A 115343-nucleotide genomic window follows, 5' to 3' on the forward strand; every position below is an offset into this window, starting at 1 on the left:
GGCTTCGAGCTTTCATTCCCGCGAGGGGGTAGTACACTGGGTCTATCCAGTATTACGCTTAGGTATTTACGAAGATTTAAAAAATCGACTGCGTTCTAAAACTGAACATTACATTTGTCTGGTTGCTGAGCTAGTCTCGCGGGAAGAAAATGCTCTCGACAACAGGTCAGAGTTAATGGCTGGAACGGTAGAACTAGCTCTGCGTTCTCGCTTTGCTTGGCAATTCCCAAGTTCTGACTATCCTTATTTATCCAATCTCGCCGTTCACCCAGAGTATCGGCGACAAGGTGTGGCTCAAAAGCTACTGAATAATTGTGAAAAAACTGCCCGTGAGTGGGGATTTTCGGAAGTTTACCTCCATGTTTTGGAAAATAATCATGCGGCTAGACAGTTATATTATCAGGCAGGGTATCGCTTAGAACAGGTGGATTGGGATTGGAGTTGTTGGCTGTTCGGACAGCCACGAAGACTGTTTTTGCGAAAGCATCTAGCAAGCTGAAAGCCTAAACCCCGGACGCTCATCGGTTTCCAGCCTTGATGCCAGGATAGAGATTTGCCTGGGGTTGGGGCTAGTCGAGCTTGGGTGAGGCTGTTTATAGTTGAGTCCGATGTCCTGCCCCTTTGCTTAATTATGCGTAATTTATAAACTAAAGTATTAATTTATACATTCATTAAAGACTGCTAAGTCTATAATAGACGGGTTTAATTTTTTTGAGTATATGTAAAGCTATCCGCTAATCACTGGACAAAAGTGGACAAGGTAGCCAGTCTAAGCCTTTAACTAGGCTACGTTAGCAGGGTCACGACACCTACGGGTGCTTTGGAGCCTGTAGCTCTGTCGCCGGAGATTAAACATCTTTATTTAGCTAAGGAAGTGTCTCCGGCACGACAAGCCTCGCTAACATTGACGAGGAAAACATAACCGATCAAAAATTACCAGAATACTAAGGTTTCAACCCTGGGAAGGGTAAAAATCATCCTAGTATGAAAGTTAATATAAAAAAAAACCGCAACTTTACAAAAAATTAGGTGAAATCCCTTGCAAAAATTAGCGAGTATGGAAAAGCCGATCGAACGTGGGGCAAAATCCATAGAACTGAATCCCCAAGACCCTCAAACCTGGTACGATCGAGGTAACGCCCTAGAAGAAATGGGACGCTTGCAAGCGGCGATCGCATCTTGGGAAAAAGCGATCGAACTAGAACCCAAATTTCAGGAAGCTTGGTACAACAAAGGTGTCGCCCTCAGAAAGTTGGGACAGCTAGAAACAGCGATTTGCGCCTACAACGAAGCCATCAAAATTAAACCCGATCACCCAGAAGCTTTGTACAATCTGGGCAATGTGCTGCGCAAGTGTAACAGGCTTTCAGAGGCGATCGCCTCTTACGAAAAAGCGATCCAATTTAAACCAAATTACCATGAAGCTTGGTCGAACCGGGGCAACGCTTTAGTTAACTTGGAACGCTACTGTGAAGCCCTCACTTCCTACGACAAAGCCTTAGCCCTGAAATCCGACTACTGGGAAGCTTGGTACAACAAGGCATTTGCTCTGAAAAAATCAGGACAAAACGAAATGGCGATCGCCGCCTACGACAGAGCTCTGGAACTTAAACCAGATCTACACCAAGCATGGTATCACCGCGGGACAGCCTTAGCCGATACCAAACGCTACCTAGAAGCCGTTGTCTCCTACGACAAAACTCTCCAACTGCGCCCCAACTCCCCCGAAGTTTGGAACAAACGCGGCACGGCGATCGCCCACATGGGAAAATTTGCAGAAGCCATAGACTCCTGGGACAAAGGCCTAGCCCTGAAACCAGACGATAGCGAAGCCTGGTATAACCGCGGCCTGGCCTTGGCAAATTTACAACGCTACTCTGAAGCCATCGCCTCCTGGGACAAAACACTAGAAACAGAACCGCAAAACATCGAGGCCTGGTACAACCGCGCCGTAGCCCTCAAAAAAATCCAGCGATACCCGGAAGCCATCGCCTCTTACGATCGAATCATCGCACTCAAACCAGACGATCCAAACCTCTACTATCAAAAAGCCTGCATCTGGGCCCTAGAAAAACAAGCGCAAGAGTCAAAAAATCAGCCCGCAGTAGTAGCAAGCATCATCGACAAAGCAATAGAAAATCTCTCCAAGGCGATCGAACTTAATCCGAAAAAATACCTAAAACTTTCCCAAAATGACTCAAAATTGCATACAATACGTGAACAAGTGCGGTCTTTAGCTTTAACTCAGGGTAGGCAATGATTGACTAATATAGATGCCGCACTGCAACCTTTGTAGGCAAAAAGTACCGCTAACCCCAATCATGCAAACCCTAGACAAAACTGAAACAAAATTCGGTCAACTCACAGCCCGTCTTAACGAAATTATCGATATCGAATCAGCCTCTTCCCTGCTGCACTGGGATCAAGCCACCTATATGCCTGTTAGAGGTGCAAGCGCCCGGAGTCGCCAATTAGCTACCCTCAAACAAATATCCCACGAAAAATTTACAGATCCTAAAATTGGGGAACTGCTAGAAGACTTACGAGGCTACGAACAAAACCTCCCCTACGATTCCAATACCGCCAGCCTGATTCGCGTCGCCCGCAGAGATTACGATCGCGCCGCCAGAGTTCCGGCAACCTTTATGGCCAAACTATGTCGCCACCAAGCCGACTGCTACGAAGCCTGGGCTACGGCGAAAGCGGCTAATAATTTTGCAGCCGTCGAGCCATATCTGGAAAAAACCCTAGAATTAAGCAGGCAATACGCGGACTTTTTCCCAGGATATGAACATATTGCCGATCCCTTGATCGATCGTAGCGACTACGGCATGAAAGTATCCATTTTGCGACCCTTGTTCGCTCAACTGCGTCAAGAATTAGTGCCCATAGTCGAAGCCATCACCTCCCAGCCCCCGGCTGACGACTCTTGCTTGCATCAAGACTTCCCAGAAGCCCAGCAATTAGAATTTACTCGCACCGTCGTAGAACGTATGGGGTACGACTTCCAACGGGGACGACAAGATACCACCTTGCACCCGTTTATGACCAACTTCTCCATAGACGACGTGCGGATCACCACCCGCGTTTACAAAGACCACCTGGATCAAGCTCTTTTTAGCAGTATCCACGAAGCGGGACACGCTCTTTACGAATTGGGAAATTCCCCCGAATTTGAAGGTACACTCCTAGCTGGTGGCATTTCCTCTGGTGTTCATGAAAGCCAGTCCCGGCTTTGGGAAAATTTAGTCGGCCGCAGTAGGGGCTTTTGGGAATGTTTTTACCCGCAACTGCAAGGGGTGTTTTTGCGGCAGTTGGGACAGGTGCCGATTGACGTATTTTATAAGGCCATTAACAAAGTCGGGCGATCGCTGATCCGCACCGACGCCGACGAAGTAACCTACAACCTCCACGTAGCCATCCGCTTTGACCTAGAATTGGCAATGGTAGAGGGAAAACTATCGGTTCATGACCTCCCCGAAGCCTGGAACAGTCGCTATAAAACTGACCTCGGTATTGTTCCCCCCAGCGACAGCGAGGGTGCAATGCAGGATGTTCATTGGTATGTTGGGACGATCGGCGGTATGTTCCAAGGTTACACCCTTGGTAATTTAATGAGCGCCCAATTCTATGAAACCGCAGTCAAAATCAATCCAGAAATTCCGGTAGAAATAGAACAGGGGAATTTTACCGTACTCCATGATTGGCTCAAACAAAATATATATAGTCATGGTCGTAAATATACCGCAGTCGAATTGCTAGATAGAGTTACAGGTTCTCCTTTAAGTATCGACCCATTTCTGCGGTACATACGCAACAAATATGGCGAATTTTATGTGATTTGAAGATAGCTATCAATATAGTTTGCCCGAAAAGGAAATAACGTAAGTAATGCTATCTGCCCACCCACCATCTCTCAACTGGCTGTTGCAGCCGTTTCAGCTCAAGCCTGGTAAACCGGACATCCTCTACGGCTTGCGCGCCCTTTTGGCAGTCAGCGGGCCGATTGCAGTGGGATTCATGACCGGTCATCCGGCTGCAAGTGCCATCGCGGCCATGGCCGCCATGTTTGTCGGGATGGTCGATGGGGGTGGAGCCTACCGCCAAAAAGCTACTGTAATGCTCGCAGCGACCATTGGCACAACTCTGGCGTTGCTCATCGCCAATCTAGTTAGCAGTACCCTCTGGCTAGCGATTCCCACCACCTTTTTGGTGATGTTTATCGCGGGCTTAGCTGGTCTGTTTGGCACGACAGCGGCCACGGTGAGTCTGGTGACATCAATTATGTTTATCGTCTCCCTAGCCAAATTCGCTTCGTTCCCGGATTGGTAGCAGTCTCAAAGCCCTAGCAGAACAGATTCATAGCGATGTGGAGATTGTCACAGATTTACAGCAAGCAAAAGGGCGCAGCATCCCGCAGTCAGACATTTACCCCCCCATGCAGCCAGAGCGTTCTTCCATCCTGGATACCCTACGGAATAATCTCACGTTTGATTCAGTTCTATTTCGTCATGCTTTGCGACTGGCGCTGATAGTAACTACTGCTCAATTACTGGCTTCCCTATTGCAAGTACCTACAGGTTATTGGGTGACACTCACCGCTGTAGTTGCCTTGAAGCCCAGCTTTGGCGATACCTCCGAAAGAACGGTGCAACGGGTTGTGGGAACTACTTTAGGGGGCATAGTTGGTATTGCCCTAGTCGCATTCATCCACAATTCAGTGGCAATATTAATCTGTATCTTAGTCCTGTTAGTTACTGCGATGTCAGTGCGATCGCTCAGCTATGGTATCTTCATTATACTCCTGACTCCCGTCGTCATATTGCTGCTCAATCTCACCAGTAAAGGTGGCTGGGAAATCGGGGCTTTACGCATTGTCGATAGCTTAATTGGAGGCACCTTAGCATTACTCGGCAGCTATTTGTTATTTCCCAGTTGGGAAAGACAGCAACTCTCGGCACAATTAGCAACAACTATGCGAGCCAATCTCGCTTACTTTCAACAAGTTGCCGCCAGCTATCTCCACCCAGAATCAGAACCATCGACTGAGACTATTAAAAACCTGCGTCATCAAGCAGCATTGAAAAATGCGAACGCTGCGGCAGCGGCTCAACGCTTATTTAGCGAACCCCTTCACGTTCGAGGAGAAGTGGAACCGATTATGATGCTAATGCTATACATTCGTGCTTTTTTTAGCTCAGTTACGACTCTAGCGGAACATCAGCGGAAATTTAGCGGCGAGTATCAATTTGCAGAACTCAAGGGATTTAACGATGCCATTGTCGAAATTTTGGAGAACCTAGCAAATGCCTTGGAACAGGGAGAGCCGCCCCAATCTTTACCCGCCCTAGATACTTATCTCCAACCAATTCACAATCGGATCGAACAGTTACATACCGCTCGCATCTCAGAGTTAGCTGCAAATCCAACTTCTGTAACTTCCACGAGGCAAGCTGTTCGGGACCAAACTCCTGTTTCTACACAACTAGATCGCATTGTCTATGAAATTAAATGTTTGCATTGTGCGATCGAGCGTCTGCAAAAATCAATTTTAAAATAGTGAATAGACATATTCTTTGACATCCTCCCCATTGCACGAGACAACCTGCGATTTTTCATCATACCTGAAACATTCATATTGTTTCCGGCTACATAGTCATATAAAATCCTCTCTTCATCGTCCTGTATTAAACTCTCTCTTCTCTTCCTTTGCGTCCTACCCTACGGGAACGGCTTCGCCGAACGCGCCTTCGCGGTTTATTAAAATACAAATTCTTTGGGTGGGAAGGGAGTAACCACAGAGAACGCAGAGGACACAGAGTGAGAGAATAGAGAGATGAATAATTCAGATGCTACCGAATTTGATATCAAAAGTTCTGTAAGTCTTTTATGACGGTCTCAACCATAGCCCTTCCCGCCCCAACCACCTGATATTAAATTCTCAATTTATCCCCAAATTAGGTAAAATCATTGGGGTGTCTGAGGATAAACTATATGCGTTTGGTTAAATATATTGCGATCGCCATTATCAATACTTTCGGTGTCATCATCGGTATCATCTGGGTAGCAGTCCCCCAAACCCTCGCCCAACCTTCCCTCAACAACCAACTCCAAATCTCTGGGCGACAGCCAGACACCGAAACTCCCCAATCCCTTGCCGAACTCTACAAATTGCGCGATCGCCTTAAACTAGAATTAGACCAAATTGCCAAAAATCCCGATCGCACCTCATTTTTCTCAGAACCTTGGAAACCCCAAATCCAGCGCCAAAAATCAGAAGCTTTAGTTCTGCAACTGGCCAAAGTCAACAGTAGCATTCAAATCGAAGAAACCGCCAAAAACACTTGGAATGAATCGGCTAAAATAGCCAGTGAAGCCGTCATCATCGGACGCACCGCCAAAAGTTCTCCAGCTAGTTGGGAACAGTCACAACGTCTGTGGCAGTCCGCTATCAAAACGCTGCGCCAAATTCCCCACGATTCTTTTTTGGCTAGTGGGGCGATAGACAAAACCATTGAATATCAAGGCAATCTAACAGTCGCTACCTACGAATTACAAATTGCACGGAACGTACAAAAAGCCTTAGCAGAAGAACAAGAAAAACAAGAGTTAGCCAGAAGAGAAATTGAGAAAAAAGAACAAGCCCGGAAAGAACTAGAAAGACAAGAATTTGAAAAGCAAGAAATTGTGCGGAAAGAACGAGAAAGACAAGAATTTGAACAACAAGAAATTGTGCGGAAAGAACGAGAAAAACAAGAACAAGCCCGCCAAGAATTAGCAAAAAAAGAGCTGGAAAAACAAGAACAAGCCCGCCAAGAATTAGAAAGACAAGCACGAGAAAAGCAAGAACAAGCCCGCCAAGAAGAATTAGCAAAAACTTCACCAACTCCTCAAGCAACTCTCACCCCAAATCCCAGCCCACTTTTACCCACTTCAGCGCCATCCAACTTCTTCTTTGCGGGAGATACCAACAGAGATGGCGAAATTAATGACCAAGATGAACCAGGTAAAGAACAATGGTCTTTGTCTAAGGGAACCCTAGTTCTATTTAACGACAAATTGGGCGATCGACGCAAGATACCAGTTTGGCAACAAACCAAAGTTAGCGCCCCACGCCGCCCAGCAATGCTGTCTCAAGTTCACTTAAAAATGTCGGAAAACTTCAAAGGTTCTCAAGTATTTATCACGGCTGATAACCTGGCTAGCCCTCACATAAATGTTTTTCAAAAGACCGGCGATGGCTGGCAAAATGTAGACATATCAGGTACTAAACCGCTAGTTTTTAGCAAAAATATTGTCTTAGGAGTAGAAACCAAACAATTTGCCGATCGCAATTGGAGCGGTCGGATTAATCTCAAAGCAAATGCCATCAATAATGGTCAAGAAATAGCCTCAGCCACAATCCAAATGGGCGTTACCCCTTGGATAATGCCCTCCAATATCACACCAGTTACAGAGGTTCAAGTCAGCGACAGAGGCTCAGGAAACAGCGAATTCATCTCCCAACTCAAACAAGCAGTAGAACCTACAGGAGCTAAAGTCAAAATCATCCAAGGAGACAAAGCTTGGATGCAGGATATTCAGAAAAATGGCTACGTTCAATTTCCCGAAAAATCCCAAACCCGCAATTTGAATGTAGCCCTACAAAACAATAGTAATGCCCTAGGTAATTATCCCCAAAAAACCAATCCCGATGAGTATTTGAGCGTAGTCAAAATCGGTCAACCTCGCAATCTAGAATCAGCAAATCAGTGGGCTGATGGCTACGGAAATTTACAAGTAACACCGCCGATTCCTGGATACCCCATGGGTCGAATTTATTACGGTAAATCCGGGAATGCTAGTTTTAATCCAGAGGTACTGGATTTTATTCAAGCTCAACAAATTCAAGGGCCTGCGGTGGATATTGATACTTCTTGGCTGTTGACTCGCCAAGTCGATGAAATCATCAATTTTATTCCCAGTACAACTCCCGGAAAGTATATAATGGCGATCGCCAGTCCAGAAGCCGGAGTTAAGCTCCTAGAAGAATTGGCAGGAAAAGGTTACGGTGATGTTAAGATAAATCGTGGATTGAGCAATGAAATTACAGTCAGCGCTGCTTTGAAAAATCAAGCTTTAATTAAGCATAATCTCAATTTGCAAACACAAAAACTTAATCCAATTATCGATAAGTTAAAAAGAGAATTTTCACTGACAGATGACCAAATCATCCAAATTCCGGCGATGTTTGGCTACAGCGGTTATGCTTGGTGGCCGAATCTGGTCAATTCCGTACCTGTTAATGGCAATTTGTTAGTCTCAAATCCCCGTGGGGCGCTGATTGACGGTAAGGATTATACTCAGGAAAAATTGCGTCAATTACTACTACCTTTTGGTGTCAATGTTAGTTTTCTTGACGATAGGTATTATCAAGAACTTAGGGGGAATGTGCAGTCGGCTACCAATACTATTAGGAAAGGAGAAGAGCGACCTTTTTGGCAGTCTTTACCTAATAATTAATAAGTGCGAATGGGTAATATCGTTTACTTTTGTGTTAAGATTATTAAACCGCAGAGACCACAGAGTTCACCGATGAAGATGAGAGAGATAAATCATTCCGATACCAACGGATTTGATATAATGCAGATGTTCCATATTCATCTGCCTTTATCTGTTAGTCCATTTGCGATACAACCGGAAACGATATAATACCAATATAATGGGTAGTTGCACATATCTCGATCCCCCTCGCATCCCCCACCCCCCCTACCCCCCAAGGGGGGAAAAAGGGGGACTTCAAAAAGCTTCCGGTCCCCCCCTTCTTAAGGGGGGCTAGGGGGGATCGAATTCTATGCAGCCTCATAAAAAATTGGTATAACATAACTATTTTCTTGTTTTCTCAAGAGCATCGGCGTATCATCTCAGTGCCCCCGATCGCACAAATAACGTAAAATACTCAACAGCCATCTTTATACTATAATTTTATCCCTATGAGTGACCAACCAGAAAACAATCAAATTTTGACTCAGCATCCAGAAACAATTGCCACTTTAGAGTCAAACTCCCAACCATCTGAAACTCCACCAGAAACTTCCCTAGACGAATATTCTTTAATTACCGAGTCCCAACCATCTGAAACTCCACCAGAAACTTCCCTAGACGAATATTCTTTAATTACCGATTCCCAACCAGCAACAACTCCGCCAGAAAATTCCCTAGACGAAGAACATTCTTTAACTACCGATTTTGAACCTCTGGATTTTTCTAGGGAAAATCTGATAACTGCCAATATTTCACATCTTAATCCTGACACAAAAACTACCACTGAACCTGCTATTAAAGAAGATATTTTAAGTACCCAAATTCAATCAGAAAACAGCGCTGAAACTGCCATAAGAGAAGATATTTTAATGGCTAATTTGGAAACAGAAACAGAAACTATTCCCATGGCTGCGGACATCGCACCGCCAACCATTGACTATGACAATTACCCAACTCAACTAAATCCCACTCCGAATCCCGAACCCAAAAAAACAGGAGTTTGGCAAGTTCTAGCAGTTTTTTTGAGCGGAATGTTAGTCGGTTCTGTGCTAAGTCTGGGCAGTTTGTTAGCCTGGAGAATGTATCAGGAAAGAGTCAACCTACAAATCAAGTTGCCCGCCGATGTACCACTTCGTCCCAGCCCTTCCCCTATCCCTGCCACTCCGGCTAATCGACTACCTGCGATTCCCCCAGCACCTGCAACTCCACAATCACCTGTCTCTACCATCCCGTCGCCCACTCCCACTCTGACGCCAACCCTGTCTGGAGTGCCGCAATTGGCCTCTCCATCGCCCTCAGCATCCGCCTTTCCCTCGCCCTCAGTATCCCCCTCTCCTGCGGCCCAAACGGATGTCACTGAGCGAGTTAGCTTTGAACCAGGTGCGATCGGAGTTACTCTCAGAAATACTTTGCCAGACAACAAATCAAAGCGCTACTTACTTGAGTGCAATAGTGGCCAAAGCATGACATTAAAAGTTGAAGAAGGCAAAGTTAGCGCCGCAATTATTGCTCCTAACGGTGAAAAAGTAGGTACTGCAAATAGCACAAGTCCGTGGCAAGGTCAACTACCCAGCAGTGGGGACTATACTATTGAACTTTCTGGCGACAATAAAGCAAACTATGGAGTTAAAATTGAAGTAAAGTAGTAAATCCGTCTCTGGTTCTTATTAATTATCAATCACCAATGATCGCACAAGTATCTCCAAGTATCTACGAAGCAAAAACCCAGGAAATTGCTAAAGAAATTCTTAAGGCAACTCAAGAGAAAAAACGCTCTTTTTTGGGTCAACTACAAGACCAAATGCGCTGGGACGACAAACTGATGGATTGGGCAATGGCTAGCCCCGGACTCCGGGTGCAGTTGTTTCGATTTATTGACTGTTTGCCGGCCCTCCGCAGCAAGCCGGAAATTGCCCGTCACCTGCAAGAATACCTGACTGCTGAAGAGGTAGAATTGCCCGAAGCTTTGAAAAAATTGCTCAGTTTTACTAACGCTGATTCGATTCCTGGACAATTGGCGGCGACAACCGTTGCGCCGGCGGTGGAAACTTTGGCGCACAAGTATATTTCTGGGGAAAATATCAGGCAAGTAGTTAAAACTTTAGAACGACTTCGCAAGGATAAAATGGGTTTTACCGTTGACCTTTTGGGGGAAGCTGTAATTACTGAAACTGAGGCTCAAAATTATCTCGATCGCTATTTGGAACTAATGCAGGAATTGAGCATCGCTGCGAAAAATTGGTCTCAGGTAGATGCGATCGATAAAGCTGATGGTGAAACTTTACCACGAGTACAAGTATCTGTCAAATTAACCGCATTTTATTCTCAGTTTGACCCGCTGGATGCCAAAGGTAGCGAGGCCAAAGTTAGCGATAGAATTCGCTTTTTACTCCGTCGCGCCAAGGAGTTGGGCGCTGCTGTCCATTTCGATATGGAACAGTATGTTTATAAAGGTTTAACTCTCAGCATTCTCAAAGAGTTGTTGTTAGAAGAAGAGTTTCGCGGACGCACAGATATCGGTATCACATTGCAAGCCTATTTGCGCGACAGCAAACAAGATTTGCAAGGGATTATTGCTTGGGCGAAAAAACGCGGCAATCCAGTGACAGTAAGGTTGGTAAAAGGCGCTTACTGGGATCAGGAAACGATTAAAGCGATGCAGAAAGATTGGCCTCAGCCTGTCTACAATGACAAAGTTGCGACAGATGCCAACTTTGAAGAAATGACCCAGTTGCTGCTGGAAAATCACGAATATTTGTATGCAGCGATCGCAAGTCATAATGTGCGATCGCAAGCCAGGGCGATCGCGATCGCCCAAACGCTGAATATACCACGTCGCCGCTTTGAAATGCAAGTATTGTACGGCATGGGCGACAAATTGGCTAAGCTATTAGTCGATCGCGGTTATCGCGTCCGAGTCTATTGTCCCTACGGCGATTTACTCCCAGGAATGGCCTATTTAATCCGTCGTTTGCTGGAAAATACCGCCAACAGTTCCTTCATCCGGCAAAGTTCCGAAGAAATGCCGATCGACCAATTATTAGCCGCCCCAGTAGCCAAGGGCAATGACCAGCTAGTTTACAGCAAAGTATTTCCCAACGTAGCCGATACAGACTACGCCAATACCGAACTCCGCAAACAAGCAGAAACAGCCATTAAATCAGTGCGGGGAATCCTCGGACAAACCTATTTACCCCTAATTAACGGCGAATACCAAAACACCGAAACCACAGTCAACTCCCTCAATCCTTCCAACCCCACAGAAGTAGTTGGTAAAATCGGATTGCTTTCCGAATCACAAGCCAGACAAGCCCTGCAAGCCGCCAAAGATGCGTCTACCAGTTGGCGGAAAACCCCCGTCAGACAGCGCGCCGGCGTGCTGCGCAAAGCCGCAGAATTGATGGAAAAAAGACGGCACGAACTGTCAGCTTGGATGGTATTTGAAGTCGGTAAACCAGTCAGAGAATGCGATGCTGAAGTTTCCGAAGCCATTGATTTTTGTCGCTACTACGCCGACGAAATGGAACGGTTAGACCAAGGACAAAATTACGACATCGCCGGAGAAACTAACCGATACAGCTATCAGCCCCGCGGCATTTCTTTAATCATTTCTCCTTGGAATTTTCCCCTAGCAATTCCTGTGGGGATGACAGTTGCTTCCCTAGTTGCAGGGAATTGTACTTTACTCAAACCTGCGGAAGTATCCTCAGTAATTGCAGCTAAAATTACCGAAATTTTACTAGAAGCGGGCATCCCCAAAGGCGTATTTCAATACGTGCCCTGTAAAGGTTCAACCGTGGGCGCTTACATGGTGAAACATCCCGATGTCCACATGATTACTTTCACCGGTTCTCAAGAAGTTGGTTGCAAAATTTATGCCGATGCTGCGATTTTACAACCAGGACAAAAACACCTGAAACGAGTGATTGCCGAAATGGGTGGCAAGAATGCCATTATTGTCGATGAAAGTGCTGATTTAGACCAAGCTGTAGCTGGGGTTGTTTATTCTGCCTTTGGATATAGCGGCCAAAAATGTTCCGCTTGTTCGCGAGTAATTGTCGTCGAATCGGTCTATGACACTTTTGTGCAAAGATTAGTAGAAGCCACGCGATCGCTCAATGTTGGTCCTGCGGAAAATCCCGGCACTCAAGTCGGCCCAGTTATCGATGGGAATGCTCATGGCCGCATCCGCGAATACATCGCCAAAGGCCGCGCGGAAGCTAACATCGCTTTAGAAATGTCAGCACCCGAAACCGGCTATTTCATTGGCCCAGTAATTGTGACGGAAGTACCACCCACAGGAACTCTTGCCCAAGAAGAAATTTTTGGTCCGGTTTTGTCAGTGATTCGGGCCCAGAATTTTAATGAAGCAATTACGATTGCTAACGGCACGAATTTTGCTTTAACTGGCGGATTGTATTCTCGCACGCCTTCCCATATCGATCGCGCCGCCGCAGATTTTGAAGTCGGAAACCTGTACATCAATCGCGGAATTACAGGGGCAGTGGTATCGCGGCAACCCTTCGGAGGATTCAAACTTTCGGGAGTTGGTTCCAAAGCCGGTGGCCCGGATTATTTGCTACAATTCCTCGAACCTCGCACCATCACTGAAAATATTCAGCGACAAGGTTTTGCTCCCATTGCAGGAGTAGACGATTAATCTCAAATTTCCTTGATTGTAATGCCATACCTGACCTAAACAGTCAGGTATCCCGATTTTGCATAGGCGAAGCATTACCGCAGACAATTTATTAGCGATAACCATAGATTTACAGCCGTCATGCTTCGCCCCTACAAATATATTTGCCAAACACAGATGCACCAGCTATCTGGCTATTAAATTTGGCTTTTTGATGTTGCTAGGTTAACCATAAATTAACTAGGCAAATCTGCCAAACAGCTCACATTTACTAAGGTTAAATCTGGAGTTGTTCGTTTAATCAAACCTGTGAGCACTTTACCGGGCCCAATTTCCACAACTCGATCGATTCCCTGTTGTGGCAATTGTAGGGAAATTTCTCGCCACCGCACGCCTTTAGTCATCTGCTGAGTCAAGCGCTGCTTCAAAGTAGCTGCACTTGTGGTAGCTGTCGGTTCCGAATTGGAGAGCACCAGCATCTTAGCATCTGAGAATCTGGCCGATTTTAAAGCTTGTTGAAACTCCGCAGCCACTGGTGACATCAGGGGAGAGTGAAAGGCGCCGGAAACATTCAATTTTAGCGCCCGTTTGACTTTGATTTTGGCCAGCAATTCTTCTACGGCTGTGGGGGTTCCAGAAATGACTACTTGTGCTTCGCTGTTATCGTTGGCTAGCACGACGTCTCGACTGTATTGAATTTGCAATTCTAGTTCCTGTCTGTCGAATCCGATCAAAGCTACCATTTGCCCGCCGGAGACATTATCCATCAGTTCGGCGCGGCGTTTCACTAAGCGCAATCCTGATTCAAAGTCAAAGACACCCGCAGCATACAGGGCGGTGTATTCTCCTAAACTGTGACCGGCCACTAGGGAAGGTCGATCGAACTTTTCGCGCACTAAATCGGTCAAAATGCTTTCTATCACGTACAAGCAAGGCTGAGTGTAGAGAGTCCGAGAGAGTTTTGCTTCTTCTTGGCAAATCTCTGGGACTGACCAGCCTAAAATCTCTTTTGCTAGATCGAATTTGGCTTTGGCTTTTGGCAAGTTTAATAAGTCTGCACCCATCCCGATCGCTTGGGAACCTTGTCCGGGAAATACCCATGCTGTTTTAGTCATTTTTCCGGTAATTTACTAATTGGTACTTGCTAATTGGTGATTGCAAAAATTATTTGTTTCTCGCTCATTCACTATCTATGCGCGACTTACAATTATAACAGATGGGGGAATTTTTTCAAAAATTTCCTATAATTTATTTCTGCTACTTTAAGGGCATTAGTCTTTGTGGAATAATTTATTAGCTACCGAGTGGCGAAAGTCAATCGCAGCAAGAGAATTTTTAGTTTCACAAGCAAAAACTACAATCCACCGCCACCAGTATTGAGCAACACGCGATCGATCGCCCGCAAGGGTTGATGCTGTGGCAAAATTGTCAGATTTTACCTCTTAAATTTTCGCGCGATCGCCCCAGAGCCTGAACACAACTAAAATGGATTTATAGTCTGTCGCCCTTGCTTCAACTTCCCCATTGAAAAATCACCGCCCCCCAACTCAAACCTGCACCGAAACCAGCCGCAGCAATAGTATCTCCCGCTTTGACTTTACCCTGACGCACGGCTTCATCCAGAGCCAAAGGAATTGATGCTGCGGATGTATTTCCGTAATGTGCCAAATTACTAATGACTTTTTCCGGCGGAATATTTAGCCTTTGGGCCACTGCATCCAGAATTCGCTGATTCGCTTGGTGTAACAGCAGCCAGTCAATGTCTGTGGCGCTAATATTTGCCCGAAACATCGCTTTTTCGATTACTTCCGGGACTTTTTTCACCGCAAACCGATAGATTTCTTGACCATTCATGGTGATAGGTTGAAAAGCACCTTGTCCAATATTCACACCCTCAATTAATTCTTGGGACTGTGCTTTGTAAGCCAGGTTGAGAGAGGAATTTTGAGTGCCATCGCTGCGAATTTCAAATCCCAAAAAGCGATCGACTTCTGAAGCTTGCAATACTACCGCACCTGCACCGTCTCCAAACAGAATGCAAGTACCTCGATCGGACCAATTCACCCACCGAGATAAAATATCTGCCCCAATCAGCAACACATTTTGATAAACCCCTGTCCGAATGAACTGAGAGGCTGTCACCAAACCAAACACAAAGCCCGAACAAGCTGCTGTCAAATCAAAAGCCACAGCCTTTGTCGCACCCAAGCGATATTGAATTTGACCCGCAGTCCCAAACAAATCGTCAGGGCTTGATGTCGCCAAAATAATCAAATCTATATCTGTCGGCAAAATTTGTGCCATGGATATCGCCTGTTGAGAGGCTTCTGTGGCCAAATCGCACAAAGACATTCCATGATGCGCCAATCTGCGCGATCGAATTCCTGTGCGCGCCACTATCCACTCATCAGAGGTTTCCACTATCTGACTCAAACCGTGATTATCTAGCGAAACCGGCGGTGTACAAGAACCGCTACCCGTGACGGCAATACCAAACCCTGATTGCTGCAACATTCTTCTCCATTTATGAGCGATCGGTCTAGAAATTAAAAATTAAAAACTACAAATTAAAAAAATTAAGCAGCAACTGAAATCAGTTTATTTCAGCCAAAAAACTTGTTTAATTTGACATTTTTAACTTGACATTTTTAATTTTTAATTTTCCAGTAAGTAGCTAAACATATATGTTGCGTGTCCACACCTAGAAGCAAAGCAATCGCTCAGACTAGGGACAAGCTTTGTAACTCTCTGCGGATCTAGTGACGTTGATTTATGTCCATCTACCTACTAACTTTAATTCCTAGCTTCTTGTTCGATGGCACTGTGGCGATATTCCGATTGAATTCGCTCCAGAACTTGGTTATCAATAGCTCCCTTCGCCAAACGCACCGCATTGGCAATGGAAGCAGCTTGAGAGGAACCGTGGCTGATAATGCAAACTCCAGCAACGCCCAACAACAAACCGCCACCGTGTTCAACGTGGTCTACCCGCTGCTTGAATCCTTGCAGACTTTTTTGCAGCAGAGGATCGTTAATTTGATGTTGGAGTCCTTTGACCAATTCTTCCTTGAGCACCTGCACCACAACTTCGCCCACAGCTTCGGCAAACTTCAACAAAACGTTGCCGACAAAGCCGTCACACACAATCACGTCGAAGTTACCAGAGAGCACATCACGACCTTCAGCATTCCCCACAAAAGGAATATGAGGGTTGTCCACCAATAATTGATGAGTACGCACTGCTGCGTCATTACCTTTAGAAGGTTCTTCACCAATATTGAGCAGACCGATTTTGGGTTCAGCCACACCCAGTACGTACTGGCTGTAAATGGTTCCCATGGCCGCGAACTGCTCCAAAAATTTGGGGCGACAGTCCACGTTAGCACCGACATCCAGAATCAGTACAGCGCGACCAGCTACCATTGTCGGCAACACCGCACCGATGGCTGGGCGGTCAATCCCAGGAAGTCGTCCCAATCTCAACAGAGCCGCAGCCATGGCCGCGCCGGAGTGACCAGCGGACACCACAGCATCGGCTTGCTGCTGCTTCACCAAATTCATCGCTACGTTAATCGAAGCTTTAGGCTTGCGTTTGAGGGCACTCAAAGGTTCTTCGTGCATTTCCACCGTTCCTTCAGAAGCAACGATTTCAAGCTGACCTGCACAGACGCGGCCGTGCGCGTCTTGTTGTCGGAGCGAGTCTTCTATTTGCTGCGGGTCGCCCACCAGCAAAATCTCTACACCTAATTCTGTTTGTGCCTTAAGCGCTCCAGCCACAATTTCGGCGGGGGCGTGATCCCCACCCATAGCGTCTATTGCAATTCTTGCGCGTGTCGATCCCATTGCCCAATCTTTGAGAAACCTTCAAGATTCTACCAGGAAGTCTGGAGCCTGAGTCGAGAAGTATGAATATAGTTAAAATCTCAAATCGGTGGACGGGAAATTCCCAAACTCAATGCAATAGTTAATAAGACTTTAGGAGTGGAAAATGCTGGATTTATTTAGCTCTGGAATTATATCTGTGTGGCTGCATATGGCTGGGGTCAGCAGTGCGGGCGCAAATGCCGCCTCGGTGCTGGCTTGGGAGGGAGGGATACCAGGGTTAGGAGTCGCGATGGATTTGGCGAACGGGGGAGTCTCACGGACCAATCCCGATTTACCAGCCTCCACCGCAGTGCAGGAATTTCTCAAGGATTTGAAGAGGAAGGGGCTGACTGAGGGAAATCAGGGAGTTTGGGTCCAGGCAGGAATGTTGCCACTGGTAAGTCAGCAGGGAACCACACTGATGCCAGGGGCTTCCCTGACCAAAATTGCCACTTCTCTAGCTTCCCTAGAAACTTGGGGTGCGGATTATCAGTTTGAGACCCGGTTCCGGGGGACTGGGCCGATTCGCAATGGCGTGTTGCAGGGGGATTTGGTGGTGAGCGGGGGGGGCGACCCTCTGTTTGTGTGGGAGGAGGCGATCGCCGTTGGTAATGCTCTCAACGATCTGGGAATTCGTCGCGTGGCGGGCAATTTAATTGTGACTGGCAATTTCCGCATGAATCAACAGTCCGATCCTGTGACGGCGGGGGATTTGTTGCGGGAGGCCCTCAATGGTCGCAGTTGGTCGCGGGATGTCCAGTCAATCTATTCTAAAATGCCTCCGGGTACGAAGCGACCGCAGGTGGTTGTGGTTGGTAGCACAGTTGCTCAGCAGCAATTTGTGGGTTCTGGGCGTTTGCTGATGGCGCGGCGATCGCTCCCTTTGGTGGAAATTCTCAAGCAGATGAACGTCCACAGCGATAATCAAATGGCTCAGATGTTGGCTGACAATTTGGGCGGGGCAAAAATTGTGCAGCAGCAAGCTACTTGGGCCGCTGGTGTGCCGGCGGCGGAACTTCAATTAGTTAACGGTTCGGGATTGGGAGTGGAAAATCAGATGTCTCCCAGGGCTGCTTGTGCAATGATGCAGGCGATCGGGCGTTATCTTCAAACTACTCCGTTGACTGTTGCTGACTTGTTTCCGGTGTCTGGGCGCGATGCAGGGACTCTCGAACATCGGCACATTCCCCCCTACGCTGTGGTGAAAACAGGCACTTTGGACAGCGTGATTGCCTTGGCTGGAGCCATACCAACGCGCGATCGGGGTTTAGTTTGGTTTGCAATCATTAATCGCGGTACCGATTGGGACTCTTTGAGAGCGCAGCAAGATGTGTTTTTACAAAAATTGGTTGGCCGTTGGGGAACAGCATCGACTTTACCGAAGGTAATTACGCCCCATATTGACGGCCGCAGACCAGCCCTAGGGGCAGCAAATCGCAGCGATATTTTGCTGGGAGGTTGACCGTTGACAGTTGTCAGTTGTCAGTTGACCGTTGTCAGCGAACAGCGAACAGTCAACAGCGAACAGTCAACAATGCCCCATGCCCAATTCCCAATTCCCACAGCATTGTGATGTGTCCTTGTTGTATGTCACAATTACTAGAGGACTATTGTGCAAGAAGATGATCAAACTGCGATTAAAGAGATACGGGAAGAAACGCGAGGCAAGCTACCGGATTGTAGCGATGAACAGTTCTACCCGCCGCGACGGCCGCCCTCTAGAAGAGCTCGGCTTTTACAACCCCAGAAATAACGAAACGAGGCTGGATGTTCCAGCGATTGTCAAGCGCCTGCAACAAGGCGCTCAGCCAACTGACACTGTGCGTGACATCCTGAGAAAAGCGAATGTATTTGAACAAGTCGGAGCCGGAGCTAACATTGAATCCAGCAACACAGCCTCCGTTAGCTAGTCCTAACTACGCTGGACTGGTGAAATTTTTAATAGGCCCTTTTTTAGAGTCCCCAGGCTCTTTGCGGGTTGATTGTGAAATCCACCCCCGTCAGTCGCGGGTCTGGGTGAGACTAGCTTTTGACGATCCAGACAAAGGACGGGTATACGGTAGGGGTGGACGTAATATTCAGGCTATTAGAACTACCCTCGAAGCGGTGGCGCAGACGGCCGGCCAGTCCGTCTACTTAGACATATACGATGGTGAAGCTGGTGAAATGCGATCGCCTGCACCCAGGCCCGATCGCCCCGATCGCGGTTCTCGCGATCGAGGAGACTTCCGACCCCGAACCTCCGCACCGCCACCCACGACCTTACCTAGCAGAGCTCCCAGAGAGCAACCTCGCCGCACTAATACACCTACGTTTAGAACCAGCAGAAATACTCCAGGCTATTAACTGCTCTGTGGCGAACAAGTCTGCAACCAAATAGTTTTAGATTTTAGATTGTCTGTTGTAAACTTTTTTTTACAAATCCCGTCTGATTTTAGTTGGCCGATTGTGCGATCGGGCAAAAAATTCAAATCTAAAATATGAACGGGATTAGATAGATCTAAAATCTAAAATCTAACATCTAAAATCTAACATCTAAAATCTAACATCTAAAGTTGCCTGACTTGATAGAAAGGAGATTTGATTTGTACCTCAAGCACCAAACTCATTTGGGAGCTAAATCTAAAAGACGCCTTAGATACTAGGTAAAAGCTAGTATCGGGCGCTTTTTTGTTTGCAAAATGCGACCAATCTAACTGGTAATTGTTAACTTTTAATTGCTTATTTGGAGGGAGCTTATGTTGGCATGACTGAAACACTAATCATAGAGTTGCCGAGCCCTCAAAGCGCCATGTCGCTTGCCGGCCATCAAGAACAAAATCTGAAAACTATCTCTAAGCAAACCGGCGCAAACTTAGTCATGCGTGGCCAAGAACTGCTGATTTCCGGCACGAAAAATCAAGTAGAATTGTGTCATAAATTAGTGCGATCGCTCTCCGACTTCTGGAAAGCAGGTAAAACAATTACCGGAGTGGAAATCCAGACAGCGCGCCTCGCTCTCGATACCAACCGCCAAGACGATTTACAAGACTTGCAGCGAGACGTTCTCGCCAAAACCCGCCGTGGCGAAGAAATCAGAGCCAAAACCTTCAAGCAGCGACAGTACGTCCAAGCAGTACGCACCCACGACCTGACATTTTGCATCGGGCCTGCCGGTACTGGTAAAACATTTCTAGCAGCTATTTTCGCCATCCAAGCCCTGTTAAGCAAGCAGTACGAACGGCTAATTTTAACCAGACCCGCCGTAGAAGCTGGGGAAAAACTAGGATTTTTGCCAGGAGATTTGCAGCAAAAAGTCGATCCTTATTTGCGGCCGCTTTACGATGCCCTCCAAGAAATGATCGAGCCCGAAAAAATGGCTGATTTAATGGAAAGAGGGCTGATTGAAGTAGCTCCTTTAGCTTATATGCGGGGGCGCACTCTCAGCAATGCTTTCGTAATTTTAGATGAAGCTCAAAATACTACCCCCGCTCAGATGAAAATGGTGTTGACTCGTCTGGGTTTTCGATCGAGAATGGTAGTAACTGGCGATATCACTCAAACCGATTTACCTCCCAATCAACAGTCGGGATTAGCAGTTGCACAAAAAATTCTCGGTAATGTTGAGGGGATTGCTTTCTGCGAATTTTCTCAAGCAGATGTGGTCCGACACCCTCTAGTACAGCGGATTGTTGCTGCTTACGAATTACACGAAAAATAGTCAGTAGTCAGTAGTCATTAGTCATTGGTTGGTTGTTATTGGTTATTGGTTCTAATTCCCAATGCCCCATTCCCAATGCCCCATTCCCCAATTAAATAATGATTACTCTACCCCTAAATGTAAAGATTGACAACAACGTTGAACTGTTCTGTAAAATTGGTAGTAAAATCCTCAAAAATAGAAAGAAGTAAATGAAATCAATTGCTCAAACATTTCCAGTTGTTAACAGCCATAATGAATGGGACTTACTAAAAGAAGTAATAGTAGGTCGTATAGAAGGCGCTTCTGTACCTGAAAGCGAACCTTGTCTTGATGTTGATCTTCCTCCCCAATATCAAGACTTTTTCAACAAATATGCAGGTAAACCTTTTCCAGAAGATTTAGTTCAAGCAGCATCTAAAGAACTTGAAGAATTTTGCTATATCTTGGCAGCCGAAGGAGTCAAAGTAAAACGTCCCGATGCAATCGATTTCTCAAAACCCTATAAAACCCCAGACTTTGAAGCATCCGGTCTTTATGCAGCTATGCCCCGCGATATCTTGATTGTCATCGGCAATGAGATTGTTGAAGCACCGATGGCATGGCGATCGCGCTTCTTTGAATATCGTGCCTATCGATCGCTGATGAAAGAGTATCTCAAGCAAGGTGCCAAGTGGACAACAGCCCCCAAACCTCTGATGTCCAATGAACTTTATGATTTTGAGTTTGCTGCTAAATCCCCCGAAGAGAGAGAATCATTAGTCCAACAAGGACGTTACGTTACCACAGAATTTGAACCTTGCTTTGATGCAGCAGATATCGTGCGGTTTGGGCGGGATATATTTGTGCAGCGCAGTCATGTTACTAATGAAATGGGAATTACATGGCTAAGAAACCATTTAGGGGAAGAATACAGAGTACACACAGTGAAGTTCAAGGATTTTAACCCGATGCACATTGATGCTTCTCTGGTTCCCCTGAAACCTGGAGTCGCCTTAATTAATCCTATGCGGCCGCCCTACAACCCAGAATTTTTTAAGAAGGCAGGCTGGGATTTAGTTGAAACTGCTTTACCGACAACTCCTGACTATTGGAAGTTGCCCATTGCCAGTAAGTGGGTGAGTATGAATCTTCTGATGTTAGACACAGAGCGTGTTATCGTTGAACGGCAAGAAGAACCTACTCAAAAACTTTTGCAGGATTTAGGTTTTAAAGTCATTCCTGTTGATTTTCGCCACGTTTATACCTTCGGAGGGTCATTTCACTGTACGACTTGTGATGTTCAACGAGATAGTAAGCTGGAAGAATACGGTTTTTCCGAACTCGCTCATTTCATTGATGTTAAGTAATCAAATGCAAAATAAGTAAACCGTCTTCATTTTTCATTGTGTACTTGTGATTAATTTTTTCAATTATATTGATAAATATGGATTTGATAAAAGAAACTAGCGATCGCACGAAAGGTATTTTGGCAGTTATTGCTGTTGCTATGATTCTGGGTTCAACTTCTTCGGCGATCAAAGAGGCTCTCGTGAACCTGAATCCTGAAACTCAATTAGCTGTGCGCTTTACAATTGCTGCAATAATTTTCCTGCCATTTATTGGCAAACTTAATCTTTGTCTAGTTAGAGAAGGAGCAATACTTGGGCTTTTATTATTCGGAGTTTTTGCCTTTTCTACCATTGGGCTTGAAACTATTTCAGCTCATCAGGCATCATTTATTTTTGGATTTAATGTCGTTTTTGTCACCCTATTTGAACTCGTGTTTCGTCAGAGCTTTAAGATAGATGTGCTGTTGGCAGCAATATTGGCTTTTACTGGAATTGTCATGATGTCTTGGGAAGGTGACGATCCCCTAAGCGGTAGTTTATGGTTATTCGGCTCTACGATCGCTGACTCAGCCTATATCCTCCTACGTGAAAAGATTGCTGCTCGCCACCCGTCTTTGACACTGACGGCTGTCCAAATCTGGGTTATAGCTGCATTGAGCTTACTATGGGCAGCTCCTGGGCTTTTGGGACAAATAGAAGCAATTGAAATGAATCTAGGCTGGCTTAGTTATCTGGGCATCGTAGGCAGCGCTCTTATGACTTTACTGATGACTACAGCACAGCGTTGGATTTCAGCTCAAGAAGTAGCGGTGCTTTTGTCATTAGAGCCTGTTTTCGGAGCAATTTTTGCATTTTGGTTGTTAGGAGAAACTTTTGGTATATTTAGTTTTGCTGGTGCGGCGATGGTGCTAGTGGGAATAATTTTGATTATTCTCGATCCATTCTCAGAGCAACCTGAGTTTTCTAAGTCAGAGCAACCTGAGTTGTCCAAGCTGGATTAACCAAGAGAAGTGCTCTGCGGAGGATACTACAGGCTAATTATCTTGATCTAGGATTCTATGCAGCAATTACTCATTCCTTTACTGACACTATTCATATCAGGTGTAATACTCTGCATCTGCGAAATCAAAAAACCTCTGCGTGAAATTCAATATTTATCGACATTCCTCACAGATATTAGAGATCTGCCGATAGTTCTTTTGTTCGTAGTTATTTCCACACAAATCTATTCTTATGTAAGCAGTCTATTCGTTTTTCCCGCCATTGAAGCAATCACCCATTCAACAGGTACGGTATTAGTTCTGAATCTGCCTTTATGGCTGAGAATGATTATTGCAATTGTACTTAAGGATTTTATAGCTTATTTTAATCACAGGCTTATGCACTATAATTATTTTCTTTGGCGAGCTCATAAGTGGCACCATTTACAAAAGCCTATGTATTGGCTTAAGGGAAATAAAGATTCCTTAGTTTATAAGATTATTTTCTCATGGGACTTGCTGTTTTTTTCACTATTAGAAGTTCCTTTGAATGCCACATTGATTTTTACCATTGCTTATTCATTTTCCAATTTCATGGTTCACGCAAACATTCAGTGGTCGTCACATTGGATGAAAAAAATAGAATGGGTTTTGGTTACACCTCGATATCATTTGAGTCATCATTCTAGTAATATTCAATTACACGGGAAAAATCTTGGTGATATATTTACGTTTCACGATCGGCTTTTCGGAACTTATATAGATCCAGATAACTTTGATTTTAGTCACGATGAATTTGGTTTAGATGAGGAGGAATTACCAACAATAAGAATGATTATAGGCCTTTAAACCTTTTATTTTTACCTCAATTATTTTGGTGGTTGTTCGATCGCCTGTTTTGACCACGGTGTATAAGTAGTTGGACAGAATTAATTAGGGCTTGCTGAATAATCGATCGCATATTACGTGGTCTGGGTTAAGAGAGCGTGCGATCGAGAGTCAGATCGCCGTGAAAAACAGGTAAAATAGATCAAAACCCGTGCATAGCCACATATGAAACAGGAAAAACTCATCTTTCACTCTGGTTGAATAATCAATCACTCCCGATCGCCAGAAAGCGATCGATTATTCAGCAAGCCCTACTTATGCAATTCGTTTTTTGGACGAGCAAAATGAGCCTGCGTTGAGTGCGTTTTTGCAGTGGGGAAAGCCCAGGGCTGTTTCATTCTCCAGTCCGATCGCCAAAGACACAAATCTTAATGAAGTAGCGATCGCTACTTGAAATGTTGTATCAGCTATGGTACTATCAAGACACTAAATATAGGTTTTGAAAGTGGTGATTAAATTGCGAACAATTTAAATAAAAATAGCCTTAATAGATGATGGCAATTACCAGTAATCTCAACCCAAAGGTTACTGGGATGACAAATTAGTTTATCGCGCCGAAAAACGGAAATCTAAAATGAGAGGCGATCGGGCAAAGCAGTTAGTTGTTGACCGCTCAATCAAACATCAAATTAGCCCTGTTTTTCCTTGAGGTTATAGAGAGTGGGTGAGTTAAAGAAATGTCAAATCAGGAAAAATATTTTCATGAAAAACAATAAAATGTTACCCAAGAGAGTCCGTGCAATTTTTTTGATCGGAGTTGTTAGTTGTTTCGCACTCTGGGGAATGCCGGCGCGATCGCAAGAAGCCGCAGCCACAGCATCAGAGGAAGCCACAGCATCACCTAAAGCTGAGAAAATTGAGCCTCCACCAAAAGCAGATCCCAAAGCAGCAGTTACGACTAAAGATCCTGAAATTCCAGTTGAGGAATTGCAACTGCTAGTCAAGCCGCTCACTTTGGATGAACTCCAAAACGAAGCCGCAGCGTGGCAATTGTTGCTCCAACAAAAAGTCAAAGAAATTAGCGATGCCGAAATCGCCATCAAGCGTCAAAATCGCTCCATCAACAAACAACAAGAAGTTGCAGGTTCCCTAGACGAAGCTAAGAAAGCACTAGAAGAAAGCGAAAAAGCTCTCAAGAGCGCTGCCCCAGACTCAGCAGAATACAAAGAAGCCACTAAAAAGGCAGAAGAAGCTAAAGACAAACTCAAAAAAGCCCAGGAAGGGCTCAAAGAAGCAACTAAAACCAAAAAGGAACTTAAACAGGACGATACCCTAAACAATGCCTTGAAAAAAGCCGAGAAAACAGGCGAAGTAGATCGGGCCAAACAAACCCTCGACGAAGCGAAACAAGAGCGAGAGAAAATAGCCCCAGACTCGCCGGCATACACTGCGGCTACTGAAAAAATTGACGCGCTAGACAAGGCGATCAAAGCCGATGAGGACGCAGAAAAAGCCCAAAAAGCTATTGCCGATCCCAAATCGCCGGAATACCAGGAAGCCACAAAAAAATTAGAAGAGGCTACCGCACAAGTCAAAAAAGCGCGGGAAGCGATTAGCGGGGCTTCTACCACTGGTGGTACAGGCGCTGCGGAAAAATCTGCTCAGAAGCTCGATGAAGCCACAAGCACCCTTGAAAACACGAAAATCAAGACTGGCGGTGAAACAGGAACTGCGGGTTCGTCTGCTGCTGCTAACAGTCAAGCAAACCAAGACAAAAAAGGGCAGCTTGCAAAAACGTCAGACAAGTTGCAAGCGAATGCTAAAGATGAATCAGCATTGAAGAACCAACTGGTGGTCAATGCTACCAATCTCCAGTCTGGGCGAACAGCCGTTGTAGACCGCTTCAACGTGATTTTAGAAGAATTAGACCGCAAAGGTGGGGACTCCAAATATTACCGCAAATACATTGAAGCTATCACTAAAGCCGAAATTGATGTGAAGGATACTGAAGGTCTAGGCGTCAGAGTCCTCAGTTGGTTCAAATCAGATGAAGGTGGTTTGCGTTGGGTCAGTAATATCGGTAAATTTGTCGGTATTGTCTTGGCTTCCGCGATCGTTTCTCAAATAGTGGGCTTCGTGATTAGCAAGCTGCTGAAACTTTCTAATACCTCCAAATTGATGCGCCAATTTATCGTTGTTGTCATCAATCGAGGGGGAATTGTAGTTGGCGTACTCTTAGCTTTGACAGCACTAGAGGTTAGTCTCGCGCCTGTTTTGACTGTACTTGGGGGCGCGAGTTTTATCTTTGCCTTTGCTTTGCAAAGCAACCTCGGTAACTTTGCTAGCGGGTTGATGATCATGGTTTACAAACCCTTTGATGTCGGTGATGAAGTGAAAATCGGCTCCCTATGGGGGTGGGTAGATTCCATCAGTTTAGCCAATACCAAAATCAAAGGATTTGGCGGTCAGCTTTTTACAATTCCCAACAACACTGTTTGGAGTGACACGATAGAAAACCTCACCACCAGTGACATTCGCAAAGTTAAATTTAGCTTTCGGATTAGCTTCGATCAAGATGTGACAAATATAGAGAAAGTGCTCGTAGACATTTTCAAATCCCACCCTCAAATTTTGGAAGAGCCAGCGCCTTCAACTTTTGTGTTTGACCTAGAAGACGAATACATTAATCTGATTGCTAGCGGCTGGGCAAAAACCGACGAATTCTGGAAAGTATCAGCCGATATTCTCCGCACAATCCAAACCAGGTTTGAGCAAGAAGGGATTAAACTCGGGGCGCCCGCACAAGATATTCGGATTCTCCCTGAAAGTGATGAGAATAATTCTCTAACTCTCGATCGAGAATTCACTGAAAAACAATTGCTTCACCCAGAAACTGCAAATCCAGCGCTCAAATAAGTGATATCAATTCCGGCTGCACCGGAATGATATAGAGGAGACGGCGCAAGAGCCCATAGGTGTCAACTTAAGCTGTCAGCGCGCCAAGTTCGTCTGTGGGCCCGCGACGAGTCCAACCGGGGTTGAAACCCCTGTCTAATAGCGAAAGTCCTCTAAAAGAGGACTAATGAGTTGAAAATTCTTCTCTTCAGTCCTCTTTGAGAGGACTTTAGCTTTGAGGCAGGGGTTTCAACCCCTGCCGGACTATCGGTTCTACCTTAAGTTGACACGAAGAAGGGCTCTTGGAGTGTCCCTACAGTATGATTTTGGGTAAGGACACTCCAAAAGCCGTCTCCTGATTTCGGCTAATAATTCCGATGCTACCGGATTTGATATGACTAATTAACTCAGAGCACTTTTTCTAGGAAAAATCATGCAGATTGCTGGGAAAGCAAGTTATAGCCGTCGCCAAGGCGAAGAAGGTCATCGATCCCTGAGCGGAGTCGAAGGGAGCAATGTTCTTAAATACCCTAACAACCTTGGCGGTTGCTATAACTATAAGGAGTCTACAATCTGTTTCATTTTCTGTTATGATTTAATAATACCAAATCCGAGTTTGCCACCCTTTTTATGATTCGCTAACAGTCTCTTGAAACCGCTCCTTGCCAAACGAAGTCTGCCGGAGCAGACTAAGGGATAAAGGAGGTGTTTAAGCCGGATTTGGCATTTTCATTGACGGACGGTAAGCTGTTCGGCATTTAAACTTAGGGGCGTAGGGTGCGTAGGGGATCTCTTGCCATTCGCCCGTACAAGGTTTTCCGTTTCAGCGTAAGGGTTCTAGCTGACGCACCCTACGCCACGAGTTACTGGTTTAAATGGAGAACAGCTTATGGGTGGCCAACTTTCTGCCTGCTGATTCAGCAAAACCCTAATTATATCGACGCAACCAGCAAACCACATTGAGTCGAAATAATCGTTAAATTGAGGGCAATTGACGGAAACCACTCCAGAAAATCAGCAAGTTCGTGCTTCCGATCTTCCACATTATCAGCAACCAGAAGTATCTGCTTACCACCACAGCTTTCAATAATAGCAGAAACATCGTCTTTATAAGGCCGTTTCGCGTGATCGATAAACACAAAATCTGGCACAGGAATCTCCTGGGGGATTTTGGAAATTGCCTCAGAAGAAGGACACACCCACTGTTTAATTCGATGGGAAATTCCCGCTAAATAAAAGTGTTTATTAGCTTGTTCGGCTACAGCACTATCAAACTCGACCGTATGAATGATAGTTTCGCTATTTCCCAATGCTAGATAACAAGTAGAAAGACCATAACCAGTGCCTAATTCAAGGATAGTCTTGGGTTGGGATGCCATCACCAGTGCTTGCAAAATTGGGCCGGTATCTTTGCGAATGGGATTTCGCCAAGCACTTTCCCCGTACTGTTCGCCACCAAGGACACTGATTTTCTCAATTACTGCTAAAACTTGTTGGTTCATCAGAAACTCTTGATAGGTTATTTAAGTTAAAAAGAGAAGGTTGTTCTCACTACTCCCACAACAACATCCGGGTTGCGATCGTCATGGTTGGGGGCGGTCAACCAGATTATACCAGGGGTAATAGTGATATTGTCGGTCAGTAGATGGGTGTAAAAGGCTTCGATGTGAAATCCCGTGTCGCGATCGCGGCGTTGTCCTGCGGGTAAACCAATCGCTTGAGCGATCGCCCCATTGCTCGTACCCGCCAGCCTGGGCTGCACCCCAAAAACAATACCAGCTAAGTTACCTTTTTTACCTATGTCATAAAAAGCCATAGAAAAACGATAGTCCAACACATTAGCATCTCCCTTAGTACCATTGCCCAAGGCACGAGCCTTAATCAAACCAACAGAACCGCTTAACCCCAAAGTCGGGGAGACTCGATAGGAGATTCCAGGAAGATATGCGTTGCCGACAACGGGCCCAGCCCCCACAACTTTGGCAGCGTTACTACCACTCGCCGTATCAGCCCCAAATTGAGGAGAATAGAAGTGGATATAATTTAAAGCAAGATTGAGCTTGTTGAAAGTGAAGATCGTTCGTACAGAACCACTGTAGCCACCACTGAAGAGACCTACAGTCGGGTCGTTTGTCCGGAATTCGCTGCCGGCGGCGAAATCGAAGTTCAACCACGGAGTTGCTTTCCACTGTACGCCAATCCCTGTCTGCTGAATGGCGGGGTACAGAATCGGGTTGATTGAACCAAAGTACGATAGAGCTCCTGTAGTCGGACTGGCAAATGGACTCAGGGGTGCTGAAAGTAACCGATTGCTAGAAAAGGCATTTAAAGAAACTAGCAGTTTGTCACCCACTGGGAAGCGGTATCCCAATCCGATCAAATTCAAAGTTCCATTTCCTGATATGTCGGATGACAGGAAACGAGTTTCATCAGTCGGGCCGCTGAGACGACCTTGCGGAAATTCGGTAGCTGTGTTAAGTGGCCTTAAATTTGTGGCTTCCAGACTGACAAACAAGCTGTCTTTACCCGTGAAGCTGCTATTCAAGTTGAGTTGGAGTCGATAGCCCAATGTAGTGTTATTCGCTTCGCTAGCATTTTTGCCAAAAGCATCTCCCAGATAAGTCAACACCTCACCCGTCAGCTTTGTGGTGGTGGAGAATTGGTTGGCTTCGAGTTCGCCCGTGCGAGCTTCCAGGGTATCTACACGCCCGCGCAGGGTTGCTAATTCGGCTGCAAATTCTTCTTGCAGCCGTTGGACGGCTGCCAAGTCTTCTTTGGTAGCTAAGTTTGTCGTTCCAGCGGTAATTACCTCCCTCACTTTATCCAAGCAGGCGTTTAAGCCAGCGGCAAATTCGTAGCGGGTGATTGCCCGGTTGCCGCGAAATGTGCCGTCGGGATATCCCGCGATACAACCGTACCGTTCGACTAGAGATTGTAATGCTTGAAATGCCCAATCCGTTGGCCGCACGTCGGATAGCTGGGAGACTGAGGTCACTTGGTCGATCGATGTGTTGTCCTCTGATGTTTTTTTGTCAAAGAGGGGGTTGACGGTTTTTCCCCTTGCTGGCAATATATTATCAAAGAGTGAGGTATCCTGTTGTGGAAGTTCTGCTGTTTGTCCAGAGATAGGAATTACCTGTTCCGTCAATGTGTTCTCTGGCGATGGATTGGAAACTAGGGAATTTTCCTTGGCCCTCGAAGATCCTCTGTCCTGATTTAGACTTAGATATTGATTGAAATCTTCGGCTTTCTGCGTTGGTATTTCTTGGTTAGTAGTGGTTGGGAGCAACACGCCGTTGAGGGAATTATCCCCAACATTTTCAGCGCTAACTACTGACTCTGGGAGTGCCTCTGCTTGTACATTTATTTGAGGATCGGTTTCCTCGCTGTTGGCTGGTGAAGCAGTTGGTCGATCGGTAATAGGGGAATCGACGGTCTGGGCGATCGCTGTCGGCGTCAGTCCACTAACTAAAACAGTTAGCGTAACTACTAAAGTTTTGTAAACAAGTGTATTCATAGTTGATACTCACCCTCACATCTTCGTTTCAAAAACAATATCACACGTTCCCCACTCACTACTCACTAACTTTTTATTTCGTTGTTTGTTGTGAGCTATAAATATCCAACCTTGATGTTTCATCATTCTGAGTAAAGCATAACCCCAGATTATGTGCAGCCCAAAAACAGGCATTGTTTTCCCCGAACGGCATAAAAACACACAAAAAACCCGGCGCCACCAGGTAGAAAGGTTCATGACTAAAAAAGTAATCGCAATGACTGTTTCAGAAGTATTATCAAGTTTTGCCATGATCCGATTCAGACCGAATCTTCGTTTACCTTGTCCGAACTTTCCCTCAATCGCATTGCGAATTCTCTCATCTTCCAACCCTTGCTTCTTTTTTTCTTTGCTGATATTGGTTGGAGGCCTTCCTAAAGGCGGTCCACTGATTCTAATGCCTTTGTCTTTGCACCAAGCTCGGTTCTCTCTTGTACGATTGCTGCGGGCAGGCAAGTTAGTATTATTTTAACTTAAATATTCATTGACATAAGACAAATGTTATGATAAAGATTGGCAAAATCTCAGGTTTTAACTGCCGAATTTGCGATCGCATTCAAATCCACACCCCCAAAAGGTTAAGATTCTAATCTAACCCTCCTGCAATCATTCACCTCCTATGGCAGAAACCTTATTGTTCAACGCCCTCCGCGAGGCCCTAGACGAAGAAATGGCCCGCGACTCCGCTGTATTCGTACTCGGCGAAGACGTAGGCCACTATGGCGGTTCCTACAAAGTCACCAAAGACCTCTGCAATAAATACGGCGACCTCCGCGTCCTCGATACCCCGATCGCCGAAAATAGCTTTACAGGCATGGCAGTAGGGGCAGCAATGACAGGATTGCGGCCGATCATCGAAGGCATGAACATGGGCTTTTTGCTCTTGGCGTTCAACCAAATTTCCAACAATGCTGGAATGCTGCGCTATACATCCGGCGGCAACTTCAAAATGCCCATGGTAATTCGCGGTCCCGGTGGCGTGGGCCGGCAACTAGGCGCCGAACACTCTCAGCGACTAGAAGCCTATTTCCAAGCAGTCCCAGGTCTAAAAATCGTTGCCTGTTCGACCCCTTACAATGCCAAAGGCCTTTTAAAATCAGCCATCCGCGATGATAATCCCGTCCTGTTTTTCGAGCACGTTCTCCTTTACAACTTGAAAGAAGATTTGCCAGAAACAGAATATTTAGTGCCACTGGACAAAGCAGAAATAGTGCGATCGGGCAAAGATGTCACAATTTTGACCTATTCCCGGATGAGACATCACGTCATGCAAGCCGTGCCCGCACTCGTAAAAGAGGGTTGCGATCCAGAAGTAATCGACCTAATTTCTCTCAAACCCCTTGACATGGAGACCATTGGTGCATCCATTCGCAAAACCCACAAAGTAATTATTGTGGAGGAGTGCATGAAAACAGGAGGCATCGGTGCTGAATTAATTGCCTCAATTAGCGATCGCTACTTTGACGAACTCGACGCACCTGTTTTGCGACTTTCATCACAAGATATCCCCACACCATACAACGGTAATTTGGAAAGACTGACAATCGTACAGCCAGCTCAAATTATCGAAGCCGTCCAAAAAATGGTATCCCTACGAGTATAAATAGTCATTGGTTGTTGGTTATTGGTTATGGGTTATGGGTTATTGGTTATGGGTTATTGGTTATGGGTTATTGGTTATGGGTTAGTGGTTATTGGTTAGTGGTCATTAACTAAATAACAATTAACAATTAACAATTAACCAAATAACAAACAACCAATAACCCATAACAACCAACAAACAACGAACAACAAATAACAAATAACCAATGACAAATAACCAATAACAAATAATTAAATATGCAAAAACAACGTTCAGTATTAGCCCTAATTTTTGTTTTAATCATCGCCGCCATTACTGTCATAGTAACACTTCCTACGCGGCTAGGATTAGACTTGCAAGGAGGCTCACAACTCACAATTCAAGTCAAAACTACCCCCACCATCCCCAAAATTGACCAGGGAATGTTAGAAGCAGTACGACGCATCGTAGAAAATCGCGTCAACGGTTTGGGAGTTTCCGAAGCCTTAGTACAAACAGTAGGAGAAGACCAAATTCTCGTACAATTGCCAGGAGTAAATGACCCCCAGCAAGCAGAACGAGTTTTGGGCGGCACCGCCAAGCTAGAATTCCGGGAACAACTGCCAGGAACCGAAGCTCAATTAGCCATCGAGAGGCAGTTGCAGCAGGAATTACTCGCAAAACAAGCAGCATTAAAAACTACCCCCAATGAGGCAGCATTTAAAGAAAATCAGGCTGCTTTGAAAAGGAGTAATGAGGCAATCTCGAAACTATACAAAAGTAGTGAACTCGGCGGAAGCAACCTGAAGGATGCTCAAGCTCAACCCAGTGGTAACGAATGGAATGTCGCTCTCCGCTTCGACACCAAAGGAGGCGAATTATTTGGCGAACTTACTAAAAATTTAGCCGGAACTGGACGGACTCTAGGCATTTTTCTAGATGAAAGAATGATTAGTTCTCCTGTAGTTGGCGTGGAATTTGCCCAAACAGGAATTACAGGAGGAAATGCCGTAATTCAAGGTCGTTTTACAGCGCAAGAAGCTAACGATTTAGGAGTGCAACTGCGCGGTGGTGCTTTACCAGTACCCGTAGAAATTATTGAAAACCGCACAGTCGGTGCTAGTTTGGGTAAAGACAGTATTCAAAGCAGTATCACCGCAGGGATTGGGGGTTTAGTTTTAGTCTTGATTTTCATGATCGGCTACTATCGACTCCCTGGCGTAATTGCAGATATTGCCCTGTTAATTTATGCTTTGCTAACTTGGGCTGCTTTCGTGCTGTTGGGAGTAACTTTAACACTACCGGGAATTGCTGGTTTTGTGCTCAGCATTGGTATGGCTGTGGATGCCAATGTGCTGATTTTTGAACGCACGCGAGAAGAGTTGCGGGCTGGAAAAACCCTATATCGTTCTGTAGAATCGGGTTTTTACCGGGCTTTTTCTAGCATTTTAGATGGTAATGTCACAACGCTAATTGCTTGTGCAGCGCTGTTCTACTTGGGTGCTGGTTTAGTGAAAGGGTTTGCTGTAACGCTAGCCTTGGGTGTCGCAGTCAGTATGTTTACTGCTATCACTTGTAGCCGCACTCTGATGTTGGTAGTTTTGGGCTTTCCAGAATTGCGGAAACCTGAATGGTTCTGTCCTAATTTGTCGAAAACGGCTAATAGTTAACAGTTAACAGTTAACTACTGATTGCTTTCTTCTTCCCTGTTCCCTCTTCCTGAATTTCCCCCCAAGGGGGGCGTTCTTCTCCCTCTTCCTTCCCCCCTTGGGGGGGGCAGGGGGGGGTTCTTCTTCCTTCTTCCTTCCCCCCTTGGGGGGGCAGGGGGGGTTCTTCTTCCTTCTTCCCCCCTTGGGGGGGGCAGGGGGGGTTCTTCTTCCTTCTTCCTTCTTCCTTCAACTTATGAAATTCAGTGTAATCAAACAGCGATCGATCTGGTGGAGTATTTCCGCCGCGATTATCCTTGCGGGTATAGTCTCGATGGCAATTTCTTGGACTCGTCCCGACATCCGCGCACCCCTACGCCCTAGTTTGGACTTTATCGGTGGCACTAGGCTACAATTTGAACTTGACTGCACGAAACCAGAAAATTGTAAACCCATCGATCTTGCTGCTGTCCGGGAAGTCCTCGATACCCAAGGTTTAGCCGGTAGTACCATTCAAGTGATCGGCAAAGAACAGCGAGGCTTATCGCTACGAACGAAAACTTTGGATGTGGAAAAGCGGACTAAGTTGCAAACAGCTTTGAGTGAAAAAATAGGTGATTTTGCCCCTAAATCTACTCAAATTGATACGGTAGGTCCTACCCTCGGTAAACAATTATTTACTTCGGGATTGTTGGCTTTATTACTATCTTTTGCTGGGATTACTATTTATCTGACATTCCGATTTCAGTTAGATTATGCCTTTTTTGCTTTTGTTGCCCTGTTCCACGATGTGTTAATTACTCTTGGCATTTTTTCATTTTTGGGTTTAGTTCTAGGCATAGAAGTAGACAGTTTATTTGTGGTTGCTCTATTGACAATTATCGGTTTTTCTGTTAACGATACAGTAGTGATTTACGATCGCGTGCGTGAAGTAATTAAGCTAAATCCCGGTTTGTCGATCGACCAAATTGTCGATGATGCTGTGATCCAGACCCTCGGAAGGTCGATTAACACGACGATGACTACGCTACTGACACTGTTTTCTATCTTTTTGTTTGGTGGCGAAACTCTCAAATACTTTGCTTTAGCTTTGATTGTGGGTTTTATTGCTGGTGCATATTCCAGTATTTTCATTGCTAGTACGCTGCTAGCTTGGTGGCGCAGTCGCACGGGCAACTCTATCCCAGTCCCTGTAGAAGCCATGAGTCCATCTGATGAAGTTTAGTTGACTGTTGACCCTTCGACCCTTCGACCCTTCCCACGCGCCTACCGCAGCCTAGTGGAAGAGTCGAAGGCCAGGAACCGCCAATAACAAATAACAAACAACCAATAACAAACAACAAATAACCAATAACAAATAACAAATAACCAATAACAAATAACCAATAACCAATAACCAATAACCAATAACAAATAACAAATAACAAATAACCAATAACCAATAACCAATAACCAATAACCAATAACCAATAACCAATAATATCGTTTCCGGTTGCATCGGAATGATTTAACCACAGAGAACGCAGAGAACACAGAGGGAGATAAGAGAGATGAATAATTCCGATGCTACGGGCTTTGATATAACAAATAACCAAGAACAAATAACCAATAACAAATAACCAATAACCAATAACCAATAACCAATAACAAATAACCAATAACCAATAACAAATAACAAATAACCAATAACCAATAACCAATAACCAATAACCAATAACCAATAACCAATAACCAATAACCAATAACAATGACTAATGAAAGCGATCCAAATTTTCAAATCGAAGTCCAAAGGCTCCATAAACTAACAGTATACGGTCGCTGGTTAACTGTAATATTGTTGTGGCTTAGCGTCGGTTCTTTGAGTATTTGGGCTTTACGCGATGAAATTGCTTTGTGGATCGAAAACTTTACTTGGGCTGCGGTGCGTTACGGTTTATACTTTCACCGCTGGCCAACTCTCGGTTTGGGTTTGTGCTTGGGGATGACTTTGGGAGTGCTAACTTGGCAAGGTCGCAATATTGCGCGAGGATTACCAATACGAGAAAAACAGCGTTTGGAACAACAAGTTAGCCGCATTCGCCAACAGGGGCCTAGTCATCCTTTGTGGAAGTGGGTTTGCCGATTTTGAATCAGAAGCAAGAAGCAAGAAGTAATAAAATGGGATTTAGATACGCTACTTATTGAAAAAATCAGGTATATTGATTTTCTGTTTGCGATCGCACAAATGTCGGTCTTTTTCAACATTCGGATTGTATTGTAGGTAGTCTCTGAGTCGATCGCATCCGATAGTCAGCAATTTGTCAAGTTCCCCAGCTTCCACTGTCGTAGCATCCAGATTCCAAAGCCTTACCGACGAATCTTTACCCGCAGATGCCAAAGTTTTGCCATCGGGACTAAAACTCAAACTCCACACATCCGCAGGATGTCCCTTCAAAGTTTGCAGCAAAGTACCATCCGTGCGCCAAATTCTCACCTTACCATCCATACTCCCCCCAGCCACAGTTTTGCTGTCAGTGCTCCAATTAACACTACCCACACCAGTTGTAGAATCGGCTAAAGATTTGAGTAACTTTCCTTCAGTATTCCAAAGTTTGACACTCCAGTCGTGACTCGCACTCGCAATCATCTCGCCATTTGGTGAAAAATTACAGCCCCACACTTCATCTTTGTGTCCTACAAGAGTTTTATGAAGTCTAAATTGCTTGTTCCCATCGCGTTTCCAAAGTTTTATAGTTTTATCTTGACTGGTGGAAGCTAACATCTCTCCATCGGGAGTAAACCTCACTGATGTTACCGGTCTAGTATGACCTGTGAGAGTTTGCTGCAAAACTCCATTTAAACTCCAAATTTTAATGGTTTTGTCAGAACTCGCACTAGCAATTTGTGCTAATTTGGGGCTAAAACTAGCGCTCCAAACTAAATCTTGGTGTCCTTTGAGAATTTGCTGCAAACTGCCATCTCTGCCCCAAATTCTGACAGTTTTATCAAAACTTGTGGAAGAAATTAACTTACTATCAGGACTGAATACCACCTCACTAACTGACTGTTTATGTCCAGGTAAAGTCAAAATCAGCTTGCCGTTTGGCTGAAAAACTTTCACACTGTAATTGTCGCCGACACTAACAATTAACTTACCATCCGGGCTAAAGCTAGCTGTGTGTCCGTTCGCCAAACGATTGCGTTCTCGCACTGCATCGATCGTGTGCTGTAATCTATTTACTGTCTGTGCTTTGAGTTCTGGAGAGACTTCTATTTCTCTAATTTTTTTTCCGGCGCTAACTGCGGCAATTAAAGCTCCTAGTTGGTCGTAGGCTAGGGAAATATCGGCTGTAGAGTTGAGGGCTTCTATTTGAGCAATTATGGCTTGTTTTTTTTGATTTTCTATTTGTTGGGTGACTCGTTGGGCGTGATTTATAATGCCGGTAGCAATCGTAGTAATGGTAGCGAGTCCTAGCAAGCTGAATTGGATTGTTGTCTTAGCTTTTTTTTGAGCTTTTGTCAAGACTAAATTGGCTTCGGTTAATATTTTTGACGCTGCTTTTTCTGTGGATAAAGCTTTTTGTACTTGCAGGTTTTCTAATTCTTGACTGGCTGACAGAAATTGATAATCTCGATCGCCCAAGCTTTTGTCTGCGGCCCAGCTTAACGCTTCTGCTAGCGCTCTACCTTGCAGCAAGCGGGAAGTGTCGGTATGATTGGAGACTTCCCAAGCGGCGATCGACTCCGAGTAGGGTCGCAGTTTGGCTAATTCTTTCTGTATCCACTCTTGGTTAAAAACTGAGGCGTAAATGGGATTATATACTCTTAGTCTTTGTCCATCTTTGACGATTAAACCTGAAAGTAATAATTCCATTTTTTCTGGACTATCTTGAACTAAGGCTAGTTCCGTGCCTACCCCACCATCAAATTCAGTGTTTATGGAACAGGTATCTTGCCTGTTATTGAGAATACTAACAGATGTGAGATTTGACAAAATTTCTTGGTAAAGTCCTAGCAAACGAGCCGTGCGCTGCGGATTTCTCAGGAGGCGATCGCGAATTGTTTTCAGATGTTCCGGTTCATCTTGAAATTCCCAGTTGTTGAGGGCACTGGAATGCACTAAATCTGCCATGAATAATTGAGTGTTAGCAACTCGATATTTAGGGTTATTTCCGCTGTCATTACTTGTTGATGTTCCTAATTTTTCCGAAGCTAATTTACAAAATTTTTGAGTAAGAAAAGGCTGTCCTCCCGTCCATTCCAAGATTTCTTTGAGCACTTCTAGGGAGTTTTCTATTTGTTCTGAAAATCCTTGAGCTAAAGGGATTGCTTCGTCGAGGGCAAATCCTTTGAGTTCAATGGGGCGACCTATATTAAACGGGGTTCTGGTTTTATCAGCAATTAAATCTTGAGGAGTCGTGACTCCAAACAAAGCAAAAGTAAGGCGGTTATATTCTGGATTTTCAGCGCGTTTATTGTAGCATCCTCGGACCATTGCAAAAAAATCATCGCTGGAAAAATTGAGGGAAAGAACGCTGTCAATTTCATCTATAAAAATAACTATATTGCGTTCTGTGGAAGGAAGTAATACTTGTTCGATAAATTCATTTAATCTTAATACTGGTGGTAAGTGTTCTCGATCGCGCCACCAAGTCCTAAAATTGATCGACTTAATTTTAAAGCTGTTGGCGAGAGTCCCAGTAAAACCCGCATACCACTGCATGGGAGTCATCTCGGTAGTGCCAATGCCAGTAATATCAACAGTACCGCAGACAGTACCTTCTGCTTGCAAGCGACGGGCTGCTTGTACGCGCAAACTCGACTTTCCCATTTGTCGGGAAGTTAGTACATAGCAAAACTCACCGGCTTTTAAAGATTTGTAAAGTTCGCGATCGGCAGCCCTGGTGACATAGGTAGGAGAATTTGGGGGCAAACTTCCCCCTACTTGATATTCAAATTCTGTCGCTGGCAAATCTGACACTGAAATTAAACGGGAAGAAAAAGGAAACTTGTCTATTTTACCTGGCTTTTGGTCAACAGAAACTTCGACTTGTTGCAGTTGGCTGGGTTTTGATAAAAGTTGGAGCATAATTTCTTCTTCTTCCTGTTTTTGTTTAGGCAATTCTCATTAAAAACTCTAGGATATTAACGGTGGGAACTTCAGGCGGCGCGACTTTTTCGGACGATTTCACAGAGTTTGATTCGAGCCGAATTTGAGGGTAGGAAGTGAGGATTTTCATGGGCGATTTACCGAACTAGATGTGCTAAGTGTATTAACTATGAGTCGATCGCCATTTCAGTACAATGTCACTTTTTGAAGTTGCACAGTCGCTGAGTCGCAAGCAGTCAGCCGTAAAAATATAGCTTTAATCCTTCCTCTGTCTGGATTAGAGGCTTTTTCTAGCTGGGGCAATGCCGGGGTGAGGGGTAGACAGTTAGCCTATTGGCACAAGGAACTGGGGGCAGGGGGACTTTGAGCAAGTTCTTGTTCCCCCCTTCTTAAGGGGGGCTAGGGGGGATCTAGATTTAATAGTTAAACAGCAGTCTCTGACTGGGTTAGAAGTTAAGTTGACACCTATGGTGCCCGCCCAGTCCCTAGACTACCCTCCATCACAGCCAATGAGGGCCGGCACGGGGGCACGGCCCCTACCAAGAGTGAAATAGCCCTGCCCAGGGGGGATGGGGTGAGAAGGCGATAGGGCTAGAGACAGGAGTGGAGACGAATCTTAATTGCTGCTGAGGGAATGATTCTCTGAATAACTTTTGCTCTGGTTAATATCAGCCAAAAGAAAGATGACTTAACAACAATTTAGGTGTTAATTAGAGTAATTATATAAAAAAAATACCTAAAGGAAGGGAGAAGAAAGAATGGACACATACACAGACCGCGAACAAGAACAAGTCGGCGAAAGAGAAATTGACTCGATACCTGTAGGCACTAAAGTTTCGCCCCAAAAAGTTAGTGGTGTGGAAGTACCACCTCTAGAAACCCCTGCTTATACTCAGCAAAAAGTGACCGTTGAGGAGTTAAAGATTAATGGTGATGATTTGGTTGCTAAAGTTAAAGAACTGATTCACGAAGGCAATATCCGCCGGATAATTATCAAAAATGAAGAGGGGCGGATATTGATAGAAGTGCCTCTGACGGTGGGAGTAGTCGGTGGAGTGATCGGTGCGGCGTTGTTTCCAGTGATTGCAGCAGTAGGGGCGATCGGTGCTTTAGTAGCTCACATGACTATCATTATCGAAAAGAATGAGACTACTTAACCCCTAGGGGTTGGATAATAATCAGTGCTTCTATCCCCCCTCTTCCCCCTAAAAAAAGGGGGAAGAAGGTCAAAAATTAAAAAAAAAGGGGGATGAGAAGATATCAAATTTGCTCGCCTAATGAATGATATTCTAAGAAATCACCTTAGGTGCTAATTGAACTTTCCCTAAAGCTATCTTTCTACTATCAAAAAGTTTCATAACTCCTGATGCTATGGTGTCAATAACCTCGGCATCGCAGTAGGAGAGAAGCTCTTCATAGAGAATGTGGCCGGCAAAAAAATCGTGAGCTTTCTTCAAAAAGTTTTCTGTTTCAGCAAAGCCGATAGATTTGATAATAAACGTAGCCACGGGGGAGTTTTTAATATCATAGCGAGATTCTTGATGGCGTCCTTTTGCTAACAAATCTAAAACCTCTTCTTCCAACTGACTTTCTAAGGGGTAGGCAATCTGTTTGTCGGGCAAGTAATCTTCCAAAACAGAGGTTTTAAATCCTGGGGCGCGCAATTCTCCCATCATAGTTGAGAGGGGAATATCGCGCCCTAAGCGGTAGGATAGAGCTTCCAAAATGGCGATCGTAATCAGCTTGATGCCCAAATACAGTTTAGCAACTGCTATATTCTTTCTGGTGCGGGCAATCATGTTAGTATAGGTTTCATCGTCCGGTTCTTCCATGAACTGCTGAAAAACCAGTTCGGGTTTGAGGAAATTCAAAAACCCTTCCATTTTTTGCAAGGAGCGGCGATATTCACCCACAGTATAGGAATGGACGTTGCTCAATTCGTGGTTGGTTTCGGGCATCAAATTCCAAGTATTGTCTAAGAAGTTAGAGGAATTGGCAGAGGCAAAATTCTCGACATCGCGATTTGCTAATCGGACCGATCGCTTGACAATTTCGCAGAGTTCTGCATCTGTTAATCCTAAATTAAAATCGCGATTTACATTGGCCAAACGCTGGTGCAAAAGTTCGATCGCACTTAAACCGTTGGGCGAAACTCCACGAAAAGGAATAGTAGCTTCAATGCAGGCTGCAATTTGAACGATCGTCCTAGGAAGCAAAAAAGGTTCCAAACATTTCCCTGCAATCACCGCACTTAAGAATTCATTTTGACCGGGAAAGGGAGAGAGAGTTTGACCTGGGACAAACCCAAATACGGCTGCCACGAGCTCATACATAGCATCCTTGGGGAGTTCGGCTTCATCCCTAATCACTAACTGCGATCGCACCTCCTTGACAAAAGGACAAAGGGCGCTACTGATATTAAAATTTACTCCCTGATCGACTTGCACGTACACCAGGTCGTGAAATAGCGCCGCCAACACTTCGATCGGATCGACAGACCCCCCGACCTCAAAAATATGTTCCGACGTGTGAAAATAGCGCCAAGGCCCCCTCATCGTTTGAATGATGAGCTCGGCTATCTGCTCAAGCTTGGGAACGTCTACTCGACCTCCTAATTGTTCGATCGACGTGACTAAGCAATCCAAGCACCGTTTTTGTTCTCCAAAGAGTTCCATTTACGCACCTCCCGTGCATTCCCTGATTCCTCCGTTTGATTGAATGGTATCAAAATGCGTTGCGATCGTGCCATGATTCATCAATCAAAACTGCTCGCATTTCAGGGAGACAGAGGCAGAAGGCGATAAGGGGGGAGACAGGGGGAGAGAGGAAATTTAAAACATTAAAACTTCGAGATTTGTGGCCAGGGGTCAAACAGAGGCGATCGGTATCTTGAATTACAGTAAAGCCGACAAAAGCTTTGGGATGGTGGAAAGTCAGCTTCCTGCGGTGCCAATCTCACAGTAATTTTTCTGGGTTGAGGGTTGACAAAAGTTGCTGGACTACTTTATGAATTTTCAGCTTTTCCTTCTGAGTTAAAGTAATATCTGCTTGATTGAAATACTCACCGGCTATCAGGCACGGTGATTCTTGACGCTTCACAGGATTCTGCTACCTTTCATAGTCTGACAATCCCTCTGCGCCCGTTTATAGTCGTGGCGATTCCCCATCCCGACTTGAGCTATATTTTTAGCAGCATTTTCGTCTCTATCTTGCTCAGTACCACAATTCAAACAAAGCACTGAGCGAATAGACAAATCGATTTTGCCCCACTTGAAGCCGCAGTCTGAACATATTTGACTGGTGGGTTCCCATCGGCTAATTACCTTGAATTCCCTGCCCAACTTTTCGGACTGACGCTCGCAAAGTGTTCGGAATTCATACCATCCTTGCTGACTAATTGCTCTTGAAAGCTTTCGGTTTTTGACCATGCCTGACACATTCAAGTCTTCCAAAACAATCACTTGGTTTTCGTTGACTATTTTGGTTGACAATTTGTGCAGAAAGTCTTTGCGAGTATCGGCAATTTTGTTGTGCAGTTTGGCGATAAAGATGCGAGTTACATTTCTTCTTTTGGAATCACGCGGCTGGCGAGCTAGTTTTCGCTGTAGTTTGCGAACCTTGCGGTCTAGTTTTTTATAGCTAGGACTTTCGGCTTTTTCGCCATTGCTCATCACTGCAAAAGTTTGGATTCCTAAGTCGATTCCAATGCTGGAATTTTTAGCCTCAGATGGAATGGGTTGAATTTCTACTACAAAACTCAGAAAATAACGATTTGCACAATCCTTGATTACCGTGACGGAGCTAGGTTCAGATGGTAGCTCCCTCGACCAAATTGGGCTGACAATTCCAATTTTAGCCAAGTAAACACCATCACCTTTCAAGGAAAATCCTCCAATTCTAAAACGTGCAGATTGACTGCTAGTTCTTTTCTTAAATTTAGGGTGTCCGACTTTACTTCCCTTTCTCTTCCCCTTGCAGGAGTTAAAGAAGTTCTTGAAAGCGACATCTAAGTCGGCAACCGATTGTTGTAATGGGACGCACGACACATCTCCAAGCCAAGCCCTTTCTTCAGTATTCTTAGCCCCAGTTATGACGATTTTTTGCAAATCTGCCGAACTTGGCTTTTTATCTAACTGCTTGCATAACGCAAGAGCATCGTTCCAGACCACTCGGACGCAACCAAACAACTGAGCTATGCTCTGCTTTTGTTGGCTGGTCGGGTAAAATCTGTAGCGATATCGTGCTTTCATGGCTTGTGCTAAGATTGGTCTGCCACTAAATCATATCTTGGTTTGCAAAAAATGACAACGGTTTATCGTCGAGAACGCCATTCTGTTACAGAAGGCGGCGCACCTCTAGAAGTATTGAAGGAATATATTAGAAATCAAGAAAAGCCGTCCTAAAAGGACGGGGCTTGTATCCCATTTTTTTGGTCAATTTTCTGCTTTTAGAGAGATGCAAAAACTCGATCGCTCGTCGCACTATTAACTAGGAACTCAAGTTATTGGGAGATGAAGTGGCGTGAAATTCGTGTCCGACCCGCCAATTTCGGTAAAAGTCCGCAAGATGAAAGAGCGGGTACGGTGGCAAGATAAATCGATCGCCGATCGGGCGATCGACCAAACTAAGATAATTTTGGACGATCGAGTTCCAGACGATCCAGAGTTTTCGTTTTTAGTCGCAGGGGACAGCGGCACCGGCAACCACCGGGGTCACAACCCCCAGCGCCAAGTTGCGGAACTGATGCTGCACGAGCGCCAAAATTGCCGTTTTCTGCTGCATACAGGCGATGTCGTTTATCTAGTCGGTTCCAGCGAATACTATTTGCAAAACTTCATTCGCCCTTATCGCGAGTTTCTAGTGGGTGGCGATACGCCATCTCGGATTGCCTACGATCGCATGATATTCAATTTTCCGTTCCTACCAGTACCGGGAAATCACGACTATTACGACTTACCCCTCGTCTACGGCATTCTCTCGGCTACGGCACAGCCACTGCGCCACCTGTTAGGCTCAAAGTTAGATCTGGATGTAGGCTGGCACGGTTCCGATCGCGGCAATGCCTATGCTAAAGCCTTTCTCGACTACCTGCAAGCTCACAAACTGCCGGGAGAACTCGATCGCCACCTAGACACCCACTACACGGCTCAAACCAACACCGGCCGCTGCTTGCGCTACAAACCAGGACGCTTTACCCGCTTACCCAACCGTTACTACAGTTTCCGCAGTGGGGGCATTGACTTCTTTGCTCTCGATTCCAACACCTTTAACGAACCTTTGCCACTCCCAAAAACCAAAGAGGGCGACCTTCTTCGCCGGAATTTGGCACAAGAAAGGGAGAAATTGGAGCAAGAAAAAACCGAAATGCTGGAAACCTCCGCTCGTCTGAAGCCGGAAATTCCGTCGGAAGCCGAACAGCTAGATGACTTGCGTGCCAAATTAACGCAAGTTGACGAAATGCTGATGGATATTGACAAACAACTCTCCCCGGACCAAACCGCGGCTACTGACTTTGAACAACTCGAATGGCTGAAACGAGGTTTGATTGCATCTTGGGCTGATTCCCAGGTGCGGGGGCGCGTAATTTACCTGCACCATCCCCCCTACGTGACTGAGGCGACCAAGTGGAATCAAGCTCAAACTTTGGCTGTTCGGTGGCATTTACGGGAGGTATTCGATGCGGTGGCGCGGGAAGTTGGGGATGGGTTGCGGGGGCGTCCGTTAGTAGATTTAGTGCTGACTGGCCACGCTCATTGTCTGGAATACCTGCGGACTGGGGATACCGGGCACGCTGATTCTCATATTAATTGGATTGTCTGTGGGGGAAGCGGGCACAGTCTGCGTCGTCAGCGTGTCGAAGGGCCAGTGTTGGAGGAAGCTTCCGGTTATCCAGTATATGAGTTGGGGCGAGCGGCGGAGGGAAAAAAAGTCGGCCGCCCGGTAGCGGAATCTTTGCTATATGTCGGCCGCAGCGGTCAAGGTTCCCAGAAACGCCGTCCTTATTCGTGTTTGCGGATTGATGTTTTGGATGGGTCCCCGCCCAAGTTCCGAGTCCGACCTTTGGTGGCGGAACGATTTGGCGGGAAGTGGCAGGATAGTGCGATCGAACCTTTTGTGATTTAGCATCCATCCATCACTCCGGGTGCTTTTTCATCTGGGCCTTGGGCATTACTAATACAGTTGCTGCTCAACAATCAAGCTGACATCTGGTAAATAGGCTGTCTAGGGGAGGCTGATGCCTATCCCGTCAGAATTGTGCCAGATGTCTCATCGAAGTGCGATCGATTATTTCAACAAAAAATCCAGCTTACCAAGGAGAAAATTGTCATGATTGCTAACTTAACCGCCACTGGTTGGGAAATTATTTATCACCGCGCCCATGCTTTGCTGGCGGCGCAACTTGGCGGACAGTGGAAGCGCTCTGAGTCTCCCCTTCGCTTGTACGAAACCATAGCAGCTATTTCCCATCACGACGATTTGGAAAAAGAGTGGGAAGAAGACATCTTAACTGAGGCGGGCGCGCCCTTGGACTTTACGCTACAAACGGAAATTTGTGTGCCGAAACTCAAAGCCATGACGCAGAATGCGCTATATCGTGGTAGGTGGGTAGCCCTGCTGATTTCTATGCACATGAGCTATCTCATTGAAGGAAAGCGGGGAGAGTTGAAGGAACTGGACGAGTTTTTGGATGAACAACTGGAAAATCAAGAAAAATGGCGCAAGGAATTGAAGATTAAAAAGGAGGATGCTGAGTCTGCTTATGCTTTTTTCCAGTGGTGCGATCGGCTATCTTTAATTCTGTGCTGCCGGGAGTTACCCGCTGGAGAACGAGCTTTAGAAATTAGCGTCGGTCCTGACGGCCAACGGTACGATATTGTGCAACATAGCAACGAACTTCTGACAGTAACTCCTTGGCCCTTTGGCGAAGAAAAGTTTACTGTGAATGTGGAAGCATCCTATTTGAATCAAGCCAAGTTTGACAGCAACGAGGAAATTAAAGAAGCCTTGCATAAAGCCCCCAAAAAATTGTTGGAGTGGACTTTTGTCAAGTCTTAGTTAAAATTTTAGAACTAGCTTCTGCTTCAGGAGAGTAGGCAGAGTGGGGCGACTTCTTCCTTCCTCTTTACTTCCTGAATTTCCCCGATTCCCTCTCCCCCCTTGGGGCAGGCACGGGGGGCAGGCACGGGGGGCTGGGCGGGGTAGGCAAAGAAAGGTACTACCCTTAACTCATCCCTGTTTTTGGGAGAATGAAACAGCCCTGGGCTGGAAGGGGGTGACTTCTTCCTTCTACTTATATCAAATCCGTTGACATCGGAATTATTATTTCTCTCTTCTCTTTCTCTGTGTCCTCTGTGTTCTCTGTGGTTTAATCATTCCGATACAACCGGAAACGATATTACCTGTTAGGAATTATTTATGAAACGTTCTGCTTGCCTAATTTTTAATCCCGCGGCCGGTCAAAGCAATCCCGACCAAGATTTAGCTTTAATTCAGCAACTTTTGGAATCTGAGATCGACTTGGATATTCGGCTGACCACACCTGAATTAGATGCGACTGAAATTGCCCTAGAAGCGGTTTCTAGAGGCGTTGAGTCCATTATTGCTTCCGGCGGTGATGGTACTTTGTCGGCGGTTGCCGGTGCGATTGTCGGCACAAATATTCCTTTGGGCATTATTTCGCGGGGAACTGCGAATGCTTTTGCCAATGCTTTAGATCTGCCGAATACAATTCAAACGGCCTGCGAAACGATTGTGGGAGGCTTAACGCGGGTGGTGGATGCGGGTATTTGTAACGGTGAACTGCCGATGGTTTTGTTGGCGGGAGTTGGTTTTGAGGCGGAAACTGTGGAATTAGCCGATCGCGAAATGAAAAATCGCTGGGGAATGTTGGCTTATGTTTTGTCGGGGATTAAACAGTTAAATAACTTAGAAAGGTTTGAAGCGGAAATCGAAACTGAAGATAAGATCGTCAGTGTTACTGCTGTGGCTGTTACGGTGGCGAATGCCGCGCCACCTACTTCTATTTTAGCTCAAGGGCCGGCGGGGATTATTTTTGATGATGGTTTGCTGGATGTGACTCTGGTGGCACCTGTGAATAAAGCGGGGGCGATCGCAGCTTCTTATCACCTATTGCAAACTGCTTTGACTGGGAATGCGAGCGATCGGGATGACATAGGTTATATGCGAGCCAAAAAAATCAAAATTACTACCGATCCACCTCAAAAAGTTGTTTTAGATGGGGAAATTATCGGCATGACACCGCTATCGATCGAGTGTATACCGGGGGGATTAACTGTCTATGTACCGCGAATTGAAGAGCCACCTGTGACGGAAAAACTTACGGGTTTGTCGGATATCAAAGTTGTTTTGAAGTAGACTTTGTTTCAGAGGTTGGTAATCAATTCCGGCGGTTAGAAACCGCGTCTACACAAACAAAGTCCGCCTGCGCGGACTGGGAGGGAGACCGCAGGGCGGTCTTTTGTTTTTACACTTCTAAAATTTGGCGAATGCGACGTTCTAAAAGTTCGAGGTCTAGTCCACCTTCATCGCGGCTAATCCGGCGCACAGTGACGTTAACATTGCTCAAATCAGCGAGCAAATCTTGGAGTATTTCCTGTTGTTGGCGAGCTTGAGTAATTTCCCGTGGTTCTTGGACCAAATCGCGGATAATTGTGTCTTCAGCGCGGGAAGCAACGATTGGGTCTGGTTCGCCGTCTACGTGCACGAAAGTGCGCCGTCCGGGGCCGCGTTCTTCTTCAATTGGGATGACTGCTGTTACTCGGTCCGATCGCACATATTTGCCAAATCCTAGGTGGACTAAGACGGAAGATTGTATTTTCATGGATAGTAATATTTATTTGTAAGTTATCTATATTTTAGCTTTTACCATAGGATCTAACCACTAATATTAGAGTTAATTTTACTACAAGATATGTCGGCTTTCTCTCGGTTTTATCGTTGTCAAATCTCGGTAAAAATGTTAATCTGACTGACGGATGAGGGCTCAAAAAACCGGTTTATACTCTCCCGCCAGTCAGTCCTGTTCATTAAACTTCAGCAGGTTGTTTTTGCGATTCTAGCCAACGATCGTAAGCAGCTCGATCGCCTCCGAATGAATCAAGGGTGACAGGCGATCGCTGGTATTGTTTGAGTGGAGCATTTTCTATTGGCTTATAGGCGCAATAGCAGATACAAATTGAGTCAAATTCTGCGCCATAGGGGGCCGGAATTTCAGGGGTGTATTCGTGAACTTTCACAACTTCCCAGCCACTGTCTCTGAAATGAGTTGATGCAGTGGGAAACGTTGGGGCGATCGCACTTGGCACAATTACGCTTTCTGTTAAACGATAGCCCGGTGCTGGGGATGGCCGATCGCTAGAGTCATAATGTTCAGCTAATGTCCAAATCAATGACTTAACCGAGCCTACATTAGCTACTCGGTAAAAGCTTTCTCCAACTTTAGTTTCAGTGAGTGAACGGTATTTTTCCAGTTCACCTTTTTGGGCTCTGAAAATAATGTATTTACGCATCTCCTTTTCTCTCCTTCAGGTAATCACCTTGACTCAAGTCCATTGGCGACGGTGGAAACTCGCAATTTCCATCAAAAATGCAATCAACGCTCAAAATAGAATTGCCAGTCTCTTCTACATTTTTAAGCTGCCAACCGTATTTTTCTTCCATATTAGTGCAAGCCTCTTCGCTTGTAGCTGCATGGCGCGTCTCGTTTGTTTCTTCATTATACCGAGGTTGTGACATAATTAATATGCTCCCTTGTTGGTTGTTTCAACATTTGGAGTAGTCGTCTTGTCCGAGTGTTACCGCAATCGGACAGGGCGCTTTTCCCTACTTTATAGTATACAGCAGCCTATGTTTATAATTATGTGTGTCTAACAGTTGGCTTATGCGTTAACATAAAAATAGAGCGATTTGCGATTTTGAGATTTGAGCGTTACTCCCACGGAAAAACAGGAAAGCCTAAATGATCCCAATTAGTCTCGACTTAGTTATCAGCCTCTTGACGGCAATTCCCTTCGGCACCATCAAGGACAAGTTTCAGCGCAACGAAACAGTCATCAAACTATTAAAAAGATTTAACCTCGACCCCGATGCTCCGCCGGCAGATTTTAGCGGAGTTTATGTTTATACTTTAGTAGAGTACGGCGCTGGAAAACCCAAACAGATTTTAGCACTGTTTCGCCAACCAGAGATTGAACAGGCATTTCGTAAAGCCTTCGAGTCGGACAGTCCAGCTATTTTAATTCAAGCAGGCGATGAATATCTGAATGAGAGTGCTTTAGGCAAAGAAATTCGAGATTTAGGCATTGACCCCCGACGGGAATACATGGCATTTGCGGCCGTGTTTATGGAAGTCGCAAAGCGGACGCGGACGCTGGGAGATGTGATGGTGGGAAATGCGATCGCCTCTTTGCAAAAACGCCTATCTATGGTAATGGATCGCATCGAACGCCTCCCCACTATCGAAGGAATTCGCACCGAATTTGCACGACTGGAAGCTGAAGATTATCCCGCACTTCCCGCAGCCGAATCAAGCAATATTCAAAAGTCTAAAGTTTTTATTTTATCACAACAAGTTCGCGGTTGGTTTGAAACATTAAATTATCAGTTTGAGAAATATGAAATTTGGGAAGATAACTATTTTGAATGGATTATCAATGTTCCCGTTAGACGCAATCGGTACGATCGCATTTTAGTGCGCGGAATAGCCGGAGAAGCCGGACTCAGAGACATCTTAGCCTTGCGCGAATCTGTAGCAAAACAGCGCACCGATGAAGGCTGGTTAGTCACCGCCCGTCGCATCAGTAGCGCCGCGCGGGATGAAGTAAAGAAAGATGAAAATCGCGATTTAGCTTGCTATACTTTCGATGAATTGCTCGACCAAGATGCCGATTTTACCGCTTATCTGGATTGGCTAGAAACTGAAATTACCAGCCGGAAAATTAATACCAAATACGTGCCGCTAGCTTGTACAAAAGAAGAAATCGACCCCGATACCCAACGCAAGATAGGCGTGAGTCATTATGACGGGCGAAATGGCTGGATTGAAGGTTATATTGACCTGTGGTTGGATGACCCAGTAAAAGAACATATTTCAGTTTTAGGAGAATTTGGGACGGGGAAAACTTGGTTTGCGATGCACTATGCTTGGATGGCGCTGCAACGCTACAAAAAAGCTCAAAAGCGCGGCTTGCAACGTCCGAGGTTGCCGTTAGTAATTCCGCTCAGAGATTATGCCAAAGCAGTTAGTGTTGAGTCACTATTTTCGGAATTTTTCTTTCGGAAACACGAGATACCTTTGGCGGGTTATTCGGCTTTTGAACAACTAAATCGCATGGGCAAGTTTCTGTTGATTTTCGATGGTTTTGATGAAATGGCCGCTAAGTGCGATCGGCAAGAAACCATCAACAACTTCTGGGAACTAGCAAAAACCGTCGTTCCCGGCGCCAAAGTCATCCTGACTTGCCGTACCGAACACTTTCCTGAAGGCAAGGAAGGACGGGCATTGTTCAATGCAGAACTGCAAGCATCAACAACCATTTTAACAGGCGAAACTCCCCAATTTGAAGTCTTAGAATTAGAGAAATTTAACGACGAGCAAATTCGGCAAGCGCTGTCAGTTCAAACAGAAGCGGCGACAGTCGAAAAAGTGATGGGAAACCCGCATTTATTGGATTTAGCGCGTCGCCCGGTGATGACTGAGTTAATTTTGGAAGCATTGCCCGATATTGAAGCAGGAAAACCAGTGGATATGTCGCGAATTTATTTGTATGCAGTGCGACGGAAGATAGAGAGAGATATCAAAGCTGAACGGACTTTTACTTCGTTAGCAGATAAGCTTTACTTTTTGTGCGAATTGTCTTGGGAAATGCTGTCAACCAACCAAATGAGTCTGAATTATCGCGGTTTTCCCGATCGCATTCGCAGCTTGTTTGGTTCAGTGGTGCAAGAGGAAAAAGACTTAGACCACTGGCATTATGACATGATGGGTCAAACCATGCTAATCCGCAATGCAGATGGCGATTATACTCCGGCGCATCGTTCGTTATTAGAGTTTTTTGTCGCTTATAAATTTGCAGCGGAATTGGGAGTTTTGGCGGCAGATTTTACCGAATTAGTTGCGCCGGAACAGTCTTGTTTAGATCCTAATGCAGCGCCTCAATCATACACTTGGTCTAATTATTGTCGGCTTCAGGCGCAGAAGAGAAATAAAGGTGAACTTATCGCAGCTTTAAAGGGATTTACTGCTGAAGATTTAGGGCAACTTCGTCAGAGTTTCGGACACGCGCCACTGACGAAAGCAGTGATGGATTTGTTGTTACCAATGTTGGATGTTATTTCTCCCCCCTTGTTAAGGGGGGCCGGGGGGGATCGTGACGATGCCAATCACGAGAGAACCCCCGAATTCCTATTAGAGAGAGACGATAGTGACGATGTTAGCCAGAAGAGATCCCCCCAACCCCCCTTAACAAGGGGGGCTTTAGAGAAGTCGCCCCTACTTGAAATTCTCGAAGCAACGCGGGGAAAAACTGAAAGTGAGGTAGGTTATGTGGGAGGGAATGCGGCGACGCTGTTAGTGAAAAAAGATAATGCTGCTTTAGAAGGTAAAGATTTTTCTCATGCCGTTATTTTAGGTGCCGATTTTACAAATGCGACGCTGCGAAACGTCAATTTTACAGAAGCAAATCTGACTAATTCTGCTTTTACAAAAATCTTCGCTAGTGTTAGGTCAGTAACATTTAGTCCTGATGGCAAACTGTTAGCTACAGGTGATAGTGATGGCGTAGTTCGCTTGTGGGAAGCTAGCAGCGGTAGAGAAATATTGACCTGTAAAGGACATACCAACGTAGTGGAGTCAGTCGCCTTCAGTCCTGACGGTGAGATACTGGCTAGCGGGAGTTATGAAAATACAATCAAGTTATGGAATGTCAAGACTGGTGAATGTTTAAAAGTTTTGCACGGACATACCGAATCAGTAATGTCAGTCACCTTCAATCCCGATGGAAATATACTCGCTAGCGGGAGTTTCGATCGCACGATCAGGTTATGGGATATCCGCACGGGTGAATGCTGCAAAATTTTGCAGGGTCATACTAAAGTCGTGTTTTCAGTGGCTTTCCATCCTGCGGGTGAGATGCTTGCCAGTGGAAGCGGCGACAAAACAGTGAGGCTGTGGAATATCGGTACTGGTGAATGTCTCAAAACTTTGCAAGGTCATACTAAAAGCGTGTTTTCAGTTGCTTTCGATTCTGCTGGTGAGATGCTTGCTAGTGGAAGCGGCGACGAAACAGTGAAGCTGTGGAATATCGGTACTGGTGAATCTCTCAAAACTTTGGAAGGACATTTCGATGCAGTACGATCGATCGCCTTCAGTCCAAATAGTGAAATACTAGCCAGTGGAAGTCTCGATCGCACAGCAAAACTGTGGGATATCCGCACTGGAGAATGCTTGAATACTTTGCAAGGGCATAACGATGGAGTAGGGTCAGTCGCCTTCAGTCCAAACGATGAAATACTTGTTAGTGGCAGTTACGATAAAACGCTGATGCTGTGGGATATCAACAGCGGTGAATGCTTGAATACGCTGCAAGGGCATAGCAGTCAAGTAAGGTCGATCGCCTTTAGTCCAAACAGTGAAATGCTTGCCAGCGGCGATGACGAACAAACAGTCAAGCTGTGGGATGTCAGCAGCGGTGAGTGCCTCCAAATTTTGCACGGACACCTCGATCGGGTAAACTTAGTTGCCTTCAATCCTTCGGGTGAAATGCTTGCCACCGCTAGTTACGACCAAACACTGAAACTGTGGGATATTCGCAGTGGTGAATGCCTTCATACTTTGCCAGAATTTGGCAATGAAACGCGATCGATCGCCTTCAGTCCAAATGGTGAAATACTTGCGAGTGCAGGTTATGACCAAACGGTGAGGCTGTGGGATATCCGTACAGGCGAATGCCTCAAAACGTTGGACGGGCATAACAATTCTGTACACTCGGCTGCTTTCAGTCCTTTGGGCGAGATATTTGCCAGTGCAGGTTTTGACGGAACGGTAAGGCTGTGGGATATCCATACTGGTGAATGCCTCCACGTCTTGCAGGGGCATACGGGTTGGGCACGCGCGATCGCCTTTAGCCAGAACGGTGAAATACTTGCTAGTGGCAGTGTCGATCGAACAGTAAGATTATGGGATGTTCGCAGTGGTGAATGCCTCCAAATCTTGCAGGGGCATACTGATTGGATACGTTCAGTTGCCTTTAGTTATTCTGGTGAAATAGTTGCTAGTGGAAGTGTCGATGGAACGGTGAGATTATGGGATATCCGTACAGGTGAATGTTTAAAAGTTTTGCAAGGTCATACCAGTAGAATTAACTCTATTGCCTTCAGTTCAAATGGAAAAATCATTGCTGCTTGCAGTCGGGATGGCACAATTAGACTTTGGGATTTCCAGACTGGTGAGTGCATCAAAATACTGAAAAGTGACAGACCTTATGAGGAGATGAATATCACGGGTGTTACGGGTTTAACGGAAGTTGAAAAAGCCACGCTCAAAGCTTTAGGGGCTGTGGAAAATTAATCATCGCAAAGGAGAAATTATGCAGCCGTCATGTATCCAGAAGTGTTGCAGAAATTGACCAGGAACTTCAGGAAGACAGAAACTCATGGGACTCCAAGCCAGTGCTAATTGTATCGCGATCGCTTTAAATAGCAAGAAGGGCAAGGATTGAGATTTGAAAAATTTATTCGTCTGAGTCTGCTTGGTATTGTGCGATCGCCGTTTGGATTTCCTCGGCAGAGACGTTTGCTTGTTCTGATTTCGAGTAAATCAGGTGTAAAACAACTTGATTCGGTGATTCAACTTGATAAATCAAGCGATAACCACCACTCTTGCCAGATTGGGCATCAGTGTTTTTAGCCCGGACTTTGTAAACGATGTATTGGGTGCCTGTAATCTGGTTTCCGATGAAGTTACCTTGGATAATCTCATCGAAGATCGGCTGAATATCGGTTTTAATTTGGCGATACTTTTTAGCGAGTGCTTTGAGGCGACGTTTGAATAATGGCGTGAATTTGAGTTGGACTGGTAGATCGGACATTAGATACCGTCCCAAAGTTCTGATATGGGAAAGGTTTGTCCCGATGAGGCTTGGTGCAGAGAGGCTTTCAGATCGGCGAGGATTTGGTCGTTGGAGTCGGTGTCTGAGTCAAAATCTGAGTCGAAGTCTGGGACGATCGCGGTTTGTGTCCGACTGGTCAAAAATTCTAGGAAGGCTAGGATTTGTTCTAAAAGCGGTTCAGGAGTCCGTTCGATCGCTTCGAGAAGGCGCTGTTTAATTTGTGACATCAGATGACCTCTAAATCTAGCTCCTTCCATCTTATATAAATTTGCACCTAATTTCCCCCTCAAGTTTTGGTGTCAGGGTTTCGACGCAGTTTACCCTGAGTGTAGTCGAAGGGCTCAACCACCGGGGTTTTTCCCTTGAATACTTCGTTGTGTCTAGTAGAAACGGGCAAAAACCCGGTTTCTTTGGTTAAATTTATCCGATCGCAAATTCACTAAATTTCCGCATAATCGGCGGGTCAAACCCAAGTACAATATCTTCTTTGGGAACTCCCAACTCAACCAGTTCGTTAGCAATACCCACCTCAGTGCCATCCTGCTGAATCCAGATTTTATTATCCATAATATCCAGGTGCAACACCGGGCCATAAACTCGTCGCTGATTACGCCAGCCTACATAGATTAATTGATAATGATCGCGATCGATATCAAAGATAGTTTGAGCCTGAATTCGCTCATCCCACACCAGACTAGCGTGTTGGGAGAGCAGATTTTGGATGTGTTGCCGATAAAGGTCTACATTTGCCATTGTGCAATCGCCTCCTGTTCCATATCACAAATGATTAAATGAATTTGATTTTGTTGAACTAAAGACTGAATAAACCCCATTGTCAAAAAGCTATCGTAGACATTTCCTGGTACTGCCAGGTATAAAATATGGTCATTTTCTTGTTTTTGTAAAGCTGCTCGATAACTAATGAATTGCCCCAAAGCTGTATAAAATTGGGATATTTTGGATGGCCCAGTAAAGCTTTTGATTTCAACTGCGATTTTCTGTCCATCTTTTTCGGCTGCAACCACCTTTTCGGCACCCAAGTCAATGTAAAGTTCTAAAGTTCCTGCTTGTAAATTATATGGATCGTGAGTAATCTGCCATCCATCTTTCTGGAGAGCGATTTTAACAACTTCATGGAAGGCATCTTTAGCAGACATAGCTTTACTGACTCGTTGCGTTTAGTATCTTGGATAGTTTTTGTGTTTTAAGTATAGCAACCACCAAGGCGCTTGCTATACAAAAGACACTATACCCCATGCCCAATTTAAGCTAATCTATTACTTTCACAAATAAAGATAAAATGCTATCTCAAATTTTTTACCTGCTGCGTTCCCGTGCTGATGGCAAATACCTCAGCGCTTGTCCCAACCCAGATAAAGTGGCAAGTTTTCTGCTGATTTTCCGCGAAGACTATGACGCTTTGAGCTACCTTAACACCCACGCGGCCGATTTTGCCGATCGCTTCGGGGTCGAGTCAATTTCCAGTCCACAAATCAAAAAACTGCTCGAACGTTGGGGATTTCAGGGTGTAGGCATTGTTCAAGACCCCCTACAGCCAAATATTGAGTTTTTACTCACAAATGATTGACAATTTAAAACATTTGTGTATAACCCGGTTTCTGGCAAAAATCGGGTTTTTTGGTGAAGTTTTGAGGCTATTCTGACACTCTGCCTGTATAGAGGTGTCCACCATATTTAGTGCAAAATGTGAAATTTGTCAACCTTTAACCCTAAATCTGAATCCTGTTGTATATTCATAGTCTGTTGATATATTCCGACACGTCAGTACACAACCTATGGTTCGAGAATTAGAGCGATCGAGTGCCCGCGAGAAACGTCACCTGTCCGATTTCCCCGAAACAGCACCCGCAGCCAATCCAGTATTTTTCAGGACGTACAGCCGTCGTACCGACACGGGAAGGGAGACTTGGGCCGATGTGTGCGATCGAACCGTCAAAGGTCTCCAAAAGCTCGGAAACCTCACCTCCGAAGAAACACAACTCCTACACCGGATGCAAAACCAGCTCAAAACCCTCGCTTCCGGGCGCTGGCTGTGGGTGGGCGGTAGCAAATGGATCGAGCAACCAGAGAATTTTTCCGGCGCCTATAATTGTTCCTCAACCAATATTCTCGACTGGCGCGCCTTTGGCTTATTGATGGATTTGGCGATGATGGGCTGTGGCACCGGTGCAGTTTTGGAACCCAAATATATCAACCAATTGCCACCGATTAGCAACCGCTTAACCGTGACAATGCAAGGCGAAATTGGCTCTACACCCGCTCAATTGCGCCGTCAAGAAACCGAAGTAAAAATAGCAGAAAAAACCGCAACTATTTATGTCGGAGATTCCCGCCAAGGTTGGGTAAATTCCTATCAAGCTTTGCTGGAATTATCCACAGATGAAAGATTTGCAGGAGAAGTTCAAGTTTACATCGATTTGAGCGATGTCCGCCCCGTGGGAGAACCTTTAAAAGGTTTTGGCGGAGTCGCAAATCCAGTCAAATTGCCTGACCTTTATCAACGTTGCTCGGCAATTTTGAATAAAGCTTTAGGGCGACAGTTAAATTCAGTTGAATGCTGCGTGTTGATTGATGAAGCTGCGGTTACAATTGTGGCTGGAAATATTAGGCGCAGCGCGGGAATTCGTCAGTTTGATTCTGGTGACGCACTAGGCGCAAATGCTAAAGATAATCTGTGGCAACAAGATGAAAATGGCAACTGGAAAATAGATCCAGAACGCGATGCTTTGAGAATGGCAAATCACTCTCGTGTTTTCCATTACAAACCTACATTAGAAGAATGTATTGAGGCTGTTAGAAAACAGTATTACTCTGGTGAAGGTGCAATTCAATGGGCTGGTGAAGCTGTAGCTAGAGCTAATGTTGATTTACTTTCAACACCTAGTCTTAAAATTGAGTTCTTGAAAGCCTACGACGAAGGAAAAGCTAAACAGTGGTTGCAGGAACGTTATCCTGACATGACTGCTGAGGAACTAGAGCATCGGTCAGTTCGTTTGGGTTTAAACCCGTGTGGCGAGATAATTGGCTCTAATTTTCACTGTGTAAGTGGCGACACTCTGCTAATTACTAAAGACGGACTGCATAAAATAAAGGACGTTGTTGGAACTGAAATCGAAATTTGGAATGGTCAAAGATGGAGCTCAGTCACACCATTTCAGACAGGGAGTGATACGAATGGCGGACGACGCAAACTTTATCGTGTAAAGTTTGCTGATGGTACTTATCTGGATGCCACAGAATATCATCGTTTCTTTGTCAAGGATCGCTTTGGTAAAGTTTACCAAGAAGTCCAAACCAAAGACTTGATGGATACAAGTCGATATAGCATTCATACTGAACCTTTTACAATTCAGTATGAAGATGGCATGAATATCGATTCGAGTTATGCTTACACTTTGGGTGTGGCTGTAGGAGATGGAACTACAGACCAAAATGATAATGCAAAAGTTCGACTTTACGAAGGCAAAATGGCATTGTCAGTAGCAGGAAATAAGTCGCATGAAAGAAACTATGACTATTTACCTGTTTTTACAGATGTAACTAACTTGAGCTTTTCTGGAGAATTTCTGAAAAGTTTGAAAGTTAACCCAGAAGCGTTAAATGTAATTGCGAGCTGGAACCGACAAGCAATTTTACATTTTATTGCTGGATTAGCCGATACGGATGGATCGAATACCCATAGTAATGGTATCCGAATTTATATCTCCGATCGCGATCGCGCTTTTAGAGTTCAGCTACTTTTGACCAAATGTGGTATTCGCTCATCGCTAAATCTTTGTGCTCATCAAGGAGCAGTTACTAATTACGGTGTCCGAAGTCGGGATTTGTACTACTTGCAAATTACTGACTGTGGTGAAATTCCTTGTCAGCGGTTAGATGTGAGCAAAGGGAGGAAGGCTAAAGGTAAAGGTAAATGGCAAGTTGTCAGAAGTGTCGAAGAATTACCAGGATTGCATGATACTTACTGTTTCAATGAACCAGAGTTTCATAAGGGAGTTTTCGGCAATACCCTAGCTGGAAACTGTAATCTTTCTGAGGTTCATCTCAATCAAATTGACCCTTACAACTTTAAAGAACAAGAGGAAGCTTTCACCGCAGCAGGTTTATCTGTCGCCGTACTTCTCAATCACAAATTTAGCGAACCGCGCTATCAATACAGCCGCGAATTAGACCCGATTGTCGGCGTCTCTTTCACCGGATTGTTCGATTTCTTCGTTCATGCTTTTGGCGTTGAGTGGTTGCGCTGGTGGGTGGAAGGCCGCCCAGAAACTGACCAGGGAATGGCGTTTAAACAGCGGGAAGAAGAGTATTTGACTGGTTGGCGGGAGATTGTGAATCGGGTTGTATGGGATTATTGCGATCGCCATTCATTGAAACGTCCAAATCGCTGCACAACCGTTCAACCATCGGGTACAAAATCTCTACTGACAGGTGCTTCCCCCGGCTGGCATCCCCCGAAATCCCAGCGTTTCATTCGCCGAATCACTTTCGGCAAAAACGACCCTGTAGCCCTCGCCTGCATCGACTACGGATACAACGTGATTCCGTCTCAATCTGACAAAGATGAAAACGGCAATTTGCTGAACAATCCCTTCGATGAACGCTGTACAGAATGGCTGGTAGAAATACCTGTTGCTGTCAGTTGGGCGGATTTGCCCGGTGCTGATGAAATTGAGATCAACAAATTCTCAGCGGCGGCACAAATGGACTTTTATATGCAGGTGCAAAAGTTCTACGTGCGACACAACACCAGCGCGACGATTGAGTTGCGGGAAAATGAAGTTGAAAGTTTGGGAACACGGATTTACGAAGCCATTCGCGATGACGAAGGCTACATTTCCGCCGCACTTTTGTCTCGCTTTGATGCCCTAGAGACTTTCCCACGTTTGCCCTTTGAACCGATTAAAAAGGAAACTTACGAAACGATGTTGAAAGACGTTTTAGTTCGTCGTCAAATAGATGTGTTTGAGGTGGCACTCAGTCGTTATGACTTGGGTGAAATGATGGATTCCGGGCCTGCGGGCTGCGATTCTGATAAATGTTTAATGCCGGAAACTAAGGCTATGTAGTAGTGTTGAATTAAAATCCCCCAAATGGGGGATTTTTTTATGTTTAAAATATTAGACATCTCCCCAAAAGTCAGTCTTGAACAGGCAAGATGCCTGTTCCACAATAAATATGGTCGAGGTCTATATTAATTCCGGTTGTATCGGAACGATCAAACCGCGAAGACGCGAAGGACACAAAGGAAGAACAGCATCTTCTTCTTTCCCCCTTGGGGGGGCAGGGGGGGGTTCTTCCTTCGCGTCCTTTGCGCCTTCGCGGTTCATTTAATCTTAGATCAAATCCGGCTATAAAAGAGTAATCTAACATCTATAATCTACAATTTAAAATGCCATGAATTCAGAGAAATTGCGTATCTTTAAACGCCAATCTCCAGTGAACGTACTCGGCCCTGGAAAACAGGCAGTTATTTGGGTGCAAGGCTGTCGGTTTGCTTGTCCAAGTTGTATTGTGCCGGATTCTTGGGATGAGAATTCAGGAGATTTGGTAACAGTCACAGAGTTAGTAGATTGGGTGCTAGCAGTACCGGGAATTGAAGGTGTTACTTTCTCTGGTGGTGAGCCGATGCTGCAAGCAGAAGCCTTATCCAATTTAGTAGATAAGCTGCGCGATCGCACCGACCTAGGCATCATGTGTTACACTGGTTATCGAATCGAACATCTACAGCAACAGGGCACAGCAGCCCAACAAGCATTGTTGCAAAAAATAGATTTACTGATCGATGGACTTTACATCGAAAAACTGCACGGAGATTTACTCTGGCGCGGTTCAGCAAATCAGCGACTATTGCCTTTGACAGAGCGTTATCGCAGCTTGATTACTGCTCTATTGTCTGATGCAGATACATCCGCAGGGCTGGAATTTTTTATGGGATTAGCAGGAGAAATCTCTTTTGTGGGAGTGCCAAATAAACCGGGATTTAGCCAAGAGTTTGAAGCTCGAATGTTAAAGCGCGGAGTAATTGTGGAGCCAATTAAGCAAGATTAATGGGCGGGCAGGCATCTTACCATTAGTGTCAATTTAAGCCTTAAAGCCCTGAAAAATATTGCTTTGACCTGAGTCTAGATCCCCCTAAATCCCCCTTAAGAAGGGGGACTTTGAGCAAGTTCTTGTCCCCCCCTTCTTAAGGGGGGCTAGGGGGGATCAAAGTTTAATAGTTAAACAGCAATCTCTGACTGGGTTAGAAGTTAAGTTGACACCAATGTCATCTTGCCTGTTCTGAAAAAATCTTGCAACAACTTTCAACCTTTTGATACACAAACCCCATTAAGGAGAAAAAATAGATGAGTAGCAGCCCCAAATATTCCCAAGCTCAGTTAGAAAGAGAAAGACGAGAAAGATTAGAACAAGAACGTGAGCGCAAAGCCGCAGAAGAAGCACGAATTCGAGCCGCCGCCGCCGAACGAGAACGCCTTCAACGTTTAGAAACTCTCAGAAATCAGTCGATCGCCCAAACTCAAGCCACCATCACCAAAATACAACAAAAATCACCAGAAATCTACCCACAGGATAGCTCAGAACTCGCAAAACGCGGTCAAAACCTCCTAAATAGCCTCCGGGGAGTTACAACCGAATATCAACTGCAAGAAACCATCCAAGAATTGCCCAAAATCGAACAAGAACTCGATCGCGCAATTAGTCGCAAACGCCGGGATGACGAAGAGAAAAAACGCAAAGCCGAACTAGAAAAACAGCAGTTTGAGCTCGAAGAACTAGAGCGGGAAATAGCCCAAATCCCCCAAACAGACGCGATTAAATTCGATCGCGCCGGCCGCACAGCAGCCCAAACAGCGCTCAGTGCTCTCAGAAGTGCGATCGCCTCCGGGAACCCCCAAACCGCGCGATCGCCCTTAAACACTGCCACAGCAGCAGTAGAACAGCATATCGCATCCGTAGCCCGCAACCGAGCCCAATGGCAACAACAGAAAGCCGCAGCCGAACAAGCCCTTGGCGAACTGGAAGACCTGATTATTGGCTTAAGAACCGACCCCGTAGCCCTGCGGTGGCAAATACATTTAATAGATGAATTAGCCACCCAATTGCAAACAGGAATTGCCGCCATAGAAGCAGAACAATTTGACAAACCAGCCCTGATTCTAGCAGCAGCAAAAACCCAAGAACAACAAATTATCGCAACAGCAAATGCAGCCCAAATCCAAGCCGACCAGCGAGATTACATAGCCAAAAGTATCGCTGAAACATTAGCAGAAATGGGCTTTTTTGTCAACGAACCTCAACTAGAATATCCCGATCATCCCGACGCATCACTAATACTGAAAGCTGCGACTAATTCAGGTAAAGGAATTAGTATCAGCGTACCAGTAGAAGGCGAAGTTTGGTACAACGTTGATGGTTATTCCAAAACTACCGAAGCAGCCGTGGGAGGAGGAACAGCAGCCGTTTGCGACGAAGCTGAAAAGGTATTGACAGAAATGCACGATCGCCTCGGAGCAGAATTCGGCATCAACATGAGCGAAGTCACCTGGGAAGGAAAAGACCCCGATCGGGAATTGGTAGGTGACGACGAACTACCCAACAACGACCAACAACAAAACCGCACCGGAAACTAACCAAAACCAACCAAAACAAGACTTATACCAATTTAATGGGCGTTGCACATATCCCGATCCCCCTAAATCCCCCTTAATAAGGGGGACTTTGAACAACTCTTGTCCCCCCTTTAAAAAGGGGAGTAGAGGTTGACTTTGATGATGCTCTTTCTCCCCCCTTCTTAAGGGGGGCCGGGGGGGATCTCCGGGTTTTCAACCGCCGGGTTTCAAAATCTAAAATCCAAAATCTAAAATCTAAAATCAAATGAACATCACATCATCACGCTGGATACAAGAATTTGAAAAACAACTATACCGCCGCCAACACATAGTTTTATACGGAAACATAGACGACCAATTCCTCTGGCGCGGCAGCTACCAAGGAATTCACGAATTCCTCACCAACTACTTCCAAGACCTCAACTTCCAGCTAATAGTCCGCTACGACTCCATAGACGGATTCACCTTTGCTCGACCCGAAATGAGCGATCGCTTTGAACAAATAGCCCGCACAGCCGCCACCCGCATCAACCCCCAATTACCAACCCAGCCCGCCCCCACAGCCCCAGCAGCACCCGCAAACCCAATGGCTCCACCCCCCCGTGGCAATCCCGGAGCAGTGGGCCCCAGAATGAACACCAGAGTATCCCTAGAAGACGCCTTCGGGAACCTGCGAGCCCTCGTCTCCCAAACTGCAAACCCAGCCGCCGCCGTGGTCGATTTAGCAGATATGATCACCTCAGACGCCAGTCGCTACAGTGGGGAAGAGCGAAACGCCCTAGTATTGCTGAAAAAAAGCACCCTAGAAGCATCCCTGATCCGAGAAGGCGATTTAGCCGGTTGTCGCAACACCCTAGTCATCCTCGCTAGAGACTTGCAGCGAGTCCCGGAATGGGTGTACCACAACAATCCCACCGTCACGCTGCTCCAAGTATCCCGGCCCAACAAGGATGAACGACGGCTGTTTGCTCAACGGTTCCTCACAGGTTTCTATGGGGGCGATCGCATCAACAACAAACCCAGCGCCCCAGGAATACCCTCAGAACTCGACAACCTCGCGGAAGAATTTGCTGAACTCACCGAAAACTTCCGCGCCCTAGAACTAGATGCGCTGCGGGCCACATCCTGGCGCGATCGCATCTCAGTCAAACCCAAAGAAATGTGGCGGCTCATCGACTTCTACAAATTCGGGGTGCGAGATGACCCCTGGGAGCGCATGGGAGCCGAAAAGGTTTTGCAAGCCAAAACAGAGCTTCCACGTACCGTCATCGGGCAACCAAGGGCCGTACAAGCTGTAACCACCATGCTAACTACCGCTAGAATCGGATTGACGATCGGCGGGAGTAGCGGGCGGAGTGGTAAACCAAAAGGTATTTTCTTTTTTGTTGGGCCCACCGGAGTCGGGAAAACCGAATTAGCCAAAGCCATGACCAAATTAGTATTTGGGGACGAAAAAGCCTTCGCCCGGTTTGATATGTCAGAATACAAAGAAGAACACGCGGCGGAAAAATTAGCCGGAGCACCTCCCGGTTTTGTCGGTTACGAAGAAGGGGGACAATTAACCAATCGAGTCATGGAAAACCCCCACAGTATATTGTTGTTTGACGAAATAGAAAAAGCTCACCCCAAAGTATTGGATAAATTCCTGCAAATCCTCGAAGACGGGCGACTGACTGACGGAAAAGGACAGACAGCATATTTCAACCAAACAGCAATTATTTTCACTAGCAACATCGGCGCATCGGATATCATCGATCCTCAAACCGGTGTGAAGATCCGGGAAGGTATCATGGAGAAAGTAAAAGCCGGAAACGCCAATGACTTCTCCTGGGAGCAAGTAGAAAACCACTTCCGCGCCGAAGTAGACTGGCATTTCACCACCCGCATCGGTCGCGCCGAATTGCTGAACCGTTTAGGAGATAATATAGTAGTATTCGACTTGCTGCGGCCAGATTTCGTCGAAGCAATCGGCGACAAATTTTTAAAACAGTTGTCCGAATGCGCCCTAGAAAAATATCGATTCACCCTGAAATTCTTGCCATCAACGCTCAATGTTTTGAGGCAAAAAATGGAACGGGGAGACAATTTACTCTTTGGCGGGAGGCGAATCAAATCACTTTTAGAATCCCTAGTCGAACGGCCATTAAATAGCTGGATATTCGAGAACATTCCAGACACAAACAAATTAGCCGGACAAACCCTAGAAATCGGCATCAACAACGATGAAACCATCGAGGTAAGAGAAATATAAAACCCCTAGACTCCGCAAAAACTCAAACAAAAACTCTTACTCTAACTCCCCCCCTTACCAAGGGGGGGCTGGGGGGGGTTAAAATACTCAGCAACCAACAAAAAACCCCAAAAAACTTCTAACTCCCCCCCTTAGCAAGGGGGGGCTGGGGGGGGGTTAAAATACTCAGCAACCAACAAAAAACCCTATACAACAATGACAAAACTCTACAACAAAAGCTCAGAAAAATTTAAGCGGCAGAAGCTTCGCAGAGAAATGACAGAAGCTGAAAAGGAACTATGGAAACGAATCAGAAACAGACAGCTTGAGAATTGTAAATTTCGCAGACAATACAGTGTAGCAGCATTTGCGATCGACTTTTATTCACCAGAAATCAAGTTAGCACGCTTAAGTTGATGGTGACAGCCATTTTGTGGATGGCGCTGTTGAATATGATGCAGAAAGGCAAGAGTTTATTGAGTCGGCAAGAATTAAATTTTTGAGGTTTACTAATGATGATGTTTATCATAATTTGGATGGGGTTTTAGAGGTGATTGTGGAGGGGATTAAATCGTTGAGAACATCGGGTGTTTTACCCCCCCAGCCCCCCCTTGCTAAGGGGGGGGAGCAAGAGTTAGAAATGTAGATGAGATTTAATCGTTTATTGCATCAACTCTTTTACCCCCCCCAGCCCCCCCTTGCTAAGGGGGGGAGCAAGAGTTAGAAATGTAGATGAGATTTAATCGTTTATTGCATCAACTCTTTTACCCCCCCCAGCCCCCCCTTGCTAAGGGGGGGAGCAAGAGTTCAACCGACAATCTCACAAAAACCCGGTTTCTGAGCCCAAGTACAACCACTAACACCAACTAAAAATCATGTACCCAGAAAGATTTTGGAGAAAACTACAAGGCGAAACAGTCAACAACGAATACTACCTCCAAGAATACCTAGGATGTGGAGCCTATGGAGCCGTATACAAAGCAGATCAAGTAATCATAGACCAATTCATCAGGGAAATAGCAATCAAACTAATCGCCTTAGAAGAAGATGAAACCAAAGCCAAAAAACAACTAAACGAACTAATAGCAGCAGCCAACCTGCAACACGAAAACATCATTCGTACCTACACAGTAGGCACCTGCGAAGTCAAAGAAGACAAATATTTATTCATCGTCATGGAAATCGCCACAATCACCCTAGAAAAAAAACTAAAAACCGGAAAACTCTCCACAACAGAAGCCAGAGAAATAGTCAAAGCCACAGCAGCAGCATTACACTACCTACACAATTTAAGTCCGCGAAAAGTCCACAGAGACATCAAACCAGCCAACCTGCTATACGCAGATAACAAATGGAAAGTATCAGACTTAGGACTGCTGCGAGAAATCGGCACCAACTCACTGAGAACCCAAGATAGGAGAGGAACACCATTTTATGCTCCCCCAGAATCCTACAAGGGAGTAGTAGGAACAGCATCGGATATTTGGTCACTGGGAATCATGACAGCAGAAATCCTGACAGGAAGTCTACCATTCACAGGAAAGACAGACGAAGAAGTAATGAAAAAAACCCTAGACGAACAGCCGGAAATAGACTGGTCAAAAATATCAGAACCATTCACGGCGATAGTCAGGGGATGCTTGGAAAAAGAGCGAGAAAATAGATGGACAGCGGAACAAGTATTGACAGCATTGGCACCAAAACAGGGCTTATACACTCCGACCAAAGAAACCGGGTTTTTTCCTAAATCTGTTGATAACAACGAAGAATCTGATAAAAACCCGGTTTCTGAGCCCATCCTAGCCTCGGCCTTTATTAATCGAATCAATCAATTGCTAGCATCAATACCCGAACCAGCCCCTCAACCAAAAAAACAAACACAAACCTTTGACTTTAAAGTAATCACAGTCAACAACAGCGGAGAAACCATCAAAACAGAACAACGACAAGCTGAATACCTTAGTGAAAACCTAGGGCGCGGAGTCAGCTTAGAAATGGTACAGATTCCCGGCGGCACATTTATGATGGGTGCCCCCGACAACGAACAAGGTGGATGTAGTGACGAAAGTCCGCAGCATCGAGTCACAGTACCGACATTTTTTGCAGGAAAATACGCCATCACCCAAGCACAGTGGGAAGCCGTCATGGGAAACAACCCATCGCGTTTCAAAGGTGAAAAACGTCCTGTGGAAAATGTATCGTGGGATGATGCTGTCAAATTCTGTAAGAAACTCTCGCAAACAACCGGGAAAACGTATCGCTTACTGAGTGAAGCCGAATGGGAATACGCCTGTCGAGCTCATACAACCACCCCATTTCATTTTGGGGAAACTATTACCCCAGAATTAGTTAACTATGACGGAAACAACCCCTACGCCAAGGCCTCCAAAGGACTGTACCGCAAAGAAACAACGGATGTGGGGAGTTTTCCACCTAATGCGTTTGGTTTATATGATATGCACGGCAATGTTTGGGAATGGTGCAGCGATAAATGGCACGATAATTATAACGGCGCACCGACTGATGGAAGTTCTTGGGAAACTGGTGGATCTGAATACCGAGTGCAGCGTGGCGGCTCCTGGTTCAACAATGCGGTCGATTGCCGCAGTGCCATTCGTAACAGGAATTCGGCGGGCATTCGTTGCTCGAACTTCGGTTTTCGCGTTGCTCTGGCTTCTGCGTAGTCTCCGGTTTTTGGTTCTGTGCTGTAGTCTCCCGCGAGGACTCTTCGTTTTCTCTACTCTTTTTCCCTCTTGCGCTTTGCGCTCTTAATTCTTTGCCCTTTCTGCCGCTTGCGGCTCGATTTTTTTTCGACTGTGCCCAAGAAACCGGGTTTTTGCCTAAATCTATCGGTGACAACCAAAAATCTGATAAAAACCCGGTTTCTGAATCCTCGACTGTGCCCAAGAAACCGGGTTTTTTCCGAAATCTCTCGGTGACAACGAAGTATTTGGCAAAAACCCGGTTTCTGAATCCTTCGACTGAGCCCAAGAAACCGGGTTTTTGCCTGAATCTATCGGTGACAACGAAGTATTTGGCAAAAACCCGGTTTCTGAATCCTTCGACTGAGCCCAAGAAACCGGGTTTTTTCCTGAATCTATCGGTGACCACCAAAAATCTGATAAAAACCCGGTTTCTGAATCCTCGACTGTGCCCAAGAAACCGGGTTTTTTCCTGAATCTATCGGTGACAACGAAGTATTTGGCAAAAACCCGGTTTCTGAGCCCATGTGTAAATCCAAGAAACCGGGTTTTTTCCTGAATCTATCGGTGACCACCAAAAATCTGATAAAAACCCGGTTTCTGAATCCTCGACTCTGATTGATTGTATAATTTTAAGTTAGCCTAGTTTTTATGGTTTGTAACAGCAATATGATCAGAGGTGCAATTCCCGATGATATCCCCAATAATTTACAAGAGCAAATACTGCTCCAAGATGCTAAAAATCAACCCGCCATCATGATTCAAGGTGGCTCCAGCAGACCCCTAGGAGATGCTCCCAGATTGGTTGCCAACTATGGCGGTCAGCCTGAAGATTGGTATAAAATGGCTAGTAACCAAAGCGCGATTATCGAGGGAGCTATCGTTGAAATCCATTGGTATAGAAATGCCCGCACTCTCCAAAATGTAGAGTACAAAATCAAACGTACATACCCCAAAATAGCACCGAAAAACCAGTGAGGTTAATATACTATGAAAATTCGCTGCATTGCCAACAAAGGAACCGAACTACCAGAAAACTACCTAAATCCACCGTTAGATATCACCACAGAAACTGAATTCAAACTGATAATAGGTAAAGAGTATATTGTCTATGCTATCTCCCAATGGCAAGGAAAATTATCCTACTATATTTGCGACGAGCGGTATACTTATTATCCCATACACAATCCAGCCCCATTATTTGAGATTGTGGATGGCCGATATTCTCGGTATTGGCAAGTGCAATTAGCCACTAATGGTTTGTTAGAGATTGCTTTTGAACACTGGTTTTCTATCCCTAATTTTTACGATCAACTAACTGATGGAGAATCAGAAACTCTGTTGATTTTTGAGAAAATGAAAGAACTCATGGATGCGGAAGCAGCAATTCCTCAATCGCCACCTTTCTCAGTTGAGGAATTGCTGGCGATGGTTCCATCTTTTGCATCATCCTAGATGCAATTTGTAGGGGCGGGTTCACCAACCATATAGATGGAAAACCGAAAATTCCCAAAACCCGCCCCCACCCCACCAACAATCTCAATGTACATTAATCTTTACCGTGGGGTGGGGGCGGGTTTATTTGAATTGTTGGTCATTGTTGTATATGGTTGGTGAACCCGCCCCTACGAATCTTTAAATTGCTGGTTCGGTTTTCTAACTGTTCAGAAATTTAATATTCATGTAAAATATACTGCAAAGCTCGCACAATCTTAATTCAAAATAACATCATGTTCAACCTAGAACTTGACTGGGATATACCAGCCAAAATCACAGCCAAAAACACAAAACACATCTTGCGAGTGCGAATTCGTCCCCAATCCGGTGGGCCCGGCTTACCTCTGCGAATTGCCATCGCCCTCGATACCAGCCAATCAATGGGAGGAGAAAATCTGCAACGGGCTCAGGAAGCTTGTCGGGCTGTTGTGGCTCAATTGCGCGATCGCGATCGGCTTTCCTTAGCCGGCTTCTCCACCAGTGTAACACCTTTGCTCCAATCTTTACCCGGTGGCGCCGCCGCCCTTCAACCCGCCAATACCGCCATTTCCCAACTGACAGCAGGAGGTGTTACCCTCACCGGTTTAGCCTTAGATTGGATACTAAACGCCCTACCTCCAGAAGCCGGAGTCGCGCGGGTGGGAATCTTGATTACTGACGGTCATGCTACCACATCCCAAGGAAGGATTTTAGATGATACGGGGGTTTTGATCGATCGCTCCAAACAACTAGCCAACCTAGGCATAATTCTCAACACCGTCGGATTAGGAAACGCCAACAATTTCAATACAGCATTCCTGACAGATTTAAGCGACAAAGGGCGAGGCTCATTTATCTTTGCAGATACTCCAGCCAGCCTGCAACCCCAACTCCAAAAAAGACTCACGGAATGTCAGGCGATGGCCACCGAAAACACCGTCATCCAGCTAATACCTAGCAACGGAGTTACAATCAAAGGCTTTTGTCGTTACCGCCCCGAATATTTGCCCCTAGAAGAAACAGCTAAAAATCAATTAACCATCGGCGCAATAGCCGCCAACTCCCCCACGGATTTATTAATCGAACTCGAAATTCCCCTAGGAGGATTTGACGAACCTACAGGTAACAAAGACGTAATTTCTCTGGAACTCACAGCCAAGGGAATGACCAATCCCGTGAGAGCAAAAGCTGCCATTAATTATACAACAAGTCCTAGTGAAGCACAAAAAGAAAACAAGGAAATCAAGAACGACCATTGCTGCTGGCTGATCAACCTCAAAAGTAACGAATTGAGCCGCACCGACGATGCCAATCTGCAAAAAGAACTACTGGAAGAATCCCGATATAATGCTGAAAAAGCCGGAAAAACTGATATAGTTAATCAAATCGACCAGCAGCTAGAGGACTTGGAAAAAAGTGGTAAATTAGACCCCAATAGAACCACCAAATTGCTGAGAGATTCACGAGACTTGGGAGGTAAAGAATGAGTAGTGGCTTTGGGTCTGATCCAATTTATCAAGGACGACTGACACCAGACAATGCTAAACTATTGGTACGCAATAGCAGCAGCGCCAACCAGAAATTTCCCCTGAGTCAAATCCGAGCCATCATCGGTCGCAGCGATGCTCCCATGAGTATAGCAGACATTGACTTAACTGAATGCAAAATTGATAATAAATCTGCCATCTCTCGCCGCCATGCAGTGATTGAATGGGTAGAAGGTAAGTTGCAAATTATTGATTTAGACAGTACAAACGGTACTTTTGTCAATGGGAAACAACTGCTTCCCGCCGCACCAAAACAACCCTCAAATCCTGAAATTCTCAAAACTGGCGATATCATCAAACTCGGCAATCTTGAACTAGAGGTAATAGTTGATGGATAATTTAAAAGCAAAACAAGAATTAGCCTTTCATGCCAAAACTGACTGTGGCAAAGTTCGCCCCCACAATGAAGACAATTATCTGCTAGAATTCTGGTGTCCAGAAACATCAACTATGCTGGCGGTAGTCGCCGACGGCATGGGGGGACACAGGGGAGGCGAAATAGCATCGAAAATCGCCATAGATACCTTTCGAGAGTTGCTGGAAACACCTTTACCAGAAACCCATAAAGAGCGATATGAACTTTTGCTTGGATGTTTCTACAAAGCTCACGAAGCCATCCAAGAAGCTGGTTGCGAAAACATCAAATTATTTGGGATGGGGACAACTATAGTAGCGGCGATTATATCTCCCACAGAATACCTCCATCTCTATGCTGGGGACTGTCGTTTGTATCATTTTACTCCAGGAAATAATCCCTACATTACAGCGGATCATTCAGTGGTGCAGGTATTGCTAGAATTGGGGAGAATTACGGAGGAAGAGATACCGACTCATCCGATGCGTTCGGTGGTGAATTCTTGTTTGGGAGGGAAGGAAAATAGTCAATTTTCGGTCGATCCAAAATGGGATAGTGAAGACTTACCTGTGGTGCGAAAATGGTCTGCGGGCGATGTGTTGTTGCTGTGTAGCGATGGGTTGAATGGAGAGGTTAGTAATCAAAAATTGACAAATTTGGTGGGGGAATTTGGAGAGTCGCCAAAAAAGTTAACTGAAGAATGCGTGAACAAGGCTTTGGAGCACGGCGGTAATGATAATATCACGGTTATTGCTATAGCAGTCCTTGCAGGAGTCGTAAAGTTTTTTACCCCACCCCAACCCTCCCCTTATGAAGGGGAGGGAGTAAGAAATTCACAAATGATTTAGGATTGGTATATTGCTCATTCTCTTGAAAATCAGGAAAATGGGGTTTTGGCATAGCCCTAGCGGTTGAATATCAATTTCGGTTTCACCGTCAGGTGATGTTGACTGTTAATCTTCCACCTGATTCTGCAACCACAAATAATATAGAATGGTGTATGGAATCCATCGCACGTTGATGAAAAAAATCCTCTGGTTATTTACTTTATATCTCACTCCCGTCCTTTTATTAATCGGATTTGTTGCGAATTTTAGCGTTAACGTTCCCATTGATGACGAGTGGAGGTTGGCTAGTTTTTTTGGAAAAATAGCTGGGGGAAATGTAACTTTTAACGATGTTTGGACTTTGCACAGCAATCACCGGATAGTGTTCCCCAAAATCATTATGGCTATGCTGGCTTTTTTGTCCAGATGGAATATTAATTATCCGCTGTGTCTCAGTATTGGTTTGGCTATCCTCACTTTTATGGCTATTTACAAGTTATCCGCCATGCAGCTTCAGAATGGCGGCGATGATTTGTGGCATTTAGCTAATATCTTAACTTGTATTTTGCTATGTTCCCTGGTTCAGCATGAAAACTGGTTGTGGGGATTTCAACTCGCTTGGTTTTTAGTCAATTTTTGTTTCGTCGCTGCGGTTTATTGTCTGATTTTACCCAAAAAAATATCGGCTAGTATTCAAATATCCCTTGCTGCTTTATTCTGCTTTGTTGCTAGTTTTTCTATGGCTCAAGGTTTGCTTTCTTGGTTGGCTGCAATTCCGGCGGTGATGGCTTTAGAAGGAAATGTGGCACAGAAAAGAAAAAGACTTATTGTCTGGATGTTGCTGTTTGTGGCAACTTGTGGTATTTACTCAATTGATTATCATCCTAGTCGGAAAACAAATATTTTTGCGTTACTGCATCAGCCCCTTGTGGTAATTGATTATTTTTTGAGTTTGTTGGGTTCGCCAATTGTTCGTTTGTCTGGTATTTCCGCATTTGTGGGATTGATAATACTGGCAAGCTTCTTATTTTTGGGATGCCATTTTGCCAAAAATATGAGGGAGCATCGTGACGCAGTACCTTGGTTGTCCCTAGGTTTGTTTTCGGTTATTTCGGCTCTGTTTATTACGGTGGGTAGGGCGCAATTTGGGGCAGTTCAGGCGCTGGAATCGTCGCGATATACGACGAATTCGATTTTGTTGCTAGTTGCTTTAGTTCAGCTTGGGCAATTATTTGTGCGAGGTAGTATTGCTAGTTTAAATCGCCGATATACACTTGTTTATCGGGTGTTAGCTTGGTTGTTAATTGGGATAATTATTGTTAATTCTGGACAGGCTGTAGCCCAATCTCAAGCTGCACTTGCTTACAAACAAGGTGGTAAAGATTGTTTGGATTTGATTAATTATTTGGAACCGTCGAAATTTTTCCAACATTCACCGGAAAGTTGTTTGAGGGTGCTGAGCAAAAAAACTTGGTTGGTCAGAGAAGGGGCGTTAGTTCTTGATAAAATAGGTTGGCGAAACTCTGCTAAAAATGTAGAATTTGTTGCTAATCCTGAGAAAGTTTACGGCTATTTTGACCAACAGCAAATTGGCGATAAATCCTTGACAATCAACAAAAATACTGCTATGAAAGCTACGGGATGGGCTGTGTTACCAGAAGATTTGCCACAGCCTAATATTATCCTGTTATCGGTCGGGGATAAACAATCTTTTTTTGCTAATGCTTATGTCAACTTAAACAGTCCCGACATTGCTCAGACTTTGAAGTCTCAGGTTTACAGGAATGCTAGATGGGCGGTTGAGTTGTCGGGTGATAATTTGCCGATCGCCCAAACGGAAATCAAAGCTTGGGTGTATAATCCTGTGGACAACCAATTTGTCAAGTTGCGCGGTGGCGCTAGGGTAACAGTGGAGGATGAGGAGTGAAAATTTCTGTGATTATACCAGCTCACAACGAGGAGGGCTGTTTGGAGGTTACTGTGCGGGCGATCGCCCATACGCTCGATTTAGAAGCCATTGAGCACGAAATTCTGATTGTGAATGACAATAGTGTCGATCGCACCCTGAATATTTGCCAAGAATTATCAGAGACTTTTCCCACAGTTAGATACATCAACAATCAACCACCCAACGGTTTCGGATTTGCTGTGCGCCGGGGATTGGCGGAATTTGAGGGCGATGCTGTCGCCATTGTAATGGCGGATGCTTCCGACGATCCGAGGGATTTAGTAGCAGGATATCGCCAATTACAAGCAGGATATGACTGCGTTTTTGGTTCCCGATTCATCAAAGGCGGCTTTGTGGTAGACTATCCCATTCACAAACTAGCCATTAACCGCTTAGCAAATTGGTTTGTCAAAACTATTTTCGGCTTACGCTACAACGATGTCACCAATGCTTTTAAGATTTACCGCAAAGAAGTGATTGAGGGAGTACAGCCGATTTTGAGCCATCACTTCAATTTAACTGTAGAACTTCCCCTCAAAGCAATTGTCAGGGGTTTTTCCTATGATGTAATTCCTCTAAGATGGTACAATCGGACTGCCGGTATTTCCAAGCTGAAGATTAAAGAAATGGGCAGTCGGTATTTATTTATTGTACTCTATGTCTGGCTAGAAAAACATCTTTCTCGTGGTGACTATCACCGTAGTGAATTAAGGACTAAAGTCCTGACTACCAACGAAATTTTGTAAAGCGCATGGTTGAAAGAATAAGGACTAAAGCATTAGTGTCAACTTAAGACTGAAACCCATAATAAATGTCGCTTTTATGCCAAGTCTAGATCCCCCTAAATCCCCCTTAATAAGGGGGACTTTGAGTAAATCCCCCTTAATAAGGGGGACTTTGAGTAGACTCTTGTCCCACCCCCTACTCACACCCTACTCCCTTACTAAAGGGGGATCGAGGCCTCATCGTCAGACAGCAGACTGCTATACTACGTTTGACGTTAAGTTGACACCAATGGGACTAAAGTCTTGACTACGAAGGAAATTTTGTAAAGCGAATGTTTGAAAGAGTTTTGATTGTTGGTGGTGCTGGTTTCATCGGCAGTTGCTTGGCGATTGGCCTCAAGAAACTTCACCCGGAATTGCAGATAATTTGTTTAGATAACCTGCGCCGCCGAGGCTCAGAATTGAATTTACCTCGGCTGAAAAGTTCCGGGATTGAGTTTGTGTATGGAGATATTCGTACAGCGGCAGATTTAGATCCGGTGGCGCTGAATGTAGACTGCATTATCGATTGTGCTGCGGAACCTTCGGTGCTGGCGGGTTTTAGTTCACCTCAGTATGTTTTGCAGACGAATTTACTGGGTACTGTGAATGTTTTGGAGTTGGCGAGACAAACGGGTGCGAGTTTATTGTTTTTGTCTACGAGTCGAGTTTACCCGATCGCCACTGTCAAGTCTATCAAATTATTGGAGTCGGAGTCAAGATTTGCGATCGCCCCAAATCAAACCATACCTGGAATATCCGAATTAGGCATTTCTGAAGACTTCCCTCTCAAAGGAAATCGCTCCCTTTACGGAGCAACTAAATTAGCCTCAGAATTGCTGATTGAAGAATACAGAGCAGCTTACAATGTACCAGCAATTATTAACCGCTGCGGGTTAATTACCGGTGCTTGGCAAATGGGCAAAGTAGATCAGGGAGTGTGCGGTTTGTGGGTAGCTGCCCACTATTTTCAAAAGTCACTTAATTATATCGGTTTCGGCGGCAGTGGCAAACAAGTTAGAGATTTACTACACGTTGAAGACTTGTTGCGGTTAGTTAATTATCAGTTAGAAAATTTTGCTGAATTTGACGGTGAAGTGTTTAATGTCGGCGGTGGTTGCAGCAACAGTCTGTCTTTAATTGAAACAACAGATTTGTGCCAAAAAATTACGGGAAAATCCATTCCCATTCATCCTGTTTTGGAGGAAAGAGCGGGGGATATTCCCATTTTTATTACTGATTCTTCTAGGGTGATGGAACGCACTGGATGGCAACCTAGGATTAGCCCCGAAGCTGCTTTGCAAGATATTTATGAATGGATTGTTGCTAATGAAATTGTGTTGAGTTCGATTTTGTAGGGGATTTTTTGACCGCAGATTATCTCGTTATATTGTTGACGGTTGTATTGGAATGATTTAACCACAGAGAACACAGAGGACACAGAGGGAGAGAATAGAGGTCTGAATAATTCAGATGCTACGGGATTTGATATGATTTAACCGCGAAGGCGCTAAGGACGCGAAGGAAGAGAAGAGAGAGTTTCATAATTCCCCGGAAGAGAGGATTTTATATTACCCGCGATACTGAATGCGATAAATCCGGTTATTTGCCTCCTCAGTAAACAGCAAACTCCCATCAGGCAATACTAGCAAACCAACGGGGCGTCCCCAGGTTTTCGGTACCGATGGCTCGGTGAGAAAACCAGTCAGAAAATCTTCATAATAACCTTCGGGGCGGAAATTCGCATTGAAAGGTACAAACACGATTTTGTAACCCGTTCCAGCGTTGCGGTTCCAACTGCCACGAAATGCGACAAATGCTCCATTCCGGTACTTTTTGGGAAAGGTTTTGCCGTCATAAAATTGCAGTCCTAAAGCTGCTGAATGTGCTTGAAACAGTACATCTGGTGTCAGTGTTTTCGCCACTAAATCTGGCCGCTCGCTGCTGCCATTTTTGACGTGGCGCGGGTCTAGCAGATTCGGCTTAAAATAAGCAAAGGGCCAGCCGTAGAACTGGTCTTGACGAATTCTGGTCAAGTAATCTGGCACCAAATCATCTCCCAAACCGTCACGTTCGTTGACTGTGGCGTAAAGTTGCCCGCTGGAAGGGTGAAAATCTAATCCTACGGGATTGCGTAAGCCAGAAGCAAAAGTTTGCTGATTTTTTCCATCCAAATTCATCACCTGTACAGATGCCCTTGGTAGTGGTTCAGTATCGGCATTAGACTGGGAACCAACTGATACATAAAGTTTCTTACCATCCGGCGAGATCACAACATTTCGCGTCCAATGTTGGTTATAGCCACCACCAGGTAAATCGGCTATTTTTTGACCTGTTCCAGTTAGTTTTTGTTGTCCGGTTGTGTAAGGAAATCTGCGAACTTCTGCCGTATTTCCTAGGAAGAAATAGCCTTGACCAAAGGCCATCCCAAAGGGAATGTTTAGCCCATTTTCTGCCTGAGCAAAAGTCTGCTTAACTTCCGCAACTCCGTCGCCGTTGGTATCCCGGAGCAGGGTAATCCGATTCTGTCGCGTTTCGGTGACTAAAACATCGCCTGTGGGTGTCAAGGCTAGCCATCGGGGAGCATCCAGATTTTCTGCAAAAACGTTGACGACAAAGCCCGCAGGGACTCGCAGCACTGGCGATGGGGGTGGGGGTATGACTTGAGGGGGTTTGGAGGCGCTGTCGGTAGCAAAAGGCTGAGGTAAGTTTCCAGGGCTGATGCGAATTGGTTGTGGTGATAACGCCTTGGTGGGTATGCTCTGACTCGTTGCAGAATTGGTGTTTGCTTGGGAGGGAATTTGGGACAGGGGGCTGGTGGCCAAAATCCTAGGAGCTTGAGCATCTGTAGCTGGTGAACACGCCACCACCGGGAGCAGTAAAATTAACAGTAAGAAACGCAGATTATACATAGCAGCAATTTCTCAATCAATGCTCGAAAATCCTATTATCACTGAAGAACGAGACGCAAACCCCTGCCTTTAGACATGGGCTTGAGCTGGTGATGGTTTTCAGATAAAATCCTCTCTTCATCGTGCTGTATTAAACTCTCTCTTCTCTTCCTTCGCGTCCTTCGCGCCTTCGCGGTTAAATCATTCCGATACAACCGGAATTGATATCACACTAATGCTCGAAAATCCTATTATCACTGAAGAACGAGACGCAAACCCCTGCCTTTAGACATGGGCTTGAGCTTCATCGTCCTGTATTAAACTCTCTCTTCTCTTCCTTCGCGTCCTACCCTACGGGAACGGCTTCGCGTCCTTCGCGCCTTCGCGGTTAAATCATTCCGATACAACCGGAATTGATATCACACTTCGGCTTCCCTAGAAGCCAGATGCCAATTCCTAGGAAAAAGCGAAGCCACCGTTTAGGGCGGTGGCTTAATTCTGTCTACAAAGGTAAGTCTACCAAAGTCCTCTCACGGGACGTGGGGCTGGACGGGGAGCTGGAGGGGGTAGTGGACGAGGAGGAGTTGGGGGTTGGACGCGGGGAGCGGGACGAGCTGGTTGAATGGGGGCTGGTTCTGGAGCCGGTGGCGCTTCTACGCGGGGAGTGGTGGTGGTAGCAACTGGTGAAGCTATCACTTTATACTTGGAGAGGACCATGATATTTTCTACCTGAGAGCCTCGGAACATGGCTTTGACTTTCATTCCTGGTACGAGGCCGGTAATTTTCAGGACGCATTTTTGAATCCTCAGAGTCCTGTATCGCTCATTTTCCGGGCGAATGGTGATGATGTCGCCGACAATACTTTTGACAATACCTGTGATGCTTTCTGTGTTGGCTGTTGTGGTGCTCTGGGTTTGGGCGATGAGAGTTGCAGGGTTAGCCATCGCTGGATGCACTGATAATGCTGAAACTAGCACCGACAGGGTGGCACTGGTCAATAATTTGATGTTCTGAAGACGCATTGAAACCTCACATTAATTGCTATTCAGGGTTGGGTTTGCTTTCGCTGTGCGAAAGTCCCCACCTTTAGACCTAATCCAGTTTAATCCCCGGAGTAGTAAATTTTTGAGAATTTCAAAAAAGATTATAATCGAGCTGGTTGGGCATAATTTGAGATCTAAAGTTCGTGGACACTGCTGATGAGGAGTTTAGCGAAAAACAACATGGTGAACAGCAAATCTTTGTTGAGTAAGTTAATTCTGTTGAGTTTGAGTGTGGTCGCGCTTTCTGTTGCAGAAGCTAGGGCTAATTTTAATCATAGTGCGATCGCCTCGGAGTCACCAACATCCCAGGTGAAATTGCCCAATATCGCAATACCAGAATTACCGGCATTGCCAGAAGCATCTCGCTATATTCCCCAGGAACCAAAACCTCCGGTAACTCCCATTGAGGAAGTGCGCTTGGTGCTAAGATTGCGAGAACGCCGCGTCTATGTTTACCGAGAAAATAAGGTGCAAGCTAGCTTCCCCGTGGCTGTGGGAAAAGGTGGCTGGGAAACTCCTACGGGCAATTTTAAAGTTTTGCAAATGATCAAAGATCCTGTTTGGGAACATCCTTGGACTGGGGAACTTGTTCCTGCGGGGGCGGACAATCCTTTGGGGAGTAGGTGGATTGGGTTTTGGACTGATGGTAAGAATGTGATTGGTTTTCATGGTACTCCCAATCCAGAGTCGATCGGGCGGGCGGCTTCTCATGGTTGTGTGAGAATGTTTGATAAAGACGCCCAGGCTTTATTTGAGAAGGTAGAAGTGGGAACGTCGGTGATTGTTGAGCATTAGGTATCTCTAAAAAAAGCCTGTCTTGAACCGGCAGGATTTTTTAGAGATATTTAATTTACGATCGCATCGCCTGTTTTTGCTCAGCCTTCAAATCCCGATTACTAGCAGCAGCCAACTCCGCATCCAACAGCGTCTTACCAGTCGCCGCCAAATACACATCATCCAAACTCGGCCGAGATTGAGCAATCCCAAAAATAGGCAATCCCAGATCTTTCAAAGCTTGCTGAATTGTCACCAGCGCCTCGCTTTGGGGTGTTACTACTAAATTCAGAGAATTTCCTTGAGCCTGGTTGACAATTACTTCCTGCACAAAAGGCAAAGATTCCATCACTGTTTTGGCTGTTTCGGCTTCTTCGATGGGCGAAAACTCCCGAATCCGCAAAGTCACCCGATCGCCCCCAACCCGATTTTTCAACTCCAGAGGTGTCCCCTCAGCAATCACCGTCCCTTTGTCAATAATCGCCACGCGATCGGCCAAAGCGTCAACTTCTTCGAGATAATGACTCGTAATCAAAACCGTAGTCCCTTCCTCCCGCAAGCGACGCAAGAAATCCCAGACTACCACCCGACTTTCAATATCGAGCCCGACAGTCGGTTCGTCCAACACCAAAACATCCGGCTGGTGTAGCAATCCCGCAGCCAAATCCAAACGCTTGCGAATCCCGCCGGAATAAGTACCCGTCTTTTTATTTTCCCACTCCTCCAAACCCAGGAGTTTGACCATTTTATCAATCCGCCCTTTAATGGTATGGCGGGGCAAATGATAAAGCGCTGCTTGCAATTGCAGGAGTTCCCTGCCCGTCAACACCTTATCCAGAGCCACTTCTTGAGCCACATAGCCCAGTCTCTGTCTAGCAATTCTCGGCTGACTGACAGCAGAAATACCAGACACCTCAATACGTCCGCTATCTGGCGCTGTCAAAGTACAAAGTACGCGCAGGGTGGTGGTTTTGCCAGCACCGTTGGGGCCTAGCAAACCAAATATTTCCCCCTGTTCTACCTTGAAGGAAACATCTTTAACGGCTTCTACATTGCCGTAGCGTTTCTGAAGATTTTCAATTAAAACGGCGGGAGCCATATATTTTGGGGATTAGATTAACTTCTTTTTAATATTTTGACACTTCCGCGCTCAAATTGCCCGAATGTTTGGCTCTGGAACCATTGAAAAATTTTAGTTTAATTTTTACCAAGGCTGTTTTCGCTCCTGGTTATATTAGCACAATAGCCTTCTCTTGACAACTTGGTAAAATTTTATTTTTTTAATTTAAGCTTATTTTTTTAATGAATCTTCGTCCTATTAATTTTTCAATTCTAGTAGAAGTAAATATGCACCCACTACCTGTTATTTCAAAAGAATCTCTATCTTAAGGCTGATGTCATCGATGGCGATTCTCCTCCATAACCACCTATCTCAAAAAGAGAAGTCAAAAAATTAACTTTTCCATAAAAAATAGATATCCCAAAAATTTCAGTCTACGCAGACTCTTAGGTCTAATTCTGCTAGAACAGTATGACGGTAGCGACTTAATCGATAATTTTCACCCAGCCGCGGCGCACATTGTAGAGAAGTCTGTTGATGATGGCATACTCATCATCGTTGAGCGTTCTTTCTAAAAGTACGGATCTCAGTTGTCTCCGCTCGTGGCGAGTAACGACGCTGGAGAACATCACTTGACCAAACAACTCTTCGAGTGTCATTTGAGATACTGTCATGGTATTAACCCTTTGAATTGATTTAAGCATGGAAAGATTCCCCATACTCAGTTTAATTCTATTATGCTCTGTTTGACTGGAGATTTAGGTGATCCTAAACATTGACAAAGTGTGATTTTTGCGCTAATAATCTGTGACCGATACATGGGCACCAAGTGACTTGAATCTTGCAATTAGGTGATGGTGGTCACTGTTTGCCCACAACAGGGAACAGGGAAGAGGAGAATGGGAGCGATCGCACCTCTCAACTTTCTTCCTTAGCAGTTTTTGCCCCTGACAAATTCGCCCTATCGTCAGTCTCTAAGGCTTGCTCAACCTCATGTTCCAGACATCGGATTTTCCGGCTAATGAAGACATCGCTCGATCGTCGCCACTACCGACTCAGCCAAATCCTTCAGGGCGTAACCTCCTTCCAAACCAAAGAGGATGCGTCTGGTCAGTTGCAGACAATATCCCGTGAAAGTCGCATAGTCTGAGGGTGTCAGGTTCATACTTGCCAAGGGATCGGCCGCAGTCGCGTCGTAGCCAGCGCTGACAATCAACAAATCCGGCTCAAATTTTGACAAAAACGGCATAACTTGAGATTCAAAAGCCGCAAGGTATTCCCCCATGCCGCCACCGGGATACAAGGGAATATTCAGTACGTTGTCGTAGCCCCCGCGCTCATCCGCTTCTCCGGTTCCCGGATAGCATGGAGATTGATGGAGGGAACAGTAGGCAATTTGTCGGCAGTTTTCCACCAAAGATTGAGTGCCGTTACCGTGGTGTACGTCCCAGTCGAGGATGGCGACACGTTTAATTCCCTGCTGTTTGAGGGCGTAATTCGCGGCGATCGCAGCATTGGAAAACAAGCAAAATCCCATCGCCCGGTCTCTCTCAGCATGGTGTCCAGGTGGCCTAGCCAGGACAAAAGTCGGTTCGCCCCCAGCCCACACTCGATCGACCCCATCCAGCCAAGCACTCACAGCCAGCATCGCCACATCGTAACTTTCAGCAGAAATCGGCGTATCTCCATCGAGGTAGCCACCTCCCCGATGAGCCAGATGTTCCACTTCCCTGATGTATCCTAGGGCGTGAACTTTTTTGATCTCCGATAACAATTTCTGCTCGTGGCCGGAGACTGGCGTGGGCAGTTGCCATTCAATTTGAGCCGCCCAGGGAGCAGCTTTCAGAGCATGGACGATCGCCGTTAAACGTTCTGGTCGCTCTGGGTGAAGCATTCCAGTCTTGTGCAGTAAAAAATCGTCGGAATAGATGACGGATAGCATCAGCAGATTTTAGGTTTTAGATTTTAGATTTCAGATTTTAGACTATTTTTTCGTGTTCACAAAGCAGCCAGTTTTATTAAACAACAATTCTCTTAATTTTTCTGGCTATTATCCCATATTCTCTAAGGCTAATTGTGATATAATTTCAATAGTAATTTGCACTATTTGGCAACTCTACTGAATCCAAACCGATTTTATCGCATTTTTTGGATTTATAGCGGTCAAATTAAAATTTTTAACGGAGTTTTTTAACCTATGAGCACCTCTGAGTCGCGGATAATCCCGACGGATCTGGGTAATGAGATGTCCCGATCGTACTTGGAATACGCCATGAGCGTAATTGTCGGTCGGGCACTACCAGATGCTAGGGACGGTCTCAAGCCCGTTCACCGACGCATTCTCTACGCCATGAACGAATTGGGCTTGACACCCGATCGACCCTTCCGCAAATGCGCCCGCGTCGTGGGGGAGGTGCTGGGTAAGTATCACCCCCACGGAGACACCGCAGTTTATGACGCCTTGGTGCGGATGGCTCAAGATTTCTCCATGCGGGAACGCCTAATCAACGGTCACGGCAATTTCGGATCGGTAGACAACGACCCCGCCGCAGCCATGCGTTACACCGAGTGTCGCCTCACCGCGCTGACTCACGACGCCATGCTACGCGATATTGACTGCGAAACAGTGGATTTCGGGGACAACTTCGACGGTTCCCAGCAAGAACCCCTGGTACTCCCAGCCAGGATTCCCCAAATTTTGCTCAACGGTTCATCGGGAATCGCTGTGGGAATGGCGACCAACATTCCGCCACACAATTTAGGCGAAATCATTGACGGTTTAGTAGCCCTGATTCACAATCCAGAAATTACCGACCTGGAATTGATGCAATACATCCCCGGCCCCGACTTTCCCACCGGAGGTCAAATTTTAGGGAAAGCCACCATTCGAGAAGCCTACACCACCGGCCGTGGTTCCATCACCATGCGGGGAGTCGCCAGCATTGAAACCATCGAACACGTCGGCCGCCCAGACAAAGAAGCAATTATTATCACTGAACTGCCTTACCAAACAAACAAGGCGGCCCTAATTGAGAAAATTGCCGAACTGGTAAACGACAAAAGATTAGAGGGAATTTCCGACATTCGCGACGAAAGCGACAGAGACGGAATGCGGATTGTCATCGAACTCAAACGCGATGCCTATCCCCGTGTAGTCCTCAACAACCTCTACAAACAAACACCACTCCAATCCAATTTTGGAGCCAATATGTTAGCGCTAGTAAATGGGGAACCCCAACTACTTTCGCTCTCCCAATTCCTGAATGTCTTCCTAGACTTCCGCATTGAGACCATTACTCGTCGGACTCAATACGAACTCCGCAAAGCAGAAGAACGCGACCATCTCCTGCAAGGCTTATTAATAGCTCTCGAAAACTTAGATAGCATCATTCAGCTAATTCGTCGCGCTCCTGACTCGGCCGCAGCCAAACAAGAATTGATTGATAACTACGGTCTTTCCGAGCAGCAATCCGACGCCATCTTGCAAATGCAACTTCGACGTTTGACAGCCTTAGAAGCGCAAAAAATTCAACAAGAACATGAAGAACTGCGAGCTAAAATTTCTGACTTGCAAGATATTCTAGCAAGACGGGAACGGATTCTAGAAATCGCCGAAGTCGAAGCAGTCGAAATCAAAACCAAAATAGCCACTCCCCGGCGCACAGTCATCGAACACTCCGAAGGAGAAATTGACGAAAGAGATTTGATTGCTAACGAACAAGCAATCATTCTGATCACCGAACAAGGCTACATCAAACGGATGCCCGTCAGCACTTTCGAGGCCCAAAGTCGCGCTACTCGCGGCAAAGCAGGCACGAAAATGAAAGAAGATGACGGAGTAGAACATTTCCTTTCCTGTTGCGATCACGACAGCGTTTTGTTCTTCAGTGACAGAGGCGTAGTTTACTCTGTCAAAGCTTATCAAATCCCCGTCAGTTCTCGGACAGCGCGGGGAATGCCCGTGCTACAACTACTGCCGATTCCCATGGAAGAAAAAATCACTTCTATGGTGTCTGTAACAGAATTCAGTACCGAGGAATACTTGGTAATGCTAACTCGCAGTGGCTACATCAAAAAAACTGCCCTTTCCGCTTTTGCCAATATCCGAACAAACGGTTTAATCGCTATTTCTCTAGAAGAAGGCGACCAACTGCGGTGGGTACGGAGAGCAAAAGTTGGTGACAGCATTATCATCGGCACGCGGCAAGGCATGGCAATTCATTTCCGTACCAATCACGAACAGTTGCGACCTACTGGGCGCGCTACTAGGGGTGTGAAATCAATGAAATTGCGATCGGGCGATGAGTTGATCAGCATGGATATTTTGCCAAGTTCAATTGTTGCTGAAATTGCTGAATTGGCAACCGAAGAATCAGAATTTGAGGGGGCAAATATTGCTCAATTAGACACTGAAGAAGCGGAATTTGAAGAGGCGAATGTGGCGGAAGTGGAAGAGGAAGAGTTAGAACAGCAAACTGAGGAAACAGAAGGCGAAATCATTGAAGAAATTGCCACAGATAACAGCCTAGTTCCCTCGGTGTTGGTAATTACCACCAATGGTTACGGAAAGCGGGTGCCTGTTTCTCAATTCCGACTCCAAAGACGTGCTGGGAAAGGATTGACTGCTACTAAATTTAAGTCCAAAAAGGCTAAGGATCGGGTAGCGGCACTGCGAATTGTTAATGAAACCGATGAGTTGATGATTATTACCAACCGAGGGATTATCATCCGTCAGGCGGTGAGTGCAATTTCCACACAATCTCGAACCGCAACGGGAGTGCGGGTGCAGCGCTTGGATGACGATGATTCGATCGTCGCTGTGGCTTTAGTGCCGCCTGCGGGTGAAGAGTCGATCGAAGATTCGGAATCTGAGGAAGCGACAGAAGAGTAAAGGTTAATTGTTCTGAGGGTAACTGGTTCCCAGGCTCTTCCTGGGAACCAATGTCACTCTTGCTGTACCTCGATGGCGCTTGTTATATTGGAATGATTAAACCTGACTAGAACACAGAGGACACAGAGAAAGATAAGAGAGAAATAATAATTCCGATGTCAACGGATTTGATATTACAAGTCTTCTGTCACAACTCAAAGATTTTTTTCGCTGAGGTAATGATGAATCAACTACAAGCAAAATTTATAACTGATAGCTGGGTTACAGCGACTTGGGATGAATATATAGAAATCCTAAAGCAGCCGCAGTACAAACAAGTAAAATGTTATTACTACAATGGACAGTTGAAAATTGAAATGGCAGCAGTAGGGCCGGATCATGCTGATGACAATGGAATCATCGTCATCTTAATCAATCTATTTGGGATGGCTAAAGGTATAAAAATGAGACTACTGGTTAACTGTAGCTACCGCAAAACCGATGTCAGAGAAGCTCAACCAGACGCTTCTTACTACATCGGAGAACGGGTACAATCTACACCTCGCGGGAGTTCAGTCGTGAATTTGGATAGCGCAGTTGCACCAGATTTGGCGATCGAAATTGCGGATAGCTCTCTGCTGGACGACTTGGGAACCAAAAGAATGCTTTATGAAGAATTAGGAGTTTCTGAATATTGGGTTGTAGACGTACAAAAAGCCCAAATTATTGCTTTTAAAATAATTGCTAACCGGGGAAGCGCGCGCCTAACAGAATCAGAAGTTTTACCGGGGCTAAAATTTGCTTTAATGGAAGAAGGCTTGCGACGCAGCCGCCAGACAGATCATACAGAGGTAGGTAGCTGGTTTTTAGAGGAAGTTCGCGGGAATCCTCAATAGTAGGCGCGGCATAGCTATCGCGTGAATCGAGCTTTTGGAGTTTTCAACCCAATCATCCAGAAACCGAGTTTTTCTAGGAAAAAGTATCGTTATTGCGATCGTTTCTAGTATAAAAACCCAGTTTCTTCAGGTTTACTGCGTAAGTCGTGAATCAGAATCTTTCACGAGATCTTTTGGGTAAGTTATGACAAATAGATTTGTCGTAAGTCTTCTAAACCCTCAACTGTGAACAAGCTAGAAGTTATAGTTTGCAGCAAATTCAGATCGTCAATGGCAGAAATTTCTTCAAAAATCTCTAACCCTGAACTTCCAAACTTAAGCTGTAAACCTAACTGAATCCCTTGTAATAAAGCTTGTTTCGTCTGATTTTGAGATTCAGTTAATTGTAACTGAGATTCAGTTAACTGTAATTGAGATACAGTTAATTGTGACTGAGTTTGAGAGAGACTGGCGGCTAATTCCTCCACAGTAGCAATAACATTCCCCTCAGCATCGCACCATCTTAACCAAGTATCATTGACGCTTTCAAAGACACCACGCCAGAGGGTTAAACCTAAATCAACTAAGGGAAACCAAGTATCGGTTTTCGGCACATAGCGCCCCCCTTGTAATTGAAAAATCTGTAAAGGGCGATCGCTCAATTCACCCAGAGGATCGTAAACAACATAATACATTACACCCATCAGGGCATAATCAGTAAATTTGCTACCCAATTCATTCCCCGGAGTCGGAGAAACAATTTCGATCGCAATTTCTGGAGGTTTCCCAAATTCCCAGAGTAAATAGGAACGAACATCTCGCCGATCCCAACTATCCGCAACAGTCACATTTAAACTGACGAATATATCAGGAACTATCGCCGGATGCCGAACAGTACGGAAGATACCCACATTGGCTGCGACAATGAAGGGAATACCATCATTTAACTCATATCCAGAGAGCACTTCCGTAAGCAGTCGCTGTTGTTTTTCGTTAATGAAACTATCCAAGGGAGTATCGTCTTCTTGTACGAGTTGTGTCGTATCGGGGTATTGACTGGGGTCAAGAGTTATCTGATCAGACATGGCTGATTTTGCTAGGATTTAATCGGGTTATGATTGTGCGATTTTCCTATGATAATTTTATCTTAATCTGGCATTTTTGTGTGAATTGTTAACAATTTGTAGGGTTGTGATCCTACCATAACTGTAGGGATATGTCACGGCCGATTGGTGTCAACTTAAGCCTGAAACCATGTCAAAATCAGGGTTGTAGCCGAGGCCCGATCCCCCTAAATCCCCCTTAAGAAGGGGGACTTTGATAAGACTCTTGTCCCCCCCTTCTTAAGGGGGGCTAGGGGGGATCTAGGGTTAATAGTCAAACAGCAGTCTGTGAAAGGGTTTGACGTTAAGTTGACACGCCTTGTCACGGCCGTGTCCCTACAAATATGTACTGAAAATTCAATCATAATTCTATGGCGATCGACTGAGGAATATGCTAAATTTTTAGTCAATATTTAATTTTGGGCGATCGCACTTTTTGCCTAGGGGCAGTACCCCCGTGCCTTTCTGGGCGGGTTTCTGAGATTCTCCCGCCTAGATTGCGTGAAAAAACCCGCTTTCTCAATCAGATTCAGTAAATTTTAGCTCTGAGTTAAATTAGTTATGAACTGCATAAACCTAAACACCTCCGCTGAAATCATCGAAGCCTTCCGTGCTTGCAACAATCCGGGCGAGAAGATTGAGTTATTTGAATGTTTGGCAACTCGCTCCGATCCACCTATTGATGCTTTTCTCCAGATATTAGAACGGGTTAAGTTAGAGGAGATTGTGGCGCTGACGATTCTAGCATTTGGCAAGATTGCGGATGCTGAGATTAAAGTACGGCTCAAAGAAAGTAGTGAGTTACTGAGCGTACTGAGTCAGCAGGCTCAGTCGGGCGCAACAGATTTGATTCGATGGGCGGCGGCGACGACTATTGAAACTGTGGGGTTTGATTTTATTACAGTTTCGCAACATCTGAGTGAGGAACCTCGGAAGATTGCCGAGAAGATAGTGCAGTCTAAAATCAGAAGGTTTTCCGACTCGAATCTTGTGAATAGCGATGATTATTATGATGAGTTTGTAATTTTTTGGATTTATGGAGGATTAGAGCGACTCAAATCAATTTCTTCAAATTGTAAATATGCAGAAGGCTCACCAATAGATCGAACCTGTCAGGTAGTTATGAGTTTTCTTGGTTTAAGAGCCATCAAAAATGTTAACGCTGCACTGCAACGAGCGGAGTCTATGGGAGATCAGGCTTCTGCTATTGACGAAAATGAAGTATTTGAGGGCAGCGCTCAAAACATGGCAAAGCAAAAGTTAGAGAGTAAAGTAAATCCTGATGAATTAAATATTTTAATTGAGAACCAATTACATTGTCTTCAGAGTAACAATTTGTCAACTAGAAAATCAGCAGCCCAAATCATCTCCCAATTAGGGACTACTTTTATTGAACAACTAAAACAATCCCAACCTACCCTAGCAATTGCTGTATTTATATTTTCTCAAGACTGGTATCAATTGCAATGGGTTACATCAGAAAAAAAGAATAGTTCAGGTCGTCAGGAATTAATCCAATGTTATGAATTCGATTCTTTGTCTTACAATCAACTAGATTTGATAGCACAAAAATTTGATTTTTTAGCAAACAATTTGAGTAGAAAAAAAGTCAAGCAAGATTGTCTAGAATGGTGGAAGCAAGCTTTAAATGATTTAGACAAGCGACAAAAATTAGAACAGCAAAACCAGCAGAAATTGGCAGAAAGGAAACAAAGATTTGAAGAACGCAAGCAGAAATCCATCGTACTAAAAAATCAAATAGAAGCTGTCTTCAACCAAATTCGTTCATTCAATACCGAATGGTATAATAGATTTTTTGCGAATCCCAGCTTGGCCTCTTTACCAAACTTGACTTTTGAAAGCAACGAGACTGATTATCATCAATTATTTTCGCAGTACGATCGGTGTTTGATAGATCAATTACGGCAAATGGATAAGGAATGGAATTCTTACTGGCGATCGCAAATTAGCCCTGTGGAAACTCAACGCTCGTCTGCTAAATCAGAAGAATCTAAGTTGTCCAAAGACTTACAAAATTCACGGTATGAACAAGAGAATAGTTCCGTCTTAAAATCTCTCTTAAAATGTATTGTTTGGTACTGTATGTTTACCCCTGTAGTCCACCTCCTACTAGCAGCAGCAGGGCCAGGATTGATTTTTGGAATTTTTGCGTTCGCATGGTTTATTGTTTCTATTATGTTGACCGGATATTTGTTCTCTACTCAAACTAGACTTTTAGAGAAGACCGTGATAAATGCTCGTGTTAAACATGAAATTCTAGACTCAGAAATTAGGCATTTATACGAAAAACAAGATGAAGTTAGTCAACTGTTACGCCCCTTGATTAAATAGTCCTTTTAGTGGCACAATATGTTCCCATTAATCTTCAAAATCCCTCACCTCCCAGACCTAAAATCTCAAAAATACCTCTCCCTTTACGGTCAAGGAACCAGACAAAAAGTCCTGAGTAGACAGAAAGACTTTCTGCTATTACTCAGCGACTTGAGTATAGTTTATAACCTCACCTTTTCCCTGCGCTATCGCTATGCACCCGGTTTGCCTTTTGACAAGCGTTTACGCATATATCTGGCAGTCAGTCAACCGGGAACACATTCATCCGATACCCGCGTCGCCACAGATATTGAAAAGATTGTCACCCAAGGATTTCTTAAGGAATTTTATCAAATACAGTTAGCGCCAAAAGCGGAAGTAGATAAAATTCAAAATTTGAACTGGGTAAAATTCATCGGTGAAACAATCAAATATGAGGAAATAGTTTGCACAAATACTAATTACACCACCGAAGCTGGTAGTGGAAGCAACAAAAAAAAGGTTTTGAAAGATGCTTACTATGTCCCGCTGCAATTTGAAGCAGATGAAACTAATGATATGTTGGTTGTTTGTGAGACTATTGCCAGTTTCAATAGCCCTCTCCTGCTAGAAATTACCCTGGAACCTGACACCACATCTCTGCAAGAAAAATCTAGCTGGATTAACGCCCTTGACCAAATGCTATCCACATTAAGAAAATCTAACAGCGGTTCCACCTTCGGTTTGTCCAAAAATGAAGACAGAAATGCTCAATTAGTTTCTCGTATCTACGATAAATATCAATCGACTTACTTAACAGAAAGCCTCTATCGCTACAGCATAAAAGTTCTGGGAACCGATGAACTAGCTGTCCGCAGTATCCTAGGAACACTGCTGCTGAGTGGTACTAAAAAAAGTCGTTATCGCACTCTTGTACTCACTCAAAACTCTTCCGCTTTTCCCGCTAGTCTTGCAGCTACGCAACAGGGGAGAATTTCAACTTTTACCTATTGGGAAAAATGGGATAAAGAACTAGGAGACGCCTATTTTGGCAATGATTTACTGGGTGGCACCGGTAATGTGAAAATCACTGATTTAAAACCCTTACACCGCTACGCTACGCTGAATGAAATTAGCGGCTTATTTCGCATTGTCGTTCCCAGCGATGCCCCAGTTAAGGGGATTAGCCAAGAAAATGATATCACAAGTTTAGGTGACGAACCGTGCATTGACTTTGGTGGCTACGAAACCACGCGCCCAGAAAACATCATTCAAATTGCCCTAAAACAACTCAACAAACACGCTTTCATCTGCGGTGTTCCCGGTAGTGGCAAGACAACTACAGCATTTAATTTACTGACGCAATTGTGGTGTTACGATATACCATTTCTAGTCTTTGAACCCGCCAAAACTGAATATCGTTCCCTATTAGCCATCCAACCTAACAGCAACTGCTTTCCCCCAGAACAACTGCAAAAACTCCGCACCCTTACTCAAGAATTGCGAGTCTATACCCTAGGAAATGACCTAATTTCCCCCTTTCGGTTTAATCCCTTTGAAGCTTCAACTGGTGTGCCTTTCTACGAACATATTAGCAACTTAGAAGCCAGCTTTCGCGGTGCTTTGCCGCTGTCTGGGCCCTTGCCGGCTTTGCTTTCCGAAGCTTTAGAAGAAATTTATTATGACAGAGGATGGACGGGCAGTGAAGCAGGAACACCGGATAATTTAGAAATCCCTACCATGCGGGATTTGTATGATAAAATTACGGCTTTATTTGAAACCAAAGACTATGCGGGTGAGGTTAAATCTAATTTAAAAACAGCCTTGGAAGTCCGCATTGGTAGTTTATTGCGTCGAGGGGTGGGGGCGATGTTAAATACGCAGCGCAGCAGCCCGACTATTGCTGATTTGTTGAAATATCCAACTATCTTAGAATTGGATTATCTAAACCAAGATCAGGCTAATTTAATGACCTTCTTTCTCCTAACAAAAATTAGGGAGTATGTGAAACGGCAACGGACAGAAGGGAACGGCATCCCAGAACACATTATTTTGCTGGAAGAAGCTCATAATATTGTGGGGCGAAATCAGGGCGCGACATCCTCCGAAGATGGTAATAGTAAACAGGAAGCTGCTAATTACATCACTCGGATGTTAGCAGAAATGCGGGCGCTGCGAGAAGGAATTATTATCGCCGATCAATTGCCGACGGGGGTAGCCGCGGAAGTGGTGAAAAATACTAATGTGAAAATTGCTCACCGTCTGGTATCTGCTGATGACCGCAAAGATATCGGACAGGCTATGCTATTAGATTCCTCGCAAATTGAAGAAATTGCTCGTATCAGTCCTGGTGAGTCTTTTTTGTACATGGAAGGTTGGTATCGTCCGCGTCCTGTAAAGATTCCTTTTGAAAATAGTGCTAAGGTAAAGTTAGGGGTGGAAACTTCGATTGATAGCCAAAAGATTGCAGCTTTGATTCAGAAAAAAAGTTGGTATCGCCAGGGGCAAATGACGGTTTTGAATACTGCAATTAAGGAAGGCGATCGCCTTTCTACAGAATACCACAAAACTTTTGCTGAAATTCGCCATAAATTGCAGCCTGTTCAGCAAGAGTGTGAGGAGTTAGAACAACTGCTGAAAGAGTTAACTGCTGAAGTTTTTTATACCCTATCGGGGACATTGCGCCTTGACATCGATTCTATCCCAGAGAGTGAACTTTCGCTGATGAGGGAGTTTAAACCTAGCAGTCTTCTGAGTTTAGATGATTTACTGCCTGTTGCTAATTTAAATTTGGGAGAGTTGTTAGATTTGCGATCGCACCTCAATGCTAAACTAGATTTATTCGAGCAACGCCGCCAAGCTGTCAACGAGACTAACAGCCGGATTCCACGCCACAAATACAAGCAGCAATGGCTGCAACTCACCCGCCAACTGCAAACTATCCAGCGGCAATTGACAGCCTTAGCGACTGCTTTGGGCCAGCCAGAGGCGGCGGCAAAACTGCAAAAGAAGTGGGATAATATTGTTTATGAACAAGACCTACTCGAAAAACAGGAGGAACCAGCACTCAAAGACACTCTCACCAAGCTAGGACAAAGTTACCAGAAATTGCGTTCTAAACTGATTGAAGTTTTAAATCGAGCGATATCGACAGCGCAATTTGATAAAGTAAAGCAAGATTTTCAAGCGGGAGGACAATAAATGTGGATTTAACGGTTAAGAATTTAGTTTTAAGTTACGAAACCTTGGCAAACCAAAGCGTTAAGCTGAATCAGTCCTACTTAAGTTTGCTCAAAGTTTATGATGAACTCAATTTTGATATTAGTCTGTTCGCTGACCTGGAGCAGGCCGGCTGTTCGCCTCTCAAGGTTGTGGAGTCAATGAACCGGGATCAACTAACTATAGCGGATAAATTTACAGATTTAATCGGGTTGATTAGCAATGCCCAGAAGCATTTTGTCAGCGATCCAGAAGCTAAAAAGTTAAGTGAAACTGCTCACGATTGCCGGGTAATGCGGGATTTTGTCAAGGGTATTGCCTTAAATAAGTTGCAGCAAATGTTCGTAGAAATTAGTCTTTCATAGGAGAAGATACTATGTCTGTTGCAGAATATCAAGACCGTCAAGCTTTGGAAACTGAAATCAAAGACTATGCTAAGCAGGTTGAAACCCTCGGAGAGGAACAAAAAGACCATCAAGAAGACTTGATTAAGGTGCAAAAAACTCTGCTTTCATTTACCAGAAGTAAAGGTTTCGATCGGATGGCTGATAGTAAGGTGATCAAGCATTTGGAAAATGCGATCGCTACCCGCGAAACTAATATCGGGACTTGTAAAGAAAACATTGGTGCAGTTAAGCAGAAGATGGAGGCTACACAGCACAATTTAGAAAAATCTCTCGAAGAGGGAGAAAAAGCCGATCGAGAGATGGAACAAACAAAAAATTCGTTAAAGAATCCGGTTAAAGGTTTAGATGATGCCATTGAGCAAAACAAAGATGATATAAAACATCGTAAAAAGCTTGGTAAAAAACTGCGAGAGATTGGTATAATGGCGGCTAAGCTGATATCGGCTAGTGCGATCGCAGCAAATGAAGTGCTCGGAGTGGTCGAAAAGCTCAAGCAAATCGGAATTATTCGTTAATGATTCGTGAACAATTGGTAGGGGTAGTACCCCGTGCCTACCCCGAAATGATTGGTTAAAAATTGGTAGGGGTAGTGGATGGTGCGTGCCTACCCCAATACAGAGGGCAACCACGGGGGGTTTTCCCCTACATCAATTTCACCAATTATTTCGGATTGGTATATTCTTGAATCCGAACGTTTTGTTTATTTCTACGAGTAACAGGATTTTATGGATTACAACAACATCAACACGGCTGCTGAAATTATTAATGCTTTCCGCATCAACAATGTTCGATACAGTTTTAAGTTTAAGTTTAAGTTTAAGTTGCGGTGTGGCTTTCGCACTCGCGGCTAACGGAATATCGCCCACAATTGCAGCGGTTGCGCCCGCTAATTCCACACAAAAGGGCGATCGTGCTATGATTGGCGTAACGGTAGCACAAACTAATCAAACTTCCAAGCTCCAACCCTTAACCGAAACCGAAATTTCCCAACGCTTGCAAGCTTTGCCCCATTGGACTAGGGACGGTCAAACTATTAAATATACCCGCGAATTTAAAAATTTTGTCGAAGCTGTCAGTTTTGTAAATTGTCTGATTTCACCGTCAGAAAAAGCCGGCCACCATCCCGATATTGCTATTGCTTACAATCGAGTCACCATCAGTCTCACAACTCACGATGTCGGGGGAATTACTGAACAAGACTTTGAGTTAGCTAAGACTATTTCTCAATTAGTTAGCGAGTGGATGCCGGGAAATGTTTGTTTAGTAGTGGAAGGTTCTGGATGATGAAGTTACTGCCAACAACAGCAAGATATAATAAATTTAAATTCTTTGTGAAACTAGCTAGGGATAATCGATGGTTTGTGCATAACTATAGCGCTTTGGGGCAACCACGGGGGGATTGCCCCTACAAACAACCACGGGGGGATTGCCCCTACAAATATTATACAACAGATGATTTGGATGCAGTGTATCCAGTTAAAAAAACTAGATTTAGAAAGATATTTTTAGTTTTATCTGTTTACTTTTGCCTCGGACAAACCGCTGCTTTTGGACAATCCATCACCCCCGCGAATGACGGCACGGGTACAGTCGTCAATCCTCAAGGAAATCGCATCGATATCGGCGGTGGTAAATTGTCTGGAGATGGGGCTAATCTTTTCCACAGTTTTCAGCAATTCGGATTGACGGAAACTCAAACTGCTAATTTTTTATCTAATCCAGCTATTCAAAATATTTTAGCGCGAATAGTGGGGGGAGATGCTTCAGTCATTAATGGTTTGATTCAAGTAACGGGGGGGAATTCCAATTTATTTTTGATGAATCCTGCGGGGATTGTTTTTGGTGCTAATGCTCAGCTCAACGTGCCTGCATCCTTTACTGCTACTACAGCTAACAGCATTGGTTTTGGGGAAAATGCGTTTAGGGCGATCGGCTCTAATAATTATGCTAATTTGGTAGGAACTCCCAGCAATTTTATTTTTTCAGCAATCGAACCTGCAAATATTGTTAATCGTGGAAATTTGACGGTGAATCCGGGGGAAAGTTTAACTTTGCTGGGTGGCAATGTCATTAATACAGGTGAATTGTCGGCATCAGGAGGTAAAATTAACATTGTTTCAGTACCGAATGAGAGTGTGGTTCGGATCGCTCAAACGGGACATTTACTGAGTTTAGAAGTAAGTATAGATGGGTTGAATCCCGATACTAATCGGGCAAAAGATGATAACAACGTAAAGTCGGTGGCAAGTCTGCCTGAATTACTGACAGGTAGAAGTGAAAAAACTAATGCTACAGGGGTTAATGTCAATAGCGACGGCACTGTAGAGTTGACGGATGCTAATATCAGAAATATTCCGCCAATTGGTTTGCCACAAAATAACCTAGAGGCACTTAAAATACCTATAATATTGCCGAATATTGGGAATTTCAATGGGGTTGCCAATGATAGTAAGGTGAGTATAATGCCTGTGGGGGGCGATCGCATTTTGGTCAATCCCAACATTAATGTTTCTGGAAATTCCCTACCTCCAAGTTTGGGTGGTGCTAGTACCATCCTGAAAGTGGACAACTTGCCGCCACAGGGAGCACCTCCCCAAGTTGCTTTGTTTAATGATATTAGTCGCAATTCTAATATTAATAGACCGATTAATCTTAACAGTCCACCACCGCCACCACCTAATAATATACAGTTATTTGCTAGTCCCGGAATTGGGGGTAGTCCGCCGCTACCAAAACCAGGAAATAACACTATGCCACCTCCCGGAGTGAAGGGTAATATTCCGGGTGGCAAAATGGAAATTCCCATCAGAGGGGCAAATCCTCCGGGGAATCTTGCTGCTATTTCTAACATCAATTACTTATTGTCTATCGAGCAAAATCGTGCCGATCGATATGTCGCTTATTTTGGCGATAGTCTGAATAATCAATCAATGGGGGCCGAAAATCTGCGGGAAAGCTTGGGGAAAATTGCCTCTCAAACCGGAAAGCGATCGGCAATTATTTATGTTAACTTATTTGCCGATCGCTTAGAATTGCTCCTATTCATGCCCGATGGTTCGGCACTGCGAAAAACAGTCCCTGAAGCCGATCGCCAAACCATGCTAACATTAGCCAAAGAATTCAGACAAGAAATATCCAATCCTCAGAAGCGGAACACTACCAGCTACAAAAAGTCGGCTCGGAAAATTTACGATTGGCTAATTGCACCTTTAGAAACTGATTTGCAAACTCAAGGCATTAATACGCTGCTGTTTTCCCTGGATACAGGTTTGCGAAGTCTCCCTTTGGCTGCTCTTTACGACGGAAAACAGTTCTTAGTCGAAAAATATTCCCTCAGTCAGATTCCCACACTTTCCCTCACGGATACTCGCTATCAATCGCTGAAAAATGCTTCTGTTTTGGCCATGGGAGCTGCTCAATTTACTAAGCTATCTCCCCTGCCAGCAGTCCCTGTGGAATTAGCGAATATTGCAGATTTGTGGCCTGGCAAATCTTTTTTAAACGAGCAATTTACCCTAAAAAATTTGCAATCCCAACGCAATCAAAAGCCTTATCAAATTATTCATTTAGCGACTCACGGCGAATTTCAACCCGGTGCAGCCAGCGATTCTTTTATTCAACTTTGGGACTCGAAGTTGCAATTAAATCAACTGCGGCAGTTAGGATGGAATAATCCGCCAGTCGAGTTATTGGTGCTTTCTGCTTGTCGCACCGCCTTGGGAGATGAACAAACGGAATTGGGTTTTGCGGGTTTGGCATTTCAAGCGGGAGTTAAGTCAGCTTTGGCAAGTTTGTGGTATGTTTCAGATGAAGGTACTTTGGCTTTGATGAGTGAGTTTTATCAGCAATTGAAAACAGCTCCAATTAAAGCAGAAGCCCTCAGACAAGCACAGATTGCGATGCTGAGGGGTGATGTCCGTATTGAGCAGGGGGTATTGCGGGGATTGTCTGCTGTGTCGTTGGCTCAGGGAACGAGGGGTGGTACGCAACTTCCTGCGGAATTGGCAAATATGGGCGATCGCAATCTGGCTCATCCCTATTATTGGGCGGCTTTCACAATGATTGGTAGTCCTTGGTAAATGTTATTGGTTATTGGTTATTGGTTATAAATATTCTTCCTTCTTCCTTCTTCCTTCCCCCCTTGGGGGAGGCAGGGGCAGGGGGGGTTCTTCTTCCTTCTTCCTTATTCCTTCCCCCCTTGGGGGGCTTCTGCTTCCTTATTCCTTCCCCCCTTGGGGGGGGCAGGGGGGGGTTCTTCTTCCTTCTTCCTTCTTCCTTCGCCCACTAAACACTTGAGAAATGTAACTTGAGATAGATAAACAAGTCCTATTTTTATTCGTATGCTGAAAGAGTATTGAAATTCCTGATTTTGTAATGCTAGCCATTTACCAAACCACAGACATTTCAATACATCAACCATAGTATGCAAGGAGCATTTTTTATGAACAGACTAACTGCGTTTATCAAAAAAATTCGATTGGGACAGTTGTTAACAGTGTTTATGGCGGGCTTTTTAGTGTTCGTTAGCACTGCTTGTAGTGGCACGGATGTGATTGCAGGAAAGACTGCCGACAAACTTAGAGAAGAAGTTCCTTCCGAGGCTGTAACTTCTGAATATAAAGGTGGGCAGAACCAATATAGCGATGTCGATCCCAGAAATGCCAACATGACAAAAGTAGAAGCACAAGCCAAGATGCTGAAGGATGAAGCACAGCGCCGCATCGATACTAAAGCTAGCAGCAATGTGGGTGAAAATGTCCGACGGGTGGCAGATGAAGGCCCTGATAAACTCAAGGACATTGGCAACAAATTGAATGACGATGTTCGCAGTGCTCAGGAGAATTTAGATGAGTTTGGGAAAAACACCAAAAAAAACATGGCTAACCTTAAAGAAAATACTCGCGATGGTGTGAAGGGAGCAAAAGAAGTGGTTAAAGAGGCCACTGAAGGGGCAAAAGACAGAGTAGCAGAGGGTAAGGATGCCCTTCAATACAACCTCAAACAAGGCAAGGAAAATGTTAAAGATGCTTTGGAGACTGTAAAGTCTAATGCTGATGATGTCTCGGACAAGGTTAGCTCTAAAGTGAACCGAGATATTGATAGAACTCAGCGAGCTGCTGAAAGAGCGGTTGATGCGATCGACTAATCATATCAATTCTGATTGCACCATCAGGTGATTGTCGATGTTTATTTAGGGTAGATTGGGAAGACGATCGCCCACTTTCAACCCTAATTGGGCTGCCCTTCCTCCTCGGAGTTCCATCACTGCATCAACAGGAACATCCGGGCCGTAGTTGGGGCAGTTTTCAGTTAAACAGGGAGGCACATTCGGAATTATCGCCTGCACTACCCCTCCCCGCAAAAAAATTATATCCAGTTCAATAAATACATTTTTCATCCAAAAACGCACATTTCGCGCGGGTTCAATGGGGAACAACATTCCCCTGTCTTCCGGCAATTCTGTGCGAAACATCAGACCAATTTGTTGTTCTTGGGGAGTTTGGGCCACTTCCAAGCCGATCGCGCGATCGCCGATGTTAGTATTAACAGAAATTGGCAAAATCTGACCCACATCAATCCCCCCAAACAGCGATATAAAGTTGGATTGTGATAAATTAACTATTTCCGCAAAAGCTCCTAAATATTTGCCAGTCTTTTGATCTTTCATCACAGTTTGGTTATCGGAAACAGAGATATCTAAGTCGCTAAACTTCATGCCATCTGTCAAGACAATTTTATCATTTCCGTTGCCAAAATCGGTAATTAAATCGGCTCTATCTAGACTCGATGGAGCAGCGGTTATTTCCATCACAAATAAATCATCCCCCGCACCACCTGTCAAGATATCTTTGCCTTCACCACCGATTAGCAAATCTTGGCCCCGATCGCCATTAATGACATCATCTCCTTGTCCTCCATAGATGGTATCGGTTCCCTGCCCTCCCGCGATGGTATCAGCGCCTTCATTTCCGGCGAGCCAATCATTTTCCCGATCGCCAAAAAGCAGGTCATTCCCCCCTAAACCTTGAATTGTGTCATTACCAGCAAATCCTCTAATTAGATCGCTGTTGGGACTTCCCAGAAGAAAATCAAAGCCAAAAGTACCTTCGATATTAGCCATTTTCTATTTAATAAAAGGAAGCTTTGGCGATGGGCATTCGCCAACCAGTACCAAAAGCGCGATCGCTAATTTTCAAACCAGGAGGCGCTTGTCGCCGTTTAAATTCCGCCTGTCTCACTAATTTTAGTATACGCGCCACCACCACTTCATCGTGTCCCGCCGCCACAATTTGTTTAACAGATTCGTGATTTTCGATCCATCGCTCCAAGATGTCATCCAAAATATCATAAGCAGGCAAAGAATCTTGGTCAATTTGTCCCGGTTTCAGTTCAGCACTAGGCGGTTTACTAATAATATTACCAGGAATTATCTCCCGGCCAAGGGGCGGGGACGGGGACGGAGAGGGCGGGCACGGAGGAGAGGGCAGGCACGGAGGAGAGGGCAGGCACGGGGGCACCGCCCCTACAGACTCGTTACCAGGCTCAGCCTGGTAACGCAGATCTAGAGGCTCCGCCTCATCTTTCCCCTTCCCAATTCCCCCAGCATTCAGCCAGTGACAAAGGGAATAAACGCGAGTTTTGGGCACATCAGAAATCACGGCCAATCCGCCATTCATATCGCCATAGAGAGTACAGTAACCCACCGCCATTTCCGATTTATTACCAGTAGAAAGCAGCAAATGGCCAAACTTATTAGAAATTGCCATCAACAGATTGCCGCGAATTCGCGATTGAATATTTTCCTCAGCAATGCCAAAAGGGGTATCGGCAAACAAATTAGCTAAAGTGCGATCGTAAGCTTTCATCAAATCGGCGATGGGCAACATTTCCATCCCTATACCCAAATTTTTAGCTAATTCCAAAGCATCATTCACAGAATGATCGGAACTATAGGGAGAAGGCATGAGAACGGCCAACACATTTTGGGGTCCGATCGCATAACTAGCAATCGCAGCCACCAAAGCCGAATCAATCCCGCCACTCAAGCCCAATACAACCTTAGAAAAACCACACTTACGAACATAATCTCGTACCCCTAAAACCAAAGCAGCCCAAATTTCTGCATCCCCAACCTGCGGAGAAAAACTTAAAAGTGCGCCCTTAAATTCTGTAGAATTTTGCGAGGCAATGTCCACTAAATCCCGTTTAGCTTCGTCATATTCAATCACCCCAAAATCAGTTTCAAAAGAAGCTAGTACCTGAATTAATTCACCGTTTCTGTTGATACAAAAACTGCTACCATCAAAAATAATATCATCATTTCCCCCCACCTGATTAGCGTAAACAATGGGTATACCCGATCGCATTACGCTATGTTGCAACATAGACGATCGCACTCCCCGCTTTCCCGCAGCATAAGGCGATGCCGACAAATTCAACACTAAATCCACACCAGCTTTGACCAAATCCAAAAAAGGTTCACCCGCGTAACTGCGTTTCCCCCAAAATTCCTCATTATTCCACACATCCTCGCAGACTGTAATCCCAATTTTAATGTTACCTAAATTAAAAAAATCGCTTTGGGTTCCCGGTTCAAAATACCTATCTTCATCAAATACATCATAGGTAGGCAACAAACGTTTATTAAAAACTTTTTGGATGCTACCATTTGCCAACAAAACAGCACAATTAAACAAGGATTTTCCGCCTGCTTTCACAGCGTTAGGATTCGGGATAGCAGTGCCGACTATCACTGCCAACTCCCCTGGTAACTCCTGGGCTAATTGCTGCAACTTATCCCCAGCCGCGGCAATAAAACTAGGGTTCATCAACAAATCTCGTGGTGGATAACCTATCAGAGAAAGTTCCGGTGTTAGCAATAGATTTGCTCCTTCACCCGCAGCCTTTTTTGCAGATTCCAGAATCAAGTTGGCATTGCCAAAAATATCACCAATAGTAGGATTTAGTTGTGCGATCGCAATTTTCATATTACCAAATTACCTAATCTAGAAGGAAGAAGCAAGAAGGAAGAAGGATTACTCACGAATCAGACTTGTAATGCTTCATCTCTTCTTCAATGAAATGATTGACCAAATCCCGATAGAGCTTTTCCACCACATCAGCATTCAAACCCGCTTCCTGGGCCCATTCACGCCGCTGTTGTAACATAGCATAAAAGCGATCGGGCGCTTTAACACTGGCTTCACTGGTTTTGAACCTAGCCGCCGCAATGACGTATTCAAATCTCTTGCTCAAAGCATCGATGACTTTCCGATCGATTCGATCGATTTCTTCGCGAACTTCCAGAATATTCGCGCACTCATATGGGGCTTTCATCGCCTGTACTCCTGAATTTTTTATACTGTCATCTTACTAAATTTATCATCTAATGTCATCCTCTCAACAATTAAATAAACACCAGAGGTTTATCCTTTAAAGGGGCAAAAGCTTCCGGATCAAAGCGATACAAACTCGCAGGACGACCGGCCCCCCGCGAAACTTTTACACCGGTATCGCACAAAAAACCCAGTTTCAATAATCGGGCCCGAAAATTAGAATAATCTGAAAAATTGTCCCCCAAAATAGTAGTATAAAGTTGATACAAATCGCTTAAAGTGAAAAGTTCGGGCAAGACTTCAAAAGCCACGGGACTATATTCCAGTTTATTCCGCAAGCGCCGGTATCCGTATTCGAGAATTTGATTGTGATCGAAGGCCAACTTAGGAACTTGTTCCACAGGATACCAAGCAATGCCACTGACACGGTGGCCGGCACCAGCCACCACACTCCCAGCAATTAATTCAGCTTCTTCCAAGCGAACTAAAGCAAAGTAACTGACAGAAAGATAACGATCGCCTCTGGTGAATTCCCTGGGGTCGCGCCCCGGTTGTCCAAAAGTATACAATTGCTCCAAATACAAGTTTTTCACCCGAATTTTTTCCGACAAAATCCGATAAGCTGCATTCTCCAGAGATTCCCCATGGCGCACCAAAGTACCCGGAAGAGTCCAAAAATCGATAAACGGTTCGTCATGGCGCATTACTAACAGCACCAACAAGCGGTTCTGTAAAGTATCGACGGAGAAAATCACATTATCTACTCCGACTTTAAAGTCAGCTAATGAGCAACCTTCGCTCTTTTTTGTGCCTCGTGCCATGCGTATAAATTCTCCCTATTAATGTAATCTTCGATGGTCGGAGTCAGGGCTTCGGTGTCTCCTGTTTCCCGATAGGATGTTGAAGAAACATTGGGAGCATTCAAACAGGCGATCGCCACATCAGCACCCCTTCGTCTCAACTGCCACAAATCTAACTCTTGTGGTGGATAATTAGGTCGTGGTACTACTAGCAATTGCACTTGTTTTAACAAATCTTCAACTTGATACCAGCGAGGCAATTGTTCCACTAAATCTGAACCTATTACTAGGGTAAACTCGGCACTTCCCCACATTGATTTTGCCCGTGCTACAGTTTCTAGCGTCCTTGGACTGCTGAGTTCTGGATATAAACAAAGATTTTGCTGGGGCGAATTAATTTCTTGAATCATTAACAGCAGCATTGCCGATCGATGTTCCAGAGAAGTTTGGTGAGATTTAAAAGGATTGTCCGATGCCCAAACTGCTACCCAGTCAAAATGCTGAGCTAGCCAATTAAGGATAGTTTTGTGTCCGGCAGTAGGCGGATCGGCGCTGGTTCCAAACAAGGCAATTCTTTTCATTGGGGAATTGGGGATTGGGGAATGGGGAATTGGGAATTGGGAATTGGGAATTGGGGATTGGGAATGGGGAATGGGGAATTGGTTATTTGTTATTTGTTATTTGTCGTGTTTTATTGGTGAGATTTTGCAAATCGGTAGAAATTTCTACAGGTGGCGAAATCGGGTTATTTAGTTGGCGAGTTGCAGGGGGCAGACTGGCGACAGAAGCCGCAGTGCGTTTCGCGATCGCCTCTAAACTTTCTTGACCATACAATCGTTTTCCTTCCTTGACAACCAACTTCATTAATGTTATGGAAGCATCATAATTCTGAGGTTTTTCCTCAGACAATCCCAAACAATCTCCGAGAATTTGCCCATCTTTAATCTGTCTAAAAATTTGCTTCCGTCCCGGATATGTCACTTTGCCACTTGCCTCCTTCATCACTGGAATTCCGTCAATTTCCACCAATTTATAAACACCATTGACAGGGGAACCGCTCACCAACTTCGTTCCCAAACCGTACCCGTCAATGCAAGCGCCGGCATTTTTTAATTTAGCAATTTCCGCCTCGTCCAAATCGCCGCTGGCAATAATCGGAACTCCCGGCAGGATCGATCGCACTTCCCGCGACAATTTCACCAAATCCCCAGAATCCAGCCGCACACCTTCCAACACTATTTCACCGCTGTTGACGCGATCAGCCAACAAGCGCGCCGCCGCCACAGTATCATAGGTATCGATTAACAACGGCGCACCGGGAAAATAGCGGTGAAACGCCGTAAACGCCTGCTCTTCACTACCTTCGAGAGCACTGACAGCCATCACCAAAGCATGAGCCATTGTACCGACTGGTTTGCGCCCCAACCTCAAAGCAGCCAAAACATTAGAAGTCCCATCAATCCCCGCAGCCAGAGCCGCCCTAGCCGCCCACACAGCAGCTTGAGGGCCAAAAGCCCTGCGTGTCCCAAATTCCAGCAACTTAGCATCAGGGCCAGCCACATCGCGCAATCTGGCCGATCGCGTCGCAATCAAAGTTTGATAATTTATGACATTGAGCAAATAAGTTTCCACCAACTGAGCCTGCCACAGAGGAGCCTCGATTCGTAGCAGTGGCTCATTGGCAAATACCGCCGTCCCCTCCGCTACCGCCCAGACATCGCCAGTAAAGCGGGCTGTGGCGAGTAGAGTCCAGAATCGATCGGGGGCATCAGCAAAAATCCCAGTGGACTGCAAAGCCACTATTTGCGAGGCTGAAAACTGAAATTTCTCTAGATAATCGAGAACTTGAGCCAAGCCCATGGCGATCGCATAGCCAAAACCTTCTGGTAAGCGCCGCGCGAATAATTCAAAACTCGCGACTCGCCCGTCGATCCCTTCCCCGACGTAACAAGCCGTCATCGTTAGCTGGTAGAGGTCGGTCAATAAGCTGTAATCTTCAGAGGAAAGACACAGTTCTTGGTCTTCTTGGATTTGGTCAAAACTTTGATGCTGCAAGCTTTCTGTGGCAGTTTTCATGGTAGAACCCCGGCAAACTCCTTTGGTTAATTATAGTGACTCACACCATATTTTATATAAATTTTTGATTAAGATTTTAAATTTATGTCTGAAAATTTCCTTTTTATAACTCTGTGATGCCTAATTGCCTGTGGATTGACCGATGAGTGTTATGGTAAGATTAATAAAAATTATCCAGCAGTTTGTCAATGAGAGCCCAGCAACCGGGTTTTTGACCAAAAAACTGGGATGGCGACTTCTTCCTTCCGCCCAAGTAGGCGACTTCTTCCTTCCCCCCTTGGGGGGGGCTGGGGGGGGTTCTTCTTCCTTCAGCTTGCTGCAATAGTTGCGGACTAATAAGTAATTCAAATAAATATTGCTAAAGCAATCCCCAGGCAAAAAATCAGAGTAATGTATAAAGTATCAGAACCCAGACGAGAGAGGCGAATTTTATGAATCTTTCTAAGTCTTTGACAAACGCAATGCGTTACGTTTCAGAAGCAGCTTTGCGACTTTTTAGCCCCAGCGATGACAACTATCCCAATACTGGAGTTCAACCTTTTGAGGGTAAGTCTTCCAAAAGCTCTAAACGGGAATAATCAACGATCATTTATGGAGTTTCCCTCGCGATCGGCAAAAACCCTCTGTGTAACGGCAGATAGGCGATCGCCTCACACAACTCGAACAACAACGGTAATTTTTAATCACTACATCCAGAACCCCGAATTTTTAAATAATTCGGGGTTGTAACTAATGATTAATTACAAATTACCAATTACCCAAAACTGATTTAAGAAAAAGGCGATCGCCGCACTGCCTAGTGGGACTGTCAAATTGTCAACTCCCCACTTAGAAACCGACTCCAAACTAGCAGCAACTACAGCCACAACGGCAGATACCGCCCAAGTTTGCCAAACATTTCCTTGCACCGCCAGCAAAATTAAACTACTGACAACAAAACTCACCACATACATAGTTGCAGAACCTTCCCAACTTTTCTTAATTCCCCAAACTCGATAAATATGCTGGCCGTATTTTTGCCCGATGACAGCCGCCAATCCGTCCCCCCAAGTCATCACCAAAATGCCCAAAGCAGCATATTCCTGATGTTGCAGTGGCCAAAACCAAGCCACCAGAATGCTGATAGTAACAGCATAAAAAAAAGTACCCCAACTTTGCCGATTTATGCTATTGAGACTAGGTAAAATCGGCACTTGGTAGGAAATTAGGGCGATCGCAGCGGCTAAAATTCCCGCCGTTATTCCCACCCAACCAGGTATTTCCAGCCACCAAGCCAACAAAATCACATTCCCCGTACCGATGTGCACCACCTTCCGGGAAACTTCTGGATCGACGGAAGTAAAGCGATTTAACCCTTCAGCCACCAGTAAAATCAAGCCCAACCAAATCCCTACGAGGGAAATTTGCAACCACACAGTCGGAATTTCAGCAACTATAGACACGATATTAGGGGAAATTTAGATAAAGCACTGTTTACTACTTTAAACGTAAAACGCGGTATTAGATTCCCGACTTCTTTAAGTGCTTAAGTAGTCCCCATCGTGGTAAAGTCTAGCTAGTCGATCGGGATGTGATTGCTATGCAGTATGTATTAATTATTCACGAAGTAGAAAATTATGAAGCCTGGAAATCCGTATTCGATCGTGCTGCAATTATCCGAAAAGAAGCTGGAGAGCGATCGTATCAAGTCTTGAAATATGAAAATAAACCCAACAAAATTGTTCATTTTTCCGCCTGGACATCAATCGCAGATGCTAGGGCATTTTTTGAGTCGCCTAAACTGGTTAAAATTAGAGAGGAAGCGGGAGTTAAAGCTCCTGAATTTATATATTTAGACCAATTAGAGTCAGGGGTATTGTGAAATAGCTGGCGATCGCCTCTGTGTAATGTCAATGGATTTGATGCTTAATTATTACTGTCCATTTCCGGCTGACAATGCTGTCACTATGGCTGCGACTGCGGGACTAAGACTAGACAAGACAACGACGGAAGCAGTAGCAATAATAATAGTCGTAGCCATCCTCACCATACCATCAGTCCCTTTCTGATATGCGTCAAACTTGTATTCCAGGCGATCGACTTTCTGACCTAGTTCAATTAATCCTGCCCTGAGCTGAATCAATGATTCTCTGATGTCATCATTGCTGGGATTTTCTGGTATCTCCATGGCGATTTATCCTATTCAAACTACAGACCTTAGCTTTAGTCTATCAACATCATAACATAATTAGACACCGAATGTTTTCATTAAGTAAACTTCAGAGTTATGAGAGCTTGTGGAACAGGCATCTTGCCTGTTCATGAGAATGGTGTAATATCTCAATTGAACCGAACTTAATATTAAAATTCAGAATTCAGCACTATTCACCAAATTTCGCACAATCTCAAAAGCCCTTCCCCGCAACTTCATAGGCAACAGCGACAGCCCCAAACCAGCCCACATTTTCGCCGCTGAAACCGACTTTCCGGCCCGCACCATCCACCGCCCTTTCTGAGTTTCACCCACCTCAATCAGCCGTAAACCCAGCGCTAATTGAGTTTCTGCAATCCTTCTGAGCCTGACAGATTCCAACTTTTCCGCATCAAACTCATAACCAGTCAAATAGCGCAATTTATCAGTCAAATAGGGAATAGCCCGATCGCTCCCTTGCTGTTCGGCATGGAATCGATATTCCATCAAAAGTTCCGGCAAATAATAGCATCTTTTTCCAGCGATAGCAAGTCTGACAAACAAATCGTTATCTTCACAATTTTGCCAATTTGGCCGCAGAAACCCTACCTCTTCCAACGCAGTCCGGCGAAACAAAGTTGCCCCTATTTGCAAACTTTGTTTCACAAAAACCGTGGTCAACAAATCTTCAATAATTCCCGCCGACAACGAGCTGCGGCCCCATCTTTGCGAATTCAGTTTAGTCTGGATTTCATCAATGTGATTATTAATGTCAATCACCCAGTGATCCGTACTCACAAAATCAATGCTGGGGTCTTTATCTAAAATAGCAGATGTCCGTTCCAAAAATTGTGGACTCAGGCGATCGTCATCGTCAAATTTAATAAAATATTCACCCCGATGCGCCGCAAAGCCCGATCGCATATTATTGCTTTTACCAATATGATACGGGTGACGAATGTAGCTAATCCCTTCATCTACAAATTCCGACATTAACAGCGCTGTGCTGTCAGTAGAACCGTCATCGCAGACAATTAATTCAAAATCTGTATAAGTTTGAGCTAGCACGCTGGCGATCGCACCAGCCAGCAAATGCACTCGATTGTAAGTAGGAATACAAACGCTAATTTTGGGCACAAACTTATATAGCAGAAGGAAGAAGGAAGAAGGAAGAAGGAAGAAGGAAGAAGGAAAACGCAGCCACTGTCATAGTTTCATTGATTCAGAATATCCTAACCGCCGAGAAGGTTGCTATCACATTTTAGGTTAAGGTATTTTAACTCAAACGAGCCGTACATTCCAAAATTAACTTTTGATTGACCAACGCAAAAGGTTGAATTTCTAAAGCGCGACGAAAAGCTTGAATTGCATTTATGTATTCTCCCAAAGCAGCGTAGCACAAACCCCGCCCGTGCAAAGCTCCAAAATGAATTGGGTTGAGTTTGAGGACCATGGAGCAGTCCTGGAGCGACTTTTTATAATTTCCTTGGGTATAGTGAAGTACGGCGCGCCGATTCCAAGCTTCCGCAAAATCAGGTTCTTGAGAAATCAGTTTGGTTAACAAATCTAAAGCGTGGCGAACATCACCTGCATCCAGGGAAACTTGCGATCGCCTGAGAATTTGCATCCCGTACTCCCCCTTCTGGTGAAACCAACAGCGCCAGAGTTCTGTAGTCGCCCGATCGCGTACCCTTTCGTCGGAGTTTTTCAAGTCTTCCAGCAGCGCCTTAACAGATAATTCGTCCATAGGTGCGAAAATTGTTAAACAGGTTTTATTAATCAATCTTATCGCTTGGCGGTAACTTTATTTATTAGTAGTGGATGCACTATCAACCTAAATACAAGGTTCCTAGCCATCGTCATCCACCTAAAATGACATAATTCGGGTCAGAAAACGGATTTTTGCCTAAGTCCTGTTTGTAGAACATCCCATGCAGATTTTAATGCTTTCCTCCACTTTTCCCTATCCCCCAAGCCGCGGAGGAACTCAGGTAAGGACATTTCATTTATTAAAATATTTGAGTCGGCGGCATCATGTAATTCTCGGAACACTGCGATCGCCCGATGTCACCGATGCACAAATTCACGAATTGCGCCAGCAAGTTGCAGAATTAGCCGTTTTTCCCAACCCCCAAATACCCCCCCAACCCCCCCTTACCAAGGGGGGGCTAAGACTACCCCCCCGAAGTTGGGGGGGGACTGAGGGGGGATTCTATGGAATCGTCGGAAAACTAGGCAGATTTGCTGGATTTTTGCAATCCGGGATACCTCCCAATGTACTCTCAAGCTACTCGCCAGCAATGCAGAATTGGGTAGATGAGTTAGTCACAGCAGGGAAGTGCGATGCTATTACTTGCGAACACAGCGTTAACGAGATTTACGTCCGTCCACAGTGGCGACAAAAACTCCTGACAGTCGTAAATATTCACAGTTCAGTTTGGGGAACTTGTAAGCAAATTTTAGAAACAGGCACATCAGAAAACCCCCTGCGCGATCGACTCAATTTACCCCTCCTAGCCCGCTATGAAAAACGCTACTGTGCCAAATTCTCTCGCATTGTGGCGACTACATCCACAGACAAGCAATTACTTCTCCAATTGTTGTCGCCTAGAAAGATGGAAAAAAGAATAGACTATTTCTCAATGCCAACCATTGAGGTAATTCCCAACGGAGTTGATTTAGTCGAATTTCCCCATCGGGCGATCGATCCGGGAGGACACACCTTAATCTTTGCAGGGGCGATGAACAATTTGCCCAACATCGACGCAGCCAGATTCTTGGCCTTGGAGATCTTGCCAATCCTACAGCAGCGTTATCCCGATACTACCCTCACCTTAGTCGGAACTTCCCCAGTACCTTCCGTCTTGGCTTTGGGGAAACAAGCAGGAATTCAAGTTCTAGGCAGAGTCCAAAAGGTGGCAGAATATTTGCATCAGGCTACTGTTTGTGTAGTCCCGATGCGAATTGGTTTGGGAATAAAAAATAAAACTTTGGAGGCCATGGCTGCGGGAACACCCGTTGTTGCAAGCGATCGAGGTTTGGAAGGTTTAGCCATCGGCGGTGAGTCACAACCGATCTTGGCCTTGCGCGCTAATGAAGTTCAGGAGTATGTTGAAGCGATTAGCACTTTGTTTGAAAATCCACACCTAAGACACGAATTGTCTCAAAATGCCCGATCGCACATCGAAACCCAATACACCTGGGATACCATAGGTCGGCAATACGATCGACTATTAGACATCTAGCAAAAAGCCTGTTCTTAAAAGACTGTAAGACCTGTTCCACAATAATTATGGGCCATGTCTATGGCAATTTTAAACATAAATTCTAAAATCTAAATCCTAAAATTTGACGATGGAACACAAAATTAACCCCTCCAAAAATCGAGCCAAACCCCCAGAAAATGCCAAAGTTCCCCCCACCAGACGCCGCCGCCAAGCCCGACGCACCCAAAATTCTCCAGCATCTCCATCTAAAACCCCCAAATCAAAAACTCCTACCCCAACATCCGTCGCCAGATATCCCTGGAAAAGACTGATCGCTAATTTCACAGCCCTCAGCGTGTTGTGTGGCTTCGCTGCTTTGATGGGCGGCGGCGCATGGCTGAGTTATCAACTGATTGTCGATCCCAACGGTAACAAGTTGATCGCTAAATTTGTGCCGGAATGGTCCCGGCTTCCCCTCGCCACCAGAGATTCTATTCAAACTCTCGATCAAATTCAAGCTAGCATCCGTAAATTGGGATTTGTCACCGGAGAACCTCTGCCACTTCCTATCAATAACTCCACTGATTCTTCGATTTCTGATTTACTCTTACCTGTGATGGTGGAAAGGACTGTTAACGCCACAACATCCTGCAAAAATCCTTGTCGTCAAATTGTCGAACTTCGCGTATACAAGCGCGTGCAACTTCCCGATCGAGATTCAGATAAAGTCGAGTATTTTCAACTAACCAGTTCCGTGAATGTAGAAGGTCCAGCAGAATCTTTTGTACTCGCTTCTTTAGCTGACTCCAAGTCAGATAATCTTGGCTCGAATCAGTCTCTACCTTTAACCGAACTGCGCCGATTTAATGGCAAAGCACCGACTTCGGGAATTTGGTTTAATGTCAGCGGTCAATTAGTACGGGGCGATAAAAAACTTCCCTACGGACAGGTGGTTCGCTACAACCCCAGCCAAAATCATTTAATCTCGCTCTTGGAATGGGTGAGTGCCGCCGGACAACCGCCCAATTGGCAACAAATTGTTAAGGGTTCGTCTCCACAATTGGCGATCGATCAAACAGTTGGTTTGGAACCCCAATTTACTCTTTATCAAATTGGCCCGCGCAAATTTGTCCCGAATCCTGTTCAGTTAAACCCGATTTCTTTGGAAGAATTTGCTTTAAATGACGAAACCTACAAAAATGGTTTGCGACTTGCCAAAAGTGGTCTGTGGTCTCCAGCTTTAAATGTGATGCGTATTGCTAAGGGAAAAGCCGGTGCTAATTGGCCGACTCTGGCCCAAGCTCAGCTAGATACTATCGAATTTCATGCTAAAATTACTAAGGCTCAGGCGATCGCCTCTTGGGCCAGTCCCGGTCAACAAGTTCTCGCAGAGTTGATAGACGGTCGCTGGAGAGAGGCTTTGCAGGTATTTGAAGCCGATCCTAGCAACAGTCACGAAATTGCCAAAACCCTCAAAAATGACAATGGCAAACTCTTGAATCGCGTAGACGCAGCTTTGAGAGTGAATTCTAGTGATGGAGATGTCAAAGCTTGGGGCGCACTCATTATCGCCTCTCAAGATGGGACTCGCGAGGCGATGAATTGGCTCGATCAACAATCAGATACCGACAGCGAAACTAGGAACCGTATTCGGAATTTAGTCAATAAACTTGACGAATCAGTTTCCCTAGCTGAAAGTTTAGAACAGCACAAAAGCCAAATTATGGGTTCGGCTACTTTACTTAGCACTATTAATCCCAATGAATGGATGGAACCAGAACCTAAAAATCAGTTGAAATTGACAGAAAAACAAGTTTGGTATCAGGTGCAGGTCGCCAGTTTCTACGACGGGAACCGCTGGGTTAGTTCGCCCTTTTTAGATATGGAACTGAGATCTTTTCCGGCTACTCAAGTCAAGTGGTTATGGGGCAGGCTTGGCTTACTCGCCGACCCGAAAATTAAAATTGAGGTGGCGATGAATAACGGTCTACAAAGAGTCGCTTTGGGAACAGTGAAAGCTGTGCAGCTTCAAGACGGAAATCTACGGTTGCTTGCCGCAGTTGAGAAGGGTTCTTAAGCTATTGAAAAATACCAGACAGAAGGTAGAAGGTAGAAGGCAGAAGCCAGAAGCCAGAAGTATCAATTCTCCCCCTCTCCCACTCTTCCACTCTCCCCTTCCCTTCTGGGACAACAACACAAACAACTATTTTCTTAACTCAATTTACAAAACTCGCACACAAAAGCCCCTGAACTCTTAGCTTTCGCTCTTTTTAGAGAGTGCTGCAATCATCTGGCGTTTGACGGCTTTAGCCCAAAGCTCAAACTCTAAACTGTTCGTGGTTTTAATTTTAACTTGCTCAACAGGCTGAGGTGGGGCTTTTTTTTCTACGGTAGTATCCATGATTTTTTCCTCGTCCAAAAAAATAGTAGTCGATCGTCAACGGTCAGGAGCATACCTCTATTCTATTAACTAATTGCAGGAATTACTTCTATTAAATACATATAATTTTATCGATAGATGCAGTAAATACATCTAGAGGATGCAATTTACGAATCTAATTTTAAAAGTTCCTGCAATCTGTGCGTGCCATAAGTTTTAGCTGATGTTTGATTATGACAATTTAGGTTCTCAAATATTATCAAACCAAGACTTATGTTAATCTACTGATAGTTAAATGAATGTATTTGTGTATACAGCAGATAATCATTTTTTGACCTGTCATAAGATATGCAGAAGCAAAAAAAACAAGCTCGTCAATTAATGGCTCTGGTCTTAATACTAGAGGATTTTTGATTATTAATATTTAGCAACATTTTTTATTGAGATCGCCTGTGATTTTAATTGAAAAATAAATATTACCGCCCACCCCAGACTCCACAACAAGAGAATTCCGTGCTTCCAAGGCGATCGCCTGCATCTGCCATTCGCAGTAGAATCAAGCCCTAATTCCTCTCAAAAATTGTCAGAAATTTTCCTACGCCCAAAGATAGACTAAACACTCAGCAATTTCTCTGCTTTCTAGGTTCTTATTTTCCAGGAAAACCAAACTTGTTATCTGGAATCTTCCGGAACTTTATTTAGAAGAAATGAATCTTAGAAAGTATCAGCAAAGAATAAATATTTATTGAGCGAGCGTACTCATCCAAAAACCACTGAGCAAGGTAATATCATATAGCTCAGTAGATAGTAGTTCTAAGCTTTTGAGCTAACAAGAAAAAACTTGTAATCTCCTCATGAGACAGGGTTTGCCTAAATTTTGATTCATCAATCAAACGGAGTGTTTTTTACACCCTAATTAATAGATCAAAATTGATCTAGGAGAAATTCCATGAAATTTTTAAAACTCTTACTGGCCACCACATTAATGTCTGCTTCCATTAGCTCCGCCTTAGCGCAGGAAAAAGTGGAAATCTTAGGTGCAAGCTATGGTGGTAGTGGTTGTCCCGACAGATCCGCCAGTGTCAGCGTCAGCCCCGATGGTCAAGAACTAACCATTCTATTTGATAAGTTTGTAGCCCAGGGAAATATCTCCGCAGAAAAACGCAAAAGCTGTAATCTCAGCATTCCCATCAAAGTACCTCAAGGTTTCCAAATTTCTCTCTACGATGCTGATTATCGTGGTTATATCGCACCAAAAACTAGCGCCAACTTAAGAGCAGAATACTTTTTTGCAGGCAGCCGAGGCCCAATTTTTTCCCGGAATTTTAACGGGGAAACGAACTATAACGTTCGAGATAGCTTAGCCACTGTAGCAGATGTTTGGTCTCGTTGTGGTGACAGCATCAACATGAGAGTCAATGCTGCGATGACTGCCAGTGGTGCTGGTACGGCCACCGTTGACTCCTTCGATCTGGCTCACCGTGGTTTGGTTTATCACATCAAATATCGCACCTGTCGCTAGATATTTCCAGAGGGGGAGAATTTTAGCTCTCCCTTCACCCTTCTCCCTTGAGACTAGATAAATCTGACAAGCTCTTGCACATCTAAATCAACTTGAGTTATAACCGATTCGGAGTAGCATCAGTCACAAGGAGAACCCGTGAAATATTTTTCAGTAGTAATGTATTTGCTGCGGGAACGGCAACAGTTTCTAGAAGAAATCCGCGAAGGTGTTAAGCTCAAATCTAAAATTTTCGGGCTGTTGATTTCTAGTACAGTATTTTTTTCCATTTATGGAGCAATTTTAGGTGCATCTAGTACGTGGATGCAATGTCTAGTGTCAGCAATTAAGCTACCAGCACTTTACTTGCTGACACTGATTATTTGTTTTCCTACACTCTACTTTTTCAATGTCATGTTTGGTTCAAAACAAACTTTTGAACAGTATTTGGCATTGTTAATGACAGCAATGGCGATGATTAGCATCTTGATGTTTGGATTTGCACCTGTAAGTCTATTTTTTTTACTGAGTAGTAACAATTACAATTTTTTCCTGTTGTTGAATGTTGCCATTATGGCAATTACAGGATTTTTAGGAATTAGTTTTTTTTATCAAGGAATGCACTTCCTTTCCGAACAAGATGCTGAAGGCAAGGATATCCGGCTAAATATTTTGCGCTTCTGGTTGGGACTTTATGCCTTTGTTGGGAGTCAGTTGGGATGGACTCTCAGACCTTTTTTTGGGTCGCCGGGAATGGTATTTCAACTATTCCGAAGCCGAGAAAGCAATTTTTATATGAGTCTCTGGGATTCAATTAGGTCTATAGGAGGGTTTTAATTAATGCTAAATTAAGGAGATTTGAAATAGTGATACAATCGGACTTAGATGAATTACTAATTCCTGAAACGGAGTTAGAGGAATTGAGCGGCATAGCTTTGGGTGACGGTTTTGCCGGTAATTTTTACAGACATGGCGCTTTCGGAGACAGCAGAAAGCTATTTTCTATGCTGTTAAATGAGTTGCTGATATTTTGCGTAACCTTAGTGGTTTCCCTCCCTGTTGCTTTACTGGCTACTCAACATAAAGTTGGTTCCTTTAGCGATTCTCAGATATTTGTTTGGGTTTTACAACTAACCTTGGGCTTGTCCGTAGCCATTGCTGTAGCTTGGAATTTGTATAGATGGGTAAAGGCAAGGCCTCTAGCAACCTTGGCTGGTTTGCTAGATGAAGTTGACAAGTATCATGAGGTGATTAAGGCTCTCGATATTATCGATCGCTTAATAGCCGTTGGCAATCTCCAAGCCAATTTGATGAATCGAGAGGATGCAATTGAAGCATTAAACGTTACTAGGGAAAGTTTAGTTTGTGCTTTAAAAACCGAAAGAATTCTCCGGGAAAATCAGGAGTTTATTGGTCGTCGTTACGAATTATTTGCTAATATTGAAAGTAATTTGGCTGCCTTGATGGCGATGGATGTGAGCGATCGAGCAACTGAATACGGGAGATTGTTGAATGAGGCTTTGGAGATTGGGATGAGCGTACACAAAGAGGTAATAAAGTTGCAGAATGGGAAGTAAATAGGGCTTATATACACGCAATGTATTTATGTCATTTCTATGATTTTGGTAAGGGTTATAAAAAGGCGATCGCAACTAGGAGAAGCCTTGCGTACCTTATCAATATCTAAAAGTGCTAATAGTTTTGGAGCGTGTCGTGTTTTGTGATATTTACCTTTAGAGGTTTCATCAGTGGCTGATTTCAGCCACTTAGTCAAGTTGTATTTAAGAACTTTCTCTACACTTTGATTTTCCAGCTTTTCACGAAGATAATCCGCTTTAAACCCCCCATTATAAAACTTGTTTAAAGCATCAATATCAGCAATAAACCAAGCCTCCATAGTTTGCACCATTAAGTGGCAACAAGCATCATCAATCCCCAGCGAATCCAAAATCCAAGGTTGATCTTCTTTTCTGCTTCTTAAATGCTCCCAAGGTGTGTGACTTTCAGAAACAGGAGATTCTGAATCAACAAGCAAAACATTAAAAGACTCTGGATAAGATTCCACACTCATTAGGAAATCGTCGCAAGCATCGCGGCGAGATCCAGACATGATTGACAGGATTTTTATGCCTTTGCTCTCTGCGAAATCGTAGAGTTCTTTGAAGAGATGAACAAAACCCGCTCGCAGCCCCGCTGTGGTCTCTTTTCCTGCCGGAATTCTACTCCTAAATCCCGGACGTGTTGGAGGTATATTTTCTGTTGTACTTTCATCTTCACTTTCATCTCCACTGCCTTCAATATAAATACGAATCTCTCTTACCATCGGTTTCCTCCGATGTGTCCCATCCGCCACAAATCTCCTAGAGTGTACTTTTTCAGCCACTGTTTAAGTTGCTCAGGCTCTAGACGGCGCAAGTGAGTACCTGTGTTATTCTGTTCGCAAACTAAGACTGATTCTGGAACTTCACTCAAACCAGAAACTAAAGCATCAGAATGAGTAGTAACAATTATTTGAGTTCTTTTAGATGCCGCAATTAGCAATTCAGCAACAGTAGATAAGATATCTGGATGCAACCCTAATTCTGGTTCTTCAATACAAATCAGGGGCGGTGGACTTGGGTGGCACAGCAAAGTCAGCAAGCACAAATAACGAAGCGTACCATCTGATAAACGGGTAGCAGGAATTGGTCTATTGAATCTTTTATCCCTGATAAATGTTTGTATCGTACCGCCATCAATTCTAGTTGTGATGTCACCTACTGCCTCGTAAAACTTTTGCAACTGCTCTAGCAGCAAAGGTGTAAAACCTTGGAAATTTAACTCGTGCAAAACATGAGCAAGGTTACTTACATCTTCTTCAAGAAAGTCATTTGGTAAATCAGATGGTTGGGGCCTTCTTGGTGGCGTATACCTGCCTAAATTCCATTCCCGATAAATACGGATCTTGGAAAACTGATTGTTTAAGTAGGCTAATTCAGGGTAAAAATATTTGTCTTGTTTTTGGGACAAAACTGATTGAGAAAAATTTATCTCGTCACGGCTAAGATGGCGTTTTCCGCTATTAGTGTCTTTACTTGTTCCCTCTTCTGAGACCTTTCTAGTATTTAAGACTGGATTGC

Annotated in this window: 94 protein-coding genes and 3 pseudogenes (1 of these 97 running past the window's edge); 60 read left to right on the forward strand and 37 right to left on the reverse strand. The window is 44.8% G+C overall.

Annotated elements, in window-relative coordinates; all coding sequences use genetic code 11:
• The 8 genes from AAFP11_RS09710 to pruA form a co-directional block, all read left to right on the forward strand.
• Nucleotides 1-499, forward strand: a 499-nt coding sequence (locus AAFP11_RS09710) for a GNAT family N-acetyltransferase (protein WP_341736870.1), incomplete at its 5' end; no start/stop codon positions are given.
• Nucleotides 500-1057: 558 nt separating this feature from the next.
• Nucleotides 1058-2260, forward strand: a complete 1203-nt coding sequence (locus AAFP11_RS09715; protein ID WP_341736871.1) for a tetratricopeptide repeat protein — start codon at nucleotides 1058-1060, stop codon at nucleotides 2258-2260.
• Between the two features lie 61 nt (nucleotides 2261-2321).
• Nucleotides 2322-3845, forward strand: a complete 1524-nt coding sequence (locus AAFP11_RS09720) for a carboxypeptidase M32 (RefSeq protein WP_341736872.1) — start codon at nucleotides 2322-2324, stop codon at nucleotides 3843-3845.
• A gap of 46 nt (nucleotides 3846-3891) precedes the next feature.
• A complete protein-coding gene (locus AAFP11_RS09725) occupies nucleotides 3892-4332 on the forward strand; it encodes a hypothetical protein (RefSeq protein ID WP_341736873.1) in 441 nt (146 codons plus the stop codon).
• A 37-nt stretch (nucleotides 4333-4369) separates the two neighbouring features.
• Nucleotides 4370-5560 carry an FUSC family protein gene (locus AAFP11_RS09730; protein ID WP_341736874.1) on the forward strand — a complete coding sequence of 397 codons (1191 nt, stop codon included), beginning with the start codon at nucleotides 4370-4372 and terminating at the stop codon, nucleotides 5558-5560.
• Between the two features lie 434 nt (nucleotides 5561-5994).
• Nucleotides 5995-8502 carry a protein-arginine deiminase family protein gene (locus tag AAFP11_RS09735; RefSeq protein WP_341736875.1) on the forward strand — a complete coding sequence of 836 codons (2508 nt, stop codon included), beginning with the start codon at nucleotides 5995-5997 and terminating at the stop codon, nucleotides 8500-8502.
• A gap of 470 nt (nucleotides 8503-8972) precedes the next feature.
• Nucleotides 8973-10169: a hypothetical protein gene (locus AAFP11_RS09740; protein WP_341736876.1), complete on the forward strand. Its 1197-nt coding sequence runs from the start codon at nucleotides 8973-8975 to the stop codon at nucleotides 10167-10169.
• A 38-nt stretch (nucleotides 10170-10207) separates the two neighbouring features.
• Complete coding sequence (pruA, locus tag AAFP11_RS09745; RefSeq protein WP_341736877.1) at nucleotides 10208-13183, forward strand: L-glutamate gamma-semialdehyde dehydrogenase; 2976 nt, start codon at nucleotides 10208-10210, stop codon at nucleotides 13181-13183.
• 215 nt (nucleotides 13184-13398) lie between these two features.
• On the opposite strand, the gene fabD is transcribed toward pruA, so the two are convergent.
• The 3 genes from fabD to plsX all read right to left on the reverse strand — a co-directional run bounded on the left by fabD (nucleotide 13399) and on the right by plsX (nucleotide 17005).
• On the reverse strand, nucleotides 13399-14277 hold the full coding sequence (gene fabD / locus AAFP11_RS09750) for an ACP S-malonyltransferase (RefSeq protein WP_341736878.1): 879 nt from the start codon (nucleotides 14275-14277) through the stop codon (nucleotides 13399-13401).
• Nucleotides 14278-14674: 397 nt separating this feature from the next.
• Nucleotides 14675-15676 carry a beta-ketoacyl-ACP synthase III gene (locus tag AAFP11_RS09755; RefSeq protein ID WP_341736879.1) on the reverse strand — a complete coding sequence of 334 codons (1002 nt, stop codon included), beginning with the start codon at nucleotides 15674-15676 and terminating at the stop codon, nucleotides 14675-14677.
• Between the two features lie 279 nt (nucleotides 15677-15955).
• Nucleotides 15956-17005, reverse strand: coding sequence for a phosphate acyltransferase PlsX (plsX, locus tag AAFP11_RS09760; protein ID WP_341736880.1), 1050 nt, complete (start codon nucleotides 17003-17005; stop codon nucleotides 15956-15958).
• Between the two features lie 145 nt (nucleotides 17006-17150).
• On the opposite strand from plsX, the gene AAFP11_RS09765 reads away from it, so the two are divergent.
• The 9 genes and pseudogenes from AAFP11_RS09765 (at nucleotide 17151) to AAFP11_RS09805 (ending at nucleotide 26760) form a co-directional block, all read left to right on the forward strand.
• The gene (locus tag AAFP11_RS09765; RefSeq protein ID WP_341736881.1) at nucleotides 17151-18488 is read left to right on the forward strand and encodes a D-alanyl-D-alanine carboxypeptidase; all 1338 of its coding nucleotides are present in this window, start codon (nucleotides 17151-17153) and stop codon (nucleotides 18486-18488) included.
• Between the two features lie 160 nt (nucleotides 18489-18648).
• Nucleotides 18649-18936 (forward strand): 30S ribosomal protein S16, encoded by a 288-nt coding sequence (gene rpsP, locus AAFP11_RS09770; RefSeq protein WP_340521923.1) that lies wholly within the window; start codon nucleotides 18649-18651, stop codon nucleotides 18934-18936.
• Nucleotides 18872-19372 carry a KH domain-containing protein gene (locus AAFP11_RS09775; protein ID WP_341736882.1) on the forward strand — a complete coding sequence of 167 codons (501 nt, stop codon included), beginning with the start codon at nucleotides 18872-18874 and terminating at the stop codon, nucleotides 19370-19372. Before rpsP ends, AAFP11_RS09775 begins: the two co-directional genes overlap by 65 nt.
• Before the next feature lie 400 nt (nucleotides 19373-19772).
• Nucleotides 19773-20726 (forward strand): PhoH family protein, encoded by a 954-nt coding sequence (locus AAFP11_RS09780; RefSeq protein ID WP_341736883.1) that lies wholly within the window; start codon nucleotides 19773-19775, stop codon nucleotides 20724-20726.
• 191 nt (nucleotides 20727-20917) lie between these two features.
• The gene (locus tag AAFP11_RS09785; RefSeq protein ID WP_341736884.1) at nucleotides 20918-22054 is read left to right on the forward strand and encodes a NarL family transcriptional regulator; all 1137 of its coding nucleotides are present in this window, start codon (nucleotides 20918-20920) and stop codon (nucleotides 22052-22054) included.
• A 77-nt stretch (nucleotides 22055-22131) separates the two neighbouring features.
• A complete protein-coding gene (locus AAFP11_RS09790) occupies nucleotides 22132-23037 on the forward strand; it encodes a DMT family transporter (protein WP_341736885.1) in 906 nt (301 codons plus the stop codon).
• Between the two features lie 57 nt (nucleotides 23038-23094).
• Nucleotides 23095-23865 (forward strand): sterol desaturase family protein, encoded by a 771-nt coding sequence (locus AAFP11_RS09795; RefSeq protein WP_341736886.1) that lies wholly within the window; start codon nucleotides 23095-23097, stop codon nucleotides 23863-23865.
• Between the two features lie 292 nt (nucleotides 23866-24157).
• A pseudogene (locus tag AAFP11_RS09800) lies at nucleotides 24158-24229 on the forward strand (heme utilization protein HuvX); the annotation flags it as partial.
• A 377-nt stretch (nucleotides 24230-24606) separates the two neighbouring features.
• Entirely contained in the window at nucleotides 24607-26760 is a 2154-nt protein-coding gene (locus tag AAFP11_RS09805) for a mechanosensitive ion channel domain-containing protein (RefSeq protein WP_341736887.1), read from the forward strand.
• Nucleotides 26761-27671: 911 nt separating this feature from the next.
• Here the strand turns inward: AAFP11_RS09805 and AAFP11_RS09810 are convergent.
• The 3 genes and pseudogenes from AAFP11_RS09810 to AAFP11_RS09820 form a co-directional block, all read right to left on the reverse strand.
• Nucleotides 27672-28241, reverse strand: coding sequence for a class I SAM-dependent methyltransferase (locus tag AAFP11_RS09810; RefSeq protein WP_341736888.1), 570 nt, complete (start codon nucleotides 28239-28241; stop codon nucleotides 27672-27674).
• Nucleotides 28242-28267: 26 nt separating this feature from the next.
• Nucleotides 28268-30256, reverse strand: a complete 1989-nt coding sequence (locus AAFP11_RS09815) for an iron uptake porin (protein ID WP_341736889.1) — start codon at nucleotides 30254-30256, stop codon at nucleotides 28268-28270.
• Nucleotides 30257-30271: 15 nt separating this feature from the next.
• Nucleotides 30272-30733 (reverse strand): annotated as a pseudogene (locus AAFP11_RS09820) (transposase); the annotation flags it as partial.
• Between the two features lie 181 nt (nucleotides 30734-30914).
• Here AAFP11_RS09820 and AAFP11_RS09825 point away from each other — a divergent pair.
• From AAFP11_RS09825 to secF, 4 genes and pseudogenes are all read left to right on the forward strand, one after another.
• A complete protein-coding gene (locus tag AAFP11_RS09825; protein ID WP_341736890.1) occupies nucleotides 30915-31898 on the forward strand; it encodes an alpha-ketoacid dehydrogenase subunit beta in 984 nt (327 codons plus the stop codon).
• A gap of 27 nt (nucleotides 31899-31925) precedes the next feature.
• A pseudogene (locus AAFP11_RS09830) lies at nucleotides 31926-31994 on the forward strand (D-galactonate transporter); the annotation flags it as partial.
• Between the two features lie 140 nt (nucleotides 31995-32134).
• The gene (secD, locus tag AAFP11_RS09835) at nucleotides 32135-33526 is read left to right on the forward strand and encodes a protein translocase subunit SecD (RefSeq protein ID WP_341736891.1); all 1392 of its coding nucleotides are present in this window, start codon (nucleotides 32135-32137) and stop codon (nucleotides 33524-33526) included.
• Nucleotides 33527-33758: 232 nt separating this feature from the next.
• Nucleotides 33759-34727 carry a protein translocase subunit SecF gene (gene secF / locus AAFP11_RS09840; protein ID WP_341736892.1) on the forward strand — a complete coding sequence of 323 codons (969 nt, stop codon included), beginning with the start codon at nucleotides 33759-33761 and terminating at the stop codon, nucleotides 34725-34727.
• A 282-nt stretch (nucleotides 34728-35009) separates the two neighbouring features.
• On the opposite strand, the gene AAFP11_RS09845 is transcribed toward secF, so the two are convergent.
• Nucleotides 35010-35300, reverse strand: coding sequence for a hypothetical protein (locus tag AAFP11_RS09845; RefSeq protein ID WP_341736893.1), 291 nt, complete (start codon nucleotides 35298-35300; stop codon nucleotides 35010-35012).
• Here AAFP11_RS09845 and AAFP11_RS09850 point away from each other — a divergent pair.
• Complete coding sequence (locus tag AAFP11_RS09850) at nucleotides 35250-35630, forward strand: hypothetical protein (protein ID WP_341736894.1); 381 nt, start codon at nucleotides 35250-35252, stop codon at nucleotides 35628-35630. The genes AAFP11_RS09845 and AAFP11_RS09850 overlap by 51 nt on opposite strands.
• 45 nt (nucleotides 35631-35675) lie before the next feature.
• Here the strand turns inward: AAFP11_RS09850 and AAFP11_RS09855 are convergent, their stop codons facing one another.
• The gene (locus AAFP11_RS09855; protein ID WP_341736895.1) at nucleotides 35676-38603 is read right to left on the reverse strand and encodes an AAA-like domain-containing protein; all 2928 of its coding nucleotides are present in this window, start codon (nucleotides 38601-38603) and stop codon (nucleotides 35676-35678) included.
• Between the two features lie 746 nt (nucleotides 38604-39349).
• On the opposite strand from AAFP11_RS09855, the gene AAFP11_RS09860 reads away from it, so the two are divergent.
• On the forward strand, nucleotides 39350-39748 hold the full coding sequence (locus tag AAFP11_RS09860; RefSeq protein WP_341736896.1) for a DUF4342 domain-containing protein: 399 nt from the start codon (nucleotides 39350-39352) through the stop codon (nucleotides 39746-39748).
• A gap of 132 nt (nucleotides 39749-39880) precedes the next feature.
• On the opposite strand, the gene AAFP11_RS09865 is transcribed toward AAFP11_RS09860, so the two are convergent.
• The 3 genes from AAFP11_RS09865 to AAFP11_RS09875 all read right to left on the reverse strand — a co-directional run bounded on the left by AAFP11_RS09865 (nucleotide 39881) and on the right by AAFP11_RS09875 (nucleotide 42841).
• The gene (locus AAFP11_RS09865) at nucleotides 39881-41266 is read right to left on the reverse strand and encodes a hypothetical protein (RefSeq protein ID WP_341736897.1); all 1386 of its coding nucleotides are present in this window, start codon (nucleotides 41264-41266) and stop codon (nucleotides 39881-39883) included.
• A gap of 280 nt (nucleotides 41267-41546) precedes the next feature.
• On the reverse strand, nucleotides 41547-41690 hold the full coding sequence (locus AAFP11_RS09870; RefSeq protein WP_341736898.1) for a hypothetical protein: 144 nt from the start codon (nucleotides 41688-41690) through the stop codon (nucleotides 41547-41549).
• The gene (locus tag AAFP11_RS09875; protein WP_341736899.1) at nucleotides 41687-42841 is read right to left on the reverse strand and encodes a transposase; all 1155 of its coding nucleotides are present in this window, start codon (nucleotides 42839-42841) and stop codon (nucleotides 41687-41689) included. The genes AAFP11_RS09870 and AAFP11_RS09875 overlap by 4 nt, the downstream gene beginning before the upstream one ends.
• 271 nt (nucleotides 42842-43112) lie before the next feature.
• Between AAFP11_RS09875 and AAFP11_RS09880 the strand changes: the two genes are divergently transcribed.
• The 3 genes from AAFP11_RS09880 to AAFP11_RS09890 all read left to right on the forward strand — a co-directional run bounded on the left by AAFP11_RS09880 (nucleotide 43113) and on the right by AAFP11_RS09890 (nucleotide 46967).
• Nucleotides 43113-44714, forward strand: coding sequence for a metallophosphoesterase (locus AAFP11_RS09880; RefSeq protein WP_341736900.1), 1602 nt, complete (start codon nucleotides 43113-43115; stop codon nucleotides 44712-44714).
• Between the two features lie 204 nt (nucleotides 44715-44918).
• Complete coding sequence (locus AAFP11_RS09885; RefSeq protein WP_341736901.1) at nucleotides 44919-45647, forward strand: DUF3891 family protein; 729 nt, start codon at nucleotides 44919-44921, stop codon at nucleotides 45645-45647.
• Nucleotides 45648-46007: 360 nt separating this feature from the next.
• Nucleotides 46008-46967 (forward strand): YegS/Rv2252/BmrU family lipid kinase, encoded by a 960-nt coding sequence (locus tag AAFP11_RS09890; protein WP_341736902.1) that lies wholly within the window; start codon nucleotides 46008-46010, stop codon nucleotides 46965-46967.
• A 109-nt stretch (nucleotides 46968-47076) separates the two neighbouring features.
• Here AAFP11_RS09890 and AAFP11_RS09895 read toward each other — a convergent pair whose 3' ends face one another.
• The 3 genes from AAFP11_RS09895 to AAFP11_RS09905 form a co-directional block, all read right to left on the reverse strand.
• On the reverse strand, nucleotides 47077-47433 hold the full coding sequence (locus AAFP11_RS09895) for a hypothetical protein (protein ID WP_341736903.1): 357 nt from the start codon (nucleotides 47431-47433) through the stop codon (nucleotides 47077-47079).
• Between the two features lie 205 nt (nucleotides 47434-47638).
• A complete protein-coding gene (locus tag AAFP11_RS09900) occupies nucleotides 47639-48121 on the reverse strand; it encodes a hypothetical protein (RefSeq protein ID WP_341736904.1) in 483 nt (160 codons plus the stop codon).
• On the reverse strand, nucleotides 48114-48347 hold the full coding sequence (locus AAFP11_RS09905; RefSeq protein WP_341736905.1) for a hypothetical protein: 234 nt from the start codon (nucleotides 48345-48347) through the stop codon (nucleotides 48114-48116). Before AAFP11_RS09905 ends, AAFP11_RS09900 begins: the two co-directional genes overlap by 8 nt.
• A gap of 223 nt (nucleotides 48348-48570) precedes the next feature.
• Here AAFP11_RS09905 and AAFP11_RS09910 point away from each other — a divergent pair, with 223 nt between their 5' ends.
• Nucleotides 48571-53178, forward strand: a complete 4608-nt coding sequence (locus tag AAFP11_RS09910; RefSeq protein WP_341736906.1) for an NACHT domain-containing protein — start codon at nucleotides 48571-48573, stop codon at nucleotides 53176-53178.
• Nucleotides 53179-53341: 163 nt separating this feature from the next.
• Here AAFP11_RS09910 and AAFP11_RS09915 read toward each other — a convergent pair whose 3' ends face one another.
• The 4 genes from AAFP11_RS09915 to AAFP11_RS09930 all read right to left on the reverse strand — a co-directional run bounded on the left by AAFP11_RS09915 (nucleotide 53342) and on the right by AAFP11_RS09930 (nucleotide 54876).
• Entirely contained in the window at nucleotides 53342-53698 is a 357-nt protein-coding gene (locus tag AAFP11_RS09915; protein WP_341736907.1) for a type II toxin-antitoxin system RelE/ParE family toxin, read from the reverse strand.
• Complete coding sequence (locus AAFP11_RS09920) at nucleotides 53698-53946, reverse strand: hypothetical protein (RefSeq protein WP_341736908.1); 249 nt, start codon at nucleotides 53944-53946, stop codon at nucleotides 53698-53700. The genes AAFP11_RS09915 and AAFP11_RS09920 overlap by 1 nt, the downstream gene beginning before the upstream one ends.
• A 193-nt stretch (nucleotides 53947-54139) precedes the next feature.
• On the reverse strand, nucleotides 54140-54472 hold the full coding sequence (locus tag AAFP11_RS09925) for a XisI protein (RefSeq protein ID WP_341736909.1): 333 nt from the start codon (nucleotides 54470-54472) through the stop codon (nucleotides 54140-54142).
• The gene (locus AAFP11_RS09930; RefSeq protein WP_340518967.1) at nucleotides 54460-54876 is read right to left on the reverse strand and encodes a XisH family protein; all 417 of its coding nucleotides are present in this window, start codon (nucleotides 54874-54876) and stop codon (nucleotides 54460-54462) included. The genes AAFP11_RS09925 and AAFP11_RS09930 overlap by 13 nt, the downstream gene beginning before the upstream one ends.
• 143 nt (nucleotides 54877-55019) lie before the next feature.
• On the opposite strand from AAFP11_RS09930, the gene AAFP11_RS09935 reads away from it, so the two are divergent.
• The 16 genes from AAFP11_RS09935 (at nucleotide 55020) to AAFP11_RS10010 (ending at nucleotide 74560) form a co-directional block, all read left to right on the forward strand.
• Entirely contained in the window at nucleotides 55020-55307 is a 288-nt protein-coding gene (locus AAFP11_RS09935; protein ID WP_341736910.1) for a hypothetical protein, read from the forward strand.
• A 208-nt stretch (nucleotides 55308-55515) separates the two neighbouring features.
• Nucleotides 55516-58809 (forward strand): ribonucleoside-triphosphate reductase, adenosylcobalamin-dependent, encoded by a 3294-nt coding sequence (nrdJ, locus tag AAFP11_RS09940; RefSeq protein WP_341736911.1) that lies wholly within the window; start codon nucleotides 55516-55518, stop codon nucleotides 58807-58809.
• 328 nt (nucleotides 58810-59137) lie between these two features.
• Nucleotides 59138-59791: a 4Fe-4S single cluster domain-containing protein gene (locus AAFP11_RS09945; RefSeq protein WP_341736912.1), complete on the forward strand. Its 654-nt coding sequence runs from the start codon at nucleotides 59138-59140 to the stop codon at nucleotides 59789-59791.
• A 296-nt stretch (nucleotides 59792-60087) separates the two neighbouring features.
• Nucleotides 60088-61374: a hypothetical protein gene (locus AAFP11_RS09950; protein WP_341736913.1), complete on the forward strand. Its 1287-nt coding sequence runs from the start codon at nucleotides 60088-60090 to the stop codon at nucleotides 61372-61374.
• A 244-nt stretch (nucleotides 61375-61618) separates the two neighbouring features.
• Nucleotides 61619-63604 (forward strand): AAA family ATPase, encoded by a 1986-nt coding sequence (locus AAFP11_RS09955; protein WP_341736914.1) that lies wholly within the window; start codon nucleotides 61619-61621, stop codon nucleotides 63602-63604.
• A 195-nt stretch (nucleotides 63605-63799) separates the two neighbouring features.
• Nucleotides 63800-64000, forward strand: coding sequence for a DUF559 domain-containing protein (locus AAFP11_RS09960; RefSeq protein ID WP_333153532.1), 201 nt, complete (start codon nucleotides 63800-63802; stop codon nucleotides 63998-64000).
• 16 nt (nucleotides 64001-64016) lie between these two features.
• On the forward strand, nucleotides 64017-64229 hold the full coding sequence (locus tag AAFP11_RS09965) for a DUF559 domain-containing protein (RefSeq protein ID WP_341736915.1): 213 nt from the start codon (nucleotides 64017-64019) through the stop codon (nucleotides 64227-64229).
• Nucleotides 64230-64458: 229 nt separating this feature from the next.
• Nucleotides 64459-66267: a bifunctional serine/threonine-protein kinase/formylglycine-generating enzyme family protein gene (locus AAFP11_RS09970; RefSeq protein WP_341736916.1), complete on the forward strand. Its 1809-nt coding sequence runs from the start codon at nucleotides 64459-64461 to the stop codon at nucleotides 66265-66267.
• A gap of 687 nt (nucleotides 66268-66954) precedes the next feature.
• Nucleotides 66955-67263 carry a hypothetical protein gene (locus AAFP11_RS09975; RefSeq protein ID WP_340518976.1) on the forward strand — a complete coding sequence of 103 codons (309 nt, stop codon included), beginning with the start codon at nucleotides 66955-66957 and terminating at the stop codon, nucleotides 67261-67263.
• Between the two features lie 12 nt (nucleotides 67264-67275).
• Nucleotides 67276-67740 carry a hypothetical protein gene (locus tag AAFP11_RS09980; protein ID WP_341736917.1) on the forward strand — a complete coding sequence of 155 codons (465 nt, stop codon included), beginning with the start codon at nucleotides 67276-67278 and terminating at the stop codon, nucleotides 67738-67740.
• A gap of 275 nt (nucleotides 67741-68015) precedes the next feature.
• A complete protein-coding gene (locus AAFP11_RS09985; RefSeq protein ID WP_341736918.1) occupies nucleotides 68016-69248 on the forward strand; it encodes a vWA domain-containing protein in 1233 nt (410 codons plus the stop codon).
• The gene (locus tag AAFP11_RS09990) at nucleotides 69245-69646 is read left to right on the forward strand and encodes an FHA domain-containing protein (protein ID WP_341736919.1); all 402 of its coding nucleotides are present in this window, start codon (nucleotides 69245-69247) and stop codon (nucleotides 69644-69646) included. Before AAFP11_RS09985 ends, AAFP11_RS09990 begins: the two co-directional genes overlap by 4 nt.
• The gene (locus AAFP11_RS09995; RefSeq protein WP_341736920.1) at nucleotides 69639-70511 is read left to right on the forward strand and encodes a protein phosphatase 2C domain-containing protein; all 873 of its coding nucleotides are present in this window, start codon (nucleotides 69639-69641) and stop codon (nucleotides 70509-70511) included. Before AAFP11_RS09990 ends, AAFP11_RS09995 begins: the two co-directional genes overlap by 8 nt.
• A gap of 172 nt (nucleotides 70512-70683) precedes the next feature.
• The gene (locus AAFP11_RS10000; protein ID WP_341736921.1) at nucleotides 70684-72417 is read left to right on the forward strand and encodes a hypothetical protein; all 1734 of its coding nucleotides are present in this window, start codon (nucleotides 70684-70686) and stop codon (nucleotides 72415-72417) included.
• Nucleotides 72414-73184 carry a glycosyltransferase family 2 protein gene (locus AAFP11_RS10005; RefSeq protein WP_341736922.1) on the forward strand — a complete coding sequence of 257 codons (771 nt, stop codon included), beginning with the start codon at nucleotides 72414-72416 and terminating at the stop codon, nucleotides 73182-73184. Before AAFP11_RS10000 ends, AAFP11_RS10005 begins: the two co-directional genes overlap by 4 nt.
• 311 nt (nucleotides 73185-73495) lie before the next feature.
• The gene (locus AAFP11_RS10010; protein ID WP_341736923.1) at nucleotides 73496-74560 is read left to right on the forward strand and encodes an NAD-dependent epimerase/dehydratase family protein; all 1065 of its coding nucleotides are present in this window, start codon (nucleotides 73496-73498) and stop codon (nucleotides 74558-74560) included.
• A 213-nt stretch (nucleotides 74561-74773) separates the two neighbouring features.
• Here AAFP11_RS10010 and AAFP11_RS10015 read toward each other — a convergent pair whose 3' ends face one another.
• Both AAFP11_RS10015 and AAFP11_RS10020 read right to left on the reverse strand, forming a co-directional pair.
• Complete coding sequence (locus AAFP11_RS10015; protein WP_341736924.1) at nucleotides 74774-76114, reverse strand: sorbosone dehydrogenase family protein; 1341 nt, start codon at nucleotides 76112-76114, stop codon at nucleotides 74774-74776.
• A 495-nt stretch (nucleotides 76115-76609) separates the two neighbouring features.
• A complete protein-coding gene (locus AAFP11_RS10020; RefSeq protein ID WP_341736925.1) occupies nucleotides 76610-77116 on the reverse strand; it encodes an autotransporter in 507 nt (168 codons plus the stop codon).
• A gap of 201 nt (nucleotides 77117-77317) precedes the next feature.
• Between AAFP11_RS10020 and AAFP11_RS10025 the strand changes: the two genes are divergently transcribed.
• Nucleotides 77318-77932, forward strand: a complete 615-nt coding sequence (locus AAFP11_RS10025) for a L,D-transpeptidase (protein ID WP_341736926.1) — start codon at nucleotides 77318-77320, stop codon at nucleotides 77930-77932.
• 55 nt (nucleotides 77933-77987) lie between these two features.
• Here AAFP11_RS10025 and AAFP11_RS10030 read toward each other — a convergent pair whose 3' ends face one another.
• From AAFP11_RS10030 to AAFP11_RS10040, 3 genes are all read right to left on the reverse strand, one after another.
• Complete coding sequence (locus AAFP11_RS10030; protein ID WP_341736927.1) at nucleotides 77988-79010, reverse strand: ATP-binding cassette domain-containing protein; 1023 nt, start codon at nucleotides 79008-79010, stop codon at nucleotides 77988-77990.
• A gap of 446 nt (nucleotides 79011-79456) precedes the next feature.
• Nucleotides 79457-79645 carry a hypothetical protein gene (locus AAFP11_RS10035; RefSeq protein ID WP_340518989.1) on the reverse strand — a complete coding sequence of 63 codons (189 nt, stop codon included), beginning with the start codon at nucleotides 79643-79645 and terminating at the stop codon, nucleotides 79457-79459.
• A gap of 344 nt (nucleotides 79646-79989) precedes the next feature.
• Nucleotides 79990-80913: a histone deacetylase gene (locus AAFP11_RS10040; RefSeq protein WP_340518990.1), complete on the reverse strand. Its 924-nt coding sequence runs from the start codon at nucleotides 80911-80913 to the stop codon at nucleotides 79990-79992.
• A 255-nt stretch (nucleotides 80914-81168) separates the two neighbouring features.
• Between AAFP11_RS10040 and gyrA the strand changes: the two genes are divergently transcribed.
• Together gyrA and AAFP11_RS10050 are read left to right on the forward strand one after the other, a co-directional pair.
• The gene (gyrA, locus tag AAFP11_RS10045; RefSeq protein ID WP_341736928.1) at nucleotides 81169-83862 is read left to right on the forward strand and encodes a DNA gyrase subunit A; all 2694 of its coding nucleotides are present in this window, start codon (nucleotides 81169-81171) and stop codon (nucleotides 83860-83862) included.
• Between the two features lie 218 nt (nucleotides 83863-84080).
• Nucleotides 84081-84737, forward strand: coding sequence for a Uma2 family endonuclease (locus tag AAFP11_RS10050; RefSeq protein WP_341736929.1), 657 nt, complete (start codon nucleotides 84081-84083; stop codon nucleotides 84735-84737).
• A 182-nt stretch (nucleotides 84738-84919) separates the two neighbouring features.
• Here AAFP11_RS10050 and AAFP11_RS10055 read toward each other — a convergent pair whose 3' ends face one another.
• Entirely contained in the window at nucleotides 84920-85801 is an 882-nt protein-coding gene (locus AAFP11_RS10055) for a Uma2 family endonuclease (protein ID WP_341736930.1), read from the reverse strand.
• Nucleotides 85802-86380: 579 nt separating this feature from the next.
• On the opposite strand from AAFP11_RS10055, the gene AAFP11_RS10060 reads away from it, so the two are divergent.
• The 7 genes from AAFP11_RS10060 to AAFP11_RS10090 all read left to right on the forward strand — a co-directional run bounded on the left by AAFP11_RS10060 (nucleotide 86381) and on the right by AAFP11_RS10090 (nucleotide 96901).
• The gene (locus tag AAFP11_RS10060) at nucleotides 86381-88171 is read left to right on the forward strand and encodes a hypothetical protein (RefSeq protein WP_341736931.1); all 1791 of its coding nucleotides are present in this window, start codon (nucleotides 86381-86383) and stop codon (nucleotides 88169-88171) included.
• An 18-nt stretch (nucleotides 88172-88189) separates the two neighbouring features.
• A complete protein-coding gene (locus tag AAFP11_RS10065; protein WP_341736932.1) occupies nucleotides 88190-91330 on the forward strand; it encodes a hypothetical protein in 3141 nt (1046 codons plus the stop codon).
• Nucleotides 91331-91332: 2 nt separating this feature from the next.
• Entirely contained in the window at nucleotides 91333-91713 is a 381-nt protein-coding gene (locus AAFP11_RS10070) for a hypothetical protein (protein ID WP_341736933.1), read from the forward strand.
• An 11-nt stretch (nucleotides 91714-91724) separates the two neighbouring features.
• Nucleotides 91725-92270 (forward strand): hypothetical protein, encoded by a 546-nt coding sequence (locus AAFP11_RS10075; RefSeq protein ID WP_341736934.1) that lies wholly within the window; start codon nucleotides 91725-91727, stop codon nucleotides 92268-92270.
• A gap of 400 nt (nucleotides 92271-92670) precedes the next feature.
• Nucleotides 92671-93039: a 4a-hydroxytetrahydrobiopterin dehydratase gene (locus AAFP11_RS10080; protein WP_340519001.1), complete on the forward strand. Its 369-nt coding sequence runs from the start codon at nucleotides 92671-92673 to the stop codon at nucleotides 93037-93039.
• The gene (locus AAFP11_RS10085; protein WP_341736935.1) at nucleotides 93036-95834 is read left to right on the forward strand and encodes a CHAT domain-containing protein; all 2799 of its coding nucleotides are present in this window, start codon (nucleotides 93036-93038) and stop codon (nucleotides 95832-95834) included. Before AAFP11_RS10080 ends, AAFP11_RS10085 begins: the two co-directional genes overlap by 4 nt.
• A 362-nt stretch (nucleotides 95835-96196) precedes the next feature.
• Nucleotides 96197-96901, forward strand: coding sequence for a DUF6658 family protein (locus AAFP11_RS10090; RefSeq protein ID WP_341736936.1), 705 nt, complete (start codon nucleotides 96197-96199; stop codon nucleotides 96899-96901).
• 45 nt (nucleotides 96902-96946) lie between these two features.
• Here AAFP11_RS10090 and AAFP11_RS10095 read toward each other — a convergent pair whose 3' ends face one another.
• The 6 genes from AAFP11_RS10095 to AAFP11_RS10120 form a co-directional block, all read right to left on the reverse strand.
• On the reverse strand, nucleotides 96947-97876 hold the full coding sequence (locus AAFP11_RS10095; protein ID WP_341736937.1) for a DUF192 domain-containing protein: 930 nt from the start codon (nucleotides 97874-97876) through the stop codon (nucleotides 96947-96949).
• Between the two features lie 7 nt (nucleotides 97877-97883).
• Complete coding sequence (locus AAFP11_RS10100) at nucleotides 97884-99743, reverse strand: NAD+ synthase (RefSeq protein WP_341736938.1); 1860 nt, start codon at nucleotides 99741-99743, stop codon at nucleotides 97884-97886.
• Nucleotides 99744-99795: 52 nt separating this feature from the next.
• Nucleotides 99796-100092: an isochorismate lyase gene (locus tag AAFP11_RS10105; protein ID WP_341736939.1), complete on the reverse strand. Its 297-nt coding sequence runs from the start codon at nucleotides 100090-100092 to the stop codon at nucleotides 99796-99798.
• Between the two features lie 70 nt (nucleotides 100093-100162).
• The gene (locus AAFP11_RS10110) at nucleotides 100163-100912 is read right to left on the reverse strand and encodes an NUDIX domain-containing protein (protein ID WP_341736940.1); all 750 of its coding nucleotides are present in this window, start codon (nucleotides 100910-100912) and stop codon (nucleotides 100163-100165) included.
• Entirely contained in the window at nucleotides 100873-101472 is a 600-nt protein-coding gene (locus tag AAFP11_RS10115) for a nicotinate-nucleotide adenylyltransferase (protein WP_341736941.1), read from the reverse strand. The genes AAFP11_RS10110 and AAFP11_RS10115 overlap by 40 nt, the downstream gene beginning before the upstream one ends.
• An 82-nt stretch (nucleotides 101473-101554) precedes the next feature.
• On the reverse strand, nucleotides 101555-102967 hold the full coding sequence (locus tag AAFP11_RS10120; RefSeq protein WP_341736942.1) for a nicotinate phosphoribosyltransferase: 1413 nt from the start codon (nucleotides 102965-102967) through the stop codon (nucleotides 101555-101557).
• Nucleotides 102968-103398: 431 nt separating this feature from the next.
• Between AAFP11_RS10120 and AAFP11_RS10125 the strand changes: the two genes are divergently transcribed.
• Nucleotides 103399-103545 carry an isochorismate synthase gene (locus AAFP11_RS10125; RefSeq protein WP_341736943.1) on the forward strand — a complete coding sequence of 49 codons (147 nt, stop codon included), beginning with the start codon at nucleotides 103399-103401 and terminating at the stop codon, nucleotides 103543-103545.
• Nucleotides 103546-103707: 162 nt separating this feature from the next.
• Here AAFP11_RS10125 and AAFP11_RS10130 read toward each other — a convergent pair whose 3' ends face one another.
• Entirely contained in the window at nucleotides 103708-104412 is a 705-nt protein-coding gene (locus AAFP11_RS10130; RefSeq protein WP_341736957.1) for a diacylglycerol/polyprenol kinase family protein, read from the reverse strand.
• Between the two features lie 134 nt (nucleotides 104413-104546).
• Here AAFP11_RS10130 and AAFP11_RS10135 point away from each other — a divergent pair, with 134 nt between their 5' ends.
• Nucleotides 104547-104828, forward strand: a complete 282-nt coding sequence (locus AAFP11_RS10135; protein WP_341736944.1) for an antibiotic biosynthesis monooxygenase — start codon at nucleotides 104547-104549, stop codon at nucleotides 104826-104828.
• Nucleotides 104829-104879: 51 nt separating this feature from the next.
• Here the strand turns inward: AAFP11_RS10135 and AAFP11_RS10140 are convergent, their stop codons facing one another.
• The 3 genes from AAFP11_RS10140 to AAFP11_RS10150 all read right to left on the reverse strand — a co-directional run bounded on the left by AAFP11_RS10140 (nucleotide 104880) and on the right by AAFP11_RS10150 (nucleotide 106884).
• Complete coding sequence (locus AAFP11_RS10140) at nucleotides 104880-105134, reverse strand: hypothetical protein (protein ID WP_341736945.1); 255 nt, start codon at nucleotides 105132-105134, stop codon at nucleotides 104880-104882.
• A gap of 180 nt (nucleotides 105135-105314) precedes the next feature.
• Complete coding sequence (locus AAFP11_RS10145; protein WP_341736946.1) at nucleotides 105315-106274, reverse strand: glycosyltransferase; 960 nt, start codon at nucleotides 106272-106274, stop codon at nucleotides 105315-105317.
• Between the two features lie 139 nt (nucleotides 106275-106413).
• A complete protein-coding gene (locus AAFP11_RS10150; RefSeq protein WP_341736947.1) occupies nucleotides 106414-106884 on the reverse strand; it encodes a tetratricopeptide repeat protein in 471 nt (156 codons plus the stop codon).
• 184 nt (nucleotides 106885-107068) lie between these two features.
• On the opposite strand from AAFP11_RS10150, the gene AAFP11_RS10155 reads away from it, so the two are divergent.
• Together AAFP11_RS10155 and AAFP11_RS10160 are read left to right on the forward strand one after the other, a co-directional pair.
• Nucleotides 107069-108382 (forward strand): glycosyltransferase family 4 protein, encoded by a 1314-nt coding sequence (locus tag AAFP11_RS10155; protein ID WP_341736948.1) that lies wholly within the window; start codon nucleotides 107069-107071, stop codon nucleotides 108380-108382.
• A gap of 109 nt (nucleotides 108383-108491) precedes the next feature.
• Complete coding sequence (locus AAFP11_RS10160; RefSeq protein WP_341736949.1) at nucleotides 108492-110420, forward strand: hypothetical protein; 1929 nt, start codon at nucleotides 108492-108494, stop codon at nucleotides 110418-110420.
• Nucleotides 110421-110597: 177 nt separating this feature from the next.
• On the opposite strand, the gene AAFP11_RS10165 is transcribed toward AAFP11_RS10160, so the two are convergent.
• Entirely contained in the window at nucleotides 110598-110744 is a 147-nt protein-coding gene (locus AAFP11_RS10165; protein ID WP_341734867.1) for a hypothetical protein, read from the reverse strand.
• Nucleotides 110745-111672: 928 nt separating this feature from the next.
• Between AAFP11_RS10165 and AAFP11_RS10170 the strand changes: the two genes are divergently transcribed.
• From AAFP11_RS10170 to AAFP11_RS10180, 3 genes are all read left to right on the forward strand, one after another.
• A complete protein-coding gene (locus AAFP11_RS10170; protein WP_341736950.1) occupies nucleotides 111673-112245 on the forward strand; it encodes a DUF4360 domain-containing protein in 573 nt (190 codons plus the stop codon).
• A gap of 138 nt (nucleotides 112246-112383) precedes the next feature.
• Complete coding sequence (locus tag AAFP11_RS10175; protein WP_341736951.1) at nucleotides 112384-113061, forward strand: actin-binding WH2 domain-containing protein; 678 nt, start codon at nucleotides 112384-112386, stop codon at nucleotides 113059-113061.
• Between the two features lie 29 nt (nucleotides 113062-113090).
• The gene (locus AAFP11_RS10180; RefSeq protein WP_341736952.1) at nucleotides 113091-113801 is read left to right on the forward strand and encodes a hypothetical protein; all 711 of its coding nucleotides are present in this window, start codon (nucleotides 113091-113093) and stop codon (nucleotides 113799-113801) included.
• Nucleotides 113802-113827: 26 nt separating this feature from the next.
• On the opposite strand, the gene AAFP11_RS10185 is transcribed toward AAFP11_RS10180, so the two are convergent.
• A complete protein-coding gene (locus AAFP11_RS10185) occupies nucleotides 113828-114547 on the reverse strand; it encodes a DUF4276 family protein (RefSeq protein ID WP_341736953.1) in 720 nt (239 codons plus the stop codon).
• A protein-coding gene (locus AAFP11_RS10190; protein ID WP_341736954.1) for an AAA family ATPase crosses the window boundary here: on the reverse strand, nucleotides 114541-115343 show its 3' portion. Its footprint extends 427 nt past the window's final position; 803 of the gene's 1230 nt are visible here — the last part of the coding sequence; its start codon lies beyond the right edge, outside the window; its stop codon occupies nucleotides 114541-114543. Before AAFP11_RS10190 ends, AAFP11_RS10185 begins: the two co-directional genes overlap by 7 nt.

Origin of the sequence: Microcoleus sp. CAWBG640, assembly GCF_020883015.1 — a bacterium.
Taxonomy (GTDB): domain Bacteria; phylum Cyanobacteriota; class Cyanobacteriia; order Cyanobacteriales; family Microcoleaceae; genus Microcoleus; species Microcoleus anatoxicus.

Excerpts from the sequence above, each read along its gene's own strand:
- AAFP11_RS10025 (WP_341736926.1), top strand. The coding sequence starts at position 77,318 with ATGGTGAACAGCAAATCTTTGTTGAGTAAGTTAATTCTGTTGAGTTTG.
- AAFP11_RS10155 (WP_341736948.1), top strand. The coding sequence starts at position 107,069 with ATGCAGATTTTAATGCTTTCCTCCACTTTTCCCTATCCCCCAAGCCGC.
- AAFP11_RS09725 (WP_341736873.1), top strand. The coding sequence starts at position 3,892 with ATGCTATCTGCCCACCCACCATCTCTCAACTGGCTGTTGCAGCCGTTT.
- AAFP11_RS10000 (WP_341736921.1), top strand. The coding sequence starts at position 70,684 with ATGAAAAAAATCCTCTGGTTATTTACTTTATATCTCACTCCCGTCCTT.
- AAFP11_RS09815 (WP_341736889.1), bottom strand. The coding sequence starts at position 30,256 with ATGAATACACTTGTTTACAAAACTTTAGTAGTTACGCTAACTGTTTTA.
- pruA (WP_341736877.1), top strand. The coding sequence starts at position 10,208 with ATGATCGCACAAGTATCTCCAAGTATCTACGAAGCAAAAACCCAGGAA.
- AAFP11_RS10165 (WP_341734867.1), bottom strand. The coding sequence starts at position 110,744 with ATGGATACTACCGTAGAAAAAAAAGCCCCACCTCAGCCTGTTGAGCAA.
- AAFP11_RS09895 (WP_341736903.1), bottom strand. The coding sequence starts at position 47,433 with ATGAAAATACAATCTTCCGTCTTAGTCCACCTAGGATTTGGCAAATAT.
- plsX (WP_341736880.1), bottom strand. The coding sequence starts at position 17,005 with ATGGGATCGACACGCGCAAGAATTGCAATAGACGCTATGGGTGGGGAT.
- AAFP11_RS09765 (WP_341736881.1), top strand. The coding sequence starts at position 17,151 with ATGCTGGATTTATTTAGCTCTGGAATTATATCTGTGTGGCTGCATATG.
- AAFP11_RS09810 (WP_341736888.1), bottom strand. The coding sequence starts at position 28,241 with ATGAACCAACAAGTTTTAGCAGTAATTGAGAAAATCAGTGTCCTTGGT.
- AAFP11_RS10115 (WP_341736941.1), bottom strand. The coding sequence starts at position 101,472 with ATGAAAAGAATTGCCTTGTTTGGAACCAGCGCCGATCCGCCTACTGCC.
- AAFP11_RS09740 (WP_341736876.1), top strand. The coding sequence starts at position 8,973 with ATGAGTGACCAACCAGAAAACAATCAAATTTTGACTCAGCATCCAGAA.
- AAFP11_RS09955 (WP_341736914.1), top strand. The coding sequence starts at position 61,619 with ATGAACATCACATCATCACGCTGGATACAAGAATTTGAAAAACAACTA.
- AAFP11_RS09910 (WP_341736906.1), top strand. The coding sequence starts at position 48,571 with ATGATCCCAATTAGTCTCGACTTAGTTATCAGCCTCTTGACGGCAATT.
- AAFP11_RS09715 (WP_341736871.1), top strand. The coding sequence starts at position 1,058 with ATGGAAAAGCCGATCGAACGTGGGGCAAAATCCATAGAACTGAATCCC.
- AAFP11_RS10150 (WP_341736947.1), bottom strand. The coding sequence starts at position 106,884 with ATGGACGAATTATCTGTTAAGGCGCTGCTGGAAGACTTGAAAAACTCC.
- AAFP11_RS09985 (WP_341736918.1), top strand. The coding sequence starts at position 68,016 with ATGTTCAACCTAGAACTTGACTGGGATATACCAGCCAAAATCACAGCC.
- AAFP11_RS09930 (WP_340518967.1), bottom strand. The coding sequence starts at position 54,876 with ATGTCTGCTAAAGATGCCTTCCATGAAGTTGTTAAAATCGCTCTCCAG.
- AAFP11_RS09945 (WP_341736912.1), top strand. The coding sequence starts at position 59,138 with ATGAATTCAGAGAAATTGCGTATCTTTAAACGCCAATCTCCAGTGAAC.
- AAFP11_RS09885 (WP_341736901.1), top strand. The coding sequence starts at position 44,919 with ATGATTGCTAACTTAACCGCCACTGGTTGGGAAATTATTTATCACCGC.
- AAFP11_RS10105 (WP_341736939.1), bottom strand. The coding sequence starts at position 100,092 with ATGAAAGCCCCATATGAGTGCGCGAATATTCTGGAAGTTCGCGAAGAA.
- AAFP11_RS10125 (WP_341736943.1), top strand. The coding sequence starts at position 103,399 with ATGAATCTTTCTAAGTCTTTGACAAACGCAATGCGTTACGTTTCAGAA.
- AAFP11_RS09735 (WP_341736875.1), top strand. The coding sequence starts at position 5,995 with ATGCGTTTGGTTAAATATATTGCGATCGCCATTATCAATACTTTCGGT.
- secD (WP_341736891.1), top strand. The coding sequence starts at position 32,135 with ATGCAAAAACAACGTTCAGTATTAGCCCTAATTTTTGTTTTAATCATC.
- AAFP11_RS10100 (WP_341736938.1), bottom strand. The coding sequence starts at position 99,743 with ATGAAAATTGCGATCGCACAACTAAATCCTACTATTGGTGATATTTTT.
- AAFP11_RS09925 (WP_341736909.1), bottom strand. The coding sequence starts at position 54,472 with ATGGCAAATGTAGACCTTTATCGGCAACACATCCAAAATCTGCTCTCC.
- AAFP11_RS10060 (WP_341736931.1), top strand. The coding sequence starts at position 86,381 with ATGAACTGCATAAACCTAAACACCTCCGCTGAAATCATCGAAGCCTTC.
- AAFP11_RS10120 (WP_341736942.1), bottom strand. The coding sequence starts at position 102,967 with ATGAAAACTGCCACAGAAAGCTTGCAGCATCAAAGTTTTGACCAAATC.
- AAFP11_RS10095 (WP_341736937.1), bottom strand. The coding sequence starts at position 97,876 with ATGGCTAATATCGAAGGTACTTTTGGCTTTGATTTTCTTCTGGGAAGT.
- AAFP11_RS09915 (WP_341736907.1), bottom strand. The coding sequence starts at position 53,698 with ATGTCCGATCTACCAGTCCAACTCAAATTCACGCCATTATTCAAACGT.
- AAFP11_RS09995 (WP_341736920.1), top strand. The coding sequence starts at position 69,639 with ATGGATAATTTAAAAGCAAAACAAGAATTAGCCTTTCATGCCAAAACT.
- AAFP11_RS09860 (WP_341736896.1), top strand. The coding sequence starts at position 39,350 with ATGGACACATACACAGACCGCGAACAAGAACAAGTCGGCGAAAGAGAA.
- AAFP11_RS09935 (WP_341736910.1), top strand. The coding sequence starts at position 55,020 with ATGCTATCTCAAATTTTTTACCTGCTGCGTTCCCGTGCTGATGGCAAA.
- AAFP11_RS10065 (WP_341736932.1), top strand. The coding sequence starts at position 88,190 with ATGTTCCCATTAATCTTCAAAATCCCTCACCTCCCAGACCTAAAATCT.
- AAFP11_RS10135 (WP_341736944.1), top strand. The coding sequence starts at position 104,547 with ATGCAGTATGTATTAATTATTCACGAAGTAGAAAATTATGAAGCCTGG.
- AAFP11_RS09890 (WP_341736902.1), top strand. The coding sequence starts at position 46,008 with ATGAAACGTTCTGCTTGCCTAATTTTTAATCCCGCGGCCGGTCAAAGC.
- AAFP11_RS10015 (WP_341736924.1), bottom strand. The coding sequence starts at position 76,114 with ATGTATAATCTGCGTTTCTTACTGTTAATTTTACTGCTCCCGGTGGTG.
- AAFP11_RS09780 (WP_341736883.1), top strand. The coding sequence starts at position 19,773 with ATGACTGAAACACTAATCATAGAGTTGCCGAGCCCTCAAAGCGCCATG.
- AAFP11_RS09850 (WP_341736894.1), top strand. The coding sequence starts at position 35,250 with ATGACTAATGAAAGCGATCCAAATTTTCAAATCGAAGTCCAAAGGCTC.
- AAFP11_RS10030 (WP_341736927.1), bottom strand. The coding sequence starts at position 79,010 with ATGGCTCCCGCCGTTTTAATTGAAAATCTTCAGAAACGCTACGGCAAT.
- AAFP11_RS09900 (WP_341736904.1), bottom strand. The coding sequence starts at position 48,121 with ATGCGTAAATACATTATTTTCAGAGCCCAAAAAGGTGAACTGGAAAAA.
- AAFP11_RS09775 (WP_341736882.1), top strand. The coding sequence starts at position 18,872 with ATGTATTTGAACAAGTCGGAGCCGGAGCTAACATTGAATCCAGCAACA.
- AAFP11_RS09755 (WP_341736879.1), bottom strand. The coding sequence starts at position 15,676 with ATGTTGCAGCAATCAGGGTTTGGTATTGCCGTCACGGGTAGCGGTTCT.
- AAFP11_RS09805 (WP_341736887.1), top strand. The coding sequence starts at position 24,607 with ATGAAAAACAATAAAATGTTACCCAAGAGAGTCCGTGCAATTTTTTTG.
- AAFP11_RS09960 (WP_333153532.1), top strand. The coding sequence starts at position 63,800 with ATGACAAAACTCTACAACAAAAGCTCAGAAAAATTTAAGCGGCAGAAG.
- AAFP11_RS10010 (WP_341736923.1), top strand. The coding sequence starts at position 73,496 with ATGTTTGAAAGAGTTTTGATTGTTGGTGGTGCTGGTTTCATCGGCAGT.
- AAFP11_RS10090 (WP_341736936.1), top strand. The coding sequence starts at position 96,197 with ATGAACAGACTAACTGCGTTTATCAAAAAAATTCGATTGGGACAGTTG.
- gyrA (WP_341736928.1), top strand. The coding sequence starts at position 81,169 with ATGAGCACCTCTGAGTCGCGGATAATCCCGACGGATCTGGGTAATGAG.
- AAFP11_RS10160 (WP_341736949.1), top strand. The coding sequence starts at position 108,492 with ATGGAACACAAAATTAACCCCTCCAAAAATCGAGCCAAACCCCCAGAA.
- AAFP11_RS10075 (WP_341736934.1), top strand. The coding sequence starts at position 91,725 with ATGTCTGTTGCAGAATATCAAGACCGTCAAGCTTTGGAAACTGAAATC.
- AAFP11_RS10140 (WP_341736945.1), bottom strand. The coding sequence starts at position 105,134 with ATGGAGATACCAGAAAATCCCAGCAATGATGACATCAGAGAATCATTG.
- nrdJ (WP_341736911.1), top strand. The coding sequence starts at position 55,516 with ATGGTTCGAGAATTAGAGCGATCGAGTGCCCGCGAGAAACGTCACCTG.
- fabD (WP_341736878.1), bottom strand. The coding sequence starts at position 14,277 with ATGACTAAAACAGCATGGGTATTTCCCGGACAAGGTTCCCAAGCGATC.
- AAFP11_RS10040 (WP_340518990.1), bottom strand. The coding sequence starts at position 80,913 with ATGCTATCCGTCATCTATTCCGACGATTTTTTACTGCACAAGACTGGA.
- AAFP11_RS09990 (WP_341736919.1), top strand. The coding sequence starts at position 69,245 with ATGAGTAGTGGCTTTGGGTCTGATCCAATTTATCAAGGACGACTGACA.
- AAFP11_RS10185 (WP_341736953.1), bottom strand. The coding sequence starts at position 114,547 with ATGGTAAGAGAGATTCGTATTTATATTGAAGGCAGTGGAGATGAAAGT.
- AAFP11_RS10020 (WP_341736925.1), bottom strand. The coding sequence starts at position 77,116 with ATGCGTCTTCAGAACATCAAATTATTGACCAGTGCCACCCTGTCGGTG.
- AAFP11_RS10110 (WP_341736940.1), bottom strand. The coding sequence starts at position 100,912 with ATGGCACGAGGCACAAAAAAGAGCGAAGGTTGCTCATTAGCTGACTTT.
- rpsP (WP_340521923.1), top strand. The coding sequence starts at position 18,649 with ATGATCAAACTGCGATTAAAGAGATACGGGAAGAAACGCGAGGCAAGC.
- AAFP11_RS09905 (WP_341736905.1), bottom strand. The coding sequence starts at position 48,347 with ATGTCACAACCTCGGTATAATGAAGAAACAAACGAGACGCGCCATGCA.
- AAFP11_RS09865 (WP_341736897.1), bottom strand. The coding sequence starts at position 41,266 with ATGGAACTCTTTGGAGAACAAAAACGGTGCTTGGATTGCTTAGTCACG.
- AAFP11_RS09795 (WP_341736886.1), top strand. The coding sequence starts at position 23,095 with ATGCAGCAATTACTCATTCCTTTACTGACACTATTCATATCAGGTGTA.
- AAFP11_RS10050 (WP_341736929.1), top strand. The coding sequence starts at position 84,081 with ATGATGAATCAACTACAAGCAAAATTTATAACTGATAGCTGGGTTACA.
- AAFP11_RS09785 (WP_341736884.1), top strand. The coding sequence starts at position 20,918 with ATGAAATCAATTGCTCAAACATTTCCAGTTGTTAACAGCCATAATGAA.
- AAFP11_RS09920 (WP_341736908.1), bottom strand. The coding sequence starts at position 53,946 with ATGTCACAAATTAAACAGCGCCTTCTCGAAGCGATCGAACGGACTCCT.
- AAFP11_RS09950 (WP_341736913.1), top strand. The coding sequence starts at position 60,088 with ATGAGTAGCAGCCCCAAATATTCCCAAGCTCAGTTAGAAAGAGAAAGA.
- AAFP11_RS09970 (WP_341736916.1), top strand. The coding sequence starts at position 64,459 with ATGTACCCAGAAAGATTTTGGAGAAAACTACAAGGCGAAACAGTCAAC.
- AAFP11_RS09875 (WP_341736899.1), bottom strand. The coding sequence starts at position 42,841 with ATGAAAGCACGATATCGCTACAGATTTTACCCGACCAGCCAACAAAAG.
- AAFP11_RS09975 (WP_340518976.1), top strand. The coding sequence starts at position 66,955 with ATGATCAGAGGTGCAATTCCCGATGATATCCCCAATAATTTACAAGAG.
- AAFP11_RS09790 (WP_341736885.1), top strand. The coding sequence starts at position 22,132 with ATGGATTTGATAAAAGAAACTAGCGATCGCACGAAAGGTATTTTGGCA.
- AAFP11_RS10055 (WP_341736930.1), bottom strand. The coding sequence starts at position 85,801 with ATGTCTGATCAGATAACTCTTGACCCCAGTCAATACCCCGATACGACA.
- AAFP11_RS10170 (WP_341736950.1), top strand. The coding sequence starts at position 111,673 with ATGAAATTTTTAAAACTCTTACTGGCCACCACATTAATGTCTGCTTCC.
- secF (WP_341736892.1), top strand. The coding sequence starts at position 33,759 with ATGAAATTCAGTGTAATCAAACAGCGATCGATCTGGTGGAGTATTTCC.
- AAFP11_RS10085 (WP_341736935.1), top strand. The coding sequence starts at position 93,036 with ATGATGAAGTTACTGCCAACAACAGCAAGATATAATAAATTTAAATTC.
- AAFP11_RS10035 (WP_340518989.1), bottom strand. The coding sequence starts at position 79,645 with ATGACAGTATCTCAAATGACACTCGAAGAGTTGTTTGGTCAAGTGATG.
- AAFP11_RS09845 (WP_341736893.1), bottom strand. The coding sequence starts at position 35,300 with ATGGAGCCTTTGGACTTCGATTTGAAAATTTGGATCGCTTTCATTAGT.
- AAFP11_RS09720 (WP_341736872.1), top strand. The coding sequence starts at position 2,322 with ATGCAAACCCTAGACAAAACTGAAACAAAATTCGGTCAACTCACAGCC.
- AAFP11_RS10080 (WP_340519001.1), top strand. The coding sequence starts at position 92,671 with ATGATTGGCGTAACGGTAGCACAAACTAATCAAACTTCCAAGCTCCAA.
- AAFP11_RS09825 (WP_341736890.1), top strand. The coding sequence starts at position 30,915 with ATGGCAGAAACCTTATTGTTCAACGCCCTCCGCGAGGCCCTAGACGAA.
- AAFP11_RS09980 (WP_341736917.1), top strand. The coding sequence starts at position 67,276 with ATGAAAATTCGCTGCATTGCCAACAAAGGAACCGAACTACCAGAAAAC.